The following is a 115,343-nucleotide window of genomic DNA, read 5'->3' on the forward strand; positions in this document are numbered from 1 at the left end:
TATTTAATACACGCTCTTTTTAGGGGTGGGTCAATTTAAACAGGAATACCCAGGTCACTTTAAATAGGATTCAATGGGTCACTTTCGCAGGATTAAGTGGGTCAGTTTGGCAAGAATTTCCAACATGATGCCCAAATTAGGTATTTAGAATTTCTAGCGAACATTAATGTTCCGGAACACGAAAAGGTTGAAAGATCAGAAAAACACATAGAAGAACAATATAAATGCATCAGGCTATTCAACCAATCATTGCAACAAAAAAAAATTAATAAAAAAGGAATTCCAATTCATAAAATCTCAGATTTACATGTTGGTTATTTCCATAAATTCTTATTAGAAGACATGGAGTATGCTAATAAAACATACAATAATAAAATCGGCTCCTTAAAAGGTTTTATGAAATGGGCAATAGACAACTATGAATTAACTATTAAAAATCCGTTTGAAAAAGTTAAACAAAGATCTACAAGAACTAATAAAACAACTATTACCAGGAATGAGTTTTTAGCCCTAATAGATCCGAATAACATGAATGCTGACAATGGTAAAATAGCAGTTGGTAAGGAAAAAAGAAAAAGAAATCTCTATCGAGACTACTTGTCCGATGGTATTGAGTTGTGTCTTCATACTGGTGGAAGAAGAGAAGAGGTTGTAGAACTCCAATGGAATATGATAAAAAAAATTAATGGAGAAATTGCTTACATAGAATTTAACAATTTAAAAGTAGAAAGAATTCTTGGTGAAGGCTTTAATGATAACGTCCAAACCAACATAATTCCAATCACAAAAGATTTAAAAAACTTATTAATAAGACTAGGGTACAACGAACACAAAAACACCAATAGATACATAATATGTCCTGATCGTAAAAATCAATCAACACATACTATTATGGATAATCTCTCAAAAGGCTTTACACATTTTTACAAACTGCTTAATACAGGTAGAGAATTACAAATGAAATGCCTTAGAAAAACATATCTAACTTATCTGAAATTGACTCTTAAAGGAGATATGAAAAAACTAGATTCACATAGCACCGATGCAGTCTTAGAAAAACATTATATCGATGAAACAATTGTAAGTAAAGCTGTGGCTGAGATGACAATTTTCGGAAACGAAAACTAAATTTTGCGGTACGTAAGTGCGGTACGTAAGCTTAAATTCCAATCAAAAACCCTTATAAACAGATTTACCAAAACTAATCAGCTAAATAAAAAAGGTGAAATTCATATATCAATCGAAAATAAAAAACAAAAAAAATAACCTCCTGAAAATCAGAAGGTTATCTAGTAGCGGGAGCAGGACTCGAACCTGCGACCTTTGGGTTATGAGCCCAACGAGCTGCCTACTGCTCTATCCCGCGATATATAATTCGTAATTTACTTGTCTTTTAAACTTCGAGTTATGAGCTCGACAAATCACTTATCATTCCTTACGGACGGCAAATATACAACCTTTTTTAGCTTTACAAAGCATTATTAACAAAAACTAACATTTTTTTTAGAACAGCTTTTCTTACCAACTGATTTTAAACCATATACTCTAATCCATAAAATAATATTCTCTATAATCAATGTCTTTTTTATCAAATTGTCTAAAATCTCAGCTAATATTGAGATATGCTTAAAACTGCACTTCACTGGATAGTTTTATTAGCTGATATCCTTGGTAACACTTAAATTTACCTCCCTTTTAATTATAATCTAAGTGAATTAACAAGATGCTAAATGCAGCATCACTATAGTAGTAAAGATCATAAAAATGAGTAAGACATTATTTGACAAAGTGTGGGATGCACACGTCGTACGTAAGATAGAAAATGGACCTGATGTGTTTTTTATTGATCGTCATTTTATCCACGAAGTAACCAGTCCAGTTGCTTTTTTAGGATTAAAAAGCCGAGGAAATACTGTATTATATCCAGAACGTACGTTTGCTACGGCAGATCATAATACACCTACCATTAACCAACACTTACCCGTAGAAGATCCCTTGTCGGCAAATCAATTAAAAGCATTAGAAGAAAATGCAGCAGCTTGGGGAATCTCTCATTGGGGATTAGGACATCAAAAAAATGGTATTGTGCACGTGGTTGGACCAGAAAACGGTATTACGTTACCAGGAGCTACTATTGTTTGTGGAGATTCTCATACCTCTACACACGGAGCTTTTGGTGCCATTGCTTTTGGTATTGGAACCTCAGAAGTAGAAATGGTATTATCTACACAATGTATTATGCAACCAAAACCAAAGAAAATGCGAATCAATGTTGATGGTGAGCTTGGTTTTGGGGTAACACCAAAAGATGTAGCGCTATATATCATTTCTAGATTAACAACTTCTGGTGCTACAGGATATTTTGTAGAGTATGCAGGTGATGTTTTTAGAAATATGACTATGGAAGGTCGTATGACCGTTTGTAATCTTAGTATAGAAATGGGTGCAAGAGGAGGAATGATTGCTCCTGACTCAAAAACATTCGATTATATCAAAGGAAGACCATTAACGCCAAAAGGAGAAGCCTGGGATACTGCTATGGAATATTGGCAAACCCTACAAACAGATGAAGATGCTGTTTTTGACAAAGAACTTACTTTTAATGGAGCCGATATTGAACCTATGATTACCTACGGTACCAATCCAGGAATGGGAATCGGTATCACCAACAATATTCCAGACGCCTCCAATATAGAAGGTGGCGTTGCTACCTATAAAAAATCCTTAGGATATATGGATTTTAATGAAGGAGATGCTATGATTGGTAAAACTGTAGATTATGTATTCTTAGGAAGTTGTACAAACGGAAGAATTGAAGATTTTAGAGCCTTCGCTTCTATTGTTCAAGGAAAAAAGAAAGCTGATAACATCACTGCCTGGTTAGTACCTGGATCTCATGAAGTAGAAGGATTGATTAAAGAAGAAGGAATCTTAGATATCATCACCGAAGCAGGATTTACCTTAAGAGAACCTGGATGTTCTGCCTGTCTAGCCATGAATGCTGATAAAATCCCAGCAGGAAAACTAGCAGTAAGTACTTCTAACAGAAATTTTGAAGGAAGACAAGGACCTGGATCCAGAACCTTATTAGCAAGTCCACTTGTGGCAGCGGCTACAGCAGTTACTGGAGTAGTAACCGACCCCAGAACATTACTCCAAGAAAAAGCATTGACATAAAAAACAACCTTGAATTCATAATTACAAAATGGCATACGATAAATTCGAAATATTAACCACTACTGCAGTACCATTACCGATAGAGAATGTAGATACTGATCAGATCATACCAGCTCGTTTTCTAAAAGCGACAGAACGCAAAGGATTCGGAGATAACCTTTTTAGAGATTGGAGATACAATAGTGATGACACTCCAAAAGAAGATTTTGTACTAAACAATCCAACCTATAGTGGTAAAATCCTTGTAGGTGGTAAAAACTTTGGATCAGGATCTTCTCGTGAACACGCTGCTTGGGCAGTGTATGATTACGGATTCAGATGTGTGGTTTCTAGTTTTTTTGCAGATATTTTCAGAGGTAATTGCCTTAATATTGGAGTACTACCAGTTCAAGTAAGTCCAGCTTTTTTAGAAAATATATTCAAGGCAATTGAAACCAATCCCGATACAGAAATTGAAGTTAATTTACCTGAACAAACGATCACGATCAAAGCTTCTGGAGCATCAGAATCTTTTGAGATAAATAGTTACAAAAAGGAGAATATGTTACACGGATATGACGATATCGATTATCTGACTAAAATGAAATCAGAAATTCAGGAATTCGCAAAAGCACGTCCTTTTTAAAAGCATAATTAAGGCGTTCGAGCGGGCTATTCGTTATATCTTTTCTGACCTCCTTCGACAACACTTCGACAAGCTCAGTGTGATAGACCAGGATGACAGAAAAGGATGCCACTACTATCCCTAACGCAAAAACGAATCATATGAGTACACGATCAATAGAAATCATGGATACTACACTCCGAGATGGTGAACAAACCTCTGGGATATCCTTTTCTGCTTCAGAAAAACTAACGATCGCACGTCTTTTGATTGAAGAATTAAACGTAGATCGTATCGAAGTGGCATCTGCCAGAGTATCCGAAGGAGAGTTTAAAGCAGTTAAAAATATCATCGATTGGGCTAATGAAAATGAATATATCGATCAAGTAGAAATATTAACTTTTGTAGATGGTGGTAAATCCATACAATGGATGAAAGATACTGGAGCAAAAGTACAGAATCTACTCACTAAAGGGTCATTAAATCATCTTACATATCAGTTAAAAAAAACTCCCGAACAACATTTTGAAGATATTGCAACAGTATTCCTGCAAGCTACCCAAGAAGGTATTATCACCAATGTGTATTTAGAAGATTGGAGTAACGGAATGCGAAATGCTCCAGAGTATGTATATCAATTTCTGGATTTTTTATCAACACAGCCCGTAAAAAGAGTTTTATTACCTGATACCTTAGGCGTGTTGATTCCTTCAGAAACTTATACATACTTGTCTGTATTACGAAATAAATATCCCGATTTACATTTCGATTTCCATGCGCACAACGACTATGATCTAGGAGTAGCCAATGTAATCGAAGGAATAAAAGCTGGAGTAAATGGTTTACATCTCACTATGAATGGGATGGGAGAACGAGCAGGAAATGCACCTCTCGCAAGTGTAGTAGCTGTAATCAATGATTACCTGCCAGAAGTCACAATCAATGTAAAAGAATCAGCATTGTACAAGGTGAGTAAACTAGTAGAGACCTTTTCTGGATTCAAAATTCCAGCCAATAAACCAGTAGTAGGCGCTAATGTGTTTACACAAACTGCTGGGATACATGCTGACGGTGACAACAAACACAATTTATATTTTAATGACCTGATGCCCGAACGTTTTGGACGTAAACGTAAATACGCTTTAGGAAAAACTTCTGGGAAAGCTAATATTGAAAAAAACCTACAAGAATTAGGGTTAAAACTGAGTCCAGAAGATATTAAAAAGGTTACCCAAAAGATCATTAAGTTGGGTGATAAAAAAGAAGTCGTAACTCAGGAAGATTTACCATATATCATTTCGGATGTATTGGATAGTAAGTTGTATCAGGACAAAGTAAAAATCAAATCCTATGTCTTAAACCATGCAAAAGGTTTAAAGCCTTCTGCTACGCTTGCTATTAAAATGGATGATGAGGTGATTGAGCAGCACGCACAAGGCGATGGACAATATGATGCATTTATGAATGCTTTAGGAAAAGTGTACCAGCAAAAAAACAAGACACTACCACAACTTGTTGACTATGCAGTTAGAATTCCTCCTGGAAGTAATTCTGATGCGTTATGTGAAACGGTTATTACTTGGAAAACTAAAACCAAAGAATTCGTGACTCGAGGATTGGATTCTGATCAAACAGTTTCTGCGATCAAAGCCACACAAAAAATGCTCAATATTATTGAGTTATAAAAATAATGCTAGTGCATGGAGTAACGTCGAAATGTAGTAGCAAATCATAGATAAAAATCAAATTGTCGGTCTGAGTCTGTCGAAGACAATTTGAAATTTCAATTAACAAAAACCTGGACAGACGCAGTGTAATAAAAGAAAAAGAATGGAATTAAACATAGCACTACTCGCTGGAGATGGCATTGGACCTGAAGTTATAGATCAAGCAGTAAAAGTTTGCGATGCCGTTGCAAAAAAGTACAATCATCAAATCAACTGGACATCAGCGTTAACTGGGGCAGCTGCCATTGATGCCGTTGGCGAGCCATATCCAGATGAAACACATGAAATTTGTGTACAAGCCGATGCGGTATTATTTGGAGCCATTGGCCATCCACGATTTGACAATGACCCTTCTGCAAAAGTACGCCCAGAACAGGGTTTACTAAAAATGCGTCAAAAATTAGGTTTATTTGCTAATGTACGACCTACTTTTACCTTTCCTTCCTTAATTGATAAATCTCCCTTAAAACAAGAACGAATAGAAGGCACGGATTTAGTATTTCTTCGTGAATTAACCAGTGGAATCTATTTTGGAAAAAGAGGTAGAGAAGATAACGGAGATACAGCTTATGATACTTGTACCTATACCAGAGAAGAAGTAAAGCGATTGGCTAAAAAAGGATTCGAAATGGCCATGGCACGTAGCAAGAAATTATGCTGTGTTGATAAGGCTAACGTTTTGGAGTCCTCTCGTTTATGGAGAGAAACGGTACAGGCGATGGAAAAAGAATATCCAGAAGTAGAGGTGAGCTACGAGTTCGTTGATGCCGTTGCCATGCGCTTAGTACAATGGCCAAATTCTTATGATGTTTTAATCACAGAGAATCTATTTGGAGATATTCTCACAGACGAAGCTTCTGTAATATCAGGTTCTATGGGATTAATGCCTTCTGCTTCTTTGGGTGAGAAAACAGCTTTATTTGAACCTATACATGGATCATATCCTCAAGCAGCTGGAAAAAACATCGCTAATCCATTAGCAACCGTGCTTTCTGCCGCCATGATGTTCGAAACTGCTTTTGGACTTAATGAAGAGGCAAAAACTATCAGAAATGTGGTGGATAAATCTCTAAATGAAGGAGTAGTAACCGAAGATCTTTCTGGTGATAACAAAGCATACAAAACTAGTGAAGTTGGTGATTGGTTAGTAAAGAATATATAAACCAATAAAACATAAAAGACTCAAAAAAGAGTCTTTTATGTTTTATATATTTGGCTCTTAAAATTATCATCAAAAAATGAAAAGATTAGTTATCCTACTATTTACAGTTCTGATTAGCATATCTGTTAACAGCCAAAATGTAAAAGAAATTTCCAGAAGTTGGACTTCATTTGCTCAATCTATAGAAGTCTCGACGGACTCTGTCAAAAAATTTAAAGTTGTAGCTAATGTAAAGCTCGAAACAAGTGACAAAAAAGCTTGGGCTGGAGTTTGGGCAAGAGTAGACAATAAACCCGAACAAGGAAGAGGGTTTTTTGATAATATGAGAGATCGACCTATAAAATCCAATACATGGAACTCATATGTTGTTGAAGGTACAATAGATTCAAAATCAGAAAAACTGGTTTTTGGAGGTATTAGTTTAATGAATGGTAAATTCTTCTATGATAAATTTGAAGTTTATTTAGAAGATGATAATGGAGAATATCAACCAGTAAATATTAATAACGCTAGTTTTGAAAATAGAGTAACCGATAATATTATTCCAGGATGGAATCCAGGTATTTCTAAAGGTGAAGTTTATTCTGTAAAAGAATTTACATCGAGTAGTAGTGAAGATAGCGTTGATGGAAATTACTCTGTTCTAGTAGAAGGTAAAGGGATCTCAGAAAACACAGGAAGTTCTGAAGCCACATCTGCTAAAATGGGTGGTATTATACCAATAATATATATTTTAATACTGGTTTTTTGCTTTCTAACGTACGTTTCTTCAACCGAAGATGAGAAGTGGTCTAGATTAACGAAGATTGGATTTAGGTTTTCTTTCATCTATTTCTTCTTCATTATCTTTTTTCAAAATAACGGAGCATATCCATATTTTGATTATATAACCGAGAAACCAATCGAGCTTTTGCAAAAAATTGCCATTTGGTTTGGTGAACAAGTGATTGGTATTCCATACAAAATTAATACAGGACCTAATGGTAGTGGAGATACTACTTATGACTACTTAGTCATTTTTATAGGTTTTATAGTGGCGTTACTAGTTACATTAATTTGGTCGGTTCTAGACAGAAATCGTCCTAATTACAAAAAATTATATTACTGGCTAACTACTGCACTGCGTTATTATGTAGGTTTAATGTTAATTAACTATGGATTAGCAAAAGTTATTCAATTGCAATTTCCAGCACCTAGCTTTTATAGGCTTATGGAGCCATATGGTGAATCTTCTCCTATGGGATTGGCATGGACTTTTTTAGGGTTTTCAGAAGGCTATAATATGTTTATGGGTATTGCAGAGGTTTTGGCTGGTCTATTGTTATTTAGACGTACATTAACTTTTGGAGCTGTAATTACACTAATGACTGCTATGAATGTCATGGCTGTTAACTACTTCTTTGATGTTCCGGTTAAAATACTATCTACACATTTGGTTCTTATGACGCTGTTTCTTTTATCTCGCGATATCAGGAAAGTCATGCAATTTTTGGTTACCAATAAGCCTGTTGAAAATATAACTCTTATAAAACGTCCTCAATTTAAAAAAGGTGTTACTATTGGCTTAAATGTTTTAAAAGGTTTAGTTCTAGTTTATGCTTTAGGTTATGGTTTTTATGATGCTTTAGATTCTAGAAAACTATATGGCACAGAAGTACCAAAACCACCTTTGTATGGCGTGTATGAAGTTACAAATTATGTCATCAATGGAGATACGATAACAAACTACAAGAGTGATAAACTTTGGAAAAATATTAGATTCGAAAGAGAAGGAAGAGTTCAAATACGGAAAATGGATAAAAAAGATCTTTATTATAAAGTTGAGGTTGATTCTGTTACTCAAAAAGTTAAATTTTCTCCTTCTGGAAATAGCGCTGATTATTTTGATTTTAACTACACCAGAACTGACGAATCTTTAGATTTCAACTACATTTATAAAAACGATACAATCTCAGGTCAAACTAAACGATTAGATAAAGATGATTTCTTATTAATGAACAGAGGTTTTCATTGGATAAGTGAGTATCCGTACAACAGATAAGTGTGGATTTTAACATTAAAGAAACGGTTATAGATTTAAATCTATAACCGTTTCTTTATTTCTTGTCTTGTGTATACGCTACGTCAATCAAAGACTATTCGTAAGGAGCGTAAGGTATTGTCTATGAAGATCTTTGTGTGATAATTTAGTTATTGGTTAGTGAAGAACGAACAAAATATCTTTTAAATACATTTTTCTGAAAAACTACATCGATCATAGCACTTATTTATTTCTATAGTAAGCCATTCAAATATTTTTTCTTCAAACCATGACCAAAAACCCAGTAAAAACCCAGTAAAAACCCCTGTAGGAAACCCCTGAAAACAACCGTAATTTTAGGTTATAATTCTTAAAGCCTTAAAAAAATGAGTCAACCAAAATTCAGAATTTATCCATCTATTGGGATTACACGAATGGGGAATGGTCCCGCAACTAAAGAGCAAGTTATTTTTAGTCCAGAAATCCCTTGGGCCAATTTATATGATACCGATCAAAATTACCTTACACCTGACGGTGCTTTAAAAAAGCAAGCTCAGCGTTTTTATATTTATGAATGTGATGAAGAAGGTAAACCAGTTCGTGTCATCGATCCAAAAGATTATGATATTAACTGGACAGTAGAGGTGGCCAATAAGAAACCGTTTTGGTACGATTTTAATAACAGTTTAGATTTATCCGTTGTAGCAGATAATCAAAACCTATCTCCAAATTTTGTGGAAAAAAATATTGCACCAGGAGTAGGAGCAAAACGAAGAAACCCTAATGTATTGAATCAGGGAATAAGAGAAGAAGGTGGATATGACTATCGAAAAGAACTCGTTAACAGCCCAGAACCTGTTCATGTAAGTGATGCATACAAAAGGCAGGAGATTCAAGGAAGGTTTCCTTTTACCAAAGGAAAAACAGTAAGTCTATTGGCTGCAAGTTTAAACTCGAATGCTAAACAAGTGAATCTTGGAACAGCAGAATATGACGACGGAACCTTGATTTTTTATCCCGCAGATGGTATTTCTGCATCTTTAAATCCATCAGATCTAAATACAGATTTTGCAGATAACTCTAATTGGTACGACGATATTTGTGATGGTAGGATCACCGCAAAAATAAAAGATAAAAAAAACGGTAAGGAATATAATTTAACCGATGCAAACAGTGCTGCTTGGGTTGCTTCGGCGCCGCCAGATTATGCACCCCAAATTCAACCAATATCTACCATGTTTGATTTAGTTTGTGGTGCGGCTAATGAAAGTTATGAACCCGAATTGAGTTTAGTATTTCCGATGATGTATCGATTGTACAGAATGCAATGGGTTAATCTTGGAGATTTCTTAGCTCCTTCTTTTAAGGAAACAATAGATAAATTGATCAAAGAGAACAAGTTTAAATATATCTACGATAAAGGAAATACTCCTGAAGAAAAAAAAGAAGCTACTGAAGTTCGTGAACATATATTTAATAAGTTTAGAAATCCGATTTACGACTATAACAATGAGCCAATCATTCCTAGCAAGGATATGACTAATATTACGAATAGAGGTAGCGGAAAAGAGACCTTACAACTCCCTTATTATCCTGGTGATGGAATTGATTATCCAGGAAGCCCAGCACAATGGTTTGCAATTCCGCCGATGCTCTATATCGAATTAGAAAAATGGAAAAATGGAGCATTTGAAACCCCTGAACACTTCCACTTTGATGACATTAATGAAATGGGAGCATATTACAGGGAACGTTTTATAGAAGCTTCAAAAGACGACTCAAAAAAACCATTACTAATGACCCGTGCAGTACTAGAAACATTGTATGGAGGAGGATTTCATCCTGGAGTAGAGTTAACATGGCCCATGCGTCATGATATGATATATGCCGAAAACAAAATGATATATCCATACGTATCCGAAGAAAATGGATATAACTATGGTTTCTATGGACTACGTGAAGTACGTCTTAACGCAGCTACTGTCGAAGAACAGGAACGTATTTTTTATAACGACTTCGGATTTCAGATGGATTCTGATGATATTGCTGCTTCTATGAAAAAAGGAGCAGATCATTGGTTATGGAAAATCACTCCTGGAGATTTAACTAAATGGATGGGAATTCCATGGCAATCAGATGCAGGAAGTTGTCAGGCTGTTTTTGTAGAGAAACAATATCCAATTCCATCGTGGTGGGCAGCAAACTTGCCTGTACAAGTAATACCAGAAGATGCATATCATAAATTACTTGATCCAAATATTTTATTAGAAACCAAGCACAATATATATGCATCCCGTTTAGCCTGGTTACATACTACCGATACAGGTTTTATTGGTTATCATGCAGAAGGAGGCTATCTTAATGGCCTTATCAATATGGTCTACAAATGGAAAGATATAGGTGTCGTAACGGGTAGAAAACTTGATGTAGAAGGATTACCAGAATTAGTATATGTAGCCCTTAATGGAAAACAATCTTAAATAAGATACTGGCAATGACAACGGATGTGATTATTATTGGAGGAGGTATTTCGGGAATTGTTCTCTCAATCCTTTTAAAAAGAAAACATATCGATCATGTTGTTTTAGATCGGGTACAAAAACAAAAAGTTATGCCTTTGGCGGAAACCCTTCCGCCATCGGCTATGATATTGCTAAACGAACTAAACCTACTTGAGCTATTTGAAAATAAGGCGTTAAAAAAAACGTATGGTTATCATGCACTATGGGGAAATGATCACTTACGAACTACTCATTTTTTTAATCACAACCCTTATAAATATGGTTTAAAAATTGATAAACAGGTTATTCAGAATGAGCTGAAAGCACAAATTACCGAACAGATTATACAATTTGATACACTTAAAAGTCTAAAAACAACCTCAGAAAAAGTCTCGGTAACCGTAAACCACCAAAAAAAACAGCTTGCAATACAAGGAAAATTAATTATCGACGCAACAGGAAGAAACAGAGCTGTTCTTGAAGCATTACACATACCTATCCAAGAACACGATACAATTATCTCTTTTAGTTGTCATCTCCCAAGAGTACAACATCCATCGTTAGTTCATGATGTATTTACGGAGTCTTTTGCAGATGGTTGGGGAATTGTATCAGGGTTGAATGAAAACACACAGGTTCTTACCTTGTTTACGCACAAAAATACTGGACTAAACAAGCAATTAAAAGATTATAACAACTGGAAATATGTTCTACAGGACACCCATTATTTAAAACATTTTTTGGCTATAGAGACTCCAGATACTATTATCGGAAGTAAGGCTAATTCTTCTGCGCCACTCTATTTCTCGGGAGATCGTTGGCTAGCAATAGGTGATGCTGTCATAGCCTATGACCCTTTATCTTCACACGGGATTACGAATGCGATATATACTGCAAAAAAAGCTGAGCAATGTGTATCTCAATCCTCTTATACATTAGAAAAATATCACGAGGATTTACATGCTATTTTTAGCCATTACCTGGAAACCAAAGATGTTCTATACAAACAAGAACAACGATGGCCCGATAATACATTCTGGCAGCAAGTTCAAAATAAAGTTCTACAATAGATCTTGAATCCAGTGATGTCGTATAAATTTTGTAAAAACAATTACTGCTCAATACTTATTGCTTCAAAAGAAATTAATTCTTGATCTTCGAATCTGGGATGTAACTGGATAGGATTACAACACACTTCGCAATCTTCTACATATTCTTGATAAGGAATAGATGTGTCGAGTAACATTGATATTTCCTCCCAACAATATGGACATTGAAAAAAGTGTTCGAACATATGAATTAAAATTCAATATTCAATAATTGGCCAGTAAGCTGTAACAATTGAAGTTCTGCTATTTTAGCATTATACTTTGCAAGATTTTTACTGGTTTGGGCATTAATCAAATTGATCTGTGCCTGTCTAAATTCTATAGAGGTAATCTGTCCCAATTTAAAACGCTCTTGAGACCGTTCAAAATTATTCTGATTTGTTATTACGTTTTGTTGTTGAATTTCAAAAATACTAAGACGGTTTTTATAATCACCTAATGCGTTGGCGATATCTCTTTGTACCTGAACCATTATCTGATTTTGTCTCAGTTCCTGGTTATCAAAAGCAATTTTTGCATTTTTAGCTCTGGTAATTGTTCCTCCTCCATCAAAGAGATTCCAAGTAAGACTAACACCAGCCGCTAACGTGGTAGCATTAGAAATGTTTGGGGGGAAAAAAACTCCAGGAGGGTTTCTGGATTGATTCCAACCATAAGATCCAGTTAGTCCAATAGTTGGTAGATATCCAGATTTACTAACCTTGATATCATAGTCACTGATTCTAAGATTGGCTTCGTTTTGTAATAATGTCACATTATTCTCTAAAGCAGTATTTAAATATTCTTCTAACTGAAGGTTTGGGATAAATTTCACAATGGTATCCACCTTAATTTGGGTTTCCAAATCATTATCCAAAATAACATTAAGATCACGCTTCGTATTAATTAGTTGTTGCCCCGTATTTAATAAATTAATACTATCGTTTGCTACATCAACCTCTGCATTGAGTACATTAAGTTTTGTATTTTGACCGTATTCGAATTGATAATTTGATCTAGTTACACGTTCTCTAGAAATTTGCAACGTTTCTTCTAGAATTTCGGCATTCTCAGAAAGTCTTGCCACTTCATAGTATACCGTAAACAATTGTAGTATTGTATTTTCTATAGTTTCTCTTGCTTGTAATTCTGTGAGATTGTACTGTTCTTTCAGCCTTTTATAATTATAATAACGCCCTAAACCATCAAACAAGGTATAATTAAGATTTACACCTGCATTGTATCGCTGAGTCTCTGCATCTTCAATTTCTCTATCAGGATCACCACTGGTAGGAAAAGAAGTATTGGTCGTTGCAGATTGATAATTGGCTCCAGCAGTACCTGTTAATGTCGGCAAATATCCAGAGTTCAAGACTCCTTTGTTATTTTTAGCAATTTCTATATTATTTGTGGCGATTAATATCCCAAAATTATTCTCTAACGTTAATCGAATCGCTTCTTCTTTTGTCAATGTTTGAGCTACAACATTACCCGTAATTAAAAGCAAAAAGAAAGCCAATTTCATTATATATCTAAGCCTGTAATTCATGATGTTCTTTTTCTTCTTCTTTTTGTTCTTTTATAGCACGTTCGACTTCTTCTTTTGTTACCTCATTATTTGTAACTAACCACTTCGTTCCAACTTTTATCGTATTGCTAAATGATAAAAATAGTGGCAACACTAATAAAGTAAGTACGGTAGCAAAACCAATTCCATACGCTATTGAAATTGCCATAGGAATTAAGAATTTTGCCTGTCGACTCTCTTCAAAAATTAATGGTGCTAATCCAGCAATTGTAGTTATCGAAGTAAGAAAAATTGCTCTAAATCTAGATTTCCCCGCTTCATAAATCGCATTATCAAACGTCATTCCCGATCTTAGATTACTATTAAATTTCCCTATTAATACTAGCCCATCATTCACCATAATACCGATAAGTGCTATAATTCCTAACAAGGATAATATATTGATCGGAAAACCATGCACCCAATGACCAAATGCCACTGCAGGAAGACTTAATGGGATAAGCAATAGCAATAACAAAGGTTGGCTATAACTCCTAAAGGTAAATGCGATTGTAATATAGATCAATGCCAGAGCAGTAAGTCCTACAGGTCCTAAAGATCCAAGAAACTTACCTGCTTCGCGATTCTGACCTTCATAAGAAGGAGTTACGGTAGGGTATTTAGCAATAATTTCGGGCATGATAATAGTGCGAATCTCTTCTAAAACATCTGTAGAACTTGTAGTTTCAGGATCCTTTAAATCTGCAGAGATTTGCACTTCTCTTCTTCCGTCAAGATGATTCACTGCCACATCACCTCGTTCTATTGTGTAACTTACAATTTCACTTATTGGAATTCGTTCTCCTGTAGCGGTAGAAATTCTCATATTATCAAGATCCAAAATAGAAGATCGGTTCTCTCTATCATATCGCACCCAAACACGTATTTCGTCCTGACCTCTTTGGAAACGTTGTGCCTGTACTCCAAAAAAGCCTCCTCTAACCTGAGCCATTACATCCCTTAGATTAAGACCCAGTGCATACGCATTCTCTTTTAGCTCTAATCTTATTTCTTTGATCCCTGCTGGATCATTATCTGATACATCTTTAAGTCTGGCATCATTTACAAGAATGGTTTTAAACTCTTCTTTTGCCGCTTTTAGCTCTTGGATGTTACTTCCTAATAAAGAAACAGAGACTGGACTTCCTCCAAAATTACCTCCAGATCCAAAAATTAGTCGTTCTGAGCCAAATACTGGACCTACTTTTTCTCGAATACGGTTTGCCACCAATCCAGAATTTACCGCATTAGGCCTCTCTTCTCCTGGCAACATATTGATACGCAATGAAGCGTTAGAAGATGAAGTGACGTTCCTTATAATATTCTCAAAAAGTTCTTTACCTTCATAATCTTCACCTACCAAAAATTCTTCTCTCAGTTCTTTATTAACAATCCATGCTTTTTCTTCAATCATGGAAATAATAGAATCCGTTATCTTTTCATTGGTTCCATTAGGCATTCCTAAATCTATTGAAATCACATCACTAGCAATTCGAGGAAAAAAAGCGGTTCTAACAATCCCTCCACCTACACTACCTACCGTGAATATCAATATCACTACAAAAATAGAAAAGGTGAAAAACTTATTTTTTAGTGCAAAACTAAGCGAAGGACTATATAAATTATCCCGTAACCATCGCATAATTCGATCCCCAAATTTATTGATATACCTTAGTTTAGCAAACAATCTTGCGATCCCATTTTTTGGTTCTTTATCCTTCTTTTTTAATGCTTTGGAGTGTGCTAAATGGGCTGGAAGAATAATTAATGCTTCTACAAGTGAGATTGTCAGCGTTAGAATCACAACAACAGATACTTCACCAAAAAAATCACCGATTCTGCCATCTAAAAATAAAAATATCCCAAATGCTAAAATCGTAGTTATGATTGCAGAAACTATTGGAGGGATCACCTCCATGGTTCCATCAATTGCTGCCTGAATAGGGGTTTTACCTTTTTCGTAATGTTGATAAATATTTTCGGCAATTACAATACCATCATCGACTAATATTCCGATTACAATGATCATCCCGAAAAGAGATAACACATTAATCGTTACATCAAAATAGCCTGCAAATATGAACATCCCTAAAAAGGATATCGGTAGACCAAATGCCACCCAAAATGCTAAACGAGTATTTAGGAAAAGGGATAAAAATATAAGTACCAATATCATCCCTATGATTGCATTTTCTGTAAGGAGTTTTGTTCGTTGTACTAAAGTAATAGAACGGTCACTGATTACATTAAGCTGAACGTTATTGTACTTTTCATTGAATGTAGTAATGTATTCTTTGGTTTTTTCTGCAGAAGAAATAAGGTCCTCTGTATTGGTACTGGTTATTTGGATATTCACCGAAAGATCTCCATTAAAATAGGAGGCATTCGGCGATTCTGAAAACCTATCACGAATTTCTGCAACGTCTTTAAGCCTAATAGTTCTTCCAGATGCATCTGCTCTAATTATCAAATTAGAAAGTTCATTAGCGTAATACGATCGATTGTTTGCCCGAATTAAGTATTCCTCTGCATTTGTTTTAATAGTTCCTCCAGTGGTCAAAATATTCGCTCGACCTACTGCTTGCGCTACTTCACTAAAACTAAGTCTGTACGCTAATAAGTTATTTTCATTGACTGCTATTTCTATTTCCTCATCAGGATAACCGCTAATATTTATCTGAGAGATTCCTTCAATAGCTCTAAGATCATTTTCAATTTGTCTTGCAATTTGTTTTAAAGTGGTAAGCGGTATTTCATTCCCACTTACTGCAAAATTAATAGTCTGTCTTATCGCTTCTTGTTTAGATACCACTATTGGTTCCATTCCAGTTGGAAATGTTGGTACTCTATCTACTGCATTTTTAACTTCGAGCAGCATAAAATCAATATCCTTTCCTTTTTCTATCTCGACATTGATACTACCACTATTTTCTCTAGAAGTTGAGGTTACACGCTCTACACCTGCTAATCCCTTAAGATTATCTTCTACTTTAAGTATAATCCCCTCTTCTACCTCTAATGGAGAGGCTCCTGGATAAACAACATTTATACTTATATTTTTAGAATCTGTTAGTGGAAAAAATGAAGATTTAAGAGATATCGCTCCAAAAACTCCAAAAACGATAAAAGCAATTACGATGACATCAACGGCAACGTGGTATCGAATAAAATAAGAAATAATCTTACGCATAATTACCGTTTTGAATTAGTACTTATTATTTTACCATCAGAAGTGGGTGTCTTTTTCCCTTTACCTTGATATATTTTCACTAACATTCCAGCATATGCGCCTGGAACAGGTTTGTTTAAAATCATATCACCATCAGAAATTCCTTTAAGGACAACTTTCTTTTCAGAAAAATAAACAGGTTGTACATCGATCACATCTAAAATACTGTCTCTAACTACAAAAATCTTGTCTCCTTCCTGAAGTAAATTACGATCAATTTCTATAGCATCTTCAGCTTTTCTTGCATTGAGACTTGCCTCTAGATACATTCCTTCTTTTAATGAAGGGTCCTTGACCTCTATAAAGGTAGTGATGGTTTGCGTAGCTTGATCTACGCTCCCATTTATTCGAGTTACTGTACCAGTATATTGTTTAGATTTATTAAGATCTGAAAGCATAACAGCTTCTCCTATCTTCAGTAAATCAGAAAATTCTTTTCCAATTGCCACCTCTATTTCATATACACTAGTATCAATATATTCTCCTAATTTTTGTCCTTGGCGAATCAATGTCCCTTCTGTTACAAGAGCTTCGATAAGAATCCCAGAAAACGGTGCAGAAATTGTATATTTTGATAAGCGTTGTTCTAAATTCTTTACATTATAATAGGTTGTATAAATATTACGCCCAGTAATAAAATATTTTTCTTTTTCTGAAGAAACCTCTGGAAGTTTTGGTGTTGCTTTATTAATATCAAAATTAGTCAAGTAATTTTGCCATTTATCATAAATATCTGGGTAATCTAACCTTAAATCTGGCATGATAGAAGTTACCAAATTATATAGGTTGCTTTTTGCAGATTGTACCGAAGCATAATATTCTGATGCATCAATCCTGATTAAATTTTGCCCTTTTAGATAAGGTTGGCCTGTTTTAAACAGTTTAGATCCTCCTTTAAATACCCCTTGCACTTCAGAAAAAAGTTCTAATCTCCTTTTTGCAGTCAAATTACCATTAGCAGTAATCATAATCGGCACTGTACCTGTTCTTACTGTATCTACAAAAACGGTTTTAATTACCTTGGCGGATTTGGGTTTGATTCTAGTTTTGCTATCGATAAGTTTCTTAGCACCAAATAAAGCTCCAGCAATAAGTAACAATCCAAGGATAACAAGTATAACATTTCTCATACACAAGATTTGTTTACACTTTTAATATAAAAAGCTGCACAAATCTATTAACAACAGCCTTGTGTTGCAGTTAAAAAACTCACAAAAGTTATTCAGACAATTACGAATCTAGTAAAACCAAAAAAACATCTACAAAGTAGATGTTTTGGTTGATAAAAACTGTGTTTCTATTCTGCGATATCTGCAATTTTCGCTTTAATCTTTTTCAGTGTATTAATCAAGTTCTCAATCTCTTCTTCACTAAGACTTTCTTGCACCGCTGGAACAAGCTCATACATAATAGGAGTTACCTTCTTGATTACTTCTTTGCCATGATCCGTGAGAAAAATACGATTTACTCTTCTATCATTTTCATCACTTCTTCTTACCACAAGATCTTTGCTTTCCATGGTATTAACCAATCGGGTCATTGAAGTCTTATCTCTATGGGTAATAAAAGCCAAATCATTTTGTGGCTGTCCGTTATTTACCTTTAAACGCTTAAGTACACTCCATTGTTCTTTAGATAAATCCAATCCATTTTCACTAAACGCCTTCTGAACTAAAAACCCAAAATCATAATGAATCTTACCAACCCACGATAAAGCGTGTGCATTTAAATCTATGGCTTTTGTATCATTCATACATTGTATAATTTAATTTACAGTTACAAAAATATCTATAAATATTCAGTTGTTCCTGTAACTAACGATAAAAATTGACTTAAATTATATGATTATTTCTGTCTTGATATTGCGGCAATATGCTCTAATTCAGGAATCTTTAAAAAAGATCATTATCTAATACCAAAGTCATAATTTAAACTCCTTTTTTTAAGTAATTCTAAAAAATTAAGCTTAGGATAACGTATCTATTTCTTCTTGTAATATTTCCCAATTTTCCATTAAAGAAGCTAATTCATCTTTTTTTGCCTGATAGGTATCAAAAAAATTAGGCGCAGCGATAGTTTGATCATAATTGATCGCCAATTCTAGATCTATTTCTTTGATTTCTTTTTCGAGCTTATTGATTTTAGATTCTACATTGCTCAATTTATTATTAAGAGATTTCAGCTTTTTCTGATCCTCGTAAGATCGTTTTGCAGATTCTTTAGTTTCTGAAACTAACTTCGTTTGTTTATCTTTTTTTTCTATATCCCGAAGATCTGCTACTCTTCTTTGCTCTAAATAAAAATCTATATCGCCAAGATATTCTTTTATCTGTTTATTTTTAAATTCATACACCGTATTGGTTAATCCTTGCAAAAAGTCTCTATCATGAGACACTAAAATCAAAGTACCTTCAAAACTTTTTAACGCTTCTTTTAAAATATTTTTTGATTTAATATCTAAATGGTTCGTTGGCTCATCCATCACCAGTACGTTAAATGGCTCTAGAAGCAATTTACACAATGCCAATCTATTGCGTTCACCTCCAGAAAGCACTTTTACTTTTTTTTCTACATCATCTCCTCTAAACAAAAATGCACCCAGCATGTCTCTAACTTTGCTTCGTGTTTTTTCATTAGCTGCATTGATCATCGTATCATGAATCGTTAGTTCACCATCAAGGTATTCTGATTGATTCTGTGCGAAATACCCAATTTGTACATTATGACCAAGTTTTAATGCTCCCGTATGTGATATTTCATCAATTATGATCTTTGCTAACGTTGATTTTCCTTGTCCATTTTGTCCAACAAACGCTGTTTTCGAACCACGTTCTACCAATAGGTTAATATCACTTAAAATCTCTTTCTCTCCATATTTTTTTCCAACCTTCTCTGCTTCAATAACGACTTTACCTGGCTGTATACTTATTGGAAAACTAATATTCATTACTGCATTATCATCCTCATCTACTTCAATACGCTCTACCTTATCTAATTTTTTAATTAACGATTGCGCCATAGAGGCTTTAGTCGCTTTTGCTCTAAACTTCTCAATAAGCTTTTCGGTTTGCTCAATTTGCTTAGATTGATTTTTCTGAGCAGCAAGTTGCTGGTCTCTAATTTCTTTACGAAGTACTAAATACTTAGAATATGGCTTATTATAATCGTAAATTCTTCCTAATGATATTTCTATAGTTCTATTGGTCACATTGTCTAGAAACATTTTATCGTGCGAAACAATAACTACAACGCCAGGATAATTTTTTAAAAAATTCTCTAACCAAATAATAGATTCAATATCTAAGTGATTGGTTGGCTCATCCAATAGCAGAATATCATTATTCTGAAGAAGTAATTTTGCCAGTTCTATCCTCATACGCCAACCACCAGAAAAAGTATCCGTTAGCTTATCAAAATCTTCTCGAACAAATCCTAGCCCTTGTAATACTCGTTCTGTTTCTCCTTGGTAATTATATCCTCCAATAATCTCATATTGATGTGTATGATCGCTTAAATCAGTGATCAGCTGATTGTAACTTTCACTTTCGTAGTCAGTACGTTCTGCAAGTTGAGCATTGATCTTCTCAATCTCTCTTTCTATCTTTTTTATCTCTACAAAGGCCTCATAAGATTCATCAAGAACAGTACGACCCAAAACAAAATCTATATCTTGTTTCAGAAAACCAATCTTTACTTCCTTATCCATAGCAATTTGCCCAGAATCTGGCTCTTGCTCTTTAGATAAAATCTTAAGCATTGTAGATTTTCCTGCTCCATTCTTTCCTACTAATCCTACTCGGTCTCCAGCATTTAATCTAAAGGCTATTTCTTCGAAAAGATATTCTCCTCCAAAAGAAATTGAAAGGTTATGTATGTTTAACATCAGCTTTTGAATATTTTGTGCAAAGATGACTAATTTTGTGTTAGAATAAAAGTACTATGAGCTTCTTAAAAGGAACTAAAATTTACAGCATTCTTACAGGTAGTTGTCCAGTTTGCCATGAAGAAAGCATGTATAAAGAATCTAACCCTTATAAACTGCGTCATACTTTAAAAATGAATGAACGCTGTAGTCATTGTAATACCAAATATAAAATTGAGCCTTCTTTTTTTTATGGAGCTATGTATGTTAGTTATCCCGTAGGAATTGCTTTTGCAGTGTCTGCATTTTTGATTGGACATTTTCTGCTTTCCTTACATTTGGTGGCCACTTTTTTATTAATTGCAGGAACAATGATTATCTGTTTACCAATCATTTTAAGGTTATCCCGAAATATCTGGATCAACTTTTTCATGCATTTTGGCAAAAAAAAGAATATATCTTAAGTATTTAGAAACGTCTAATATCTATCTCCCTTTCTAACAAGGAAGTTTTTTCTATTTGATTATAAAGTTTTTGCGCTACAAAAGGACCTATTAAAATCCCTCTGCTACCTAAACCATTTATAATATGAAGATTTTTATATTCTGTATGCGTGCCTACAAGTGGTCTTCTATCCTTGGTTGTTGGTCGTATTCCAGCTACTTGATCAACAATTTCATATGTTACTTTTAAAAACTGCTCTAATTTACGTTCTATTTGTTCTTTCGCTACATCTGTAGTAGTAGCCGTTTTATCTTGATTATTATAGGTTGCACCAACTTTATACAAATCATCCCCTAATGGTATGATAAATATTGATGATTTTACCGCTTCGTCCAACTTTAATTCTTTGGACTTTATAATCAGATATTCTCCTTTATTACCTTGTAAAGGTAGTTGGTTAAAAAAAGGATTGTTTTTAACACCAAAACCTTCAGAGAATACTATATTTCTTGCTTTTATACCGTTATATTCAATGTAGTCTGAATCAATTATCAAATTGTTATGCTCAAAAGATTCTTTAATCAAACATCCCTTTTTTTCTATATAATCACTGTATGAAGTTAGCATCTTTTCAACTTCTATCCTTCCTGTATTATTTACTTTTCCATAATGAAAAGGAATATCTAATGCCTGGTTTTTATTTCGAATTAATTCTGAAGATAAAAATGTACTCAAAATAGGTTTATCACACGCTTCAAACCACAGGTTCTGCTCTTCTACACCATTAAATCTACGTAAAACAGGAAGCTTATGTACTACAGATATTCCTAATTTAGCTTCTATATTTTTATAAAACGGTACAGCAACCCTTAACTGCTCTGAAGCGAGCCAAGCTGCAGTAAATCGTTTTAAAATTACTGGATTATACAAACCACCCGCAACTCTAGAAGATTGTTGAGAATTATCCTCATATACTTTATAAGATTTGTTATTATTCTCTAATTCCTCAACAAAAGATAATCCAGCTAATCCAAAACCAACAATTATATAGTCTATCATAGGGTAAAAATAACAAAACGCTCAACTAAAATGTTGAGCGTTTTTATATTATAAAAAGAAATACTAGAGTTTAGTAACTCCACATATCCATTTCGAAGTTTCTAATACTTTCTTTAATTCTTTCACTTTCAAGTAATTGCATTAATGCATTATCTATAATATAGTCATTAACTTCTCGGTCACCCTGAATGTTATCCTCTTTATAAATAACAGAATTAAATCTTCTGGCATTAAGGACGTGATCATATGTAAATGGCATTGAAGTATTCTTCCTATTAAATGCTTTCGCATTATGAAGAATCTCTCTTACATCAGGATACCATACCCAGAATAATGGAACCATATCTGGTTCATCATCATTAATAAAGTTAACATCTGGAGCCACAGGAGCGATACCAAGTAATCTATATCTTAATTCTCCTTGACGCTTATCAAAATACCAATATCCTCTGATTTTGTATTCTGAAATATCAGCAGCACCGATAGTTGTTACTTCAATATACTGAGGATCTACAGGCTCACCAGCATTAAATTGCTCGTAACCAAGATCTAACGTATCAATTTTAGACAATGTTCCATCCAAATCACTTAAAGTACGTGTTTCTGTAAAATATGAATCTGCATAAATTTTCTTAATGGTACCATTTTTAACGTTGGACAACAAAACATCATATAATGCACGTCTGTCTGCTCCGATATTTACAGTATCAATAGGATAATATAATGGGAAATTAATACGCTCATCAAGATCTATCGTCTCCCATGTCGTTTTAGCCCAAAGTACATCACGTTTATCAACATAACCATATTCTAACGGAAGGTCATTATCGGCTTCAATCTGTTCGATTGTTTTCTTTCCGATATCATCAGGACTATCTGCATTCAAAATATTAGCCTGACCAAACGAAAACAAAGTCACGAAAAGGCTAAAAACGGTTAATAATAAATTTCTCAAATTCATAATCATTAGTTTATTTTTAGTTCGTTAACTCAATAACCACTGGAGATATTTTCTTTAACTTATATCCAGCATTAGTTGTTAACTGCGCTTTGATATCCATAACTTGAACCGTAGATCCACGTTTAGCTTTCTTAAGTGTAGATTTTGCTCTTGAATCTAGTCTACCACCTCTAACGTTAACAGTTGGTTGACCTCCAACCTTAAACTTAAAGCTTGTTACCTTTAGCTTAATATCAAAATCAAAATCAGGAAGAATTGCTCCAATCGAGGCCTTATCTAGACCACTCTTAGACATTTTAATACTACCATCTTCTCCTCTTACAGTACCAACTGGTCTTGGGATATCTTTAATTCTAAATTTCTTACTATCACTTACCGTAGTTCCATTAGGTAGTTTACCACTAACCTTAATAGCCACTTCTCTAGCTTTAACAGTAGTTACATTCATTACGTACTTACCAGCTCCACCACGTTTTTTAAGACCAGGAGCACTTGCATTTACTGCAGGAACACCAGGAATAGAAATTGTCATTGGATTCTGAACACCTCTATATACAACATTCATTTTATCCGCCGAAATTACCGCAGAATTTGGCTTTGGTATTACCGCATATGTACTTTCAATTTTAATCGGTATTATAGAATCTCCTTCTTTAAACTCTAAAACACCATCAATTTTTCTTTCTCCAACATTTCCAGCTGGGAAATCTAACATAATTTGACCATTCTGAACCTCTGTTTGCTCTTTACCATTAACCATAACTTTGGTTGGTTTTAAAGTAGCATCAAAACGACCCAATACTATACGTCCTTTAAACTTCTCTCCACTAAAGAAAGCCGTTTTATCTGGAACAACGATTGCTTCATAGTTACTAAATGAAAGTTCAGATGCTTGCTGACCAGCTAGTAAAGCAGATAAAACTTTACTTTCTGTTGTCTTTACATCTGCTTGCATTTGAGTAAGTTTTGTTAATGAAGCTACTAAAGGAAATCCTTCGAAGTTATAGTTCAACCAATTTTTAGTTACTCCACTTCTATCTTTAACATCTCCAGTATTAAATGTTGTTTCTACATCATTTGCAACCTGTGCATCCACTTCTTTCACTGAACGGATAGCAGTAACAACACCTTCTCTATATGTCTTAATTTTATCAAGGAAATCTGAAGCAGCTGCTGTTGTTTTACCTCCTTCAAAGAATTTAGTATTCAATGCATCAGGCTTATCCATAGTCTCATAATCCGTAGGATCATCAGCTGTCTCCAATAATTCTGATTTAATCTGCTCTACATACGCATTAAATTCATTTGAAAAAGCACTAATTTGATCAGCTTTCTCTTTAAGTGGTGTATATTTTTCAGGTTGTTCAGAAGCTTTTTCTGCTAATCCAGTCATAAATGCTGAATTACGTTCTGTAGCAATCGTATTCGCTGCAGTTAGTTTTTCATTCATTAAACCGAAAGCGGATAATACTTCTTTTGACATGTTTAATGCCATCATTGCTATAAATACCAAGTACATTAGATTGATCATCTTCTGCCTTGGTGATAATTTTCCTCCTGCCATATTTCTATATTTTGGTAGTTATTTTTTTAAATTTGTTAAATACTAATTTCTGTTCATAGCACTTAACATACCACCATACACTCCGTTAAGAGAAGACAGGTTACTAGACAAACTCTTCATTTGTTCTTCAAGAGCTTTTGCATTTTCTGCAATTGCAGTATTAGCTTCGGCTTGTTTTGCAGAAGATTCTAACTGTACTTTATAAAGACTATTTAAAGATTCTAAGTGAGAAGCAGCAGTTGCCATTTCTTCGCTATATTTTTTAGTTCCTTGAATAGCATCTACACTAGGAGCGATCCCTTTAGCAGCACCTTCAAAGTTACGAATACTATCTCCTAGACTGTTCATTAAACTTGTATCTAATCTAGCTTCTTTAAGCATATCATCTAATTTCTTAGATAACATTCCTTCTGGAGTTTGATTTTCTTTTTTGTCTTTTTTATTTCCTCCTGCTAATTCAGGGTAAACTAAAGACCAATCTAAATCATCATCAACTGGTTCGAATGCAGAAACAGTAAATACTAATGCCTCTGTGATAAGACCAATGATAAGCATCTCATTACCAAAAGGCCAGTGCATAATTTTAAATAACGCTCCAAGGATTACTACAGCCGCTCCGAGACCGTATACCATGTTCATTAATTTCTTGCTTGATTTTGAATTTGCCATAATAAATGTGTTTAGTTTTTTAAATTTTTTTAAATATTAAATTAAAAAAGGGTTAGTAATTAAGGTTGATAGATAAATTTTGGGACTTACTCTAATTCTGATTTCGGGTATTATCTTCTCCAGTAACGTCAGTACCCATGTAATCCTGAACAGTTCTGAATCCAATATAACTTCTAGCTGAATCTGCGTACTCGTAATCTCTGGTACTTACCTGTAGGAAATAAGCAACATCTTTCCAAGATCCACCACGCACAACTTTTCGTTTGTTCTGATCATCATTAACATTTGGGTTCATTGATGATACATATTCGTAGGCTGCAGGGTCATAAGAAGACTGCACCCACTCAGAAACATTACCTGCCATATTATATAAATTATAATCGTTAGGCTCAAATGTTTTTGCTTCTACTGTATATAAGAAGTTATCTGCAGCATAATTACCTCTTAAAGGTTTAAAATTAGCCAAGAAACAACCTCTGTCATTCAGCGCATAAGGACCACCCCAAGGGTATGTTCCAGATTCCAAACCACCTCTAGCTGCGTATTCCCACTCAGCTTCTGTAGGTAATCTAAAATAGTTTACAAATTCCTTATTACGTTTTTTCTGATATGAATTCTTTTCTATAGTTCTCCAAGTACAAAATGCTTTTGCTTGTTCCCATGATACTCCTACTACTGGATAATCATCATATGAACTATGCCAGAAATAATCATTATGCATAGGTTCATTGTATGAATAGTTAAAATCCTTTATCCAAACAGTAGTATCAGGATATACCTCGATCACCGTTTCTTTTACAAAGTCTTTTCTTCTTCCTTTTTTAGCACGAGCTGCTGCTTGAATATCCATCCAAGTAAATCTAAACTGGAATTTACTAACATCAAATGTACGTCTTCCGTTATATGATTCTTCTAAAGGAATATATAACGAATCCATTACCTCTGTATAAAATTCATCAGGGTAATCTTCTGTATCCCATTCGATATCAATATCTGTATTTAGTTTTCGGCCTTCGTAACCTGTTTCTCCTGTACCGCTGTAATTATCGTATACATATTTCTCATATACAGACATATCTTCGGTATTTGCATCGAGAAATGCATATTCACCTATACCATCATCTCCTGGAGTTTTTCCTAACTCATCAGCCATAATAGCCAATTTCATTCTAATGGTAGAATCGCGAACCCAACGAACAAATTGTCGGTATTCACTATTAGTAACTTCAGTTTCGTCCATGTAGAAAGATCGAACGGTAACTGTCTTAGTAGGTGCATTTGCTAATGCAGCCTTGTCATCATCAGATTTACCCATAATAAACGATCCTCCGGGGATGAGGGCCATTCCATACGGTTTCTCTGGATGCCATTTTTTACCCTTTACTCCGACTAGTTCTCCGCGGTTTCCTCCACCACAACTATAGAGCATTGCTACAATAGCAAAGAGTGATACAAATTTCTTCATAACGTGTTTTAGGTTAAGATCTTTGAGATTTAAGGTCGTAAACCTATTTATTTATTTCCAGAAAAACAATTTTTTTCCAAAAAAAACCTTAATTCTCCCTAATAAAAATGTTAAACTTCGTTTTTTCGTTTTGCCTTATACCATCTTTCAGGTATTTCTTGATTACAAGCGCGCTCATAATCGTTGTATGTGCAAGGTAATAACGTATGTCTTTTCAATTTATTATTGCCAGACGAAATAAAAGGTATTTCTATCCACCATCTTTCTGTTTTATAACTTTTATAAAATGAAAGAACTTCGTCTTCTATCGGAACATTATAGTGAAGCGTTCCTTTTTGATTTTTGATATCCAATTCTTTGGATCTATAGTTAACCCCTTCGATAAAATACCACAATATTTGTGCAATTAAAAGCGCAGCGGTTTCCTCGTGTTTGAAATTTTTAAATTCATAAATCCCAAAACTTTTTACCTTGTCACTTATGCCCGCATATCTGGCAATTGCACATATTTCTCTTCCATCGAAACCATTTGGAGAGGCATACTTATAATTAAGACAGGTTGAACTCATTGCTCCCAAATCCATAGCCACAATATCCGCATCACGCATTATTGGTTCTACGATTGTTACATCTGATGTTACCTCACCCAATCGATATGCATCAAAATATAGTTTTTCTATAAGATCAATTTCTTCTTGAGAATTAAAATACGTTTGGTATCCTATATTACTATAATTAAAAAGATTATAAGGCTGCTCTACAATAATTTTACCAACAAACGAAGTATTTGTAATCGGCTGCGAAGTATTACCTAAGTCAAATCTACTATCCACATTCACCAAATTCACCATTCTCTCTAAAATATCAAAGGCTCTATATTGACCATATACAAGATCCTGACTCCCTCCAATAATCAATGGAATGATATTTTTCTGAAGTAGTGTGGCAAGAATATCCTTCATTAGAAAATAGGTGTCACTCACCTCTTCTCCTGGCATAATATCTCCAAGATCCACGATTGAAGTATCCCAATTACCAGGAAATAAGTCATATAAAGATTTGCGTATAGTATCAAAATGAAGTCCTTCGCCAAGAAAATCAACATCATTCCTGTTTTCTCTAACACCAATAAGTGCAATGTCTACGTTATCTAAATCAGGAACTCCATAATCTGCAGTGTGAATTTTAATTTGTTTACCCAATGAATGATCCGAAAGTAATGTTGCATGGGCTGCTACTAAATCACTAACCGGTGAAAGAAATTCGAAAGACATATTTTATTTATTTCTTTTTTGCAGTCTTCTTAGTTGCAGTTTTTTTCTTAGTTGCGGTTTTTTTCTTAGGTGCATTCTTTTCGATAATATCTTTTACCTTATCTAAAGTCAGCTTGGTTGCGTCTACCGTTTTAGGCAATTCTATTTTTGTTTTACCTTTTATGATATTGCTTCGTCCCCATCTTGCTTTTTCAACACGAATACCTTCATCTTCCCAATTATGAATTACCTTATCTATTTCTTTCTGTTTCTTTTCTTCAATTAATTGAACGATATCTTCATCAGAAAGGTTATCAAAATCGTATTTCTTATTCACATTAATAAACATCCCGTTCCATTTAATAAATGGTCCGAATCTACCTGTTCCTTTTTGCACTGGTAAATTTTCATATGTATATATAGGTGCATCGGCTTTTTCTTTAGCATCAATCAGTTCGATAGCTCTATCCAGCGATGTACTTAAGGGGTCTTCTCCTTTATCCAAAGAAACAAACTTAGCTCCAAATTTTACATAAGGTCCAAAACGTCCATTGTTTACAGTAACCGTTTCTCCTTTATAATCTCCTAATTCTTTTGGCAATTGAAATAAATCCATTGCTTCTTCAAAAGTAATACTCCCTAAAGTTTGTCCTGGAGCCAAACTAGCAAACCTAGGTTTATCTTCATCTTCTACAGTTCCTATTTGGACCATTGGCCCAAATTTCCCTAATCTCACGCTTACTGGTTTTCCAGATTCTGGATCTTCTCCTAATATTCGTTCTCCTACTTCTCGTTCTGCATTCTGCGCTACATCTTCTACTCTAGGATGAAATTCTTCATAAAACTCTTTCATCACATGAGTCCAATCTTCATTCCCTTCAGCAATACCATCAAAGTCTTGCTCAACTTTTGCAGTAAAATTATAATCTAAAATAGAAGAAAAATGATTTACTAAGAAATCGTTCACTACCATTCCAACATCTGTTGGAATTAGTTTTCCTTTATCACTACCTACCTTTTCTTCTAGTTTTTTCTCCTTAACATCACCATTAGAAAGTATCATCTGAATATATCCACGCTCTTCTCCTTCTTTAGAGCCTTTCTCAATATACTTTCTATTTTGGATTGTTGATATTGTAGGTGCATATGTAGATGGACGACCTATCCCTAATTCTTCTAGCTTCTTCACCAATGCGGCTTCAGAATATCGACTTGGCGGTCTTGTAAATCTTTCTGTTGCCGAAATAAAATTATTAAACAAATCTTCACTTACTTTCATTGCTGGTAAGATTCCGCTTTGTTCTTCATCTTCATCATCATTCCCTTCAAGGTATACTTTAAGAAACCCTTCAAATTTTATCACCTCTCCATTTGCTGTAAATTGTTCTCCATGTGTATTGGATTCAATTTTCACATTGGTTCTTTCTAATTTAGCATCACTCATTTGTGAAGCAATAGCTCTTTTCCAGATTAATTCATACAAACGTTGCTGATCATAATCTGCAGGAACTGTATGTCTAGAGAAGTCTGTTGGTCTTATTGCCTCATGAGCTTCTTGTGCTCCTTTAGCTTTACCTTTATATTGTCTAGGATTGCTATAATCTTCTCCATAAGCCGAAATTATTTCTGCCTTAGCACCATTCTGAGCTTCTGTAGATAGATTTACACTATCTGTTCTCATATAGGTAATCAATCCTGCCTCATACAAACGTTGCGCCATCGTCATAGTCTTACTTACAGAAAAATATAATTTTCTAGATGCTTCCTGTTGTAATGTAGAAGTAGTAAATGGAGGTGCAGGAGATTTTTTTGCAGGTTTTGTTGTCAGATCCGCTACCTGAAAAGAAGCTCCTAAGTTCTTTTTTAAGAATGTCTCAGCTTCTTCTTTTGTTGTAAAGTTTTTAGGAAGTTTTGCTTTAAAAGACTTCCCAGCCTTATTAGCAAACTCTGCATCAATCCTATAAGATGCCACTGGTGTAAAACCTAATATCTCGCGTTCTCTTTCTACTATTAAACGTACTGATACAGATTGCACTCTACCAGCAGACAACCCTCCTTTTACTTTTCTCCATAATACTGGTGACAATTCATATCCTACCAAACGATCCAACACCCTTCTAGCCTGTTGTGCATTTACCAGATTGTAATCTATAGCTCTTGGGTTTTCTATTGCTCTAAGAATTGCTTTTTTAGTGATCTCATGAAAAACAATACGACGTGTTTTTTCTTCTTCTAATTTTAAAGTTTCTGCCAAGTGCCATGCAATCGCTTCTCCTTCTCGATCCTCATCACTTGCGAGCCAAACCATTTCAGCTTTTTTAGAAAGATCCTTCAGTTTTTTCACTACATCTTTCTTATCCTTGGACACTATATACTTAGGCTTAAAACCTTCTTCTACATCAACTCCAAGTTCCTTAGCAGGTAAATCTGCAATATGCCCAAAACTAGAAGCAACAGTATAATCTTTTCCAAGAAATTTTTCTATTGTTTTAGCCTTTGCTGGTGACTCTACGATCACTAAATTCTTAGCCATAATCCTTTTTTTTCATCTGTTGATAATTCATGCATATTGGTTGACAGATGGAATTGCCAATACACATTTTCAGTTGGTAGTAATCCAGCCATAAAGACTTATTTCTGGGCACAAAAGTATATCAATTTTTTGAGATCAAAATTTTTTGTTGAAAATTAACCTAAAAAAACCTGCAAATCAGCAGGTTTTATTTTACTTTTTATTCAACAATTACATTCCAGTTGTCTGATTCTTCTTGATCTTCAAAACCTATCCCATCCTTGTACATATAATATACGGGTAAATACACAAAGGAAGCTGTAAAAAATATACCTACAAAACACAATATCATTCCAACCAATTGCGATAATATAGATGAAATAAAAATCAATCCAAAAGCAATTAGCCAAATCTTATTCCCGAATTTAAAGCTTGCTTTAATCAAATCTGAAGTATTTAACTCTGCGTTGAAAGCAAAAATAACGCCGAATAACTGTAAAGGAACCATCACATAAAAAATTGGTAAGTAACATAATAAAATTGCTAATAAAGCAATCCCAAAAGTTGCAATTGCCAACGCAAAGAGTTTTCCTAAATACTTCCCCTTAAAGAACATAAAGTAACTATTAGTTTCTGGAAGCCCCATATCTACTTGTTTACATACTCTATAAAAATGTGCTGTAATACCTAATTGAAAAGCTGAAGCTACCATGGAAACAACAATAATCAAAATAACAAATAGAATAGCTAGCCCTATAGACAATTCTTCGAATTGATTTGGATAATCCCCATAAGAATCTTCGAATCCAGCTAAACCCGCTAATGCAATAATTGGAATATACATTATAATAATTAATGGGATTACAATTACCATAGAAATCAGTAAATGAATAAACCCTTGTAGCCAAACCTTTTTAAAAAGCTCTATACTTTTATTAAAGATGCCTCCAAAATCTACAGGTTTACTATTTTCTATTTTTTCGAAAAGTTGATTAGAATTCATATGAAGAATTGATTTAGTGTATTAGTTATCTCAAATATAAATATTTAAACAAATATAACTCTGCCACTTTGTCATATATATTTTTAAAGACTATCTTTGCACACTATTTGAGTTGAATCTGCAAGGATATAAATACGCATGGAGAAGATTATTGATGAAAACATTCAGGGACAAGCATTATCTTTAGACAAAAAAGAAGGTAATACACGAAAACTTTTTATAGAAAGTTATGGGTGTCAAATGAATTTTAGTGATAGTGAAATTGTAGCTTCAATTTTAGCTAAAGAAGGTTTTAATACTACACAAGATTTAGAGGATGCCGACCTAGTACTCGTAAATACCTGTTCTATTCGAGAAAAAGCAGAACTAACCGTTAGAAAGCGTTTAGAAAAATATAATGCTGTAAAAAGAATCAATCCTGGAATGAAAGTAGGTGTTCTGGGATGTATGGCAGAACGATTAAAAAGTAAGTTTCTTGAAGAAGAAAAAATCGTAGATCTTGTAGTTGGTCCAGATGCATATAAAGATTTACCAAATCTTATAGAACAAGTAGACGCAGGAAGAAATGCTGTAAATGTCATTTTATCTAAAGAAGAGACCTATGGCGATATCTCTCCTGTACGTTTGCAAAGTAATGGAGTATCTGCTTTTGTATCCATAACTCGTGGTTGTGATAATATGTGCACATTCTGTGTCGTACCATTTACAAGAGGAAGAGAACGAAGTCGGGATCCACAGAGTATTCTGAAAGAAATAGAGGATCTTGTACATAATAATTTTAAAGAAATCACACTCCTTGGACAGAATGTAGATAGCTATTTATGGTATGGTGGAGGTCTTAAAAAAGATTTTGAAAAAGCTAGTGATATGCAAAAAGCTACCGCTACCGATTTTGCAAAACTTTTGGATATGGTAGCGACAAAGTATCCTAAACTACGTATCCGTTTTTCTACATCAAATCCTCAAGACATGACACTAGATGTAATTGAGGTAATGGCTAAACACAAGAACATCTGTAAACACATTCATTTACCTATACAAAGTGGTAGTGATCGTATTCTTGCGGCAATGAATCGTTTACACACTCGTCAGGAGTATATAGAACTAGTAGATAACATCAAACGAATTATCCCTGATTGCTCTATTACTCAGGATATGATTATAGGTTTCCCTACAGAGACAGAAGAAGACCATCAGGATACTTTATCACTGTTAGAACTTATAAAATACGAGCACGGTTATATGTATGCTTATTCTGAAAGACCAGGTACTCTGGCAGAAAGAAAGCTAGAAGATGATGTCCCTGAAGAGGTTAAAAAAAGAAGGCTTGCTGAAGTAATTGCTTTGCAACGTAAACATTGTGCTTATAGACACGAGTCATATATCGGACAAACTTTTGAAGTTTTAATCGAAAAAGAATCCAAAAAATCGGATCAACATTGGAGCGGAAGAACCACCAAAAACATAGTTGCAATTTTCCCTAAAGGAGATTACAAAATTGGTGATTTTGTGATGGTGCGTATTGATGAATGTACTAGTGCCACATTACTTGGAGAAGTCATTGGATATTCTGATAATAATTAATATAATTTAGATTAAAGAACAACCTAATAATAGTGTATCATAAATGGAGTCAGTTCAAGCTACAAAACAACGATTCGGAATTATAGGAAACGATCCTAAACTAAATCGCGCTATCGAAAAAGCTATACAAGTAGCTCCTACAGATATTTCGGTTTTAGTAACTGGAGAAAGTGGTGTGGGTAAAGAAAGTGTTCCTAAAATCATACACTCATTATCACATCGCAAACATGGCAAATACATCGCAGTAAATTGTGGAGCCATACCAGAAGGAACGATAGATAGTGAATTGTTTGGTCATGAAAAAGGTGCCTTTACAGGTGCTACTTCCACAAGAAATGGATATTTCGAAGTTGCAGATGGAGGTACTATATTTCTAGATGAAGTAGGTGAATTGCCATTAACAACCCAAGTTAGATTACTGAGAGTATTAGAAAACGGAGAATTTATTAAAGTAGGTTCTTCTAAGGTTCAAAAAACAGATGTTCGTATTGTAGCAGCCACGAATGTAAATATGTTCGAGGCTATTAAAAAGGAAAAATTCAGAGAAGACCTATACTATCGTCTTAGCACAGTAGAAATCCTTTTACCTCCTTTAAGAGAAAGAGAAGAGGATATTCACCTTTTATTCAGGAAATTCGCTTCCGACTTTGCTACAAAATATAAAATGCCAACCATTCGATTACATGAAGATGCCGTTTCATTATTAGAAAAGTATCATTGGAGTGGTAATATCAGACAATTACGCAACATAGCAGAGCAAATTTCAGTCCTTGAACAAAACAGAACGATCTCTGGAAGTACTTTAAGAGGTTACCTACCAAATATAGGAAGTAACTTACCAGCTGTCATTTCTTCTGATAAAAAAGATAGTGATTTCAGTAATGAGCGAGAAATTCTATACAAAGTACTTTTTGATATGAAAAATGATCTTAATGATCTCAAAAAGTTAACAATGGAATTGATGCAAAGCGGTAATTCTCAACAAGTACAAAAAGATCACGAAGGTTTGATCAGAAAGATCTATAGGGATGATAAAGATGAAGAAGATATCCCATTTGAGGAGCCAATAACTCCTTCAACTGAGGTTTTACAAATTACTTCCCCAGAAATATCCAAAAAAGAAGACGACAAGTATCATTTTGCAGAAGAAATCGAAGAAGAAGAGACATTATCATTACACGACAAAGAATTAGAATTAATTAAAAAATCTCTAGAGCGTCATCGTGGTAAACGCAAAGCTGCAGCAGATGAATTAGGAATTAGCGAGCGAACGTTGTATCGAAAAATCAAACAATATGACCTATAATAGGTTTGAGGAAAAATAAATTGTAGAATAACGAAATTTAATAGTATCTAAATCATAAAAAGATTGATGAAAAAAGTAAAATATGTAATAATAGCCATTATTGGATTCACTATACTTCAGGGATGTGGCGCTTATTCTTTTAGTGGTATAAATACTTCTGCCACCTCATTTCAGGTTGCATTCTTTCAGAATCAGGCTCCAATTACTATTCCTGGAATTGATCAAACCTTTACCAATCAATTACAAGATTTAATCCTGAATCAAACAAACCTCGATTTGGTTACCTCTAATGGAGATATTGCATATGAAGGAGAAATTGTTCAATACTATGTAGCCCCTACAAATGCAACCTCACAAAATACAGCAGCTCAAAACCGACTTACAATAGCTGTTAATGTTCGCTTTTACGATACTAAAAACCCTAAGGAAGATCTTGAACAACGTTTTTCTTTCTTTTTTGACTATCCAGCATCTCAATCTGAAACTGTGGTTAGAGATGAAGCAATACAAGTAATATACGAAAGGATCACGCAGGACATCTTAAATGCTACTTTAGCAAAATGGTAAAACCCTTTAATTATTAATTTTTGAACACTAAAGAACTTACATATTTGTTTCAAAACCCCTCTTCATTAACAAGAGAGCAAACAGAAAATCTGGAAAAAATCATTCAGGAGTTTCCCTATTTTCAGTCCGTAAGATCTTTAGTACTAAAAGGATTAAAAGATCAGGAAAGTTTTAGATATAATCAAGAACTAAAATCGACAGCTGCCTACACAACAGATCGTGGAGTGTTATTTGATTTTATTACTTCTCCAGTTTTTGATAACGATATTGATCCTTCAATATCAGAAAAAAAGAGCAGCATTGATATTGATGTAATAGATGCTGAAGAAATAAAAACGCTCTCCAGAATATCTATGGATGATGCGGTATCTATGAAAATAGAAGAAGCTGAAGAAGTATTAGATCCTTCTTTGTTTTCATCCAAAGAAGAAAATATCATCAAACACATTAGCGTTTCTGAAGCCCTGATAGAACAATCCAAAACCAACATACAGGAAGAAGGTGAAGATGAAGAATCTTCCATTGAAAAAAAGCCAACACAAGCATTAGAAATTGACAAACCTCTTGATTTTAATAAAAAAGAAGCACACTCTTTTGCTGAATGGTTAAAAATCACATCGATACAACCTATCGACAGAAGTACTGAAGAAAAAAACACGTTACCAGAAGAACATAAAGAAGTAACAAAAGAAAACGAAAAACTATCTGATCAAGAACATAAATTCAATTTGATTGACGAGTTTATAGCTAATAACCCAAAAATCAAACCTCCTCAAAAAAATGCTCCTTCTCGTAATCTTGCAAAAGAACATACGGTAGCTCCAGATGAGTTAATGACAGAGACTTTAGCTCGAGTATATCTTGCCCAGAAAAAGTATAAAAAGGCAATTCAAGCTTATAAAATATTAATTTTGAAAAATCCCGAAAAAAGTGGTTTCTTTGCAGACCAAATTCGAGCAATAGAAAATTTACAAGAAAATAAATAACAATATATAATGACAACGTTTTCAATCTTTTTAATACTAATTGTAATTGTATCATTTTTACTAGTTGTAGTAATTATGGTTCAAAATCCTAAAGGTGGAGGTTTATCTTCTTCTTTTGGTGGCGGAGGAACACAGCAGTTAGGCGGTGTGAAAAAAACTACTGATTTCTTAGATAAAAGTACTTGGGCACTTGCTACTTTATTATTAGTGCTAATCCTGTTATCTAATATTGATTTAATGGACGGATCGACAAGTCAAGATCCTAGTGTAGATACTAACGATGTAGAAGTAATTGACACTCCTGCGGTACCTGCTCCAACAACGGATGACACTCCAGAAGGCTAATGTCTCTGTATATAAAGAAAATTAAATGTCGACTTGTCATATAGTCGGCATTTTTTATTTCAATTTGTCAGTATGAAGTCACTGGCATAATTTCTGAAATAGTAGCATCAAATAATTTATTTAAAATTTAAAACATAAAACTAATCATAATGGGAGTAAATATTAAACCTCTTTCAGATCGTGTGGTAGTTGAGCCACTTCCTGCGGAAACGCAAACGGCATCAGGATTGTACATCCCTGATTCAGCACAAGAAAAACAACAAAAAGGTAAAGTAGCTGCAGTAGGTAGTGGTAAAAAAGATCACGAAATGACTGTTAAAGTTGGTGACACTGTACTTTACGGAAAATACTCTGGTACTGAACTAAAATTAGACGGAAAAGATTACTTAATTATGCGTGAAGACGACATTTTTGCAATCGTTTAACACGGAATCAAAAAACACAAATCAAGACTTCAAACAAAGTTTAATAAACTTAACAGTGTTATTGAAGTTTTAAAATTTAACATAATATGGCAAAAGACATAAAATTTGATATAGAAGCACGTGACGGAATCAAACGTGGTGTGGATGCATTAGCAAATGCAGTAAAAGTAACTTTAGGACCAAAAGGTCGTAACGTGATCATTAGCAAATCTTTTGGAGCACCACAAGTAACTAAAGATGGTGTTTCTGTTGCTAAAGAAGTAGAATTAGAAGATGCTCTTGAAAATATGGGAGCGCAAATGGTAAAAGAAGTAGCTTCTAAAACTAATGACCTTGCTGGAGATGGTACTACTACTGCTACAGTTTTAGCACAGGCTATCGTAAAAGAAGGTCTTAAAAATGTGGCTGCAGGTGCTAATCCAATGGACCTAAAGCGTGGTATTGACAAAGCCGTTCTTGCCATTACTGAAGATCTGGAAAAGCAAACCAAAGAAGTAGGAAGTTCTTCTGATAAAATCAAACAAGTAGCAGCGATCTCTGCTAACAATGATGAAACTATTGGTGATCTTATTGCTAAGGCTTTTGGAAAAGTTGGAAAAGAAGGTGTAATTACCGTAGAAGAAGCAAAAGGTACTGATACACATGTAGATGTTGTAGAAGGAATGCAGTTTGATAGAGGATACCTTTCTCCATATTTCGTTACTAATAGCGAAAAAATGACAGCAGATTTAGAGAATCCATACATTCTTTTATTTGACAAAAAGATCTCTGCTATGAAAGATTTATTACCTGTTCTTGAGCCAGTTGCTCAAACAGGAAAACCTCTTTTAATTATTGCAGAAGATGTAGATGGAGAAGCATTAGCTACACTTGTAGTAAACAAACTTCGTGGCGCATTAAAAATTGCTGCAGTGAAAGCTCCAGGTTTTGGAGACAGACGTAAAGCAATGTTAGAAGATATTGCCATCCTTACAGGAGGTACAGTTATTTCTGAAGAGCGTGGATTTACTTTAGAAAACACCACAATAGAACACTTAGGAACTGCAGAAAAAGTTGCTATCGATAAAGATAACACTACAGTAGTTAATGGTGCTGGTGAAGAAGATTTAATCAAAAACAGAGTAAATCAGATCAAATCACAGATCGAAACTACAACCTCTGATTACGATAGAGAAAAATTACAAGAACGTTTAGCTAAGTTAGCTGGAGGTGTTGCTGTATTATATGTGGGTGCTGCTTCTGAAGTAGAAATGAAAGAAAAGAAAGATCGTGTAGATGATGCACTTCACGCAACACGTGCTGCAGTAGAAGAAGGTATTGTTGCTGGTGGTGGTGTTGCATTAGTTAGAGCAAAAGCTGTTTTAGCCAATGTAAAAACCGAAAATGCAGATGAAGCAACGGGTATTCAAATTGTAAATCGTGCCATCGAAGCTCCGCTAAGAACTATTGTAGAGAATGCAGGAGGAGAAGGTTCTGTAGTAATTTCTAAAGTATTAGAAGGTACAGGTGATTTTGGATATGATGCTAAGTCTGAAGCATATGTAGATATGTTAAAAGCTGGTATTATCGATCCTAAAAAAGTTACACGTATCGCTCTAGAAAATGCAGCCTCTGTATCTGGAATGATCCTTACTACTGAGTGTGCATTAATCGACATAAAAGAAGATGCTCCTGCTGGAGGCGGAATGCCACCAATGGGCGGAGGTATGCCAGGAATGATGTAGCAGTGAGCCACTGCAGGCTATTTATTTAGCTTGTTTGCGGTTGCACGATGACAGCGAAATCCTTTAGCAAGTTTGTAATTATTACTGATTGCTAAAAAATATAAAACCCCGTTTCAAAAAAATATTGAAATGGGGTTTTTATTTATACACATTAGAACCTACTTCTAAGAATACTCTTTAACAATATCAGCAACCAGTTGAGAAGTTCTTTTATATTTCTCTTTAGCCAATAATCGTTTAGGAGGCGCTTTTCTAACATCGCAATCCATAATAGAGCAAGATTCGCAAGTAACACCTACTTGTACTGTCGGAATTTTAGAATCATTGACAAAGCTTATCTTTTTCTCCAAAGCTGGCGAAATCAAAAATCCAATACCAATGCTACGATAATAATCCTTTCTAAACGGATCTGCAGTGGCCGAAGTAAATACCAAATATTGCTGATCGGTATCCGTATAATCCGAAATTTGAATATCAAAAGAATATGCTAAATCGTCGTTAGCAGTACGTTGCAACGTTTTTATCGCCATCCATCTCCTACAATAGTGTTCGTTGATCTCATTGGCATGAGGCTGCTGCTGATGCGTGATATGTAATTCTTTAACCAAATTAAATTTCTCTATTCCTTTTTTATGAGTAAATCTTAAAAAGAATACATTCTGCATTCCAAAATCCTTTGGCAAAATATTGGTAAGTCGCTGATAAAACGATTCGGGTGAAGCATTATATAACTTCATAATTTTATGAAATGACTTTTCAGAAAATCGTTTTGTTGCAAAAAGATCTTTTAAATGTTCTTTTAAATGATTTCTTGGGATTATTAACGCTCCTGCAAAATACGACGCATAAAAATTATGTAATACTTCCTCAAAATTATCATATCGTATCCAGGAAAAGGTATAAGGTCGTTCTGTTATTTTCTGGTATAGATATCCTAGTTCTTTGGCATAGATAAAAGTCTTTTGAGCTTCATCTACTCTATCCGATAGTAGTAACGTTTTAGTAGAAGGAACAAAAACAGATCTTAAATTATCTAATTCTTCGTGATTCGGTATTCCCGCTGTATTAATAGTATATCCATATTCTTCTTGTAATATTTCTTCCAGCTCCAAAGAAGTGATTTTTCCCGAAAGATCTAATTGATAAGAGTTTGCAAAACGAACCGCTGCATCTTCTAAATCCTTAAAGTAATTATTATGAGCTTCCTGATAAGAACGTAATGAAGCCAAATAGAAACCTTCTCTACTCATATTATAATGCTGAGCAATTTCTATGATTGTACTTATAAATGCATTTACTTTAGAAGGTGCATTGGCAATAATATCAATTAAATCACCTTGATGTATTCCAAATAATTCTAATGGAATTTCATCCAGTATTCCAGATTGTAAAATCTCACCTATAGGAGCTAAGTTTTTATCCAATTTTAAAGAAACCAAACTATCATATGGAACTTCTAAGGTCTCTGCAAGTTTAATAATCTTATCCGTTTTAGGATATTTTTTTCCTTTTTCTATTTCATTTAAATAGGACTTAGACAAGCCACTTAACTTAGATAACCCAAAAAGAGACAAGTCTTTATCTGTACGTATTTGCTTGATTTTCAGACCAAAAATCAATCTTATATATTCTTCTGCTATTGCCATAAACCCAAAAGTAGCAATTTCTGCGAACATTTTCAAAAACAAAAAAATCACATTTAGCGAACGTTCGCTTGTTTTATAAAAAACTTTTTTATAATATTGTTCACTCAAACGATATAGTTATGGAAACTCAAACAAACCTTAGTCAGAAAATCAGCTTCACGAAAGAGGTTAAAAATTATCATCCAGAGATTCTTACGGATGGTGCTTTAGCTTTTCTAGAAGCGCTGCATAATCGTTTTGACGGAAGACGATTAGAACTTTTAAAGAACAGAGAACAACAGCAGCAGTTGTTTGATCTGGAAACGTATCCTGCATTTCCAGAAAACACTAAAGAGATTCGTAATAGCGAATGGTCCGCCGCTCCGATTCCTGCAGATTTGCAAGATCGCAGAGTCGAAATCACAGGACCTGTTGACAGAAAAATGGTCATCAATGCATTAAATTCTGGTGCAAAAACATTTATGGCGGATTTTGAAGACAGCAACGCTCCTCTTTGGGAAAACTGCTTGCAAGGACAAAAAAACCTTATGGATGCCGTCAACAAAACTATTTCGTTCTATAATCCTAAAAAAGACAAAACATACCAACTTAATGAAGAAGTTGCTACATTAATTGTGCGCCCTAGAGGATTACATCTTAATGAGAAACATTTATTGATAGAGGATACAGAGATTAGTGCTTCTTTATTTGATTTTGCATTGTATTTATTTCATAACAATGAACAGTTAAAAGAAAATAACACAGCCCCTTATTACTATATTCCTAAATTAGAACATTTTACAGAAGCAATTTGGTGGAATGATGTAATTGATTTTTCTGAAGAGTATTTAGGAATTGAGCATGCTACTGTAAAAGTTACAGTACTTGTTGAAACAATTACAGCTAGCTTTCAGTTAGACGAGATTATATATGCGTTAAAAGAGCATATTGTTGGTCTTAATTGCGGAAGATGGGACTATATATTCAGTTACATCAAAAAACTAAGAAACCATAAAGGTTTTGTAGTTCCAGATCGTGCTCAGGTAACTATGACTAGCCCATTTATGGATGCTTATAGCAAACGAGTAATTCAGCGATGTCATAAAAGAAATATTCTTGCCATCGGTGGTATGGCAGCACAAATTCCTATTAAAGGAGATGAGGAAAGAAACTCAATAGCGTTTGCAAAGGTAAAAGCTGATAAAGAACGTGAAGTGAAAAACGGTCATGACGGTACTTGGGTAGCACATCCTGGATTAGTGCCATTGGCCATGCGTGTTTTTGATATGCACATGCAAGAACCAAACCAACTAGATGTAAAAAGAGAGGATGTTGTTGTTACTGAAAATGATTTACTTGAAATTCCTCAAGGAACTATCACGGAGAGAGGTATACGAGAAAACATAAACGTTGGAATCCATTATATAGCAACCTGGTTAGGAGGGAATGGTGCAGTAGCATTATACGATCTTATGGAAGATGCAGCTACAGCAGAAATTAGTAGGACTCAAATATGGCAATGGCTTAAGAATGAAGTAACCTTAGAAAATGGTTTAAGATTAAATAGTAATATGTTTCATATGCTTTTTGAAGATGAACTAAAAACTGTTGAAAAACAAGCTGGAACAGCACTTTTTAAAGGTGAAAATTATCAAAATGCCATTGAGATTTTTTACAAACTAGTTACCGCTGAAGAATTTGAAGAATTTTTAACCACAAAAGCGTACAAATATCTATAAATAATACAGAAACCATACACATAGGAAACAAAGTTAAACGCATAATACAACAAAGTTTTGTTTCCTAAAAACCAAATTAAAAAGTGCGCTTAGATTAACACCTGAACAAACTTAACAATACAATTTTAATTTTTTTCCGATTTTATAATTGTGCTCGTACAGCATTCACTATTTGTGGATGCTGTTTTTTTGTAATCAAAAAAAGCAAAGAGAATATTTTTTAATGATTAATCGGAGATTTCATTGGATCAATGAATATCCATGTAACCGATAATACCACAATGTTTTACACAGTTCTAATTTTATGAACTATGTGAGGATATCATACTTTAATTACATTTCCATCTAAAATCTGAGATTTTAAATTTTATATCACTTTTAAAATTATAATGCCACCATTCCGTTCTAATAATTGAAAAACCATACTTTTCCATAATTTTTCGCAATAATGTACGATTAGCAATGACCTCTTCTGATAATTCTTTATACGCGTGATGTGCTTCTTTACCAAAGTGATCAAACTTTGTTCCCATATCGAGTGGATTCCCCTTTAGGTCTGTAAGTGTAATATCCACGGCAGCTCCTCTATTATGAACTGAACCACCTTTAGGATCAGCAACATATCCTGGATTCGGGAATATTTTCCACATTTTTTTCTGAACACTATAAGGTCGATAACAATCAAAAAGTTTAATTCTATATCCTTTCTTCATGAATTCCTTATTTGCTTTAATTAATGCAGTTGCAACTTTACCTCGTACATAACATTTTGCACAAGAATACACTGCCTTTTTCAAAAAATTATTCGTTGTTGCATATGGCATATCCAACACAAAATAGTTTGAGAGCTTTTCTATATCTACAAATTCATCATCTTTAATTGAATTTTGCACAGCTTCTTGATCCTGAAATCTATCCAAAGAATCTTGCCATTTCCGCATATTTTTCTCTACACGTTCTGCACGTAATTGTATAGCTTTAGATTTCTCTAAAAGCGCTAACGTACTTGCGCTTGTCATTGTTGTTACTGAAGTCTCCTTGCAAGAAAAAAGCAAGGCTAACAATGTAATTAATAGTAATTTTTTTACCATATCCCTTTTCGTTTTTGATTACATTTATCAGAATAAACCTCTTTTAACAAAACGTACATAAAGGCAGTATTTTTGGGTAAAAAATACACCCAAAAACCCAAATAATTATAATCTATTAAAAAACGTAATCCAATATTTCCCTAATTTAAAGATACGCTGTTTTAGATTACAATTAAAACTAAATGCTAAAATTTTAACATTTAACTAGTTAAAAAATATACTTGCTGAAGGTTATTTCACCGTTAAAGTGTCAACTATACTCCCACAAGTAAGCATTTCACTTCCAAAATATGGATTTCTAATTTCTACTTCTTTACTCAACCAAATAGCTCCTCTATTTTGGTCTGCCATCGGACATTCTTGAATATAAAGTACATTAGGAAGGTTTTCTATATTTTTTATTAATGCAATTAAATTTTCATTTAATGTTACAAAAAATCTACGTTGATCTACTATGTTTTTTTGTTGTGAGATCGCTTCTACCATTTTGATACTTTTAGTAACCTTTGCTTGCTCGTTTGTTTTTAAAGTTTCAATGTTCATTGATTTTAATTCTGTCAATAGTTTCTTAGATAAAGAAATGGTAGTACCAGCGTCATCTGCTACTAAAGCATCTTTTAAAAGAAAATAAGATGGTAATATCGTCATAAGTTCTTTTTGAAAATTAATGGATACTCCAGACTCTATCATTTTTTCTGCAATAGTCTTAGAATCGTGATTAAGGGCTTGATTCATCATTGATTTCTTACCTTGTAATTGCGCTGCCGCATCTACAGTAAAAGTCCCATTGGTTACAATCTCCTCTCCATTTTGAAGCCCTTCCTGAATCAAATACGTTTCGCCTTCTGTATTTCCAAGAGTAACCTCTCTCATTTCAAAAACCGATTGATCTGATGCTGTCTTAACATATACAATCGAACGTTTTCCTGTCCATAATACAGCACTTTTAGGGATCACAATAGCATCCTTAGAAGTACCATTTATATCAGTAACTGTTCCTTCAACAAACATTCCTGGTTTAAAAAGGCCATCATAATTTTTTAAAACGGCACGCACGGTAACTGTTCTGGTCGAAGCATTCAAAACTGGATCTATAAAAGAAATATCACCATCAAAAATTTGGTTAGGATATGCGTTTGTTTTGATTTTGATTTTTTGACCAATCTTCAGTAAGGAAATTTGATGTTCGTAGGCATCAAATGATGCCCAAACGGTTCTTAAATCTGTTACCTTAAGTAATATTTGTCCCTTCTCAATATGATTACCTTCTTCTACCATGGTTTCAGAAACAATGCCAGAAACATGAGCGTGTACTGGAAATGTTTCTTTAATCTCACCAGAGGATTCGATTTTATTAATTTGTGCTTCGGATAGTTTTCTTAATTTCAGCTTATTTCGTACCGCTTCATATAAGGCAGGTTGTGTCTTTTTTAATGCTACGGCTGTCAATAATTCTTGTTGTGCTGCAACCAATTCTGGCGAATAGATAATAGCAATTATCTGTCCATTACTAACTTTCTCTCCTATTGAATTTACAAAGAGCTTTTCTATCCGTCCTGCAAAATGGGTTACTTGAACCGTATTTGCCTTTTCATTCTCTTTAATTTTTCCAGAAAGCTTTAGTGCTTTAGTATCAAAATCGGTTCCTCCTACTGTAGATGTTTGTATATTGGCTAGAGCTATTGCATTCTCGGTCATTCTAAATTCATCTACCGAAAGACCATCTGATGCAACATCTACAGGAATTAAATCCATTCCGCATATTGGACAATCGCCAGGCTCTGATTGTATAACCTGAGGATGCATAGAACAAGTCCAAGCCTGATCACTATTATCAATAGCTTGTTCATGTTCGTGTATGGATGTTTTTTCAAGGTGATTTCCAAAAATAAAATACCCTATACACAACCCTATCAATACTGCTATCCCTATATAAACAACATTCTTCTTCATCCTAATTATCTTTTAAAAAATTTCCTAATCGTAGTTGAGGAAATATACCAAAGTACAAACCCACTTAATACCGTTATTAGTCCCAGTAGAGAGAATGCTCTTAACGCGATTGTATTAAAATCATCTCTTCCTTCATAATCCATGGTATGCGTCATCCATAAAAAATCAAACCATCGCCAAGATTGATGCCGTACTCGCTGAAATGACCCGTCCTTTGCCGATACATAGGCTTTTACATTTTCTGGATGATCGTAATTAACTACATAAGCAGGCAATGGTCTTTCTCTATATTCGTGATGCTTATCTACTTCTGTTATTATATCAACAGAGGTAACTTTTAAGTTTTCTAAAACATATTCTGAGGCCACTATTAATGCTTCTTTTTTAGAAATTTCGGGTTTTACTACTCCAGTTTTGGCATTGATTAAAACACTATCATTAACCCAGTAATAAGGTGTATCAGCGATAGTCTTTAGTTCCAATGAAGATATACTAAACCCAAATAACGTCGAATCCAACCCTTTTAAATTTTTATACCTAATAGGTTCCACTTTTTTTTTGAATTGATCCCCATGAATTTCATCGATATCCGTCCAACTAAAATACAATCCACTGATTGTCCACATCAGAAATTGAATCCCCAAAAATATCCCTAAATAACGATGGGCTTTTCTAATAACGATTCCAGTTTTTCTTTTAACCATAGTTTTTATGTGTTATTTCTTTAAGAATACATCTTTAATAACATCCATACAGCCATCACCAACATTATTGTGTTTTCTATAAACGTGGCCTTAGTCATTGGTAATTTTAAAGCAGTTCCTAAGCAAGCACATTGAATGTTTTTCTTATCTAGTAAAACTTTGGTTACACCGATAGTTGTGATAGATAAAATAAGCACAGTAACTATTAATGCTATATCAATCCTAAAACGCATTAAAAACATAAGGGCAAGTACGGTTTCAATAAAAGGATACACCCAACCATACATCGGTATTGCTTTTGCTAAAGGATCGTACATTCTAAAAGATTTTGGAAACCCTTTAAGATCTAGGATTTTAAAAAAGCTAAAAACCACATAAAACAATCCCATAAAATCTAACATAAACTCACTTACATTCCAGGAATTATAATTAAGTAATACGGAAGCTATCGTGATATATCCGAAAATCAGAAAAAGTGGAAACAACTGCTGTAATTCACTCTTTTCTTTGACAAAAGCATTATGGGTTTCAGGAAAATTACCTGTATCCTTTTCTGTGATATTGTATGTTTCTGGTAGGGCACGCTTAAAAACCTCAATATTCAGAAGCTTTTTTGTTGTAACAACAGCTTCTTTATGTTCAAGGTTCACAGCTACTTGTGTAACTTCAGGTATTTCTTTAAGAATATTTTCTATTCCTGATCTACATCTTTCACAGGTCATACCTTCTATTTGATAGTACTTTTTCATTGTATGGTTTGATTCACACTACCACATTGCAACATTTTGTCTCCATAATATGGGTTACGAATTTCTTTAGAATCAGATAACCAAAACCCGCCTTCTCCTTTAAAAGCCATTGGACAATATTGCTTATACACTTCTCCAGAAGTAATATCCGCCTCACTCACCAACTTCGCTGTTTCTTCAGTTAGTGTCACAAAAAAATCTCTTTGTTTTTTAACATCTTTAGTCAATGCAATTAGTTTTGCTGTTGCTTTTAACTGTTTTGTTCCTTCAGACTCTTCAATTAAGTTTTCAAGTTTTTTGGCTTCTTGCTGTACTACCTTATAATTAGAGTTTACCAATCCTCTTTTTATATTAAGATATTGACTATAGATTTTTCCTGTAATTTCATCAGTAAAAACAACTTCACTTCTCGCCTCTGTAACATTAAGATCTACATCACTGGCGATGATTTCCTCCTGTTGCGTTGGAATTGATTTTACTGGTTCTTTCTTATCTTTTCCACAAGATAATACTACTAGAGCTGTTGCTATTATTATTGTTTTTAAAACTATTTTATTCATTTGACGCACTTTTTAGTTGTAATATATTTTAATGATTATCGTAAATAATTTAATGTAGCAGTTTGCATAAAGTACATTGCTATAGCTTCAATTTTTTTGTTTTCAAAAGTCAATAACATGTCCTGAATATCCAGTATCTCTTTAAAATTTAATTGAGCTGTTTGATATCCTGCAAGTATTATTTTTTCTGCTTGTTTAGTTTGTTCAATGTTTTTTTGCTGCGTATTATAATTAATTCGTGCCGTGATTCTTTTGTTAATGGCTTCTTCCATTAAGTTTTCCAGATCATTCTGCGAGGCTTCTCTTTTCTGAAACATTTCTTCTTTTTGTAACTCATATTGCTTAGACCTAGAACCATGCTTTTTAGAAAACAATGGGACTGAAAAAGAAACTGTCGGCATAATAATATCTTTTCCGTTATCAGAAAAACTTAAATTTGGCCGTTCTTGTACGATTACATAATCTAATCCAAAACCTATTGATGGCAAGGCTTCTTTACTATTTGCTTTTTCCTTTTTCTCTATCACATCATTCATATGATCATAGGTTATCAATTCTGGATGGTATGTAATATCATCCAGCATCATTGTAGGCTCTTCTTCTGGAATAAATAAATTATCTGGAATAAATAATGGGTCAAAACCATCTCTATGCAACAATTGATTCATAGCAGTTTCTGCCGTAAGAATTTCACCTTTTAAAATCTCATTTTGATTTTGAAGGTTGTTTTTGGCAATATTAAATTTCAGAATATCTACTGCAGACGCTCTATTGTTTTCTACCTCTTTAAGAGCAATCTCGATATAAGTCTCCAACAATTTACTTTGTGCTGTCAACACATTTTGTCTAGCCTTTAATTCATATAATTTGTAATATTTTTTTTCTACTTGTAATGTGATTTTTCTTTGAGCTATCTCCAGATTATTTTTATATAATTCACTCTCTGCAGAAGCGATTTCTTTTCTAGCTTTGATGGTTCCGAACCAAGGTATATTTTGATGAGCTGTAAACTTGGCCTTCTGTGCTCCAGTACGAGTTTCTGGCTCACTAACAAAATATCCAGTTCCTATTTGAGTATTAGGCAAACCACTAACTTCTTGCACCTTTTCTTTACTCATATCTACAGCATTCTGAAAAGCCTTCAATTCAGGGTTATTTTGTTTTGCTTCTTGAATATATTCCTGAAGAGTTTGCCCACTCAACACATTAAAAACAAAAAATAGAAAGCTAAAACTCATTAGGCTTTTATAACACATTATCACAGGTGAAATGCGAAATATCGAACTAGCTTTTCTATCCAAACTCATATGTTCCATTATATCTATCTTTCTTTATTTTTTATCTTCTTTTCTTAATCCAAACTCTTCTTTCCAACTAAACAATATTGGCACCACAAATAATGTAATCAATGCAACGAGCATTCCTCCAAAACTTGGTATTGCCATTGGTATCATAATATCACTTCCTTTTCCAGTTGATGTTAATATAGGAAGTAATGCCAAAATCGTTGTTGCTGTAGTCATTAAACAAGGGCGTATACGTTTTTCGCCTGCTTGCACTACAGCAGCTCTGACATCTACTAATGTTTTTGGTTGATTTTTCTTAAAACTTTGTGTTAAATACGTTGCCATAACCACTCCATCGTCTGTTGCGATACCAAATAATGCAATAAAACCAACCCAAACAGCAACACTAAGGTTAATAGTTTGTATTTGAAATAAATCTCTAAGATTTCCTCCAAACATGGTGATATTCAAAAACCAATCCTGACCATAGAACCATATCAATATAAATCCGCCTGCGAACGCCACTGCAATCCCTGTAAAAACCATTAAAGAAGTAGCAACCGATTTAAATTGCAAATATAATATCAAAAATATGATAAGTAACGCTAATGGTATTACGAAAGAAAGTGTTTTCTCTGCTCTTAATTGATGCTCATAAGTCCCTGTAAACTGATAGTTAACTCCCTTTGGAGTCTTTACATCTCCTATCTTGATTTTTTGTTCAATTAGCTCCTGAGCCTTTTCGACTACATCTATTTCTGCATAGTTATCTAATTTATCAAAAAGCACATATCCTACTAGAAAAGTATCTTCGCTTTTGATCACTTGTGGTCCTTGCTCATACCTAATCGTAACCAATTCACTTAAGGGAATAGGGCTTCCTTTTGTTGTTGGAACATAAACGTTTTTAATATCATCGGGATTTGCTCGTAATTCACGAGGATAACGCACTCTAATTCCATAACGCTCTCTTCCTTCTACTGTTTGCGTTAGCATCATTCCTCCTAAAGCAACTTGCAGTACTTCTTGAACTTGTGCAACAGACACTCCATAACGTGCTATTCGATCCCTGTCAATATCAATTAATAAATATGGTTTCCCAACAATTCTATCGGCAAAAACTGCTTCAGTTTTAACACCTTCTACTTGTTTTAACACATCCTCTAATTGCAACCCGAAAGCTTCGATCGATTTTAAATCTGGGCCTTTTATTTTGATTCCCATAGGCGCTCGCATACCCGTTTGCAGCATAATCAATCTAGTTTCGATAGGTTGTAGTTTTGGAGCAGATGTTACTCCAGGAAGCTTTGTTACTTTCACTATCTCTTTCCAGATATCATCAGGAGATTTAATTTTTGGACGCCAATTTCTATAATACTCACCATCCTTGTCTGGAATTAACTCTTTTATGTTTGCTTTAGCATTTGTTACAAAATTTCCGTTTTTCAATTGAAATAAACCTTCCTTATTTACTTTGAAACGTTGACGTTTTCCATAGCTATTCAATGCGTATTCTGGTTTATATAGAATTACATTTTCATACATTGATAATGGAGCAGGATCCAAAGCCGATTCTGTTCTTCCTGCTTTACCAACTACAGTTTTTACTTCAGGAATTGTAGCAACGGCCATATCTAATTGCTGAAGTACTCGTTTATTTTCTTCTACTCCCGAATGTGGAAGCGAAGTTGGCATCAACAGAAATGATCCTTCATTGAGAGCAGGCATGAACTCTTTACCGATATTATTCATAATACATAAACCAGCAATCACAATTGTTGTTGGCAATGAAAGAAACAATAATTTATTGCGTAGCGCCCAATTTAATATTCGAACATAATATCTTCTGAACAAATTGAATATTCCTAACAATGCGAAACAAATAAACCCAACAAAAATCAGGTTCCAGAAAATATTTTTGTCCGTTCCTAATGGTCTCCAATATTCTGCAAGAAGAAAAACAATAACGATTCCAGAAATAACATTATTAACCAAACTTGCTTGCTTCTTAGAACATATTCCTCTATGCTGTAATATAGGAGTAACACCAAAAGCGATTAGAATCAAACCCAAAGCGAATCCATAAAAAACTGCTAAGATCCCAGATATGATAATAATTATATGAATCACATAACTCGCCGTTTTTCTTATTGTACGTTTTCTAAACAAATGTGCGGCAAAAGGAGGAATTAAAAACAACGCAATAATAATAGAAGCTGTAAGAGCCATCGTTTTGGTAAAAGCCAATGGACGAAAAAGTTTGCCTTCTGCTCCAATCATTGTAAATACTGGAATAAAACTTACTATGGTAGTTAATACAGCAGTCAATATAGCTCCAGAAACTTCTGTAGTAGCATTATAAACTACAGTGTTTACTGGTAATTTATCATCATTAGTATCAAGGTGTCGGATAATATTTTCTGAAAGTATAACACCAACATCCACCATTGTGCCTATTGCGATGGCTATACCAGATAACGCTACGATATTCGCTTCTACTTCAAAAATTTTCATAGCGATGAAAACCATTAAAACTGCAACGGGTAATAATCCAGAAATTAAAACAGAGATCCTAAGATTAAAGACCATAATTATGATCACAAGAATAGTAATCATCATTTCTAGAGTTAATGCCTCATTCAAAGTCCCTAAAGTTTCCTGAATCAATTCTGTCCTGTCGTAAAAAGGAACAATAGTAAGCTGCGATGTTCGTCCATCATTTAGAACTTTAGAAGGCAATCCTGTAGCTAATTCCTTAATCTTATCTTTTACGCTCGTGATTACCTCTAAGGGGTTTGCTCCATATCGTGCAACTACAACACCTCCAACAACTTCTGCGCCTTCTTTATCAAGAATACCTCTTCTGGTTGCTGGTCCCAAAGAAACATTCGCTATATCTTTTATTTTTATCGCAGTATATTCTTCAGAACTAACCACTGCGTTTTCTATATCGGTAATGGATTTAATATAACCCAAACCACGAACCAGATATTCTGCATGGTTAATTTCTAAGGTTTGTGCTCCAATATCCTGATTACTCTCCTTTACAGCTTTTACAACATTATGTAACCCTATGTTGTATTGCTTCATTAATTCGGGATTCACATCTACTTGATATTCTTGTACATATCCTCCAATTGATGCTACTTCGGATACTCCTTTTGCAGATGATAATCCATATTTAACATAATAATCCTGAATACTTCTTAATTCTTGTAAGTCCCAACCACCAGTCACATTTCCGTTCTCATCTCTTCCTTCTAGTGTGTACCAAAAAATTTGACCTAATCCCGTAGCATCAGGACCTAATGTAGGTTTTACATCATCAGGCAACAATTGGTTTGGCAAGGAATTTAGTTTTTCTAAAATTCGGCTACGACTCCAATAGAATTCTATGTCTTCTTCAAAAATTATATAAATACTGGAGAACCCAAACATCGAAGAGCTACGTATTGTTTTAACTCCTGGAATTCCAAGCAAAGATGTAGTTAAAGGATAGGTGATTTGGTCGTCAATATCTTGTGGAGATCTTCCCGCCCATTTCGTAAAAACAATCTGTTGATTCTCTCCAATATCTGGAATGGCATCTACAGCAACAGGGTTACTGGGCAACAAATCTTGACTCCATCGAAAAGGAGCATTAATCAATCCCCAACCCACAAAAATCAATAGTAGCAATACCGCTACAAGTTTGTTTTCTATTAAAAATTTGATGCTTTTATTGAGCATAATCATACTATTTAGCATATTATTAATTGAAGTCCATTGGATTCAAATAAATGATCCAATAGCATTTTTAACAATTACAACTCATATAAAGTTATACTGTTAAACAATAATAATAGGCTACATCAAATCAGGAAAGTCTCATATAAGATATGTATGTCTGCCACCAGTTCTGGAGGAGCATACTCTTTGGGAACAATATTCTTCTCTTTTCGCAGAGAAAAGAGATCTATATAAGAGTAGATAAAAGTTGTAATAAATGTTTGATGAAACTGATCAAACTGATCTAAAGAAGTTTTAAGCTCATCCTGACCTTCAAGAATAATAATTTCATCTTTACAACAAGATTTTTTCTTCACTTGTAACTCTTGGTCTTCGGCATGGGTATTCATTTCCATCCCACAATCTTTGGCTTTAGAAAATATCGCAACATCCACTAAAAATCTACCACAGTAGTGCTTTTCTACAGTAAAAGATAGTGTAGAAAACAATACCAGACATCCTAATATCATCGATGTTATTTTTTGAAAAACCAATTTCATATCCCCACAAAAGTACATAATATTTATAGAAACTATATTTTTTTACATTTTCATGAGACTTTTTTAACAAAACAATACCATTCGAAAAAACCGTCTTTTTTAAATATTTTAGATATTTTTGCCGAAAAATTGTAAAGAATGCTATTTGACGACTTAAAACCCCAAGTTATTGACATATTAACAAACGAAGGTACTTCGGTTACCGATAGACTGCATCAAGTTTGTCAATTACTTAAGGATTCTATTGAATATTATGATTGGGTTGGTTTTTACTTTAAGAACGGTGATAAGGATGAATTAAAACTTAGAACCTATGTTGGAGAAGAAACTGATCATGTTATTATTCCCTTTGGAAAAGGAATCTGTGGTCAAGTAGCTTTATCTAACGAAAACTTTGTTGTTCCTGATGTACAAGCTCAAGACAACTACATTGCTTGTAGCTTTACGGTTAAGTCTGAAATAGTAGTTCCATTATTTAAAAATGATGAAAACATCGGACAAATCGATATCGATTCTGAAACACCAGATCCTTTTACTGAAAAAGACGAACGATTTCTAGAGTTTGTAAACCAAGAGGTCGCAAAGATTCTTTAATTCTTGAGCTACTGCGTGTAGTGTTTTTCATCTTTTGTTTTCTAATTGTTTTTGTTATGTACTCAACTATACTACTTTGCTGTAGATTAACAGAAAGATTTCATCATATCCTATTATGATGTTTGAGCATAGTAGATCTTATAACCTTGACAGAAAATTATACTATATCATTACGTTATCCAACGATTGATGAGTCTACCGTAATCATTCTAAAAAAGCAATCAACTCCTTTATATTAACTTCTTCCTTTTGCTTTTACCAAATTACTCTATCTGTTATAGTTAACATACTTCTGTTATTATAACTATTGTAAATAAAAGCTAATTCCATCCATCATCTAAAACATACAAGATCATATTATTCGTTCAAAAAATTAATGGAAATGATCATTCTAATACATAAAAAATAATACAAACGATTACATTTTTTTTAATTAGTAATTATCTTTTCTATTGTGTTAATAATTTAGATATTTATAAATAAATGATCAGTATTGTTAAAAAAAACATTCTTTTTTAAGGAAACTATAAGATCATTAAGCATAAAGAAATAAAGTCAAATATTTTCTGATGGATACAAAATATATTATAGCATTTGATCAAGGAACAACAAGTACCAGAGCTATCATTTTTGATAATAATGGTACTATTTGTGGTATATCTCAAAAAGAATTAACCCAACATTATCCTAAATCGGGATGGGTAGAGCATGATCCTCTTGAAATTTTTAAACATCAGCAAGAAGTTTTTGAAGAGGTACTATCTGAATCAAAATTATCCATTGATGAAATAGCTGGGATTGGTATTACCAATCAAAGAGAAACGACCGTTGTCTGGGATAAAAATACTGGAGAGCCCATTTATAACGCAATTGTTTGGTTAGACAAAAGAACATCAAAAATATGTGACCATTTAAAAGCCATGGATCTGGAAGATTATGTTTCTGAAAACACTGGGCTTGTGATTGATTCTTACTTTTCTGGCACAAAATTAAAATGGATACTGGATAATGTTAGTGGTGCAAGAGAAAAGGCAGAAAAAGGAGAACTACTATTCGGGACTATTGACACCTGGCTTATCTGGAAATTTACAAACGGAGCAAAGCATGTGACAGATCACTCTAATGCTTCCAGAACCTTATTGTACAATATTATAACACTGAAATGGGATGAAACATTATTAACGGCCCTAAATATCCCTAAGAGCATGCTTCCTAAAGTTCAACATTCTTCATCTGATTTTGGCAGTATTTCGTATCAAGGAAATGAAATCCCAATATATGGAGTTGCTGGTGATCAGCAAGCTTCCTTATTTGGACAAGGAGGTTACAAAGCAGGAATTGCAAAAAACACATATGGAACAGGTTGTTTTCTGCTATTAAACACAGGAAAGAAAGCCTATCAATCCAAAAATGGTTTATTAACTACCTTATGCTGTAGTTTACCTGATGATAACATCAAATATGCTTTAGAAGGTAGTGTTTTTGTCGGTGGTGCATCAGTACAATGGTTGCGAGACAAGTTACAGGTAATCACCAAAGCATCAGAAACCGAACGTATCTGTGTTTCTACATCCTCTCCTGAAGATTTATATGTAGTTCCAGCTTTTGCAGGTTTGGGAGCACCTCATTGGGACATGAATGCTAAAGGAGCGATTTACGGATTGACACTTGATTCTGGAAAAAACGAAATCATAAAAGCTACTGTAGATGCTTTAGCATATCAAACCCGAGATGTACTGGATGCCATGGTAGAAGACAGTGGTAAACTCATGAAAGAGCTTAAAGTAGATGGTGGAGCATCTGCTAATAATTATTTAATGCAATTTCAGGCAGACATCCTTAATGTAGAAGTAGATCGCCCTAAAATGTTAGAAGTAACAGCACTTGGAGCTGCACTCTTAGCAGGAATAAAAGCTGGGGTTTGGACCAAAAAAGATATTTCAAAAATTAGAGTTATTGACACCAAATTCAAACCACAAATTACTGAACATCAGCGCAACAGAAAGTATAGCGGATGGCAAGAAGCTGTAGCACGCACAAAGACTGTAAACGCATCAATGCTTTCTGTTAAAGAAGAAGGACCAATTCGGTTTTCTATTTTAGATCGGGATAGACAATTACGGCGTGCTCAAATGACTAAATATGACCTAATCATTATTGGCGGCGGTGTTACTGGAGCAGGTATTGCATTAGATGCCGCATCCAGAGGACTAAAAGTATGCCTTGTAGAAAAAAATGATTTTGCGTCAGGAACAAGTAACAAATCCACAAAACTTATCCATGGTGGATTGCGATATCTAAAACAAATGGAAATTGCATTAGTTAAAGAATCTGGAAGCGAACGTGCTATGGTACATAAACTTGCTCCTCATCTGGTAGTTCCTGAGAAGATGTTATTGCCTCTTATTGAAGGAGGTACTTATGGCAAAATGATGACTGCTATTGGATTAAAAGTATATGATTTTTTAGCTAATGTAGAAGGAGATGATAAACGTAAGATGTTGAGTATAGAAGAAACTATCTATAAAGAACCTTTATTAAATAAGACCAAGCTTACTGGAGGTGGATATTATGCAGAATACAGAACTGATGATGCAAGACTTACTATAGAACTTCTAAAAAAGGCTGCATCTTACGGAGCAGATATTATCAGTTATTGCGAAATGACAACTTTTAATTACAATGAAGAAGGAAAAATAAAAAGTCTTGAATGTTTAGATCATAATTCTCAAAAAAGGTTTGTTATAAAATCCCGAAATTATGTTTCTGCAGCAGGTCCTTGGGTAGATTTGTTACGAGAAAAGGATCATTCTATGAATAGTAAGCACTTACATCTAACCAAAGGAGTTCACATTGTATTTTCAAGAGAACGTTTCCCGCTTACACAATCTGTGTATTTTGATGTTCCTGATGGGAGAATGATTTTTGCTATCCCAAGAGGCAGAGCTACTTATGTAGGCACAACAGATACCAATTACAGCTCTAATTTAAATCGTGTAGTTGCAACCCAAGATGACGCCTCTTATCTATTGGATGCAGTAAATAACATGTTCCCTACTGTACACCTCACTCTAGAAGATATTGAATCTAATTGGGCTGGATTAAGGCCACTAATCCATGAAGATGGTAAAGATCCTTCTGAATTATCAAGAAAGGACGAAATTTTTATTTCTAAAACTGGATTGATCTCTATTGCTGGAGGCAAACTTACGGGATATCGTAAAATGGCGCAACGTGTTATTGATGCTGTCTTAAAAACCATGAGTAACAAAAAAAGAGAACAATTTTTAAAATCACATACTCAAACTATACCCTTAACAAGTGACCCTTTAAAAGATACACAGGAAGTAGATCAATACATGGAAGAAGTTACCCAACAACTTAAAGATATCGGTATACAGGATGAACATTATGGTTGGTACCTAGCAACTACCTATGGTAAACAGGCAAATGCTATTATCAATAAAGTGAACTATTTTTTAAATGATTCTATTGAAGAAAAGTTGATTAGATCAGAAGTATGGTATGGAGTTCATCATGAGATGATTAATAGCTTAGCTGATTTTTTTGTACGAAGAACCGGAAGACTATACTTTGACATTAATAGTGTGCGCCAATATCGTTCTATGGTTCAGGAAGATTTAATAAAGTATTTGGGTTGGGATGAACAACGTTTGGAAAAAGAAAACCAATATCTCGATTTGTTAGTACAAGATGCTTCTACATATTATGAACATGAAATTGCGTAAAATCAAGATTCTGAATCATTTGATTTTCTGACAATTACTTAAAACTTATTCTTTTATCTGTTTCCAGTTAAATCAGGTATTATTAACTTTACAACCTTATACCAAGGAACTCTTAAAAAGTAAAAATGAAAATATTAGTAACTGGCGGTTTAGGGTTTATAGGCTCACATACCGTAGTAGAATTACAAAATGAAGGATATGAGGTTGTTATTATAGATAACTGCTCTAACTCCTCTACCGATGTCCTAAAGGGTATTCATGGCATCACGGGACAACAACCTATTTTTGAGCAATTTGATCTGAGAGAAAAAGATAAGGTTCAAGATTTTTTTAATCGTCATACGGATATTGAAGGCGTTATTCATTTTGCAGCATCAAAAGCGGTTGGTGAGAGTGTAGAAGAACCATTGCTTTATTATGAGAATAACATTAGTGTACTAATCTACATACTACAAGAACTGCAGAAAAAGAATAAAACCAACTTTATTTTTAGCTCTTCTTGTACCGTATATGGGCAGGCAGATGAGTTACCTATTACAGAGAATGCTCCTGTAAAAGTTGCCGAATCTCCTTATGGAAATACAAAACAAATTGGAGAAGAAATTATTCGCGACACGTGCAAAGTACAATCCAATCTAAATGCGATTGCATTGCGATATTTTAATCCCATTGGTGCGCACCCATCTGCAGAAATTGGTGAATTACCAATTGGGGTTCCTCAAAACCTGATTCCATTCATTACGCAAACTGCAATTGGCCTTAGAGAACAACTTTCTGTTTTTGGAGATGATTATCCTACTGAAGATGGTACTTGTATCAGGGACTATATTCATGTAGTAGATTTAGCAAAAGCTCACGTAGTAGCATTACAGCGTCTTCTTAATGGAAATAACTCATCCAATTATGAAGTATTCAATGTAGGAACTGGAACAGGAAGTTCTGTACTAGAAGTTATACAATCTTTTGAGAAAGTATCGAGTCGAAAATTAAATTACAAAATTGTTGAAAGAAGAGAAGGCGACATTACTGCCGCTTATGCGAATACAGATAAAGCTAATAATGAACTAGGTTGGAAATCAAAAAGTAGCCTGGATGAAGCATTATCATCTGCCTGGAAGTGGGAACAAAAGGTCAGAAACTAAATAAAAACAACTTATTAAGCATAAAAAAAACCTGAAGAATATTCTTCAGGTTTTTTTTATGCTTTTCTGAAATAATACTACCTAATTACATTAGTAGAAATTACCTCTTTTATCTTCTATTTCGGCTGCTTCTTTAAGCGCATTAAACACTCTAGAATTTACTGCGCCAGCTTGCGTTTTAGAACCTTGCGCCGCATAGCTTTTATACGATTCTAAACCATCTGCTGCCGTATTCTTTACTACTTCGATAACATACACTCCATTATTACCTACAATAGCTTCAGAGATCTTACCGTTTTCTAATGCAAATGCTGCACCAACCACTTTAGGCTCAGTTCCTGCACCTGCAATAGTAGGTGTTTTCATATTTAACGCAGATGCTGCTTTAACAGTTTGAGATTGATTCTTTGCAATATCCTCTAGCGTACTTCCAGCTATTTTATTTTTAAGTATTGCTGCTTTCTTTTCTTTAATCAGAATTGGTTTTACAGAAAGGCTAGCATCTGCAACTTTCTGTGTTCCTTTGGAAGCCTTTGCAGTTAATTGCACAACAGCATATCCATCAGCAACTTCAAAACGTTTTACATCTCCAACCTTAGAATCTTCATTAAAAGCCCATTGTACGATAGCTCTCTGAGAACCTAAACCAGTAACATTTTCTGCTAATTCGCTAATCTTGTTTACTGGACGTACAACGTACTCATTCTCTTTTGCTTTTTCAGCAAAATCAGCATCTTTTGTAGCAATCTGAAATTTCGTAGTCTCGGTAAAAATTGTATTTATCGTTTTTTCACTTGCTTCAATTTCTTGAGCAACAGTAGCTACTTTTATTGCCTTTTGCTCATTCTTTTGATCTTCGATTGTGATTACGTGATATCCAAAAGCAGTCTCAACTACTCCCATATCTCCTGTTTTGTTATCCACACAAAAATCATTAAAGGCAGGAACCATTCTTCCTGGAGCAAAATATCCTAAATCACCTCCTTTTTCATTGTTAGATTTATCTGCAGAAAAATCTTTCGCCAATGTTAAAAACTTAGTTTTATCCGCTTTAACTACATTAAGTATACTATCCGCAAGTACTTTTGCTTCTTCTTTTGTACGTTCTGTATCTCCTGCAGTTCCTAATCCTTTCCAAGAAACAAGAATATGACTTGCTTTTAGAGAATCAGGTAATTGTCTTTGACCAATTACTTTAGATATTTTGATGTATTGTCCATCTCTATATGGGCCAAAAACTTCTCCTACAGGAACATTATATAATGTATCTGCAACAGATGTTGGCAAATCTTTTTTAAACACAAAACGGTCATTGTATTTTAAAGCAGATTTTTGATCTACATTCACAAATTCTTCAGCATTTTCAGCAGTTTTAAATGCCGCTACCGCTTTAGTAACTTCTGCCATTAGTTCGTCTTCGTCTTCTTTACTTGGTTCTTCTTTAAAGAATACATAACGCAAGTTTCTTGAAGCTTCAGCCTTATATAATTCTGGATGTTTATCAACATATGCCTGGATCTCTGCATCGGATACAGTTACTTCAGTATCTTCAATTCCAGCAAACGGAAGTTGAACATATTTTATATCCACTACATCATTCTCCATTTTATAAGCCAGCTCACCTTCTTTAAGCGTAACACCTACTCCAGCTTTGATCATATTCAAATATGTTTTCTCCAAAGCATTTTTACCTAAAGAAATCTTATAATCCTTCCATTGTTGATAAGCTACTGGATTTCCTTTAATACTAGCAACATATTCATTCATCTTTGCCTTATCAAAAACTCCTGCTTCATTTAGGAAAGTTGGGTTACTCGCTAATCCTTCTTCTAATAGTTCGTTTACTTCATCTGCACCTGCTCTAATTCCTAATTCTTCGAATTGCTCATTAAAAACTATTTGTCTCACTTCCTGATTCCAAACATAGTTTACAGCTTGAATACTAGATCCATTTGGTCCAAAATTTCTTGACGCTGCTTCAACTTTTCTTGCAAAATCAGTTCTGTCAATATCTTTCCCATTTATAGTAGCAATAGTATTTGCTGCTTTTTGAGAAATAGCTCCTCCATTCCTAATCAAATCCGCTAATACAAACGAGAAAAGCGCTAATGCGATAATCACAATTAAGAAAACGGATCGTTGTCTGATTTTATTTAAAACTGCCATTGTTAGTATAATTTATTCAAATATAGTGGGCGAAAATACCATTTTATTAGAATATTACCAATTAAAGAAGGAAAGTCTTTACAACTTTTTTTGCTTTTTATTTCTACGCATATTCTGGATCGTTTTTACAATGGTATAACTATTAAATTTTACACCTTATCTCCTTGATTTAAAACACCATATACTATTAGCAATTGTGCTATCGCATATGTACTCATTATCAAAATATTTCCCAGATACAATGGTTTGTAAAACATATTAATTGCTAACAAACTATCTGAAAGCATAAAAAACAACGACCCTACAAAAACAAGCTGATAACTATGTACAGAAACCTTTCCCTCTCTGAGGTATGACATATTGGACATGGTTAAAATAACTATCATGTATATTATTACAGGAATAAGGAGTTCTGCTAATCCATCTTTTAAATAAAAAAACAACAAAACTCCATAACACAAAGTTATTATCAGGAATATCAAATTTCTTTTATTAGGATTTCTTTTTTTCGCAAAAACCAATACATACAACACATGTGCACTTAAAAACGAAACGAGTCCTCCTATAAAAAACAACGAATGAATTTTATCAAATAACAAAAGAATATCTCCTAATAACGAAAAGAACAATGCTAATACCATCAATCTAAACACCTCCTTTTTCAATTTTGAACGGTTCAGTATCAAAAAAACAATTAACGATCCTATTACTGAAGGTTTTGTAATGTACCTAAGTAAACCTAATTCTTCTATACTACCGCAAATAAGATCAAGGATCAAAATTGCAGTATAACACATAACAAAATAAATTACATTTGTACGAAGGCCTGTTTTTAGATTCATTAGCATATCTGATTAACTTTTTAGAAGAACAAGTTAATCAATAATTCTATTCTAAAAATTATTGAAATTACATCATCAAGCTTCTGAAATTACGGTAAGCTCTACAATTTCAATCTTAGTATTAGAAGTTTCTATGATATTAATAGTAAATGAATTAATATCAAAAACATCGCCTTGTTCTGGAATCTCCTCTGTATGGTTGACTATCATTCCTCCAAGGGTTTCATAATATTCACTTTCTGGAAGATTTAATTTATACGTTTCGTTTATATAATCTACTTCCATTCTTGCCGAAAAACGGTAATGATTTTCTCCTATTTTATCTTCAATAAGATCTATTGAATCATGCTCATCCTCAATTTCCCCGAAAAGCTCTTCTACAATATCTTCTACAGTAATAATTCCACTTGTACCTCCATATTCATCAAGAACTACCGCTATACTTTTATGTTTTTTAGTCAATAGATCCAGTACATCTTTTACATACATGGTTTCTGGAACAAAAACCACTGGAAGCAATATAGATCGTATTGATTTTGGTTTTTTGAATAATTCAAAAGAGTGTACATACCCAATAATATCATCAATGGTTCCTTTATATACTAATATCTTAGATAATCCTGTATCAATAAAAAGTTGACTCACTTCTTCGAGGGATTGTGATTTTTCTATAGCGATTATTTCGGTACGAGGAATCATAACCTCTCTTGATTTTACATCTGAAAAATCCAACGCATTCTGAAAAATCTGAATTTCACTATCAATTTCATCATGTTCTTCTACCGTTTCCATCTGTTCATTTATATAATCTCCTAATTCGGTTTTCGAAAAAGCCAATTGAACTTCATCTCCATCTGTTTTTAGAAATCTCTTAAGTACAAAATCAGATATCCAAATGACAAAAAGAGAAATTGGCCAAAATATGATATAAAAAACATATGCTGGAAACGAAAAAAACTTTAGAAGTGTATTAGCGTACACCTGAAAAAATACTTTAGGAAGAAACTCGGCAGTAAGTAATATGACTAATGTAGAAATAATAGTACGAAATAATAAATTAATACTACCTGCCATATTAGGGTAGTATCCCTCTAAAACCCCAACTAATAAATCACCCATATAAAATCCATACACAACTAGGGCAATATTATTACCTACCAGCATAGTCGCAATAAATTTTGATGGTTTTTTGGTTAATCTTGAAAGAATGTTAGCAAGAAATCCTCCCTGCTTTTTTTCTATTTCGATATGAATTTTGTTAGAAGAAATATATGCGATTTCCATACCCGAAAAAAACGCAGAAAGAATTACAGAAAGTACAATTACTAGAATGTGTAACTCCATTAACTATCCTTATTATTGGCATTAAATCTTTTCCGAAAATTTCTTTTGAAGAAAAACATAAAAATCGCTACTCCTGCAAAACACAAGTATAAAATACTTCGGCTATCCTGCTTACCCCATTCTTCATACGCCTGATATATGAAGAAACACATAATTGCTAGATAAGCAAACTCAAAAAATTTAAAAATTTTCATCATATAAAATTATTCCTCGATGAACATTATTCCTTCATTTACCCGAGAATTCAATATAGTAAAATCCTGATTAGCATCAAAACCATCTGCATCATTTACCGTCCCATCTGGAAGATAACTTTTATAGGGTTGATCGGTAAACACCCAATTTATACTCTGATCCCAATATAATTGTTTAGCCATCAGATGGGTACTATCTGCAGTCTTTATATCTACATCACCTCTCATATCAATAAGCCCTGTTTGTTTATAATAGATTGCATAATTGGATTTAACCACACTTACCTTACCGTCTTTATCAATGATATCAAGAACAATTCCTTCTGGAAATTCCTGATACCCAAAAGTCTTATTGGTAAAATCCAAAACTTTAGAAGTTTTAAGAATTGCAGTAAGTCTTCCAGAGTCAGTATATTTTAAGTTGATTTCATAACCTTCTGCAATAGGAGCGTCTTCCAAAACACCATAATTATCTGTTTTCGAGCTATTTGATTGACATGAAAAAAACAATGTCACAGCAAATACTGTGACAAAGTTTAATAATATATGTATATTCTTTTTTTGCATTATAGCTTCGGTACTTTTACCGTTTCACCTATCCAACATCCTATTTTTACTGTAGTAACTCCAGGGTTATTGAAAACATCAGTTTTTGATGGTGCTTTAGCTTTATAATTTGCTGCTGCTGCTGCTGCTGTTTTCTTTAAACTAGGATCTATTTTCCCAGCTCTTCTAGCATAGTTCTCAGCTAACCAATACACTGCTCTTTTACTAAAAACATCAGTTCCACAACTATTAGCACTTTTAGCAACCATAGTAGCTATCCTTAAATAAGCTGTACCCAAAGAAGGTTTGTTTGCTAATGCTTTTTTATAATATGATCTAGCTTTACCATAGCTACCTTGTTTCTTAAGTATCTCTCCTATTTTAAAGTATACTTTAGCTTTATCACTCGCTTTTGTTTCTAATTGTGCAGACTTATCAAAATACTGTCTTGCTTTTGTTACCTTATTATCCTTCATAGCCAACAATCCTAAATAGTATGTTGTTTTTGCAGAAGGTTCTGCTGTATTTAGCGCTTCTACCAATTTAAAGAATAATGGGTCACTTGTACAATCTTTTGCAGACATTCTACTAGCTGCTCCTTTTAACCAATTAACATCTGTTTTTTTATCTTCAAACTGACCGTTATATAATGGTATCAGGTTTTTACAATCTGCTAGTTCACCAAGTTTTTGATTAATCCCTCCTTTTACTTTACTAAATGCTCTAAGGTTTATACCAGCATTTTTAAGGTTTCTCTTTTCTTTAGAAGTCAAACTTCCTCCAGATTCTTCTTTTTCAGAAAGTTCTGAAATTGTTTTCGCTTTCTTACTTTCTTCTTCTTCTATTTTCTCTGTAATATCATCATACAAATCAAATACATCTTGAACTCCTTTTTTACCTGAAGCTTGTAAATCTACTAACAAAGAGAAATATGTATATAATTTCTTAGGTCTCTTAAAGTTAACTTTATCTTCGGTATATGCCTTATGAAATTCTGCGAACTGATTCTCTTTGGTTCCCATTTTGTTGTCATACATAATCTGACCTATATCAGAATGCATATCTCCAACCTTAGTTTTAGCAGGAAAATACTGAAGACGCTCTTTCCATAAAGTAATTAATTCGTTAGCAAGGGCTGTCTTTTCTGCTCCAGTTGCTTTTTTATATTTACTCTCAAGCAATTTTTTTCCAAACTGAAAAGTAGCCACACTGTGCGTAGGACATTCTTTTCTTACTTTCCATAAAGGTTCTTCTGCGGCTTCATAATTCTTTACCTTAGCATGCTCATAGGCTATTGATGCCGTTGTCGCACAGTCTGTAGCCTGAGCACTAACACTGCTAGCGCTTAAAACTAATCCTGCTGCTATTGTATATAAAACTCTAGTATTCATAGCTGTATAATTGTAGTTAATTAAATTTCACTTTTCTAAACCATCTATCATTTAGTGACAAACTTAATGATAAATTAAAAAATTCTTCTTTTACTAATCCAACGTCTGTAGTACCTCGTGTACCGAACTCAAAACCTACATTAACATTAGAGAATAAGTTGCCAACTGGTAATCCTACTCCAAAAGATATGCCAAACTCATCTATTGATTGTCCATTAATATTTAAACCAGTTTCTTCATACCTTACTCCTGCTCGGTATACAATCCTATTAAGGTAGCTTGTAAGAGAGTTATAATTAGGGATATAGTATCCTCCTAATTTTACTTTTGATGCATTTTCATAAGCTACATTGTCTGCAGTAAATGATCTATTATCAAACTTTTTTGCATTAAGATATGTATACTCTGCTCCAACAAACCATTTTTTAGGTTCTCCTATTCCTCCTCCAAATTTAAACTCGGCAGGAAGATCTAAATCTCTATCTGCTACAGCTACATCTTGTCGCTCTAAAACTCGTTCAGCTCCATTAGATAATATTTCTACTGTTGCTAGTTCTAAGGTATTTTCGGATGCTAGTTTGAATGAAGGAGTAGATACAATTGATGTAGATAATTCTAACTTATCAGTTAGCATTCTTTTATAAGCTATACCAAAAGACAAACTAACTCCAGATAAATTAGAATTATTGATCTCTCTAGTATCAAATTGCAATTCTGATCTTCTCAAAATAGCTTTATTCTCAATATTTCCAAAGTTATAATTAAAATCAACACCAACACTTAAATTCTCGTTAACTTTGAACCCTGTTGATACGAATACTCTATTGAGACCACCTGTTCCATAAAACTGGCTTTCAGATCCATCACTATTAAAAGAATTGGTTTGATATCCTACGGCACTAATCGGGATCACTCCAAAACCAAAACCAAATTTACCAGCTGGGATACCAATTGCTAAATAATCCAAAGATGCATTATCTTTATATGAATCGTCTCCTGCTGCGTTGTCCAAATTCAACCCATTATAATTAGCACCTATTGTATAAGTTGTTAATCGTAATTCTCCATAAGCTGCTGGATTTTGAAGATTTACGTGAATACTGTCTGTAAGTATACTCAATCCCCCCATCGACCTATTTTCTACTGTTCCTTTAAACTTCTGTAGTCCTACTCCATAAAAAGAGTAAGGAGAAGAAGTTCCTTCCTGAGCATAAGATACACTGGTAACTATTACCAGAATGACTAATAAAATCTTCTTTATCATTGACTATTATTAAAAGCTAAAATGTGATTTAGTCCCTCCAACAAAAAATTAGAGGTGGCAAATATGCTATTTTTTAATCTTTTAGACAAAAAATGTGCATCTCCTCCGGTTAAAATAACTGTTAAATTGGGATAAGTGTTGCAATATTCTGCAATTGCACCCTCAATTTCGTATAAAACACCTTGCACAATTCCAGAATGTATTGCCTCATTTGTACTATTTCCGATATAATGTTCTGGTGATTTTAATTCGAGTAATGGCAGTTTTGATGTATAACTATGTAGACTAGCATATCGCAATCTTAAACCTGGCGCGATTGCTCCGCCTAAATATTCTTCTTCCCTATTTTTAAAATCATATGTAATACAAGTTCCTGCATCTATTATTAATACATCTCTTAAAGGAAATTGATGAACTGCTCCTGCCACCAATGCTAACCTATCTACACCAAGTGTTGTAGGAGTACTATATAAATTTTTAAAGGGCATTGGTACTGTATGATCCAAGATCATTGTATGAAATAAACTTTTTATAAAACGTACATCTTCATTTTTCATATTGGAAACCGAAGATAGTATTGCGCTATCCACTAAAGGATATTCTTTTTCTATTTTTCGAACAACCTCAGAGAAATCTTCTGATTTTAGTGTCTTCTTATGAATAATTGAAGTTTTTTCAAAAACTCCGATCTTTATAGAAGTATTTCCTACATCAATAACCAGATTCATTTATTTGAGTTTTTTTCAATAGTTAGTTAGATTTTGCCAACATTCTTTTTATGTGGACATTAACTTCGATAGCAAGGCTTATTTCATATCCTTATTGATAAGTGTGCAAAAATACAAAACGATTTTTTTAATTTTTTCTTTTGAGGATTAAAAAAAGCGTTCTATATTTGCATCCGCTTACAGCAAGGTGCCTTAGCTCAGTTGGTAGAGCAAAGGACTGAAAATCCTTGTGTCCCTGGTTCGATTCCTGGAGGCACCACCTTAAAAACCCGAACATTTGTTCGGGTTTTTTTATTACAGGATCTTAGATTGATTTACAGAAAAAATGAGAAGTTCATTATATAACTGACTAAAACTGTAAAACTTATTATGCCTTTATGATAGTTCTGAACATCTCATAAAATTCATAATCATATACATTGTGAATGTCAGATATCGAACGAAGTAACTTGTCGACCTAACACACTACATATTCCCAATTTAGAAGTATTTACTATTCAAGAAATTCAATTTTTGGTCATTGGATTTTATAATAAACATAAATAAAGTCAAACCGCCAGCTCTCCAACTAACGGTTTCATATCTACGCTGCCGAAAATAAGAAGAACTAAATTGAACACATACTTATAAAAAAAGTTATTAAATTTTATTAATGCAACAAAGTTGCTTTTATTAAATTAATAGTATATTTGCTCCATTAAATAAATACATTTTATTTTGAATATAGTACATCTACGAAGTAAACCAGATACTTTAGGAATTGCAGCAAGCGGATTATGTTTACTACATTGTTTGGTTACTCCTTTTCTTTTTATAGCTCATACAGGATCTAACGTGTTTAAAGATATACATCCTCTTTGGTGGAAGTCATTAGATTTTGTTTTTCTGGCGATCTCTTTTATCGCAATTCACAGAACTACCAAAACTACTTCTAAACCAAAAATAAAATATGCTTTTTGGATAAGCTGGTCTCTATTACTAATTATTATCATGAATGAAAAATTCGAAATACTTAGTTTGTCAGAAATTATCATTTATCCAATTACATTGTTTTTAGTCATCTTACATTATTATAATCTAAAATATTGTAGCTGTAAAGATGAAAAATGTTGCAAAAACTAATTTGATTTTTTTTTATGAAGAACAAAGATACTATAGAATTGATAGGAGATTCTCACATTTCTAACAGCGTAGAAACTCCTTTAAGAAAGGATGCTTTTAAAAAATCAGATAAGGATAAAATCAAAAGCATAGAACATCATTTTTCAGAGATCATGAAAGATTTAGGATTAGATTTAACAGATGATAGTCTTTCGGGAACTCCTTACAGAGTAGCAAAAATGTATGTAAAAGAACTCTTTTATGGTTTAAATCCTAAAAATCGCCCAAAAACTTCCATTTTTGAAAATAAATATAACTACAACAAGATGTTAGTCGAGCAAAACATAGCGATCCAATCAGCTTGCGAACATCATTTTCTTCCAATAGTTGGCACTGCCCACGTAGGGTACATTCCTAAAGGCAAGGTAATTGGATTATCTAAAATCAACAGATTAGTTGATTATTATGCGCACCGTCCTCAGGTACAAGAGAGGCTTTGCCTACAAATTCTAAAAGATTTGCAACAAACCTTAGGAACTAAGGATGTAATTGTTGCAATCCAGGCAAAACATCTCTGTGTTTCCTCAAGAGGTATTAAAGATAAAAGTAGTTTTACTAGTACTATAGAATATGGAGGAAAATTTATTGAACCCAATATTAGAAATGAATTTTTAAAGGTTCTTAATATCCCTTTTGATCTCGCTTAAATTTTATAAATCATTAAAAAAATTCAATAATGAGATATAAACCAGCCATCATTCTAGTGTTTACCTTTTAAGTTAAAATGTTACATCGAGATAATAATTATTGCTTATATGAACCATCAGGCAATACTACAGGGAACTTATATTGTGTGTCTGTTAATAAAGCGTAGACAGCTGTATCTGTATTTTCTACTAACGTTCTTGTATTTAACCTCCATTCTTGATTGATCTCATTAAGTCTATTTTCTTGTGCTCCTAGCATTGAAGTCAACGACCAATATATATATTCTGTAGTCATACAATTATAATCACAGGTCGTATCATCATATGTGTACCAAGCTTCATCTGGATATGGGTTGGGTATCGTTGTAAACTGACCTCCTCTAGCAATATCCATGGCATTAGCAAGATCTGTACCTACATGCTCTCCAAAAACTTCTGGATAAGCACTTGCATACCCTGTATGTGTAATAATATGTAACACTTCTTCTAGAGCGGCATCAAATCGCCCTGTATGCCCATTAGTATGCCAACCAGGAATCGTTTCATCATTTCCTAAATCTTGTCCTTCTGCATTTGATGGAGGTTCTAATGTTTCTAGATCCGATTCATTTTTCCATAAAAACAAAAACGCATTGTTATTTTTCATAGCTGTCACTACTGCTTGATTGTCTATTACTCCATCTTCATCATTATCTAAATATTGAGCCATCACATTCGCTGCATGTAATAATTTTACATCCTCTACAGCCGCCACAGCATAAATAGGTATATCAAACACCTCTACTTTTCTATTAAAACCAGTAAAACCTGTATCTGTATTTTCTACAATTTTAAAATTAGGATCATTTCCAGGATCAATTGTTCCTATTGTTGATAACGTCGATGCATCATCGTCCTTTGAACAAGCTGCACAGTAACTTAACAAAGTACTTACCAATAGTATACTAAGTGTTCTAATATAATTTTTCATAACTCTAATTTTTTACAATTTTATATTGGGTTATTTCTTCATCTGTCATCCAATGCACATCTTCTGCTGGAGCTGCATTAATCGTGAAGTAGTAAAAATCTTCTGCTTCCTGCTGTGTAAACCCTACAGATGTATAATAATTTATATAGGGTAGATGTACCGCATGACCAACGGGATATGAAGTTGCTATTGGTTCTCCAGGTCCCGCTCCCCACGAATGCACACCTATCCGACTCCCCATTTCTCGAGTTCTTTTTGATCCTCCAACATACATATCTACAGCACCCGATGCTATGATTGAATTTGAAAATAAATGAAACTCTATGCCCATATCATGCATTTTTTTTGACACTCTAAGATTGGCCTCATCATCCTCAGAGCCTGGGCAATCAAGCATTTGTATTTTTTTAAGATTAGGGTACTTTGCAACTAGGTTATCAAAATGTGCTGGTGTATTTCCAGTTATAACCCCGTTCATTTCGGCTGTAGTATCGTTTATAGATTTGAAGATTCCTAAATCATCTGAAGCAATCGCACTATCATCATCATTATTACAAGCCAAAAGGCTTATCGAAATAATAAACAGTACTATAAAATGGTGTTTTTTAATTTTCATAATTCTAAAAATTTATTGTTTATAATTACTAAACATTTAAATGACATATTTACCCTAGCTTGTGTAACTCAAGAAAAGTCCGAATGCTTCTATCTGGACTTTTTTAATTACTAATAGCCTGATTTACATTACTTATAGAATTTACAGTAAAATTACCCAGAGCTATCTCATTAGTCTTTAAATTGGTGATATTTCCTAACAGATTTACGGGTGGTGTAGCAAATAACTGACTAGGATCTCCAGAACCTTCACTATCATTTGCTTCTAATTGCAAATCTTGATTTAAATAAAATTGATAGGAGCTAAAATTAATATTACAAAAGGCAACTCGTATTTCATCATATTGAATTTCTATCTCATCATCTTCGTCCTGAAACTCAAACAAATCAATTTCAACGGTAGCATTCTCTTTCCCATCAAATACTACATCATTAGATTGCGATAAATTAGAAGAAACAACCTGCCCATTCTGAAGTAACTCTATAGTGAACTTATAAAAATTAGTATCATCTTCAGGGTCACTAAATTCTATTTCCAGAATATCTTCATTTTTAATTTGTATATCATTAACCACAACTACAGGTTTTAGCACTTCTTCTTTTGATGTAAACACAGTTCCATCATTTAACTCAACTTCTATCCAATAAGAGTTTCCAATGGTTGTTATTATAGGCTCATTAGATGTATATACTCCATTATTAATTGCAAAATCATTTGTAATTAAACTTGTATTACCCAAATTATCTTTAGTAAATAAGGATAGTAAAGCATCATTTACAGGTTTAGAAGTAGATGAGCTTTGTAATGGAACAGATTGTTGAACATGTATTACTACTGGAGCAGTTTCGTTAGAAATGGTTCCAAAAATGATGGTCTGTGTTTCGTGAGTAACATCAACACTTATTTCTTTAGTACAACTAATTGTAAGCAAAACAAATAGGATATTACTACATATAAAACGTACATATGTATTTTTCATGGTATTAAAATTTAAAGTTATAGGTTATGAAAGGTATTGGCGCACCAACTACTGAATACTGAAATGTTCTTAGCTGGTTGTTTCTTATAGTAGAATACACAGAGAATGGATTTTTATGACTATATACATTGTATACACCAAATACCCAGCTACTACTCCATCTTCTATTTTCTTTTTTTCTGGGAGTGTATGTAAAAGAGAGGTCTAATCTGTGTATGGGTTTTAATCGAAATGCATTCCTATCAGAATACGTAAAAAATTGGTTTCCATCGATTTCAAATTTACCAGTTGCATAAGTAGTTGGTCTTCCTGTTTGATATGTAAAAAAAGCACCAACACTCCATTTTTTTGATAGAGAATAATTTGAGGTAACATTAAAAATATGAGGTCGATCATAGTTTGATGGATAATAATTTCCATTATTTATATTCTCTGTATCGAACCTACTTGTTGTCTTTCTTTTGGTGACAGAATATGTATAGTTAGCATTCCCAGTAAATCTTCCTTTTGTTTTGTAAGCACTTAACTCTAATCCGTATGAATATCCTTTTGCAGACAATAATTGTGTTTCCAGATTTTCATTTAAGAATAAATCTGCTCCATTTTTATATTCTACCAGATTCTTGAAAGTTTTATAATATCCTTCTATAGAAAAATTATACCTCCTCTCTGAGGTATCATAGGCATATCCTGCAGAAATCTGGTTCACCTCTAAAGGTTTTATATGATATCCAGCTGGTTTCCATATATCAAAAGGAAGCGTAGAAAATGTATTTGAAATCAGATGAACATATTGAAACATTCTATTATATCCAAGCTTGATTGCCTTTCTTTTGTCTATATCATATTTTAAAGCCAAACGAGGTTCAAAACCATCATAACTCTTGATAACCTCATTACTTTTATATTGTTTTGATCCAGTAATACTGCTTATAGTCATCGGAGCTTCTGGATCATAAAATGAAACTCTGTATGGACCTAAATTCCCAAACCACGAATACCTAAGTCCAATGTTTGCTGAAAATTTATTCAACTTTTTCTCATAAGATAGATATGGTGCTATCTCCAATCCCTTCTCAGTACCAAAATTTACTGTATTTACAGTATTGTTATCTCCAGTTATTTTGGCTGGAGTAAAACGATATAATGTATTATTGATACCGAAGCGAATTTTTGTATCTGAATTCTGAAAAAAAGTAAAATCAGGTTTTACTATCCAGTTTTCTACGGCAGATTTCCAAGTGAAATTACTTGCTGATCCAGCTGGTCCTCCGCTACTATTCTCTGAAGATAAAGAATAGTTATAACGGCTAAAAATCCCAGACACATTCATAAACAACCTTTCAGAAAAAATATGATTCCATCTTAGTGTAGCTGTACTATTCTTCCATGAAAAATTAATACTTTCATTGGTGTTCTGTGAATTTGCATCATTTTGATCTTCTTCGGTATCATTAAACTTTAGTTTCATTACATCAGCACCAAAATATCCCGAAGCAAACAGTTTATTTTTTTCATTGATATCCCAAGAAAGTTTGGCGTTTAAATCATAGAAGTACACCTTATTTCCTTTTAAATTTTTTATAAGCGGAAAAACTAAATCAAAATAAGAACGTCTTCCAGACACCAGGTAGGTTACTTTGTTTTTCTTTATAGGTCCTTCTAGGGTTAATCTGGAGAACAAAAGCCCTAATCCTCCTTCTGCTTTAAACTGTTTATTACTACCCTCTCGTTGTCTAATATCTAGTACAGAAGAAGCTCGTCCTCCGTATCTTGCAGGGATTCCTCCTTTATACAATTTAGTATCTTTAATAGCATCCGCGTTAAAAATGGAAAAGAATCCCCATACATGCGACGAGTTATATATTGGTGCCTCATCCAAAAGAATAAGGTTTTGGTCTATATTACCACCCCTTACATTAAATCCCGAAGTTCCTTCGCCAACAGAAGATATTCCTGCTTGTGTTAAAATTGCTCTGGTCACATCTGGTTCTCCTAGCAATGCGGGCAATTTTTTTATGTCCTGTGGTTTTAAATTTACAGAACCCGCAATAATAGTTGCTGTTTGACTTTTAGTGTTCTTACTTGTAGTAATTACTACTTCATCCAGGTAATTACTCACTGGTTTTAACTCGATATTTATTTTTTTACTTTCTAATAGATCAATCTCCTGGATAACATCTTCATAACTTAGGTAAGAAATAATCAATGTATGTTTCCCTGATTCTAAGGTAAGTGAGAAAAATCCATACTCATTGGTTACGACTCCTTTATTTGATGTATTATCATAAATGGTGGCTCCAAGTAATGTTTCTCCAGTAGTACTATCTCTAATTGTACCACTTATACTATACGATTGAGCTTGCATAATAAAAAAGGTAGAAAAAAGAGCAAAAATTAATAATAGGTATTTCATAGATTGTATGCATTTATAGATTAAGTACATACAAAATAACAGTGGTATTCAGGTCTTGTTTCACACAACAAGTCCAGTTGCTTCTATTCGGACTTTTTTATAGATAATTCATACTGTTTAGGGGTCATCCCTTCAATCGTCTTAAAAACACTATAAAATGTTGATTTAGAAGAAAAACCAGCTTCTTCAGCTAGTCCTAAAATAGATAATTGTTTTGCTTTCGGAGTTTTCATCAATCTTTTGAATTCCTGAATCCGAAAACCATTGATAAAATGATAAAAACTGGTACCGGAATAGGTATTGATAAGTTTTGAAAGCTCTTTTTCTTTAAGCTGAAGTGATTCTGAAAGTGTTCGCAAATTTAAATTTGCATTGGTAAATAATTTTTCCTTTGCGATACTATCTTTAATTATATTAAAACGTTCTTTTTCAATGTCATTTTCTTCAACAGTCAAATCTGTATTCGAAATTTCTAAAGATTCATTCTTTAAATCATCTGAAAAAAGTGATGCTTTAAATACCTCTGATTGAGAAAATCCATTATACGCAATCCAGTATACCATTATAAATGCAAGTACAACTGAACTTATATGAAAAAAAGGTTCTATCGTTTCTTCATCTAGATCCAGAACAACTTCAATAATATCAAATAAAATAAATGCAAGGCTTATATACACAATGGCTTTTATCCAGGTTAATCTTTTATTCTCTAGATCGGAATAGAAGCTATTTAATTCTGAAACAATTCTTTTCGTTTTTCTAAGGATTAAAACATACAATACAATTTCAACTGGAAAATGAATTAAATCAAGGATCAAAAAACCTATTTCTTTATTTACAGCAAAAATCAGCGTTAAATCGATTAAAACTATTGGTAAAAATATGAATGTGAGGGTTTTTATATACGGTTTGTTAATAGTTTGATACGTATACATGTACAAAAGAAACGGTATACATAAAAACATCAAAAACAGTATTCGATTAACAATACTATCTTCATCTATTTCATAATCTATCAATCTCAAAAGAATACTAATTGCTAGTAGCCATAAGAATAATCCCAGAAAAATATTAGCTTTTTTATTTGCAGACTTCATAGTAAAAAAAAGAAGACCTAACATGAAAGCCGCAGAAAATGTAAGAATTTCTATAATTGATAAAAAGGTCAATTCAATATTCATACTTCAAAATAGAAATTATTTCATTAAAATATGAACGTAATTTAACTTTATTTCTTAATGTTACTTATAAGACATGTAAATTTATTTTTTGATAAATTTATTATTTAATACTCGATTTGTTGTTAGAAGAATCCCTGTAACTCTATTAAACTTGTCCCGTTCTATTTTTAAGATATAGTCAAAAACTAAAAGCTCATTTTTGTTTAAAACTTCCAGATCTTCAGCTTGATTGAATCCATTTAAAGAAATAGATAATTTCTCGTTTTTATAATTTATAGAGAATCGAACATCTAATTCCTTACTGTAATATTGACCAACATAACTTTCTAAATCCGCGAGCGTGACTTCCTCATTGGGTAACTTAGCATATACTATTGATTTTCCTGTTGGATAGAACAATATCATTTCTGTATCAAAAAATCCAATTTTAAGTTTATGATTATAAGATATACTATAAAGATTTTGTTTTTCTTTACTAAGTTCGATTGGGTTGTTGTTACCATTTCTCCAAGTAAATTTCCCATCTTTTTCTTCAATACGAATTAAGTAATTATCAGGTGATAAATATTGTCCTAGCAATTGGTATTTTTGTAAATTGTTTGAGACAGTCTCTAATCGTTCATCATAAGAAAACTCAACTTCTTTTTTAGGAAGAAATAGCTTTGCAATTTCATCTGCTATAGCTCCACTCCAGAGTTTGCTATTATTGCTCATTACAAAAATAGTTAGCTCTTCTTCTGGAAAGCGAATAGTTTGCGAGTGATAAGAACCTGTGCTTCCAGAATGATGAACAGCCTTATAGTTTAGTCGATCTTCTAGCTCTAAACCAAAGCCATATGTTGTGATTTCACTATTAGGAATGGGTAGTTGACTCTCTATCAATAATTGATTATTGTTGAATTGTGCATTTTGTATGGCCTGTTCGAAAATTAATTGATCTTTTAAGGTTGTAAATAAAAATCCATCACCATAGAGATTTGTCATCATTGGATATTGCTGCCAAACACCATTTCCCCAATCAGAATAAGGCAAGGCTTGATACGGTATAACGTGCATATAATTTTTAAGAAATGTAGTGTTTTTCATTCCTAAATTTTTGAAGAACTTTTCTGAATATTCATGAAACTTTTTATCAGAAACAACTTCAATAATTTTAGTTAATAAAGTATAACCAGAATTACTATACATGTATCTTGAGCCTGGTTTAAATGCTAAATCTTCCTGTACAGCGAGTAAATTATCTACAACATCATCATTATCCATTCCTATTTGCTTCCACCAAGGTTTTTGTTGAATACTCATTAAGTCAACATAGTCCCTAATGCCGCTAGAATGATTCAACAGATGTCTTATTTTAATTTTATCTTTTACATTAGGATATAATTGGGGTAAATATTTTCTAATATCATCTTCTAAGTTTAACTCTTGTTCTAGCGCTAAATTTAAAGTCATTAGTGCTGTAAATTGCTTTGCCGTTGACGCTATGTTTGAACGTGAATTGACATCTATTTTCACTTTGTGCTGCAAATTAGCCAGACCTTTATAACCTTCGTATATAATTTTACCTTTTTTTATTACACCTACAAATAAACCAGGATCATCATCTGATAATTTAGAATTAATTATAGAATCTATCTCTTGTATTTGCTTTTGAGCAACCAGTGAAACTGAAATAAGGAAAACAATTGGTACAATTATTTTTTTCATGACTCATTTTATTTAATACAAAAGTCATGGTAAATACAACGTCAAACGCTTCAAATCTTGATTTGAGACCTATTCTTTTCTTATTTTTTCTAAATAATCTTTAGGTGTTAAGGAAGTACTCTTTTTAAAAGCTCTGTTAAATGTAGCCTTACTATTAAAACCACAATCCAGAGCTATTCCCAGAAGTGTAGAGGAGTTTTGTTCGCCTTTATCTAATTTTTCTTTTATAGCTTGTATTCTATAGTAGTTAACAAAATCGTTAAAGTTCATTTTAAATCCCGAATTTACAACAGAAGATATTGTTTTTGTAGTAGTTTCTAATTCATTAGCAACATCTGCAAGTGTAAGGCGTGGGTTTTCAAACAGACGCCTTTCAATCATTAATTTTGAAAGTTTATCTTTCCAAAGGAGCACATTTTGTTCAGTATCAATTGTTTTATGCGTATTTTTTGGAGCTAAAATTTCATTCTCAAAAACATTTATAATTTTTAGTTTTTCACCTGACAAAGTAATTTGCTTTATAATGTTACCATAACCAGTTACGGCGATATAGTAAAAGACAAAGGAAAATGAAATATAATGCCAAAATTGACTTCCAAACTCACCCCAATCAGGATTAAGTATAAAAAATAAAACCCTTAAAATTAGAATCCCTAAAAACGCAACCATAAAATTACGAATCCATTTGAATAAAAGCGTTTCAGCATAACTCACTTTATCAAAAACTAACTTTTTATAATTAAAATAATAACGAAGGCTTAAGGCTAAATATAAGGTCATGGAGATTAAACCTGTTGCCTGATACCAATTTGCTAAATCTTTATCTCTATCATCAGCATAAAAATAATAGTCATCTAAGACTATTTTATCGATTACAAAAACAATGAGGCTATAAATAAGGTATAAAAGGGCTGGAACAAAGTGTAACCAATCTTTTTGAATAAGTTTAAAAGATGTGTTTAATAAACTCTTCGTATAAAAATAAACCACAGGTCCTATTAATAAAACCTGCATAAAGGGAATGAAGAATAAGATTTCTTTTGTTATTTTCTCTGCGTACCAATTTGCATACCCTAACATATAAGGTGTAATATACATTGCATATAAAAACAACAATAAACTGAGCCATCTACTAGCTTTATTATTATGAATTATTCCTTTTCTCAATAATAAAAGAGAAAAGATTATTCCGTGAAAAAAGAATATTAGTAATAAAGAACTTTTTTGACTAAAAGCGAAAGGAAAATCCATAGCTAGAATAACAACATATGCTTTGTAAAACTATGAAAATTAGACTTGATTCGAAAACTCTTATAAAGAGGTTATTATTTGTAGCTAAAGTGAAACTCGAACCAATGAATTTCAGCGTATAACTCCTAATCTTCAACTTTTTTTAATTTAATAAAAAGCAAAACCTGTTTGCACCATTCACAAACAGGCTTTGAGGTTAAAAAAACCTAGACAGTAAATTATTCAGAAAGAAGGTTAATTTTAACTATACCTATTCTGAGAAAAGAGTTTTACAAGCTATTGCTGCTCTATACTTTAAGGTCATCATGCGCTGCAATTTAGCCTGTTCTACAAATTTCAAACCTTCCTCTGAGTTACCATCTTTTTCTAATAACAAAATTGCCTGAGCCTCTAACTGCTCCGCTTTTTGTACTTTCTTCTGGATAATCTGGTTTAATTCATCAATATCCGTCGTCATCTTATTTCTGGTAGCTATTACATCTTCAGTAGGTATCGATGCAACCGATGTATCGGTTGTAAATCCAAATAATAGTATTGTTCCTAAGTATAAAATTGCATTTTTCATTGTATTTGTTTTTATATAGTTAAACACTTGTTTTCTTTAACTTATCTGCATGCATTTCTCTTAACTTTGACAATTTTGGAGCTATCACAACCCTACAATATCCTTGATTCTGATTATTTCTATAATATTCCTGGTGTTGCTCTTCGGCTTCATAAAAAATATCTAGATGACTGATCTCTGTAACTATAGGATCATCATAATACGGAGCAATTTCTTTAACTACTACCTCAGCAATTTCTTTTTGTTGTTCATTATGATAATAAATTACAGAACGATATTGAGTTCCTTGATCTGCACCTTGACGATTTAAGGTTGTAGGATCATGGCTAGTCATGAAAATCACAAGTATCTCTTCATAAGATATTATCGTTGGATCATAACTAATTTGTACTACTTCTGCATGACCCGTTAGACCAGAACATATTTCTCTATATGTAGGCTTTCCTGGTGCGTTTCCTCCACTATACCCAGAAACAACCTTAGTTACTCCTTCTATTTCTTGAAAAACTGCTTCGATGCACCAAAAACATCCACCTCCCAATGTAGCTATGTCTAATTTTTTATTGTTCATCATTTGTCCTTTCTATTTGTATTGATTCAGAGTTTATACAATATCGTAATCCACTAGGTTCTGGACCATCAGGGAATACATGACCTAAATGCGCATCACAAGTATTACACAATACTTCGACTCTAGTCATCCCAAGTGATGTATCCTTACTGTACTTAATAGCATTTGTTTGAATTGGCTGTGTAAAACTTGGCCAACCACTACCAGAGCCAAACTTAATAGTAGAATCAAACAAAGGTTGTTCACAGCAAATACAGTTGTAATGCCCTTTATCAAAAATACTACACAAAGCTCCGCTATGTGGCAACTCTGTTCCTTTGTTACGAGTAATTCTAAATTGCTCTGGAGTCAATATCGCTCTCCACTCCTTGTCACTTTTTTCTACTCTTCTGCTAGGCTTTGGATTTCCATTTACAGAAAAACTAATTACATCTTTCCAAGTAATCATACCTTATCTCCTTTCAGTTTAGATTTAAATTTTATGCAAAGTTATGGTAACAGCTACCTTTTGGTTATATACATACTACCTTAGTAATTGTATTTTTTTCCTTTAATTACCTAAACCTCAAAACATCTATTCCTATACTGCCGTACGTTTAGAAATCATATCCCAAATGTATTCCAGAAAACAATCTAAACTCTTCTCCAATAAGTGTTCCTATCAATGGTCCTACATGGAACTCACCTATTTTAAAATTAAACTCAGATTCAATATATGCAGCTACTTCAAGATCTCTTTCTGAATTAGGAATAGAAAAACTTGGTCCGAAATTAACTGTCAAAAAATGACTTGGTTTATAACTAGTCAGTCCAGCTATTTCATGACCAACAGTATTTTCTTCTTCAAATATTAATGTATATCCAATACCAAATGCCCATCTATGAGACACCCAATAGGTTAAATGAATTTCTGTGGATGCGTCAAATAGTTCTTCTTTTGGAGTATACATCACCAATCCAGAAACTACCAGTTCTAATCCAGGTTCTTTTTCTTGCGCTCTTGTAGTCAATATTAAAAAGAAGAAACATAGTATTAAAAACAAGGTGGGTTTCTTTAATATATAGATTCTTCTCATGATCTATTGGATTTTTTTTATTCCAATTCTGGAAAGCATCTTCTTTTCCATATTCCAAAAGAATTTATGTTGACCTAGCAGTGTACCAATAATCACTAAAAGAATTTGATATAACACAAACATTAATACAATGCGAACTGTCCAGAACACAAAAGGGTTTGTAGTCTCACTTGATATTCCTAAATACTTTATAATTGGTTTTGCCATCAATACCGATAGAGAACCATTTATTGTAAATACAAGAAGTATCATGATCAATTGAAAATTAGATTTGATATTCCATCGTTGTTTTAATTTTTTCATGGTTTTTTAGCATAAAACAACCCCTAAAAATAATATGTCAACATTTATATAATAGGGGTTGTTCTGAGATGAATTTGTGTTAGTAATAAAAATCAAAAAGCACTGAATACATATGACACATTCAGTATATCATTAACGTTTCGCAGAATTCTCTGGTACTACCACTTTTCCTGCATTTTTTGCAGCAGTCAATACAGGATAATGCTGCGTAAACACAAAATCATCTTTAGCACTTGTAGCATGGCATGCGTTACAATCCTTAGTTTTAAAAGGTGTTGCAGTATCTTTTAAGTTTTCTCCTTTAGGATTGGTAAAGCTATAATATGCCCAATTACCTGGCTCATTAGAAAAATGCTCACTACTTTTTATGGTAGCTTCTAATCCTATAAATTCTCCCATAAAGTAACCATTACCACTAACGGCAGCTTTTGTTCCTACGCTTACTAGTTCTTTAACTAAAATGGTTCCATCTCTCCAGGTTCCGTGCTCTTTCCAATAGTCATAACTTACTGGATCGATATATACATTATGAAATTCTGGAAAGGCTGCTTTTCCGTTGTTCATATCATTAGGCGTTAACGGAGTACCTACATATACCCAACTTCTATAATCTGTTGGACGTACAAGTTCTCCTCCTTTAATGGTGAAAAATGTGGCATTTCCATATCCCTGATCAGCAGTATTGCAGGAAGACAAAACACTTATTACTATGAGTATTAAAAAAAAGTTACGTTTCATTTTTAGTATATTTTATAGTTAGTTATTTAGTTCTGAAATGGAAAAGCAGTTCTCACCATATCTTTGTTTCCTCCAATATTATGACAGCTTATACAACCTACAACTCCATTTCCCATCGCTGCAATTGCATTAGCATCTTCGGCACTGGTAACTTCATACCAAAACCAGCCTTTACCTTCTTCTGTTCCTTCTTGTGTTTTTGCCATAACCGCCCATCCAGAAAGTGCTCCTTTGGCATCAAACATTTCTTTTACAATCACGGCACCTATAGGATGTTCATCTTTATTTTGTGCTAAAGAACTTGCTATAGCATCATTCATATATACTTTAACTGGAAGGCCAATTTGTGTATGTGGTCCTAATGATGAATGTTTCTCTTTCTCCTGAGTTTTAAATTCTTGATATTTTTTTGAAGATAAATAAGCAAAAAGACCTTCTTTATCTAAAGGAATTCCTATATCTAAACCTTCTGGAGTAGGTGCAGTTGGATCCCATTGACTTACTTCTTTTACTAATGGTTTACTACGTTTGGAGTTATTCTCTGGTGTGGCTAAACCAACTCCTTTAGCAGCTCTCAAAACAGGATAGTGTTGTGTAAAAACAAAATCATCTTTTGCACTGGCCGCATGACATCCATTACATTGATTGGTTTTAAATGCAGTAGCCTTATCTTTTAAATCACCACCTTCTGGATTAGAAAAACTATAATAAGCCCAATTACCTGGTTCATTTGGGAAATGTTTGCTACTCTTAATTGTAGCTTCAAGCCCTATAAATTTCCCCATAAAATAACCGTTGCCACTAACTGCAGCTTTTGTTCCTACGCTTACTAGCTCTTTTACCAATATTGTTCCTTCTCTCCACGTTCCATTTTTTTTCCAGTAATTATAGCTTACAGGATCTATGTACACATTATGAAATTCTGGAAAAGCTGCCTTTCCATTATTCATATCATTAGGTGTTGTTGGTGTTCCTACATATATCCAACTACGGTAATTGACAGGACGTACTAATTCACCTCCTTTAATAGTAAAAAAGGTAGCGTCTCCATACCCTTTATCTGCCTTATCACAAGAGGTGAGCGATATAAAGATTATACACGATAGTGCTAAAATAAATTTGTGTTTCATTTTCTAGATTTAGTTATGTTAGTCATTAGTTATTAAGTGATTATGCCTGTAAATCAAATTATTTTTCCAAGTGTTTACGATATGATGTTTACTAAAATCGATTATGTTGTTTTGGTTTTTTGTAATCAAAAAAATAGTATACGATAGTTTATTGTCTGAGTGTTCTATATCAACAACCTTGAATTGTAAAATTTGCATATAACTCAACGTCTGCAAAAGCAAGTTCATTCCTGCTAGTTTCTTATTGGTTTGTATGTTTTTATTTAAAGTTATTTCTACACTTTCATCATAATATGTAACAACCAAATCATGGATGTTTCTGGATAATAACAATGAAATAAAATTATTTACTGCATTTTGTGACATTTACTCAAAATTATCTATTGATTTAACAATCTTATTGGACATTTTTCTTTTTCTCATACACTCCTTTGTTGAGTTCTTTAAATTCTCTAGAGGTCATTCCTGTATTTTTTTTAAAGAACCTTGCAAAGTAAGCTGGGTCATTAAAACCAACATCAAAACAAATTGTTTTAGCGGTTTTATCAGTATATAATAGTTGGCGTTTAGCCTCTACGAGTATTCTGTTTTTGATAAATTCATGAGGAGACATAATGCCTAGTCCATGAAATTTTTCTGAAATATATTTGGATGTAGCGGTCAGGTTTTTTGAATAGAAAGACATCTCATGATGCATTTTATAATGCTTATGCACTAAGCTTATAAAACTATACACAAGCATCAAGCTATGATCATTTGGGGTGCCTGTCAGAATTGGACACAAGTTTGAAATCTCTGATAGTATTTTGGGGAGCTTATCTGAATTGTTATTGTGATCTGTTTCTTGCTCTAACTCAGTAAACAATACACTAACTTTATGAAATGTTATTGTATCTAATTCAAAACATTTCTTCACATTACCAAACGCGTGAATGAAACCAGTACTCTTTACTATTTCAAAATTATTTGGTACAGTAATTACTCTACATATTGCATAATTCTGAACTGTCATAATCTCTTCTGGACAAAGAAAAATAAGATAGTGCCCATTGAGTTTTTGATGCTCGAAATTGATGCATATATCTCCATAATGTTCAATCCAAACAATACTATATAAATCATCAAATGATATGATTACAGAAATACCATTGTATGCGTGAAAGTTTATTCTTTGGTTTTTATGCCAATTAGAAGTTGAGTTATTTAGCATGATGATAGATCATTATAAGTTAACAGGGTGAACTTAGCTGAAAAGTGCAATGTTTGAAGGGGTTAGCAATGAAAAAATGGTTTGTTACATCTTGTAATATGTATCCAAAATTACCTATTGACCACACAATCTTATTGGATATTTTTCTTTTTCTCAAATACTCCTATATTGAATTCTTTAAACTCTCGAGAAGTCATTCCTATATTTTTTTTAAAGAATCGTGCGAAGTAAGCTGGGTCATTAAAACCAACATCAAAACAAATTGTTTTTGCTGTTTTATCAGTATATAACAGTTGACGTTTAACCTCTACAAGTATTCTATTTTTAATAAATTCATGAGGAGACATAATACCTAGTCCATTAAATTTTTCTGAAATATATTTGGGTGTGGCCGTTAGGTATTTTGAATAAAAAGACATCTCATGATGCATTTTATAATGCTTGTGCACCAAGCTTATAAAACTATAAACTAGCATCAAATTATGATTATTCGGACTACCAGTTAGGATTGGACACAAGCTCGAAATCTCTGATAGTATTTTCGGGAGTTTATCTGAATTATTATTATGATCTACTACTTGTTCTAGCTCTGTAAACAATACACTGATTTTATGAAATGTTATGGGATCTAATTCAAAACATTTCTTCACATTACCAAATGTGTGAATAAAACCAGTACTCTTTACTATTTCAAAATTATTTGGCACAGTAATTACTTTACACATTGCATAATTTTGAATCGTCATAATCTCTTCTGGGCAAAGAAAAATAAGGTAGTGCCCATTGAGTTTTTGATACTCAAAGTTGATTAAAGCTTTATCATAATGTTCAATCCAAACAATACTATATAAGTCATCAAATGATATCGTTACAGCCATATCATTGTACTCATAAAAATTTATTCTTTGGTATTTATTCCAGTTAGAGGTTAGGTTAGTTAGCATCGTACATCGTTGTATATTAACGATGTAAACTTAATTGAAGAGGTAGATTTAGAAAATGTAGATTATTCCGTATTGTTTATATATTCTTCTTTTATTTGTTCTGAAGGCTAGATTTTTTAAACTCAATTGGGCTGGATCCTATTTGATTTTTAAAAAACTTTGAAAAATGTGCTGGCTCTTTATACCCTAGTTCATAAGCTATTTCTGTAGAAGTTTTATCGGAGAATAGCAGAAGTCGCTTAGCTTCTAAAAGAATTCGTTCATTGATATAGGTAAGCGCCGTTTTATCACTATATTTTTTGAATAAATTAGAGAGTGTTTTTGGTGATTTATTAAGTAAATCAGCGTAATGAGACACGAGATGTTTTTCTCTAAAATGTTTTTCTACAAGAATATTGAAGCTCCTTATTATATCTATCTTTTCGTTTTCAATTGTTGGTTGCGGTATATTCTTTTTAATCAATCTAGTAGATTTTATCAATAACCTTTTGAGTAGCACTCTTAACATTTCTCCTTGAATATGATCCTGTATTTCAAACTCCTCTCTAAAAAAATAATACAGCATTTTAAAGCTTTCTTGTTCTTTTTCATCTAAAGAAACTACGGGTGGTAAAGAAGAACCAAAAAACAAAAAACCATTACATGAAACTTCTTTATCATGGTCTCTGATACAATAAAACTCTCGATTAAAAACGAAAGACATAATACCTCTTTGTCCCATAGCAATTTCCAGTATATTAAGAGGCGTACAAAAAATAACCTGATTATGTTTAAGTTCAATTTTATAACCATCTGTAACTATTAGAACATCATTATCTTTTGCCCAAATAATTTTATATAAATTGTTTTTTTGAAGCAACTTTTGAGAAGAAGCACAATTAAAATCAGTTAGATTAAAAATGCTTTCTTCTAATTGACTTGTGTAATGAAAATTCATATTGTGAGTTTTACTTACTATAGAGGTATGTAAAAATAGTATTTATTCACAAACTTACTATATATTGATTTTCAATTATTTACATATAATCATCCTTAGAACGAAGTTTGATTTTTTTAAATTATTATAATCTAAGAATATAACAAAAACAACTATTAGGCTAATGCTCTCATAATTTTAATTCTAGGATAGTTTCTTTTAATTTTGGCAACACCTCTTTTCCAAACCATTCATTTTTAGCCTGCCAAATATTATTTCTAGGTGAAGGATGAGGAAGTACAAAATAGTTTGGTAAATATGTTTCAAAATTTTTCACGGTTTCAGTAAGCGTTCTTTTGGTCATATCTCTTAGATAATAATCTTGCGCATATTTACCCACTAATATCGTAAGTTTTACACCTTCCATTTTTTGTAATAATTGTTCATGCCATAACGGTGCACACTCTTTTCGTGGCGGTAAATCACCAGATTTTCCTTTGCCTGGATAGCAAAACCCCATTGGAACCAACCCTATTTTATCTGGGTCATAAAATGTCGTTTCATTAACTCCTAGCCATCTTCTTAGGTTTTCTCCACTCTTGTCATCCCAAGGAATCCCCGTTTTGTGTACTATACTTCCTGGTGCCTGGCCAATGATTATTACCTTACTTTGTATTGAACCAGAAACAATAGGTCTTGGTCCTAGTTCTAGGAAATCTGAACATACAGTACATCTCGATATTTCGGCTAATAATTTATCCATCTTTCTAAAATAAAAAACATATCAATAAAACTAGTTACTGATATGTTTTTATTATTATAAATTTATATTCTGTTTCATATTTTGTTTATACTACATTGCCATTTCAGGTTTATGTAAACTAACGACTACAAGTACTGCGATACCGTTAATCCAATAGTAATATGCATCTATTCCTTCGAATGAAAAAACAAAAGGAGCTAGAATAAATACTATTGCAACCATAAAATCAACAATTAAGTGCATTTTATAAGAAACTACACGAAACACTCCTAGATGATGATCCGTTAATAGTGTTAAAATAAATGCTGCTATTCCTGTAGCTACAGAAAGCTGTAAAGCTAGTGGATTAGAATCGCCTAATCCCAATAAAAAAGGTAATACCATTAAGGCGATAGCAACAGGATAATCTAAAAAGGCATGTATTCTTTTGGTTATAAATTTCATTGCTTTATAATTTTAAATTACCAATATTAATTATGCGTCTTACTCAATTTTACCCAGTTTTTATTGGCTACTGAGACCAGCTTATCATGATTTTTTTCTGCCAACCATAATTGCTGTGCATCTAATTCTAAATTATATAGATATAAGAAATATTTCCCGTCTTTTACTATGAATTTATTAGGATCTGGTCTAAATTTTGCTCCAGCATATGTACCAAAGGCACAGAACCCACCATATTGAGGTTGATATTTTTTCGGGTTGTTATCAAAAGTTTTCTTTTGATCTGCAGAAGTAAAGTAATAAACCACTTTTTGATATTCTGATTTATACTCTTTTATTCCCTTTTGTGCAATTCCCAGATCTAAATAAGACACGGGACTATATCCTTGTAAAGCGATATTACTATTATCTATGTTATTTGCTTTGTTATCTTGAGCTATTGCTACTGAACTTACTATAAAGGCTAATACTATTGTTGTTATTATATTTTTCATCTTTTTAATTTTTAATATTGTTATTTATTGTGCGTTAAAATATTCTTCTTGAATTACTTTACCATCTGCATTCCAGATACGACGAATAATCTCATGCCAATATATTTTACTCCCATCTTTCATATTAAAATCAAAGGTGAATTCTGACGCTGATACATTACCATCTACAAGGGTATGATGATGTGTAATACCGTTAACCTGTTCTATTGCTCCTGCAAAACCTTCCATTTTTTCAACCATTTGTTGCTTATTTGATGTGGCTAATCCATTATAATCAGAAGTGGTTGCATCATTAGCAAAAAATTGTTTTACGGCATCTACAATTGCTCCTTGGCTTACGACTCCGTCCATTTGTGTTGCTTGTTCTTTAATATTCATTTTTTTATTTTTTTATGTTGTTAAACAAATTATCTGTTGTAATTACAATACAAATATCAAAATGATCTTAAAGAAGAAGGCTACAAAAAACACGCTAAAAATTGTACTTTTTTATTTTTAAAATGTAGAAGAAAGAAGTCCTACATAATTCATGAAGAATAATATAAAGTGATTAGTTTCTTCAACTTCAATACATGCTATGGTTTTCAAACTTTCACCAGTCAACCACATATAGGTAGCAGAAACTATATAACAAGTTTTCTTATTAGTTGCTCTAAAGAAGTATGTACTTTTTGTGTTACTTTAGTAGATAAAATATAAAAGATAACTGCGATTATTTTGAAAATTTTATTCCCGAATTACTAAGCACTTATTTTTTTTGTACAATAGATCTGTTGTATATGATCTCTCTTTTTATATCTAAATAAAGTTCTTTCTTGCCGTTATCATAATTGTATTTTTGAATTTCAATGATATTATCATAATCATCATATGTGAATTCTTGAACTTCTGACAATTGATTATTTATAAAATAATTGATTACTCTTTTATCATCTATCTCTACAATTTCCAAATGTCCTATTCCTATATCATTATCTTCTGATATTTCTTTTTCGAATACACCATTTCTATTATAATAGCTCTCCTCTTTACTACTTATTGTTATCAGTTTGTTGTTATCATATAGATAACTTGTCTCATTAATACGCTTATGCCGACAATTCTTTTTCAATTGATCTATTTCCTTTATATTTTTTAATAGTATATCTAAATTGTTTTTTGCGTTTTCATTATCTATTCCAAATTCGTAAATAACAATACTCTCTTTGAGTGGTAATCCCTCTTTGTTATAGCTAAACTCAGAAACCTTTACTACCAATTCTTCTTCAAAAAAATTATCTAAAGTATATGTTTTAACGATCTGATGTAATTTATTATACTCTATAAGTTTATAAAATGAAGGATCAACGGCTACAAAGACATAGCCTAAGTCTACATATCCTTCTTTTTCCCGTTGTTCATAACCTTGATCTATAGTATCTGCACGATGATGGCTGTATTCGATGTATCGTTTTTTATACTTAAAATTTGTATAAGAATTTCCGAAATAATAGGTTTGAAGCTGATGTCTCTTATTATAGATGAATTTTTCAGTATTCTCTCCACTCTTCTTCACCTTAGTTACCTTATACAGCCCTTTCTTCATTAACAACGTGTCTATTCTTCCTTTTTTAGTGTTTTCTTTTCTAAAATATGTTGTGTCAACAGTGCGGTCGCAATTACAGGATCCATCATTATAAATTCTTTTTGAATCTTGAGTATAAAAAGTAGATACAGATGCTTCATAATCTTTATTCCTATATGATTCATAGGTGCTAAAGAGATTTCCATCTGAATACTCCGATTGAGTAAATGAAATAGATTTTACATTTTTTTGATCATTGACAGAAAAAGTTTCATATGAAATGATTCTTGCAATGGAGTCGAATTTTTTTGGAAAAAATTCATGTTCTAGATTCTCTGGCACTACTTGAGCCATACAATCTAGTGTAACAAAAAAAACAATTGCTAAAATTCTCATTCTAACCTATATTAAGATTAACTATCGCTTTCTAAATTACTAAAAAAGAAATGGTATCCACTTCTATTTTCAGGATCTGTAAATTAATCGTTGCATAAAATTTATCTTTATTAATAAATAAGTTATTATTTTTACTCTCCAAATTCTAGCTATGAAACATTTTAGTACGCTGCTTATCACCATATTACTATTTATTATTTCACCTTCCATTTATTCTCAAGAAAAAACGGATACGCAACCAGAAAAACAACTAGAAGAAGAACAGTCAGCATCTATACCTGAGAAAAAAATTAAAAAACCTCAACACGAAATGACGCGATGGCAGATGCTAAAATACGATGGTGTTTCGGCATTTGGAGGTGTAAAACACGCATATACTCAGCCTTTTAAATGGAAAGGGAAAGATTGGGCGACATTCGGTGGAATTGTAGCGGGAACCGCACTTGTTTATTTTATGGATGAACCTGCTAATGCTTTTTTTACAAATCAAGAAGAGGACATACCAGGTTTTGTAAAAGAAACTGGGTTTCGTTTTGGAAAACCTCTGGTAAATTATGGATTAACAACTGGTGTGTATGCTTTTGGTTTGATTACAAAAAATGAAAAAGTAAGAAAAACAGGGGTTCTTTTAATAGCTTCTGCAACCGCAGGAGGGATTATCCAAACTGTTAGTAAAACCCTTGCGGGTCGTGCCAGACCTTATACCGGCAAAGGTAAAGACAGTTTTAAATTCTATGCTAGTGAAGCAGAGTATCATTCTTTTCCTTCTGGGCATTCTATATTATCCTTTACTACAGCTTATGCAATAGCTAAACAGTTCGAAAACCCTTATATAAAAGGTGGAATTTATGCGCTTGGACTGCTTTCTCCAGTATCAAGATTATGGTCTGGCGCTCATTGGCTAACTGATGTAACATTAGGTATTGTGCTAAGTGTTGTTATTGTTGATGGTATTGACAATTATCTTAATAACAATGACCGATATGTATATGACAGTAAAAAGTTTAAAATCAAGTGGGATATTACGCTTGGAGCTGGTCAACTTGGTGTTATCGGACGATTTTGATATAAGACTTTATATCTAGATTATAATTACTTTATTGGTAAATATATCTCTGCTTTCCATTGAGATGCGTTACCATCTTGCATCGGATTATTATAGAAAATTTCTAAAGGATTACCTACTATAGAAATGTTTCTTCTATTTGCATATTCTAATAACGCAAACCAGGCTTGATCACTGTATCTATAATTGCCATAAAATGTGGCTTTTAATGCTTTTTGAGAAGGCGTTTTACCATACTTTATCTTAGAGTTTATAGGCAAAGAATCTTTATATTTTATCGGAAATCCAAAATCGAATTTGATAACATCACTACTCATATCCCAGGCAGTTAATTTTACAAAAGGAAATCCATCTTCTTCAACTTTGTTTGCTTTTAATTGGGGATAAAGATCCGCATTAGATCTTAACATCATTCCTGCTTTTGCCATACGTCTTGACTCTGATGAAATATATAAATATTCTAATGCAGGGATTTCTGATTCTCCTTCAATTTTAATCTTAAAATTATTAGTAAAACTATTCGCTCCTTCTCCAAAGTTCTTCAATTCTTTTTTTAATGACTTGGTAAAAGGGGTTTCTCCAGTAAGGATTGCCAACCTATTCACAATAGCGTGTTTTTCTGAAGTTATACCTGCTTTAATATTAGTAATAGAATCATTATGACTTTCTAAAGTCCAGTTCAGTGTAAGCGTTGTATCTTGTAATGTTATGTGTTGTCTTATCTCTTTATAAAGTATCGTATCGATTGTATTAATATTCTTGGTTTTAGTATTACCCCAAGATTCCCAGTTCAATATTTGGTGATACACACTTGCTGGCGAACCCTTTACTTTAAAAGTAATTTGATAATCATATTCTTTTATAAAAACATACCAAATCGCTACACTAAGCAGTGCAATTAATCCTAAGATTCCTATTCTCTTCATACTAATTAGAACTAGCTATTTCTGAGTTTGATTGGTTCATTTTTAGTTTTTGTACTACAAAACTTCCTAGCGCACGTCCCTGATCGAGCCCTAAATCGATCGCTGCTCTATAATGAATCCCACCATACAATCTACTAATTGCGGCCTCATCAGCAGCTTTATTAAAGGATTCAAACGAACGAATAGGCAATCCATATTGTAATTCTGTATCATCATCAAAAGCAAAGTTGTCTCCAAAAATATCTGTTAGCACTGTAGATGCAGCTCCAGAAACTACAGAATGACCACTTGTATATTCTGGAAAAGGTGGTGTTTGCAACACTGGTGTCCAATTCTCATCTATATGCTGATTGATTAAGGTTTCAGGACGAATAAGATTACTTCTGTATTTTTCATCCCAACAACTTATAAATGCATCTGCTATAGCTATCGAAGTTTTGGTGTATGCAAAAACTGTCTTAGCAAAATCTGCATTGGTTTTTTTACAGGCTATTTTACAAATACCTATCCAATGTGCTCCTGGAGTTATTTTCTTTGTCGCAAACATCAAATGACCTTTGTGTGTTGAGACATAAGGATTACAATCCCAAAACTGAGCAATTTCGAGTTTTTCTGAATTTTCTCCTTCCTCCTTAATTTTCAATCCAACCTCATAGGTCTCCATGAGTTCTTTATAAAATGGAGTGTCTTTTTCTAATGAAAAATCAGGATATCTTGCTGGCTTAAACTGAGCAGAAGAGTCAATTATAGATGGTCTTATTTTTTTCCAGTGTGGTTCAATGCCATCCATATAATCGGGTGGAGTGGGTTGCCATCTAGAAGGATCTTCTGTATTTACAGAAAACTTAGGCATCGTTCTGGTTTGTGCATAATTATCCGAAGCATACCATTTTTTAATGTGCGCCGCTACTTCTAATCCATAATTCTTAGAATCATTAAATGTTTGCTCGTTCTGTTTTTTCCATGAATTATATAAGCTATCACGATATTTTTCAACACGATCTTCAGAAAAGAGCAATGCTTTGCCTACTTCAAGATATGCAACAATTGCAGAAAGTTTATAATTAATATTCTTAGTTGTATCCACAGCAGGAATAGCACTAAAATCATGTAACTGATTGGATAAAGTAGTATACGTATTTCCTTCTTGCTGGATGATCTCATACGCAGCGATATTAGCATAATTATATATCCTACTGGCAACAGGCGGAGAAAAAACATCATGTACCATAACCTCGGTAATTTTATCAACCGCTTGATGATAATTATCTGATGTAATTTCTATTTCTTTTGCCTCTTTTTGACATGAAACTATAAGCATCACTAAGAAAGTCCCCAAAATCATTTCTTTAATACCTCTGAAAGTCAAATGTTCTCTTAATTCATTGAAGTATTTCATAAATTTCTGCTTTTCCATTATGTATTGTGATTAGTAAATAATCCTTATTCTCAAAATTAATAATATTTAGTTCTCTAACCGATTTCTGACTCAAATTGATATGTAATTCGGCAGCTGTAACTATCGTATTTTTATCTTTTAAAATTGCGCCTCCAAACCCATCAAATCTTCCGTGATATGGAATTACTCCAAAATAATTTCCTGCCATTAACACCTCTTCTTTTCCATCTTTATTAAAATCATATTTAAGTAATGACGTTATCGGAGATAACTGAAGTGAATTTTCAAATGGAACAAATGAAAACTGCCCTTTATCATTTCTTAAATACCCAGAAGCCAATTGATGTACTTCTAATAAATCGGCATTTTCTAACTCCTTTTTTCCAAAGACTTCTTCTATTGTTTTACCCGCAAAACTATTGTAAGTCGTGAATTTTTTCTTTAGATAATTTAATTGAGAAGATAATTCATCCAACCCAAGTGCTGTATAGTATTTACCTGCCTTAGGAAGCGCTAAAATTGTTTCTGTGGTATTATTATTATCAAAATCTGAATAATATAACCTTAACGGAAAATCTGAGGATGCGATCAATTTAGAGTTCAATCCAAAATTACCTAAGATATAATCCATGTCACCATCGTTATCTATATCAAAATCAATAATAGATTGCCATAGACCTTTTAATTTTTTTTCTAAAACCTCGCTCGTTACATTAATAAGGTTTCCTCCTTTATTTTTAAAAAAATGTGGAGACATCCATTCTCCTACTACCAACAAATCCTTTATACCATCATTATCAAAATCTGTCCAGACAGCATCTGTAACCATCCCTACTTGTTGTAAATCTGGATTCTCTTTTATATCGAAGTTTCCTTTATCGTTGATCAAAAGATAAGAATTTGGTGTGTTACCAAAATCATTAGAAACCACATATCCTCCTACAAAAAGATCTTGATCACCATCTGCATCTATATCAAATGGTTTTATAACAGACTCGTGTTCATACAATTCTGGAAAATCATTTTTAGATAACCCCAAATCAGAGTGTGTATACAATCGATCTATAAGTTGTTTTGATGCACCAAAAAACTCTCCTCCAGAAGAGGCAACGAGTAAATCCTTTTTGGTATCATTATCAAAATCTTCAATAATTGCGACTACATCTTCTTTAAGTTTCTCTGATTCTAGCAATTCACTTTGTTGCTCCTCAAAACCCGTAGCTGTCTGAAAAAGTATTCTAGATGCTGTCAACTTAGAACTGCCAAAGAAAATATCATCCAATCCATCTCCATTAAGATCTCCAATTGCCGTTGCAGGACCTTTATCAGATATTTTATAAGGAATTAATTTTTGACGGTTAAAGTCATTATAGTTATTCTCTATATGCTCATATTCTAATCCCGAAATGGAGTCCATTTTTTTAAACCATCCATCTGTTTTTTTAAATATTTCTGAATAGTTAACGGCACTTCTCTTATGTAATAGTTTAATCGTTAATATTTGATTAGTTTGTATCTTTTCTGCTACTTGGATGGTATTATCAGGCCAGATAATTTTTAATGAATCTATTACGTCTACGTTTCCATATCCAAAATGAATCGTTGGTTCAGAGGAAGATTGAAATCCTTTAGAGGTAAACAATTGTTTATATTGTGCGATCCCTTGATGATAAGATATCACTTTGGTTCCGATACCTAATTTATTGTGATCTTTATAATCAAACTTCAATTTTAAAAATTTGCTCTTCCCATTTGTTTTATTTCGATAAAAAGAAGCTGATGCATTAATATTATTGGTAACAATATCAAGATCTCCGTCATTATCGAAATCTGCATAGGCGCTTCCAGTTGAAGCTGATTTTTCTACTGGAAGCCAACTTGAAGATTTATCTACAAAGTTAATTTGATGATCTCCTTTAAAAATATAATTCTGCACCTCTCCAGAAGGCATAATATCCAGCGCTTCATTATCTACCAATTTAGTGCTATTTAACTTTTTCTGGATTTTTTCGTTAGAAATATATTTGATATAATCCAGGTTATTAGGTCGTTTTGGGATCCCATTAGATATAAATACGTCTTGTTCTCCATCCTGATCATAATCTGCAAATAGCGCTGACCAACTCCAATCTGTAGATCCTATACCACTTAATAATGCTGTCTCTGCAAAATAATCACCTTGATTAATTTGTAACATATTGCGTGCATATTGATAATGATATCCTAATCGATTAATCCGCATTTGTAACATATCTACCGTTTCATCACCTGCAGACGCTTTCAGGATCTCTTCGCTCTCTGGTGTCATGTCTAATGTGAGAATATCGGTATATCCATCATGATTTAAATCAGCTACATCACTACCCATGGAGAAACGACTAGTATGACCAAACTTTTCTTTCAGAGATTCGGTAAAAGTCCCATCTCCATTATTGATATAATAATAATCATCTTCGTGAAAATCATTACTCACATATATATCTGTATATCCATCATTGTTAAAATCCGAAGTTGCAACTCCTAATCCGTAACCATTGCCGCCTCCAAAAATCCCAGCAGCAGCGCTCACATCTGTAAACGTTGTTCCATCATTACGCAATAATTTATCACCACTTTCTGGATTTCTTCGATTTCTTAAAGATGCACTACCAAAAGAATTCTGCGTATGCACGGCATGATTTAGCAAATACAGATCTAAATCTCCATCATTATCATAATCAAAAAAGCTTGCCGAAGTTGTATAATTTTTAAAGTCCAATCCATATGCTGCGGCTTTTTCTGTAAATGTGTTATCACCATTATTGATAAATAATTCATTTTTTCCGCGCAAACCCTGAATCCCAACTACTGCACAAACATAAATGTCCAGATATCCGTCTCCATTAATATCGGCCATCGTAACACCAGTATTCCAATCTGAATTTCCTGCGACACCAGATGTATCTGTAATATCTTCGAATTGAAAATTTCCTTTATTGAGATAGAGTCTATTATTTTGTTGATTCGCAGTGAAAAACACATCCACTAAATCATCATTATTAATATCTCCTACCGCAACTCCCGCTCCATTATAGAAATACAAATAATCAAGAATATTTAGTTCTTCTGTCGGGTTTAGTGTATTCTGAAAGGTAACATTTGTAGTCTTCAAAGTCATCTTTTCAAAGAGGTCTCCGTCGTTTACTTCTTGTTTTTTACATCCATACAGAAGTACTAACCCTAACGTTATTATAATTATATTTTTGATCATTATTATGTAATCTACACTAAGGCTTCTTTTTATTTAATTTAAATATTTTAGGGGTCTTATCATTAATCCCTACCAACAAATATTTTTCTCCTGATGTATTCTTCATCCAGCGCATTGCCTTGACCTCATCTTCAACCAAAAACCCTGAAGCTTTAAGGTCTTTAAAACTACCATCTTTATCTCCAATAAGTACGTTTCCTCGACTAGCATCTAATCTGGAAAATTGTGGCTTAAAATTATAATTATTTCCCGCCAAAATAAGATCTATGACTCCATCATTATTTACATCTTCTGCTTCTATATCACAGATACAAGATAACTGCGTTTCCTTGGGTAGTTCTTTAATTTCGAAATTATTATTCCCTGTATTGTATGCAATGATGCTAGCAAAGTTATTCACCATCTTTACCGTTGCATTATCTAAAACTTCTTTAGAAAATAATTCATCAATAGATTTAGTAGCATATTCCGAAAACTTTAGGTTTTGTTTTTTCAATACGTTAATCTGCCCAGTAATTTCTTTTTTTAAATGTATTGGTATGTCTTTCCCATCTATTGTTTGAGTAATAATCTGTTCTACGGTTCCATTATTATCAAAATCATTAATATACATTTTAGAGGGGTATTCTTCACTACATTGATATATTGAATTTAACCCTCGATTTCCTAAGACCAGATCCACATCACCATCTTTATCTACATCTACTGGTTCTACTGTATTAAACCAACCAGAAACATTGTCTAAAGTTGTTTTTATTAAACTTAATCGACTATTATTATTGGTAAAAACTTTGGGTGACATCCATTCTCCTACGATAATTAAATCTTTCTTATGATCTCCATCAATATCTTGCCAAACTGCATCGGTAATCATACCTATGTTTTTGGCTTCTGGTATTTTGCTTGCGGTTACATCTATAAAATTACCACTACCATCATTCTCCAAAAAATAACTTTGAGGAGAAACACCATATACCCCAAGGATGCTATGACTTGCTACAAATATATCTATGTCTCCATCCTGATCATAATCATATGCCGCAAGCTTAGAAATATTAGTATTGGTAGGCTTTATTATATTTCCTCTGGAGAAATTCCCTAATCCATCATTAACATAACTTCTAACACCTGTTCTTGCTCCTTTAAAATTTCCTCCAGAGCCAATCACTAAATCTAAATCATTATCTCCATCAATATCTTCAAAAATAGCGGTTGTATCTTCAAAGAATTCTTCGGTCTCAAAAGAAGTTAAACTTAACTTCCCTGATGCGTTCTGAGTATATAATTTTCCTGTTTGATTATAAGCACCGCCAATAAAAACATCCTCATTGCCATCTCCATTAATATCTGCTATTGCCAATGCAGGACCTTCTCTAGATTGCATTTTATATATCAATCCTTCATAATCAAAATCTACATACGGATCTTCTTTGTGTTCCTCTAAAATATGTGCTACTTCTTCAAAATATTTATTATCAGATGTAGAAGTATATTGATACTTTTCATTCGCATTTTTTTGATCCAATTCGACTTGAGAATTTAACGTAATATTTTGTAATAATTCTGATTTTCCGTTGGGATATATAGCTCTAATAGAATCTACTTTTTTGGTTTTACCTAGACCTATAGTCATAATATAGTCTATCGATGATTGAAAACCTCTGGTAGGGATCAACTCTTGTCTCAAAACTTCTTTTTCGATATATATTTCGACAACACTTCCAATTGCAAAAGTGTTTTTACCTTCTCCTTTAATTTTAATTTTCAGATAATTATTCTGTTTGGTTTCGCTATTATTTTGATAGACCGCAACTGGCATATTAAAATTATTAACTATCAGGTCTAAATCTCCATCGTTATCTAAGTCACCGTATGCAGATCCATTAGAAAAAGTAGGCTCTTCGAAACCCCAATTTTTTGTTGCATCAGAAAAACTTAGGTCTCCATTATTTTTAAAAGCGTAATTAGATATTGGAGTAGATGGCATTTTATTAATAATGGAATCTACTTCTTCTTTCTTGCCTGTTAAAGTCATTTTCTGAATGATATCATTTGCAAAAAAGTTCATAAAATCCTGATCTGTAAGATCATGATAAATTCCGTTACTGACATAAATATCACGATATCCATCATTATCCATATCGAATAATAATGCACCCCAACTCCAATCTGTTTTTGCTACACCACTATAAAAAGCAATTTCAGAAAATGTATTATCCCCGTTATTGAGCTGAAGCGAATTTTGCATATACTGATTATAAAAATCTCTGCTTTTCTTTAACTGATACACATCATAGCTTTCAAAAGAACTGGTTTCTTTTAATCGTTGATCTCCTTCAGGTAGCATATCTGTCACGAAAATTTCAGGATATCCATCGTTATTAATATCTGCCATATCTGCACCCATCGAAGAGATACTCAAGTGTTTTACCCAATCTTTTATTTCTTCATTAAATGTCCCATCTCCTTGATTAACATATAAATAATCTCTCTCATAAAAATCATTAGATACATAAATATCTGGTAATAAATCTTTATTCACATCTCCAATAGTGACTCCTAGTCCAAACCCAATAAGACTACCAAATATTCCTGCGGTTTCACTAACATCAGTAAATACTCCGTTATCATTTCTAAGCAATTTATCTCCACCTCCTTTTAGGATTTCTGGGATATCCCAATCCTTTGCTCTAAGGTTGCGTTTGTTTACATATCCCAAACTGCTTACTGGAATAAAACTATTATTAAGAATATACACATCTAAATCTCCGTCTGCATCATAATCAAAAAATGCAGCGTGTGTGGTAAATCCGCTATCTGCAAGGTTATATTCTACAGCTTTTTCTGTAAATGTTAGGTCTCCATTATTTATAAAAAGTTCATTTTTTTGATCATCGCCTTCTACATTACCAGCATTACACACATAAATATCTAATAATCCGTCTGCATTAATATCCACCATAGCTACTCCTGTTGACCACGAATTTTTTCCAACGGTTTTTGATTTTTTTGAAATATCTTCAAATTCAAAATTCCCTTTATTGAGGTATAACTTATTTTCTCCTCTATTAGCGGTTAAATAAATATCTGGTAAACCATCATTATTAATATCACCAATAGCTACTCCTCCTCCATTATAAAAATTTCTATAAGTAAAAATATTGAAGTTCTTCTCGTTATTAACCTGATTAATAAAATCGATATTGGTAGTTTCTGATCTCATTTTGGTGAATAACGTATTCTCGTTTATTATCACTTCTTCTTGTGAATTTTCTTTCACACAGGAAACAAGTGTTAGCAATGCAATGCAACTATATAAGAACTTATTCATGTTACTTTTTTATTTTTTTAACTAGTTGGACACTATCGTTATTAATCCCAAACAGCAAGTATTCTTCTTCCTTAATCTTGATTTTTTTTATTGATCGAACTGCTCCTTTGATATCTAATCTAATATCTTCGGAACTCTTAAAACTCCCAGCACCATCATTTAACAATATTGTGCCGTATGATGCATCCAATCTACTTAATTGAGTGCTAATCTCATAAGTATTTCCTGCAAGTATAATATCTGGATATGTATCATCATTTATATCATGAACTAATATATCATGAGTAGAGGATATTTGAGCTCTCCAAGGCAAATCGTGTGCAATAAAATTAAGACCTCCTTGATTTTCGAAATAGGTAGTTTTAAGCGTAAATACTTGTTTTTTTTCTGCATTCTCAATTTTTTCTTCAGTAAAATAATCCTTAAAATCAGCTTCAGAAAAAGCTTTATATGACAAGTATTTCTTATTAAGATAAGGTATTTGTTTTGTTAACTCATCCTTAGTAGCAATTGGTGTTTCTCTACCTTGATAAAAGTACGTTACTATAGGATCTACTTTTCCATTATCATCAAAATCATTTAAATACAACTGTATTGGTTCTTCTTCTGAAGCTTTCAAACGACTATTAAGCCCCCAATTGCCTGCAATGATATCTTTATCTCCATCATTATCCATATCATACACCGCAATGCAGTTCCACCAGCCATTGGTTTTTTCTAAAGAAGATATATACTTCTTTTTAAAATTACCTTTCTGATCATTCATGAGGATGGTAATTGGCATATAATGCCCCGTTATTATTAAATCCTGATAGTCATCATCATCAATATCTGTAAACTTAGCATCATATACTTGTCCTATTTCATATAGTTCTGCGGCTGCGTTTAAGGTAATTTCTCTAAAATTGCCTTTACCGTCATTTTCAAAAAGATAATTCTTTGGAGTTGCTCCATAGACACCTGCTTTACTATTACTTCCGATAAAAACATCCATATCGCCGTCATTATCAATGTCGGCAGTCTTTATAACAGATGCATTGATTAAGATTTCGGGAAAAGGTACTTTATTGAGTCTAAAGTTTCCATTATCATTGATAAATAGTTTTGGACTACTTTGATATCCAGAATAGTTTTCATTCCCTCCATAAATGGTAATCAAATCCAGGTCTCCATCTAAATCTGCATCAAAAAAATGCTGATCTATATCTTCGAATTTCTTATCCAGTTTTATTTCTGGTTGTTCATTTTCAATAAAATCTCCTGATGCTTGTTGCAAAAATAAAGTTCCTGCTCTAAATCTTCCTCCTGGAATAAAAACATCTTCTAATCCATCCTGATTTATATCTTTTACAGATAAGTGAGGCCCTTCATTGGAGTTTGCATAAGGTGCTAAAGGTTCTATACTAAAGTCTTTAGTTTCGTAATCCTGATGTTTAAACTTGATACTTGATTTCTTATGTTCCAAATAGTTCGGAGATGTACTCTTACCAATCAAAGAATGATTAGTTTTGTTTTTACTTAATGAAATTGAAGTATTGACTTGAATATTTTTATGAATAGATTTACTTCCATCTGGCCAGTTTACTTGTATAGAATCAATACTGTTATGCTTTCCTAATCCAAAATGCAATACAGGAGTAACAGAAGACAAATATCCTCTTGTTGCATGTACTTCGGAAATTTGGATATCATCAGAAGTAAAAACGGTTGCTTTAGCTCCAATAGCATTCAGGTTGCCTTTTGATCCTTTCAACTTTAGTTTTAAGTAATTATTATTTCCTTGTAATTTATCTGAATGATTTTGATATACAAAAGCATTCTGGTTAATATTATTTGTTATGATATCCAAGTCACCATCATTATCTAAATCCGCATAGACAGCGCCATTACTATATGTTGGTGTGTTTTTTGCCCAGCTATCCGAAACATCCTCAAATGTTAAATCTCCACTATTACGATAAAAATAATTTGCTGTTTTTTTATCTGGCAATTCACCAATCAATGCTAAATCTTCTTTAGTCATACCTTGATCAATACGTCTCTGGATATTATCATTAGCGATAAAACTAATGAAATCCATATCATTGGTAGCCCCTTTAATCCCATTAGAAATAAAAATATCTTTAAACCCATCGTTATCATAATCCGCTACCAGAGGAGCCCAACTCCATTCTGTAGCTGCAATGCCCGAAAAGAACGCAATCTCACTAAAATTACCATTACCACGGTTTAATTGTAAAGCATTCTGCATATACTGTGGTTGATACCCATTTTTAAGATATTGATTGTAAATCGTAAATCCATATTCTGTTCCTGACGATTTATAGGTAGATAGTTCTTCTGGTAGCATATCTAATGCTATTATATCTGTATGACCATCATTATTAATATCTGCTATATCTGTTCCCATAGAAAAATGAGAAGTATGTTGAATATTTTTTTGGTTAGACGTAATTACTTCTTCAAATGTTCCATCTTGTTGATTTATGTACAAATAATCATTCTCAAAAAAATCATTTCCAACATAAATATCAGGAAATCCATCATTATTAATATCACTTATAGAAACCCCTAAACCATATCCAATAGCTCCTTGAAAAATTCCTGCTTCATTAGAGACATCTTTATATTTACCACTATCATTTCTATATAACCTATCTCCCGAAAGTGAGTCTATTTGTGTTCGTTTTGCTCCTCTTCCGTAGGTTCGGTTAGGATGTACTGAATGATTTAAGAGATACATATCCAGATCACCATCTAGATCATAATCAAAAAAACTTGCTTGTGTAGAAAAACTAGATATATCCAAATTATATGCGGATGCTTCTTCTTTAAAAAATGGAATACTATCTTTATTGATTCCTTGATTTACGAATAGCTTATTCCTTCCTTTTATACCTCTATAATTACCCACTTTACAAACATAAATATCTTGTAAACCGTCATTATTTATATCAACTATAGAAACACCTGTAGACCAACCTTCTTGGTCCTTAATAAGATCAGAAGTAGCCTCATTAAATTTAAGATTCTTTTGATTTATATATAATTGATTTTCATTCTGATTAGAAACAAAATAGATATCTTCCCAACCATCATTATTAAAGTCGCCCACTCCAACACCAGCTCCATTATAATAATAGAGATAGGTAAGAATATTCAGATCTGGTGTATCCTTTAATTCATTTTTAAAATAAACACCTGAATCTCTATCATCTAACACCTCAAAAAAATAGGCTTTCTTCTCATTTTTACAAGAAATAAAAAGGATAAGAAAGAATATATATATATTAATATTTTTAAAATAGTTAATCAATGGTGACGAGTGTGTTAAAATATTTTAATTAGCAGAGCCCTTCATTACTGAAGGGCTCTGCTCTAACAAATCTTAGCATTTCAATATGTTAGTAACCAGGGTTTTGCGTTAAATTAGGATTTGAAATAAGTGCCCCAGATGGAATTGGGAACAAAGCCCTAAATTCTTCTGTGCTACTCTTCAAGCCCCATGTTTCTGCAAATTTACCGAAACGAATTTGATCATTACGTCTCCAGAATTCTTTATATAATTCTCGACCTCTTTCATCCAACAAATCTTGTTCTGTTAAGGTAGTAATTGGATTAGCTGCATTTCTTATGGTTCTAAGATCATTAATTAATGTTAATGGGTCATCACCAGAAGTTCCTCCTCTAAAAATTGCTTCGACTTTCATCAAATGAGCATCTGCATATCTAAATACAATTTCATGATTTGCAAAAGCTCCATTTTCAGGGTGATATTTTATCGTACGAATTCCTGTACGTTCATTATTTCCTAATAAACCGGGGAAATCTCTAGTAAATTCTAATGGTTGCCCTGGTCTATCTGTAAGCATGTTTCCGCTTGCATCATATTGCTGTCCTACTAGGAATCCAAACCCAATACCCAAATTAGATCCATCTGTTGGTACAAACCCTCTTCTTTCTTCTTGACCACTTCCTGGTACGTTGGTGTTAGGATCTCCTTCAAAAAGATCATAAAACTCAGCTAGCGTAGACCAACCATTCCAACCTCCTCCTCCATTATCTGGAGAGTTTTGATTATAGTGTAATCCATTCCACATTCTGTTTCCTACACTTGTTTCTGCAAACAAAATAGTTTCGGTATCTACATCAGAAGTGAATATTCCAAAATAACCTGCTTGTAGTGCAAAACCATCAGCAGTAATTGCATCTACTGCTTCAACAACCGATGTCATATCTGCAGCGGCAGGAGTTCCTGATCCGTTGTAAATATGTTTATTTAAAAGCACCTTAGCCAGCAAATAATTTCCAGCAGCTCTAGACGCTCTATTGGTTGATGCACTTGGTCCTACAACAGGCAAGTCTGGAATAGCTTCGTTAAGATCTGTTACCACAAAATCTAAAGCCTCAGCCCTTGTAAAAACTCTAGGGTCGATTTCTGGTCCTTCATCTGGCTCTCTAAATGGCACTTGACCATACATATCCATGATCCAAAACATACTAAAAGCTCTTAAAAACTTAGCTTGTGCTAATTGTCCAGCATCAGCACCACTTCTAGAATCAATTATTTCTGTTGTATTAAATATGTTTGTATTTAGGTTATTCCAGTTATTTAATACAAATGGGTGAATCGCACTCCACGTATGTTCATGTAAATTTCTCCATAATCCATTATCACCCCAATCGGTTCCTCTTGTGGGCACTAATAATTCATCGGATGTAACTTCATTCAAAGCATATAAATCTGCTTGATTACCTATCTGACCGTTAAGAGCATTGTATACATTAGTAATCGCTGCATCAACATCTCCAACACCAGAGAATTCACCTGTTAGATTCTCAATCACCGAGTCGGTTGGTTCTATTTCCAAATCCGTACAAGAGATTACTAGCATCATCGACATTAATGTCAATAATCCGAATTTAAATTTCTTTTCTTTCATAATCTTATTTTTTAAAACGTTGCACTAAGTCCAAATGTATATGTTCTCGGTCTTGGGAAAGCCGTATAATCTATCCCAGCCGTTGGTATTCCGTTAAGAGGTGCACTTACGTTAACCTCAGGATCTAATCCACTATAGTCTGTAATTACGAAAAGATTTTGTCCTGTTGCAAATAAACGAAGTGTTTTAAACAATCCATCTCCAGATACTGGCCAATTATAACCCAATGATGCACTCTGTAATCTTAGGAAATCTCCTTTTTCTAAGAAACGTGTAGAGACATCTGGCGCATTTGAAGCAGCTTCTCCATTAGTTAAAACATCTGTAGTCACATTTCTACCTCCATTTATACTACCTGCAGTAAAAAATGCATTGGCAGTATTATTATAAATATAATGTCCGTATTGACCTGCAAAAAACAAGGATGCATCCCAATTTTTATAATCGAAACTTGTAGAAATACCTAAGTTGATATCTGGTAAAGCACTTTTACCCACAAATTCCTGAACATCTCCATTAGGATAAATCGATTGACCATTAGCATCAAATCCTGCAAACTCTCTTAAGTAATAAGAAAACAATGGTTGATCTTCTGCTAATAACTGTGCAAAAGCTCCTGTTAATCCTTGACCACTTATTTGTCCTGACTGAATCTGACCACTAAAGTTTTGAAGTTCATTTTTGTTATAAGCAATATTAAATCCAAAATTCCAGTTTAGATCTTCTTGCTGAATTATATCATAATTAATTCCAAATTCTATACCTTGGTTAATTACATTCCCATCAATATTGGTAAAATTAAAAGGCTGTGGTGTTGGCTGTGCATTTGCGGCACTTAACAATAAGTCTTTAGTATCCTTATGATATACATCAATAGTACCTGTTAAACGATCTCCAAAGAAACCGAAATCTATACCAATATTTGCTTGACTAGTTTCTTCCCATTTTAAGTCATCGTTCACAAACGAAACTTGACTTGTTCCTGGAGCGTTAATATCACCTCCATTGGATATTCCACCACCTCCAAATCTACGTCGGATAGTAAAATTACCAAAACCAAGTCCATCTTGATTACCAGTAATACCATACCCAAGTCTTAGCTTAAGTGTAGAAAAAGCATCTCCTATAAAATCTTCTTGATCTAATTTCCAGGCAAATGCTCCTGATGGAAAATACCCATACGTATTATTTGGTCCAAATCTAGAAGAACCATCTGCACGTAAGGTAGCTGTTAAAATATATTTCTCTGATATTGTATAAATACCTCTCACAAAAAAGGATTGTAACTCATCTGTAAAATCAAAGGTATCTCCAAATATAGATGTTAGCGGAATCGCAGGAGCATTTAAAACTTCTCCCTGAACAATATCTGGAAACAATCTATTTACAAAAGATCCATTTGGCGCTACACCATATTGCTGAAACGATCCAACAATAGAATTTTCAATTGCATTTGCAGAGTTCTCAAGATTTTCTCCCATTTGATTTAAATCGGTTGTACCAAATCCAAATCCTTGTATATTTCTACCACTTCTAGCAAACTCCTGGTAAGAAAAACCAGCTAATGCAGAAAGCTTAGAATTACTAAATTCCTTCTCATAATTTAGTGTTATTTCTAATAATTGGTTTTCTACATCTATATCATTAAGAGTACCTCTACCATTTCCTGGAGTACCATTGTTTAATCCTGTAATATTACCAGATAACACACTTATAGCAGTAGACTCAGAATTATCATATCCTAAATTGACTTTAGCACTTAATTCTGATGTGATATCATAATTAGCAGAAAAATTGATTAAATATCTATTTGTCTTAGTTTCATTCTGGCTAAAATTAAGTAATGCTAACGGATTAAGGTTAGATCCTCCTGGGTCAAAATTAGTGTCGGCTGGCCAAGTTGGATTAGCAGAATATGCTGCTCCTAATAAATCCCCTTGAAATCCTGCATTATTACTAATTGGGGGTGCTTCATCATTTACTCTTGATATCGTACCTTGTAAATTCAATTTCAATTTATTGTTAAAAAACCTTTGGGTAGCATTAATTCGCCCAGTTATTCTTTCTAACGAACTTTTCTTTACAACTCCAAATTGTTTTCCGTATCCAAAAGAAGCTCTTACATTTCCTTTCTCATAGTTATGAGAATATGATAAACTGTGGTTATGAGATTCTGCTTGTCTTGTTACTTCATCTTGCCAATCCGTATTCGCTCCAAAATCTTGAGCTGCAACATTACCTCCAAATTGGTTGATAGCGGCCAAATATTGATCTCTATTTAATAAATCAAATTCTTCTGCTGGTTTTGAAATACTAATTGAAGAAGAATACTCAAAAAGTCCTTTTGGAGCTCCTCTACCAGCTTTAGTTGTAATAATAACTACTCCATTAGCTCCTCTAGATCCATATATTGCAGTTGCAGAAGCATCTTTAAGAATACTTACACTTTCAATATCATTAGGATTAATAAAGTTTAATGGATTTCTTGCAGAACTTGTCCCGATACCTAAATCACTACCTCCTGCAGCTGTATCATCACCTGCTAATGGGACACCGTCTACTACAAATAGTGGATTATTATTTGATCGAACAGAAGTAGTACCTCTAATTCTAAGCGCTACTCCAGCTCCTGGTTCACCACTGGCTTGAGTGATTTGTACACCCGCAGTTTTACCTTGAATTAGTTGTTCAGGAGAGACAATAGATCCTTGATTAAAATCTTCAGAACTTACCACGGCAACAGCACCAGTAGCATCTTTTACTGATTGAGTACCATATCCGATTACTACTACAGCTTCTAATTCTGCGGCATTTTCTATCATAGTAACATTGATAGAGGTTCGACCATTAACCGCAACTTCCTGAGTCTCGAAACCTACGTAACTGAAAACCAAAACCGCATCTTGTGCAACATTGCCAATCGTGTAGTTTCCATCAAAATCAGAAACCGCCCCATTTGCCGTTCCTTTTACAAGTACATTTACCCCTGGTATTGGTCCATTCGCATCAGAAATCAGCCCTGTAACCGTGATTTGTGCAAACATCATATTCCCCGAGATAAATACTAAAAGAAACATGAGTTTTTTAAGTATCATACTTTTCATAATTTAGAGTTTGATTAAATTTAAAATATTTAGTTGTTAATTATTATTTTTACGTTAAACTTATTTCCTATTAAATAAGTAATCAGGGGCGTCTTAGTCATACTTAGAACAATCGACATATTAGTAACTACAAATAAATATTTGAAAATCGTTACAATTTAAGATGCCCCTACATTACCTTTTTAAAGAAGTTTCTATCAGAAAAACTCCTTCGCTAACAAACAAAAACTAATTTCACTTTCTACTTGATTCATATTTGTTGTGTCTTGATTTTATCCTAAATCCAGTACTACTCCTTGATATGGTTCTAGAGTAATTCTATTATTTTCTATCTCTAAACCCTTATAATTATTAACCAAAATATTTACCTCATTCAGGTTCTCATTATACTCAAAATGTCCTTTTAAGCTTTCAAAGTTTAGTATTACCATAATTTTTTCTTCTCCCAATGTCTTTTTATAAATATATAAGCTAGGGTTATTGAATTCTATCTCTTCAAAATCTCCATATACAAAAACATCATGATCCTTTCTTACTTTTAATATTTGTCTATAAAAATTAAGAATTGAATCTGGGTCATTCTCCTGGTTTTTAACATTAATAGTAGTGTGATTTGGATTTACTTTCAACCATGGTTCTTGTATAGAAAACCCTCCATTTATTTCATCACTCCATTGCACAGGTGTTCTTGCATTATCGCGACCTTCTTTATTGATCATCTCTAATGCTAACTCTTTTGAGTACTTATTGGTCTTCAAATTCTCTTTATAAAAGTTTAGAGATTGTATATCCCTTACTTCATCTATCGACTGTAGGGTTATATTAGTCATTCCAATCTCATCTCCTTGATAAATATTTAATGTACCGTTCTGAGTTGACATCATTGTCATTAACATCTTAGATGACTCTAAATAATATTTTTTATCATCTCCAAATCTAGATATCATACGAGCAAAATCATGATTCCCCATTGCATTAGCTATCCAACCAGTTCCATGAATAGCATCTCTCCATTTTTTAAATATGTGTTTGATCTGAATAAGATCAAATGGCGAAACTTCTTCGAATTTCCCATTTACAATAGTACATTCCAGAATATCGAAATGATACAACATATCTAATTCTTTTCTGTCTTCATCTACATAAAGCCCTGCATTAGATTCATTAATCCCAACACCTTCTGCCAATGAAAAAGCATCGTATTTGCTTATCACTTTTTCATTCATCTCGTTAAGGTATTTATGAACTGTAGGTCCATTAGCATATACATCTTCTATAATCTTCCTAAAGCCCACATTTGGTGCATCAGGATATCCAATTCGTTTTGAAATCAAAGGAATTACATCCATTCTAAAGCCATCTACTCCTTTATCCAACCAAAATCTCATTGCATTATATATTTCTTCTCTAACCTTAGGGTTCTCCCAATTCAAGTCTGGTTGTTTTCTTGTAAAAAGATGTAAATAATACTCTCCTGTTACTTCGTCAAACTCCCAAGCACTTCCTCCAAAAAAAGACATCCAATTATTAGGAGGTCCTCCATCAGCTGCTGGTTTTCTCCAATGAAAATAATCCCTATAAGGGTTTTCTTTAGATTTCTTAGCCTCTTCAAACCAATTATGCTCATCAGAACAATGATTCGCCACCAAGTCCAATATCAACCTCATTCCTCTTTTATGAGTTTCCTTCAGCAATTCATCAAAATCTTCCATTGTCCCAAATTCAGGCATTATAGAACAATAGTCACTTATATCATATCCATTATCATCATTTGGCGAACTAAAAATCGGGCTCAGCCAGATAATATCTATATGTAAACTTTTTATATAGTCTAACTTTTCTATAATACCTCGTATATCTCCAATACCATCGTTGTTACTGTCATTAAAACTTCGAGGGTATATTTGATAAATCGTTCCTTTTTTAAACCAAGTAAGCTTCACTCAATATCTATTTAATTTTAACAATAATTCAGTCCTATTTATAAAAGGGTTCAGATATTATTTAAAGTTCAGTTATTGATATCTTTTTCTTAAAAATCAATCGAAACATCAATTTTCTATAAAAACAGTTAAAATACTTTAGTATCAATACTTTTATGGTTCATTTTTTATCAAAACTACAACATAATTTAAATAGAATTTTGAATACCTAAATCTTTACATTACCTATACAATCTAAACATTTTAGTTTTTTAAAACATTTAAAATATTGATTATCAATATTTTAGATTAACTTAAGACAATATGAAATAAAACAGAAAAGAAAGAAAGTAAACGATTAAGTATAGATTTTATATAGACATAAACTTTACATATTTCTATACAATAATGAAAAAACAACCAATAAACTTCTTATCAAACTATATTTCAATTTCTTAAAAAAACAAATGTCATAACATTATTTATCCTAAATTAGCGTAGGTGTTTCAAATCAAAGTTTGAATCTTTTATTTTGGGAAAGGTTTTACAAAACATATTGTTTCGTAAACTCTGGGGCTATTAGTTTTTAATGTTATTACAAATTACATAACAAATAGCCTTCTAGGAAAGTAAATCTTCCACTAAAAATAATACAAACGTTTGTATTATTGTTTTTTTAGTAAAATTAACGATTCATTGATAATTTTTTAATATTTATTTTAATGGGTTTTAAAAAAAGAAGGGTAAAGCTTGAGGATATTGCAAGAAAACTTAACATTTCTATTGCAACTGTATCAAGAGCTTTAGATGAAAATCCCAGAGTAAAACAAAGTACTAGAGAAAAGGTTTTTAAAATGGCCAAAACGATGGGATATATGCCTAATCAAATTGCAAAAAGCCTTAGTTCTGGGAAAACGAATATTATTGGTGTCCTCATTCCAAGATATGATGAACCTTTTTTTATTGAAGTATGCAGAGGAATTGATCAATATGCTAGAAATTACAATTATAAAATATTAATAAGTTCTTCTAGAAACTCATATGAGTTTGAAAAAGAAAACCTGATTTCTTTTGAAAGAGGTTTGGTAGACGGTATTATTCTCTCTCCAACACATGAAACCGAAAATGTTGCTCATCTAAATAGCTTAATTAATAAAGGAATCCCAATGGTTTTATTTGATAATATCAGAGAAGAGGTATCGGGTGCAGATCATGTAATGATTGATGATGAAAAAGCAACTTTTTCGGCTGTAGAATTTTTGATTAAAAAAGGAAAGAAAAAAATTGCCTTTATTGGAGGAATTAAACAAAAGAAGGTGTTCCAGGATAGATACAAAGGATATATTACTGCACTCGAGCATTACAATGTTCCCAAATATGAAGAATTAATTTTGCATTGTAATTCATTGGAACGCGAGTATGAAGATAAAGAAATTCTACAGTTTTTTAAGCATTTAACCGTTGAACCAGATGCTGTTTTTGCCTGTACTGATAATTATGGTTTACTAACAATGAAGACTTTGTTAAAAACAGGTAGAAAAATACCCGAAGAAGTTTCTGTAATTGGTTTCGGTGATTTAGGATTAGGTGAAGTATTTGTTCCTACATTAACATGTATATCACAACCTAGTTTTGAAATGGGTCAAAAAGCCGCAGAACTTCTAATCTCTCAGCTTAATGAACCAGATGAAGTGGACCACAAAAAAAGTATCATTAAACTTAAAACTAAATTAATACAACGAGAAAGCACCTAAATAACTTATTATTTTGCAATAGAAAACATTAGCATTTTAATAAAGAATCTTAGGTTATATCAAAAAATCATTAATACAAACGGTTGTATTATTTAAATGGTTTATCCCGCTTCAATTTTTCTTAATTGTTTAGTAAATTGTATGTAAAACATTTGTTTTTAAACACATACAACGCCACTTGTTCAAATTATCTTGTTATGATATTAAAATTTGCTAAACCTTATCGCCTCTTAGTTTCATTCATTCTCTTTTCGCTTACTATTGGATATGCACAAAATGATGGTTGGACGATAACCACCACAGATGATCAAAATTATACTGGTATTGTTTCGGCAAATGGTAGAATTGGTATTTTGCCCTCTTCTAATCTTTTCGAAACCGACAAAATAATTCTTAACAATGTTTATGACAAAGAATCTGTATTAGGAGTTAGCAGGATACTTTTAGGGATGAACTTTGGAAATCTTGATATCTATATCAATGGTACAAAATTAAGCAACAATAATATCAGTAACTGGAGACAAACACTGAATATGAAGGATGCCAGTTTTACTACCAGTTTTACATACAATTCTATTGCCGAAATTTCTTATACTATATATGCGCTCAGAAATGTTCCTTTTTCAGGATATATCGATTTTGAAATAAAGGCGTCCGAAGATATCAAGATTAAAGCCACAGGAAAAATCCAAACGCCTACAGAATATAAAACTCCCATAAGTACTTATAGAATATTAAAGGATGCAGAGACCACTATGCCTATTCTACAAACGGTTGCAAAAAGTAGACTAGGCAGACATACGGTTGGCACCTCTGCCACCTTTATTTGGCATGATATCAATTCAGGAAAAGAAGATCAAAGACCTGAATTAATCCACAACAAGGTATCAGAATACGATAATCAATTATCATTCGAAAAAAAAGTCTTAAAAGGTCAACATTATAGGTTTGCCTGGACAGCAGCTCAGTGTTCAACACAGGACTTTTTTGATCCACAAACAGAAAGCGAACGTTTTGTTATTTTTAATTTGTTAACTCCTAAAAAAGATTTATTAGCCCAACATAAAGGTTTATGGGAAAATCTATGGGAAGGTGATGTTATAATTGAAGGAGATCTTCAATCGCAATTAGATATACGGTTAGCACTATACCATCTTTATGCGTTTTCAAGAGCTGACTCTAATCTCAGTATTGCTCCAATGGGATTAAGTTCTCAAGGCTATAATGGGCATATTTTCTGGGACACTGAACTCTGGATGTATCCTCCATTATTAGTACTAAATCAGGATATTGCACGTGCTCTTGTTAACTATAGATCAAATCGATTAGATCAAGCCAAGAGAAAAGCTATTAATTTTGGATATAAAGGCGCAATGTTTCCTTGGGAAAGTGATGACACAGGAGAAGAAGCTACACCTGCTTGGGCATTAACAGGAACATTCGAACATCATATTACAGCAGATATTGGTATCGCTTTCTGGAATTATTATAGAGTAACCAAAGACAAAACATGGCTTCAAGAACGTGGTTACCCTCTTCTAAAAGAAGTCGCAGATTATTGGGTGAGCCGTTCTACTAAAAATACTGATGGATCTTATTCTATAAAAAATGTAGTGGGTGCTAATGAGTTTGCATCCAATGTGGATGATAATGCTTTTACAAATGGAGCCGCCATTACTTGTTTACGATATGCTGTTCTTGCTGCTATTGAAATAGGAGAAACACCCAATGATATTTGGAAACAAGTAGCTAATAAAATAACGATTCATCAATTTGAAGATGGCACCACCAAGGAACATAAAGAATATCAAGGTGCTAGGATAAAACAAGCAGATGTAAATTTGCTAGCCTACCCACTTGATATTGTTACTAACAGAGAAACGATCCTTAAGGACTTATCTTATTATGAACCTAAACTTGCCGAAGAAGGTCCAGCAATGGCGCAAAGCATCTTTGCCATTATTTATGCTCGATTAGGAGATCCTGAAAACGCATTCAGACTTTTTAAGAGAAGCTATGAACCAAATAAGAGACCTCCTTTTGGTGCCTTAGCTGAAGCTGCCAATAGCAACAATCCTTATTTTGCAACTGGAGCAGGAGGAATGTTACAAACCGTTATTTTTGGATTTGGAGGATTACACCTTACGGATCAAGGAATCGTTCAAAAAAAACCAATATTACCATCAGCTTGGAAAAAGTTAACGATTACTGGAGTAGGCGTTGAAAAAAAGACATATGTAATAGAATAATACTAATTTGTCGAATCTCTTAATATCAAAGATGTCTTTACAATTTCTGTAGTTGGCTGATATTTCTCCTCTGATGTGCTTTCTAATCTATCTAGCAACATTCTAGCGGCTTTGGCTCCTAAGTCTTCTGCATGTTGTGAAACTGTACTTAATTTAGGATATGAATGTTTGGATAACAAACCATCTGTAAAACCAATCACAGAAATTTCTTTTGGTATTTTATATCCAAGTTTGTTAGACATATTAATTGCTACGGCCGCAGCAGTTTCGTCTAAACCAAGAACCGCATCAATCTTATTCTTTTTAAGAAATGATTCTATTTCTTTTTCTTCTGTTTCTACATTAGTTATTGGCAATTCTATTAAACTTACTTCTTCATGAGCTGAAACTACCTCACGAGCTCCTTCAATTCTTAATTTTCCAACACTTAAATCAAAAATTGTAGAAATTACTGCTATTTTTTTACATCCAGTTTTGATTAAATGTTGAATCGCTGTTTTTGAAGCATGTTTATCATCTACAATTACCTTATCACAATCTATCTCTTCACTAACTCGATCAAACATCACAATCGGAACATTATCTCTCTTTAATTCTTTAAAATGATCTAATTTATTAAGCACTTGTGTTTCTTGACTTAAAGCCAAAATAAAACCATCTACACTACTGTAGTTAAGCATTTCTACATACTCTACTTCTTTTTGGTACGATTCATTAGTAATACAGGTAACTATTTTATATCCCTTTTGCGAAGCCTCTTGTTCTATCCCAAATAAAACTTTAGCAAAGAAATGATTAAGGATTTCTGGCAGTAAAACACCGATGGTATTAGTCTTATTGCTTTTTAAACTTACTGCTAATGCATTAGGTTTATAATTATAGAAGTTGGCAAGTTCATGAACTCTATTAATTGTTTTTTCACTGATTTCAGAATCGTTTTTTAATGATTTAGAAACGGTAGAAATAGACAAATTTAGCTCTTTTGCCAACTGTTTAAGCGTAACCTTTTTCCTCATGACCTCGATATTAGGAATTCCTTATTTAAGACTTATAAGAATATTAGTCAAATTATCTTTGGAGCCTAAATTAAGCTTTTTTCTTAATCTATGCCTGCTAACGTCCACACTTTGTGAACTTATTCCTAATAAAGGGGCTATTTCTTTTGAAGATAAATTCATTTTCAGATATGCGCATAACCTTAAATCCTTTGAGGTAAGATTTGGATAATTTTTAGAAAGCTTCTCATAAAATTCCTGATGTGATTTATCAAAATTAATTTCAAACAGTTTGCTTTCTTTATCTGTAATATAATACTCTACAAGCCGTACCAATTCATTATAACTATTGGTCGGTAATTTCTGAGGAGAAGCATCTTGCACTTTAATAATCTTATCTCTTATTTTCTTAAGGATCTTGTTTTTATTAAGATTTACATATGCAATTTGAGTAAGTTCTCTGCTTTTTGCTTTTATTTCATCTTGTAATTTAGAATTATTAAGCTCAATAATTTTATGTTCTTGTTCTAATTTATGCGCCTTGTGTTCTTCTTCTTGTTTTTGAAGCTTTTCCGCTTTTTGTTCAAGCAAAATACGTTCTTGCTTTTTCATTTTATATCTATTAATTCCAACCATTAAAACAATCAATGACAGGAAAAGCAATAAATATAACAGGTATGCCCAGTGTGTTCTGTAAATTGGTGGTTTTATGATAAAATCAAAAGAAGACTCTCTATATCCACCATTATATTTTGCTCTAACATTAAAAGTATAAGATGCTTCTTTGAGATTAAATAAAGTTTGTTCTGTTGCTGTTGTCCATGCACTCCAATCTCCTTCATTTAAATTCGTCTGATATTCTATTTCTTCTCCATAAATAGGTAATGCATAGTTTATTTTAAGATCATTATCCGAAAACGGTATTTCAGCACTCATTGCATAAGATTTACCGCTATTTACAGAAACAAAATTTCTAATCAAGACTTCACTTCTAATACTTTCGGAAATTGTCTTACTATCTTTAGAATACATTGCAAACCCATTAAAAACTGGAATAATTTCATTCTGCCCATTTAATGAAAAGACATTTAGAACATCGGGAACCATCTGATCCTCAAGTTCATGAAGAACCGTAATTCCTTCTTTATCTTCCACAACTATTTTCTCATTATCAAGATACCAGGTTTCATCATCTTTTTTAAATATTCTAGGAGCATACCCTCTATTTTCTCCTATTTCAACCTTCGTAAAAGTGTCATTCTTCTTATCGTACGTATAGGAATTGAAATTCGAAGTTATTACAATTTCATTTTCTATTTTTGAAAGTGATAATCGTTCTTTCCCAAAATCAGTTATAGGATAAAAAGCTTCATTTTTTAGTTCTTTATTAGCGTAATCCAAACTAAATCTAAACACTCCTTCTGAACGCAGTGCAACCCATACATTATTATCTTCATCGATTTCGAGATATCTTCCTGATTTTTCAAACCCCTTTAATTTATAACCTTCCCAAGAATCTTGATTTTTTTCGTATAAAGAAATTCCGTTATAATTTCCAGAAATCACAACATCATTTCCCTTTTTCATCTTGAAATTTCTAAAATTCCACGCTCCAAGGTCTTC

The 115,343-nt window shown here is 33.0% G+C and carries 88 protein-coding genes and 2 tRNA genes (1 of these 90 running past the window's edge); 26 read left to right on the forward strand and 64 right to left on the reverse strand.

Annotation, left to right across the window (positions count from 1 at the left end; all coding sequences use genetic code 11):
• Nucleotides 1-249 precede the first annotated feature (249 nt).
• Nucleotides 250-1,128: a site-specific integrase gene (locus QBK95_RS19635; protein WP_280936261.1), complete on the forward strand. Its 879-nt coding sequence runs from the start codon at nucleotides 250-252 to the stop codon at nucleotides 1,126-1,128.
• A gap of 165 nt (nucleotides 1,129-1,293) precedes the next feature.
• Here the strand turns inward: QBK95_RS19635 and QBK95_RS19640 are convergent.
• Nucleotides 1,294-1,366 (reverse strand) — tRNA-Met (locus QBK95_RS19640).
• A gap of 398 nt (nucleotides 1,367-1,764) precedes the next feature.
• Here QBK95_RS19640 and leuC point away from each other — a divergent pair.
• From leuC to QBK95_RS19675, 7 genes are all read left to right on the forward strand, one after another.
• Nucleotides 1,765-3,177, forward strand: coding sequence for a 3-isopropylmalate dehydratase large subunit (gene leuC, locus QBK95_RS19645; RefSeq protein ID WP_280936262.1), 1,413 nt, complete (start codon nucleotides 1,765-1,767; stop codon nucleotides 3,175-3,177).
• 28 nt (nucleotides 3,178-3,205) lie between these two features.
• Nucleotides 3,206-3,802, forward strand: a complete 597-nt coding sequence (gene leuD / locus QBK95_RS19650; protein WP_280936263.1) for a 3-isopropylmalate dehydratase small subunit — start codon at nucleotides 3,206-3,208, stop codon at nucleotides 3,800-3,802.
• Nucleotides 3,803-3,942: 140 nt separating this feature from the next.
• Nucleotides 3,943-5,466: a hydroxymethylglutaryl-CoA lyase-like TIM-barrel protein gene (locus QBK95_RS19655; protein WP_280936264.1), complete on the forward strand. Its 1,524-nt coding sequence runs from the start codon at nucleotides 3,943-3,945 to the stop codon at nucleotides 5,464-5,466.
• 145 nt (nucleotides 5,467-5,611) lie between these two features.
• On the forward strand, nucleotides 5,612-6,670 hold the full coding sequence (leuB, locus tag QBK95_RS19660; RefSeq protein WP_280936265.1) for a 3-isopropylmalate dehydrogenase: 1,059 nt from the start codon (nucleotides 5,612-5,614) through the stop codon (nucleotides 6,668-6,670).
• A 76-nt stretch (nucleotides 6,671-6,746) separates the two neighbouring features.
• Nucleotides 6,747-8,711, forward strand: a complete 1,965-nt coding sequence (locus tag QBK95_RS19665) for a DoxX family protein (protein WP_280936266.1) — start codon at nucleotides 6,747-6,749, stop codon at nucleotides 8,709-8,711.
• Between the two features lie 365 nt (nucleotides 8,712-9,076).
• A complete protein-coding gene (locus QBK95_RS19670) occupies nucleotides 9,077-11,170 on the forward strand; it encodes a LodA/GoxA family CTQ-dependent oxidase (RefSeq protein ID WP_280936267.1) in 2,094 nt (697 codons plus the stop codon).
• A 14-nt stretch (nucleotides 11,171-11,184) separates the two neighbouring features.
• Nucleotides 11,185-12,261 carry an FAD-dependent monooxygenase gene (locus tag QBK95_RS19675; protein ID WP_280936268.1) on the forward strand — a complete coding sequence of 359 codons (1,077 nt, stop codon included), beginning with the start codon at nucleotides 11,185-11,187 and terminating at the stop codon, nucleotides 12,259-12,261.
• Between the two features lie 41 nt (nucleotides 12,262-12,302).
• Here the strand turns inward: QBK95_RS19675 and QBK95_RS19680 are convergent, their stop codons facing one another.
• The 6 genes from QBK95_RS19680 to QBK95_RS19705 form a co-directional block, all read right to left on the reverse strand.
• Complete coding sequence (locus tag QBK95_RS19680) at nucleotides 12,303-12,485, reverse strand: CPXCG motif-containing cysteine-rich protein (protein ID WP_280936269.1); 183 nt, start codon at nucleotides 12,483-12,485, stop codon at nucleotides 12,303-12,305.
• A 5-nt stretch (nucleotides 12,486-12,490) separates the two neighbouring features.
• On the reverse strand, nucleotides 12,491-13,828 hold the full coding sequence (locus tag QBK95_RS19685; protein ID WP_445012638.1) for a TolC family protein: 1,338 nt from the start codon (nucleotides 13,826-13,828) through the stop codon (nucleotides 12,491-12,493).
• Nucleotides 13,812-17,036 (reverse strand): efflux RND transporter permease subunit, encoded by a 3,225-nt coding sequence (locus QBK95_RS19690; RefSeq protein ID WP_280936270.1) that lies wholly within the window; start codon nucleotides 17,034-17,036, stop codon nucleotides 13,812-13,814. The genes QBK95_RS19685 and QBK95_RS19690 overlap by 17 nt, the downstream gene beginning before the upstream one ends.
• 2 nt (nucleotides 17,037-17,038) lie before the next feature.
• Nucleotides 17,039-18,205, reverse strand: a complete 1,167-nt coding sequence (locus tag QBK95_RS19695; RefSeq protein ID WP_280936271.1) for an efflux RND transporter periplasmic adaptor subunit — start codon at nucleotides 18,203-18,205, stop codon at nucleotides 17,039-17,041.
• Between the two features lie 167 nt (nucleotides 18,206-18,372).
• Complete coding sequence (locus tag QBK95_RS19700; protein WP_280936272.1) at nucleotides 18,373-18,828, reverse strand: MarR family winged helix-turn-helix transcriptional regulator; 456 nt, start codon at nucleotides 18,826-18,828, stop codon at nucleotides 18,373-18,375.
• Between the two features lie 213 nt (nucleotides 18,829-19,041).
• On the reverse strand, nucleotides 19,042-20,958 hold the full coding sequence (locus QBK95_RS19705; protein ID WP_280936273.1) for an ABC-F family ATP-binding cassette domain-containing protein: 1,917 nt from the start codon (nucleotides 20,956-20,958) through the stop codon (nucleotides 19,042-19,044).
• Between the two features lie 56 nt (nucleotides 20,959-21,014).
• Here QBK95_RS19705 and QBK95_RS19710 point away from each other — a divergent pair, with 56 nt between their 5' ends.
• Nucleotides 21,015-21,401: a DUF983 domain-containing protein gene (locus QBK95_RS19710; RefSeq protein ID WP_280936274.1), complete on the forward strand. Its 387-nt coding sequence runs from the start codon at nucleotides 21,015-21,017 to the stop codon at nucleotides 21,399-21,401.
• A 4-nt stretch (nucleotides 21,402-21,405) separates the two neighbouring features.
• Here QBK95_RS19710 and QBK95_RS19715 read toward each other — a convergent pair whose 3' ends face one another.
• The 8 genes from QBK95_RS19715 to QBK95_RS19750 all read right to left on the reverse strand — a co-directional run bounded on the left by QBK95_RS19715 (nucleotide 21,406) and on the right by QBK95_RS19750 (nucleotide 31,867).
• A complete protein-coding gene (locus QBK95_RS19715; protein ID WP_280936275.1) occupies nucleotides 21,406-22,440 on the reverse strand; it encodes an NAD(P)/FAD-dependent oxidoreductase in 1,035 nt (344 codons plus the stop codon).
• 70 nt (nucleotides 22,441-22,510) lie between these two features.
• On the reverse strand, nucleotides 22,511-23,401 hold the full coding sequence (gene porN / locus QBK95_RS19720; protein ID WP_280936276.1) for a type IX secretion system ring subunit PorN/GldN: 891 nt from the start codon (nucleotides 23,399-23,401) through the stop codon (nucleotides 22,511-22,513).
• A gap of 16 nt (nucleotides 23,402-23,417) precedes the next feature.
• A complete protein-coding gene (porM, locus tag QBK95_RS19725) occupies nucleotides 23,418-24,965 on the reverse strand; it encodes a type IX secretion system motor protein PorM/GldM (protein ID WP_280936277.1) in 1,548 nt (515 codons plus the stop codon).
• A gap of 42 nt (nucleotides 24,966-25,007) precedes the next feature.
• A complete protein-coding gene (gene porL, locus QBK95_RS19730) occupies nucleotides 25,008-25,634 on the reverse strand; it encodes a type IX secretion system motor protein PorL/GldL (protein ID WP_280936278.1) in 627 nt (208 codons plus the stop codon).
• Between the two features lie 91 nt (nucleotides 25,635-25,725).
• Nucleotides 25,726-27,099 (reverse strand): T9SS ring complex lipoprotein PorK/GldK, encoded by a 1,374-nt coding sequence (gene porK / locus QBK95_RS19735; RefSeq protein ID WP_280936279.1) that lies wholly within the window; start codon nucleotides 27,097-27,099, stop codon nucleotides 25,726-25,728.
• Between the two features lie 110 nt (nucleotides 27,100-27,209).
• Nucleotides 27,210-28,373, reverse strand: a complete 1,164-nt coding sequence (locus QBK95_RS19740; protein ID WP_280936280.1) for a formimidoylglutamase — start codon at nucleotides 28,371-28,373, stop codon at nucleotides 27,210-27,212.
• 7 nt (nucleotides 28,374-28,380) lie between these two features.
• Nucleotides 28,381-30,885 carry a type I DNA topoisomerase gene (gene topA, locus QBK95_RS19745; RefSeq protein WP_280936281.1) on the reverse strand — a complete coding sequence of 835 codons (2,505 nt, stop codon included), beginning with the start codon at nucleotides 30,883-30,885 and terminating at the stop codon, nucleotides 28,381-28,383.
• Nucleotides 30,886-31,084: 199 nt separating this feature from the next.
• Nucleotides 31,085-31,867 (reverse strand): hypothetical protein, encoded by a 783-nt coding sequence (locus QBK95_RS19750; protein WP_280936282.1) that lies wholly within the window; start codon nucleotides 31,865-31,867, stop codon nucleotides 31,085-31,087.
• Between the two features lie 138 nt (nucleotides 31,868-32,005).
• Here QBK95_RS19750 and miaB point away from each other — a divergent pair, with 138 nt between their 5' ends.
• The 7 genes from miaB to groL all read left to right on the forward strand — a co-directional run bounded on the left by miaB (nucleotide 32,006) and on the right by groL (nucleotide 38,804).
• Nucleotides 32,006-33,451, forward strand: a complete 1,446-nt coding sequence (miaB, locus tag QBK95_RS19755) for a tRNA (N6-isopentenyl adenosine(37)-C2)-methylthiotransferase MiaB (protein WP_280936283.1) — start codon at nucleotides 32,006-32,008, stop codon at nucleotides 33,449-33,451.
• A 43-nt stretch (nucleotides 33,452-33,494) separates the two neighbouring features.
• Nucleotides 33,495-34,757, forward strand: a complete 1,263-nt coding sequence (locus QBK95_RS19760) for a sigma-54 interaction domain-containing protein (RefSeq protein ID WP_280936284.1) — start codon at nucleotides 33,495-33,497, stop codon at nucleotides 34,755-34,757.
• A 66-nt stretch (nucleotides 34,758-34,823) separates the two neighbouring features.
• The gene (locus tag QBK95_RS19765) at nucleotides 34,824-35,324 is read left to right on the forward strand and encodes an LptE family protein (protein WP_280936285.1); all 501 of its coding nucleotides are present in this window, start codon (nucleotides 34,824-34,826) and stop codon (nucleotides 35,322-35,324) included.
• 20 nt (nucleotides 35,325-35,344) lie between these two features.
• On the forward strand, nucleotides 35,345-36,310 hold the full coding sequence (locus QBK95_RS19770; protein WP_280936286.1) for a DUF8458 domain-containing protein: 966 nt from the start codon (nucleotides 35,345-35,347) through the stop codon (nucleotides 36,308-36,310).
• A 9-nt stretch (nucleotides 36,311-36,319) separates the two neighbouring features.
• Nucleotides 36,320-36,655, forward strand: coding sequence for a preprotein translocase subunit SecG (secG, locus tag QBK95_RS19775; RefSeq protein WP_280936287.1), 336 nt, complete (start codon nucleotides 36,320-36,322; stop codon nucleotides 36,653-36,655).
• A gap of 149 nt (nucleotides 36,656-36,804) precedes the next feature.
• A complete protein-coding gene (locus QBK95_RS19780) occupies nucleotides 36,805-37,080 on the forward strand; it encodes a co-chaperone GroES (RefSeq protein WP_280936288.1) in 276 nt (91 codons plus the stop codon).
• Nucleotides 37,081-37,166: 86 nt separating this feature from the next.
• Nucleotides 37,167-38,804 carry a chaperonin GroEL gene (groL, locus tag QBK95_RS19785; protein ID WP_280936289.1) on the forward strand — a complete coding sequence of 546 codons (1,638 nt, stop codon included), beginning with the start codon at nucleotides 37,167-37,169 and terminating at the stop codon, nucleotides 38,802-38,804.
• A gap of 164 nt (nucleotides 38,805-38,968) precedes the next feature.
• On the opposite strand, the gene QBK95_RS19790 is transcribed toward groL, so the two are convergent.
• Nucleotides 38,969-40,480: a helix-turn-helix domain-containing protein gene (locus QBK95_RS19790; RefSeq protein ID WP_280936290.1), complete on the reverse strand. Its 1,512-nt coding sequence runs from the start codon at nucleotides 40,478-40,480 to the stop codon at nucleotides 38,969-38,971.
• 89 nt (nucleotides 40,481-40,569) lie between these two features.
• On the opposite strand from QBK95_RS19790, the gene aceB reads away from it, so the two are divergent.
• Nucleotides 40,570-42,168 carry a malate synthase A gene (gene aceB, locus QBK95_RS19795; protein ID WP_280936291.1) on the forward strand — a complete coding sequence of 533 codons (1,599 nt, stop codon included), beginning with the start codon at nucleotides 40,570-40,572 and terminating at the stop codon, nucleotides 42,166-42,168.
• Nucleotides 42,169-42,497: 329 nt separating this feature from the next.
• Here aceB and QBK95_RS19800 read toward each other — a convergent pair whose 3' ends face one another.
• From QBK95_RS19800 to QBK95_RS19835, 8 genes are all read right to left on the reverse strand, one after another.
• Nucleotides 42,498-43,259 (reverse strand): M15 family metallopeptidase, encoded by a 762-nt coding sequence (locus QBK95_RS19800; RefSeq protein ID WP_280936292.1) that lies wholly within the window; start codon nucleotides 43,257-43,259, stop codon nucleotides 42,498-42,500.
• Between the two features lie 231 nt (nucleotides 43,260-43,490).
• The gene (locus tag QBK95_RS19805; RefSeq protein WP_280936293.1) at nucleotides 43,491-45,212 is read right to left on the reverse strand and encodes an efflux RND transporter periplasmic adaptor subunit; all 1,722 of its coding nucleotides are present in this window, start codon (nucleotides 45,210-45,212) and stop codon (nucleotides 43,491-43,493) included.
• 5 nt (nucleotides 45,213-45,217) lie between these two features.
• Complete coding sequence (locus tag QBK95_RS19810; protein WP_280936294.1) at nucleotides 45,218-45,916, reverse strand: PepSY domain-containing protein; 699 nt, start codon at nucleotides 45,914-45,916, stop codon at nucleotides 45,218-45,220.
• A 20-nt stretch (nucleotides 45,917-45,936) separates the two neighbouring features.
• Complete coding sequence (locus QBK95_RS19815) at nucleotides 45,937-46,665, reverse strand: heavy-metal-associated domain-containing protein (protein WP_280936295.1); 729 nt, start codon at nucleotides 46,663-46,665, stop codon at nucleotides 45,937-45,939.
• A complete protein-coding gene (locus tag QBK95_RS19820; RefSeq protein WP_280936296.1) occupies nucleotides 46,662-47,225 on the reverse strand; it encodes a DUF3347 domain-containing protein in 564 nt (187 codons plus the stop codon). Before QBK95_RS19820 ends, QBK95_RS19815 begins: the two co-directional genes overlap by 4 nt.
• 35 nt (nucleotides 47,226-47,260) lie before the next feature.
• On the reverse strand, nucleotides 47,261-48,463 hold the full coding sequence (locus QBK95_RS19825) for a TolC family protein (RefSeq protein WP_280936297.1): 1,203 nt from the start codon (nucleotides 48,461-48,463) through the stop codon (nucleotides 47,261-47,263).
• 93 nt (nucleotides 48,464-48,556) lie between these two features.
• The gene (locus tag QBK95_RS19830) at nucleotides 48,557-52,240 is read right to left on the reverse strand and encodes an efflux RND transporter permease subunit (RefSeq protein WP_280936298.1); all 3,684 of its coding nucleotides are present in this window, start codon (nucleotides 52,238-52,240) and stop codon (nucleotides 48,557-48,559) included.
• Between the two features lie 122 nt (nucleotides 52,241-52,362).
• Complete coding sequence (locus QBK95_RS19835; protein ID WP_445012639.1) at nucleotides 52,363-52,797, reverse strand: HYC_CC_PP family protein; 435 nt, start codon at nucleotides 52,795-52,797, stop codon at nucleotides 52,363-52,365.
• Between the two features lie 120 nt (nucleotides 52,798-52,917).
• Here QBK95_RS19835 and QBK95_RS19840 point away from each other — a divergent pair, with 120 nt between their 5' ends.
• From QBK95_RS19840 to galE, 3 genes are all read left to right on the forward strand, one after another.
• Nucleotides 52,918-53,373 carry an XrtF-associated fRMsr-like GAF protein gene (locus QBK95_RS19840; protein ID WP_280936300.1) on the forward strand — a complete coding sequence of 152 codons (456 nt, stop codon included), beginning with the start codon at nucleotides 52,918-52,920 and terminating at the stop codon, nucleotides 53,371-53,373.
• 569 nt (nucleotides 53,374-53,942) lie between these two features.
• Nucleotides 53,943-57,122, forward strand: a complete 3,180-nt coding sequence (gene glpK, locus QBK95_RS19845; protein WP_280936301.1) for a glycerol kinase GlpK — start codon at nucleotides 53,943-53,945, stop codon at nucleotides 57,120-57,122.
• Nucleotides 57,123-57,247: 125 nt separating this feature from the next.
• Nucleotides 57,248-58,264, forward strand: coding sequence for a UDP-glucose 4-epimerase GalE (galE, locus tag QBK95_RS19850; RefSeq protein ID WP_280936302.1), 1,017 nt, complete (start codon nucleotides 57,248-57,250; stop codon nucleotides 58,262-58,264).
• A 90-nt stretch (nucleotides 58,265-58,354) separates the two neighbouring features.
• Here the strand turns inward: galE and QBK95_RS19855 are convergent, their stop codons facing one another.
• From QBK95_RS19855 to QBK95_RS19885, 7 genes are all read right to left on the reverse strand, one after another.
• Nucleotides 58,355-60,430, reverse strand: coding sequence for a peptidylprolyl isomerase (locus QBK95_RS19855; RefSeq protein ID WP_280936303.1), 2,076 nt, complete (start codon nucleotides 60,428-60,430; stop codon nucleotides 58,355-58,357).
• A gap of 149 nt (nucleotides 60,431-60,579) precedes the next feature.
• Nucleotides 60,580-61,272 carry a lysoplasmalogenase gene (locus QBK95_RS19860; RefSeq protein ID WP_280936304.1) on the reverse strand — a complete coding sequence of 231 codons (693 nt, stop codon included), beginning with the start codon at nucleotides 61,270-61,272 and terminating at the stop codon, nucleotides 60,580-60,582.
• Nucleotides 61,273-61,347: 75 nt separating this feature from the next.
• Nucleotides 61,348-62,616 (reverse strand): hemolysin family protein, encoded by a 1,269-nt coding sequence (locus tag QBK95_RS19865; RefSeq protein WP_280936305.1) that lies wholly within the window; start codon nucleotides 62,614-62,616, stop codon nucleotides 61,348-61,350.
• Between the two features lie 203 nt (nucleotides 62,617-62,819).
• The gene (gene lptC / locus QBK95_RS19870) at nucleotides 62,820-63,377 is read right to left on the reverse strand and encodes an LPS export ABC transporter periplasmic protein LptC (protein ID WP_280936306.1); all 558 of its coding nucleotides are present in this window, start codon (nucleotides 63,375-63,377) and stop codon (nucleotides 62,820-62,822) included.
• Nucleotides 63,377-64,747, reverse strand: coding sequence for a tetratricopeptide repeat protein (locus QBK95_RS19875; protein ID WP_280936307.1), 1,371 nt, complete (start codon nucleotides 64,745-64,747; stop codon nucleotides 63,377-63,379). Before QBK95_RS19875 ends, lptC begins: the two co-directional genes overlap by 1 nt.
• Before the next feature lie 16 nt (nucleotides 64,748-64,763).
• Nucleotides 64,764-66,011: a BamG family beta-barrel-assembly machinery protein gene (gene bamG / locus QBK95_RS19880; RefSeq protein WP_280936308.1), complete on the reverse strand. Its 1,248-nt coding sequence runs from the start codon at nucleotides 66,009-66,011 to the stop codon at nucleotides 64,764-64,766.
• On the reverse strand, nucleotides 66,008-66,739 hold the full coding sequence (locus tag QBK95_RS19885) for a type III pantothenate kinase (protein WP_280936309.1): 732 nt from the start codon (nucleotides 66,737-66,739) through the stop codon (nucleotides 66,008-66,010). The genes bamG and QBK95_RS19885 overlap by 4 nt, the downstream gene beginning before the upstream one ends.
• 186 nt (nucleotides 66,740-66,925) lie before the next feature.
• Here QBK95_RS19885 and QBK95_RS19890 point away from each other — a divergent pair.
• From QBK95_RS19890 to folE, 3 genes are all read left to right on the forward strand, one after another.
• Nucleotides 66,926-66,998: transfer RNA gene (locus QBK95_RS19890), tRNA-Phe, on the forward strand.
• 458 nt (nucleotides 66,999-67,456) lie between these two features.
• Nucleotides 67,457-67,861: a MerC domain-containing protein gene (locus QBK95_RS19895; RefSeq protein ID WP_280936310.1), complete on the forward strand. Its 405-nt coding sequence runs from the start codon at nucleotides 67,457-67,459 to the stop codon at nucleotides 67,859-67,861.
• Between the two features lie 14 nt (nucleotides 67,862-67,875).
• Nucleotides 67,876-68,547, forward strand: a complete 672-nt coding sequence (folE, locus tag QBK95_RS19900) for a GTP cyclohydrolase I FolE (RefSeq protein WP_280936311.1) — start codon at nucleotides 67,876-67,878, stop codon at nucleotides 68,545-68,547.
• Nucleotides 68,548-68,644: 97 nt separating this feature from the next.
• Here folE and QBK95_RS19905 read toward each other — a convergent pair whose 3' ends face one another.
• From QBK95_RS19905 to QBK95_RS20015, 23 genes are all read right to left on the reverse strand, one after another.
• Nucleotides 68,645-69,517 carry a hypothetical protein gene (locus tag QBK95_RS19905; protein WP_280936312.1) on the reverse strand — a complete coding sequence of 291 codons (873 nt, stop codon included), beginning with the start codon at nucleotides 69,515-69,517 and terminating at the stop codon, nucleotides 68,645-68,647.
• 4 nt (nucleotides 69,518-69,521) lie between these two features.
• On the reverse strand, nucleotides 69,522-70,133 hold the full coding sequence (locus QBK95_RS19910) for a hypothetical protein (protein WP_280936313.1): 612 nt from the start codon (nucleotides 70,131-70,133) through the stop codon (nucleotides 69,522-69,524).
• 103 nt (nucleotides 70,134-70,236) lie between these two features.
• Complete coding sequence (locus QBK95_RS19915) at nucleotides 70,237-71,112, reverse strand: DUF4249 family protein (RefSeq protein ID WP_280936314.1); 876 nt, start codon at nucleotides 71,110-71,112, stop codon at nucleotides 70,237-70,239.
• A gap of 4 nt (nucleotides 71,113-71,116) precedes the next feature.
• Nucleotides 71,117-73,528 (reverse strand): TonB-dependent receptor, encoded by a 2,412-nt coding sequence (locus tag QBK95_RS19920; protein WP_280936315.1) that lies wholly within the window; start codon nucleotides 73,526-73,528, stop codon nucleotides 71,117-71,119.
• Between the two features lie 83 nt (nucleotides 73,529-73,611).
• A complete protein-coding gene (locus tag QBK95_RS19925; protein WP_280936316.1) occupies nucleotides 73,612-74,709 on the reverse strand; it encodes a helix-turn-helix domain-containing protein in 1,098 nt (365 codons plus the stop codon).
• Between the two features lie 81 nt (nucleotides 74,710-74,790).
• On the reverse strand, nucleotides 74,791-76,416 hold the full coding sequence (locus QBK95_RS19930) for a serine hydrolase domain-containing protein (RefSeq protein ID WP_280936317.1): 1,626 nt from the start codon (nucleotides 76,414-76,416) through the stop codon (nucleotides 74,791-74,793).
• Between the two features lie 69 nt (nucleotides 76,417-76,485).
• The gene (locus QBK95_RS19935) at nucleotides 76,486-77,667 is read right to left on the reverse strand and encodes a helix-turn-helix domain-containing protein (RefSeq protein WP_280936318.1); all 1,182 of its coding nucleotides are present in this window, start codon (nucleotides 77,665-77,667) and stop codon (nucleotides 76,486-76,488) included.
• Between the two features lie 250 nt (nucleotides 77,668-77,917).
• Nucleotides 77,918-78,232, reverse strand: coding sequence for a hypothetical protein (locus QBK95_RS19940; RefSeq protein ID WP_280936319.1), 315 nt, complete (start codon nucleotides 78,230-78,232; stop codon nucleotides 77,918-77,920).
• Nucleotides 78,233-78,251: 19 nt separating this feature from the next.
• Complete coding sequence (msrA, locus tag QBK95_RS19945) at nucleotides 78,252-78,803, reverse strand: peptide-methionine (S)-S-oxide reductase MsrA (RefSeq protein WP_280936431.1); 552 nt, start codon at nucleotides 78,801-78,803, stop codon at nucleotides 78,252-78,254.
• Nucleotides 78,793-79,251, reverse strand: coding sequence for a peptide-methionine (R)-S-oxide reductase MsrB (msrB, locus tag QBK95_RS19950; protein WP_280936320.1), 459 nt, complete (start codon nucleotides 79,249-79,251; stop codon nucleotides 78,793-78,795). The genes msrA and msrB overlap by 11 nt, the downstream gene beginning before the upstream one ends.
• Nucleotides 79,252-79,399: 148 nt before the next feature.
• Nucleotides 79,400-79,879, reverse strand: coding sequence for a hypothetical protein (locus QBK95_RS19955; RefSeq protein ID WP_280936321.1), 480 nt, complete (start codon nucleotides 79,877-79,879; stop codon nucleotides 79,400-79,402).
• A 3-nt stretch (nucleotides 79,880-79,882) separates the two neighbouring features.
• On the reverse strand, nucleotides 79,883-80,182 hold the full coding sequence (locus tag QBK95_RS19960; protein WP_280936322.1) for a DUF6787 family protein: 300 nt from the start codon (nucleotides 80,180-80,182) through the stop codon (nucleotides 79,883-79,885).
• Between the two features lie 132 nt (nucleotides 80,183-80,314).
• Nucleotides 80,315-80,920 carry a cytochrome P460 family protein gene (locus tag QBK95_RS19965; protein WP_280936323.1) on the reverse strand — a complete coding sequence of 202 codons (606 nt, stop codon included), beginning with the start codon at nucleotides 80,918-80,920 and terminating at the stop codon, nucleotides 80,315-80,317.
• Nucleotides 80,921-80,946: 26 nt separating this feature from the next.
• Nucleotides 80,947-82,050 carry a cytochrome P460 family protein gene (locus QBK95_RS19970; protein WP_280936324.1) on the reverse strand — a complete coding sequence of 368 codons (1,104 nt, stop codon included), beginning with the start codon at nucleotides 82,048-82,050 and terminating at the stop codon, nucleotides 80,947-80,949.
• 18 nt (nucleotides 82,051-82,068) lie between these two features.
• A complete protein-coding gene (locus tag QBK95_RS19975) occupies nucleotides 82,069-82,416 on the reverse strand; it encodes a hypothetical protein (RefSeq protein WP_280936325.1) in 348 nt (115 codons plus the stop codon).
• Nucleotides 82,417-82,447: 31 nt separating this feature from the next.
• Nucleotides 82,448-83,260, reverse strand: coding sequence for a helix-turn-helix domain-containing protein (locus QBK95_RS19980; RefSeq protein WP_280936326.1), 813 nt, complete (start codon nucleotides 83,258-83,260; stop codon nucleotides 82,448-82,450).
• 131 nt (nucleotides 83,261-83,391) lie between these two features.
• On the reverse strand, nucleotides 83,392-84,204 hold the full coding sequence (locus tag QBK95_RS19985) for a helix-turn-helix domain-containing protein (protein ID WP_280936327.1): 813 nt from the start codon (nucleotides 84,202-84,204) through the stop codon (nucleotides 83,392-83,394).
• A 91-nt stretch (nucleotides 84,205-84,295) separates the two neighbouring features.
• A complete protein-coding gene (locus tag QBK95_RS19990; RefSeq protein WP_280936328.1) occupies nucleotides 84,296-85,141 on the reverse strand; it encodes a helix-turn-helix domain-containing protein in 846 nt (281 codons plus the stop codon).
• 169 nt (nucleotides 85,142-85,310) lie between these two features.
• On the reverse strand, nucleotides 85,311-85,883 hold the full coding sequence (locus QBK95_RS19995) for a uracil-DNA glycosylase family protein (protein ID WP_280936329.1): 573 nt from the start codon (nucleotides 85,881-85,883) through the stop codon (nucleotides 85,311-85,313).
• A gap of 90 nt (nucleotides 85,884-85,973) precedes the next feature.
• Nucleotides 85,974-86,327, reverse strand: coding sequence for an SPW repeat domain-containing protein (locus QBK95_RS20000; RefSeq protein ID WP_280936330.1), 354 nt, complete (start codon nucleotides 86,325-86,327; stop codon nucleotides 85,974-85,976).
• A gap of 26 nt (nucleotides 86,328-86,353) precedes the next feature.
• Entirely contained in the window at nucleotides 86,354-86,821 is a 468-nt protein-coding gene (locus QBK95_RS20005; protein WP_280936331.1) for a YHS domain-containing (seleno)protein, read from the reverse strand.
• A 24-nt stretch (nucleotides 86,822-86,845) separates the two neighbouring features.
• Nucleotides 86,846-87,199, reverse strand: coding sequence for a hypothetical protein (locus tag QBK95_RS20010; RefSeq protein WP_280936332.1), 354 nt, complete (start codon nucleotides 87,197-87,199; stop codon nucleotides 86,846-86,848).
• Between the two features lie 370 nt (nucleotides 87,200-87,569).
• Complete coding sequence (locus QBK95_RS20015; RefSeq protein ID WP_280936333.1) at nucleotides 87,570-88,781, reverse strand: hypothetical protein; 1,212 nt, start codon at nucleotides 88,779-88,781, stop codon at nucleotides 87,570-87,572.
• 151 nt (nucleotides 88,782-88,932) lie between these two features.
• Between QBK95_RS20015 and QBK95_RS20020 the strand changes: the two genes are divergently transcribed.
• On the forward strand, nucleotides 88,933-89,847 hold the full coding sequence (locus QBK95_RS20020; RefSeq protein ID WP_280936334.1) for a phosphatase PAP2 family protein: 915 nt from the start codon (nucleotides 88,933-88,935) through the stop codon (nucleotides 89,845-89,847).
• Nucleotides 89,848-89,873: 26 nt separating this feature from the next.
• Here the strand turns inward: QBK95_RS20020 and QBK95_RS20025 are convergent, their stop codons facing one another.
• The 8 genes from QBK95_RS20025 to QBK95_RS20060 form a co-directional block, all read right to left on the reverse strand.
• Nucleotides 89,874-90,773, reverse strand: coding sequence for a GyrI-like domain-containing protein (locus tag QBK95_RS20025; RefSeq protein ID WP_280936335.1), 900 nt, complete (start codon nucleotides 90,771-90,773; stop codon nucleotides 89,874-89,876).
• 1 nt (nucleotide 90,774) lies between these two features.
• Nucleotides 90,775-92,172 (reverse strand): vanadium-dependent haloperoxidase, encoded by a 1,398-nt coding sequence (locus QBK95_RS20030; RefSeq protein ID WP_445012640.1) that lies wholly within the window; start codon nucleotides 92,170-92,172, stop codon nucleotides 90,775-90,777.
• The gene (locus QBK95_RS20035; protein WP_280936336.1) at nucleotides 92,156-95,422 is read right to left on the reverse strand and encodes a VCBS repeat-containing protein; all 3,267 of its coding nucleotides are present in this window, start codon (nucleotides 95,420-95,422) and stop codon (nucleotides 92,156-92,158) included. Before QBK95_RS20035 ends, QBK95_RS20030 begins: the two co-directional genes overlap by 17 nt.
• Before the next feature lie 16 nt (nucleotides 95,423-95,438).
• Nucleotides 95,439-98,753 (reverse strand): VCBS repeat-containing protein, encoded by a 3,315-nt coding sequence (locus tag QBK95_RS20040; protein ID WP_280936337.1) that lies wholly within the window; start codon nucleotides 98,751-98,753, stop codon nucleotides 95,439-95,441.
• A 1-nt stretch (nucleotide 98,754) separates the two neighbouring features.
• Nucleotides 98,755-102,069, reverse strand: coding sequence for a VCBS repeat-containing protein (locus QBK95_RS20045; RefSeq protein WP_280936338.1), 3,315 nt, complete (start codon nucleotides 102,067-102,069; stop codon nucleotides 98,755-98,757).
• A gap of 88 nt (nucleotides 102,070-102,157) precedes the next feature.
• Nucleotides 102,158-103,696 (reverse strand): RagB/SusD family nutrient uptake outer membrane protein, encoded by a 1,539-nt coding sequence (locus QBK95_RS20050; protein WP_280936339.1) that lies wholly within the window; start codon nucleotides 103,694-103,696, stop codon nucleotides 102,158-102,160.
• 11 nt (nucleotides 103,697-103,707) lie between these two features.
• A complete protein-coding gene (locus QBK95_RS20055) occupies nucleotides 103,708-106,800 on the reverse strand; it encodes a SusC/RagA family TonB-linked outer membrane protein (RefSeq protein WP_280936340.1) in 3,093 nt (1,030 codons plus the stop codon).
• A 272-nt stretch (nucleotides 106,801-107,072) separates the two neighbouring features.
• The gene (locus QBK95_RS20060) at nucleotides 107,073-108,743 is read right to left on the reverse strand and encodes a glycoside hydrolase family 13 protein (protein WP_280936341.1); all 1,671 of its coding nucleotides are present in this window, start codon (nucleotides 108,741-108,743) and stop codon (nucleotides 107,073-107,075) included.
• A 701-nt stretch (nucleotides 108,744-109,444) separates the two neighbouring features.
• On the opposite strand from QBK95_RS20060, the gene QBK95_RS20065 reads away from it, so the two are divergent.
• Nucleotides 109,445-110,476 carry a LacI family DNA-binding transcriptional regulator gene (locus QBK95_RS20065; protein WP_280936342.1) on the forward strand — a complete coding sequence of 344 codons (1,032 nt, stop codon included), beginning with the start codon at nucleotides 109,445-109,447 and terminating at the stop codon, nucleotides 110,474-110,476.
• 197 nt (nucleotides 110,477-110,673) lie between these two features.
• Complete coding sequence (locus QBK95_RS20070; RefSeq protein WP_280936343.1) at nucleotides 110,674-112,725, forward strand: kojibiose hydrolase; 2,052 nt, start codon at nucleotides 110,674-110,676, stop codon at nucleotides 112,723-112,725.
• A gap of 2 nt (nucleotides 112,726-112,727) precedes the next feature.
• On the opposite strand, the gene QBK95_RS20075 is transcribed toward QBK95_RS20070, so the two are convergent.
• Nucleotides 112,728-113,741, reverse strand: coding sequence for a LacI family DNA-binding transcriptional regulator (locus QBK95_RS20075; RefSeq protein ID WP_280936344.1), 1,014 nt, complete (start codon nucleotides 113,739-113,741; stop codon nucleotides 112,728-112,730).
• A 21-nt stretch (nucleotides 113,742-113,762) separates the two neighbouring features.
• Nucleotides 113,763-115,343, reverse strand: partial view of a helix-turn-helix and ligand-binding sensor domain-containing protein gene (locus QBK95_RS20080; RefSeq protein WP_280936345.1) — the 3' portion only. 1,134 nt of this gene lie beyond the right edge of the window; 1,581 of the gene's 2,715 nt are visible here — the last part of the coding sequence; its start codon lies off the right edge, out of view; the stop codon is at nucleotides 113,763-113,765.

The sequence above is a fragment of the Aquimarina mycalae genome (genome assembly GCF_029906345.1).
Lineage (GTDB): Bacteria > Bacteroidota > Bacteroidia > Flavobacteriales > Flavobacteriaceae > Aquimarina.

Excerpts from the sequence above, each read along its gene's own strand:
- leuC (WP_280936262.1), top strand. The coding sequence starts at position 1,765 with ATGAGTAAGACATTATTTGACAAAGTGTGGGATGCACACGTCGTACGT.
- leuD (WP_280936263.1), top strand. The coding sequence starts at position 3,206 with ATGGCATACGATAAATTCGAAATATTAACCACTACTGCAGTACCATTA.
- QBK95_RS19655 (WP_280936264.1), top strand. The coding sequence starts at position 3,943 with ATGAGTACACGATCAATAGAAATCATGGATACTACACTCCGAGATGGT.
- leuB (WP_280936265.1), top strand. The coding sequence starts at position 5,612 with ATGGAATTAAACATAGCACTACTCGCTGGAGATGGCATTGGACCTGAA.
- QBK95_RS19665 (WP_280936266.1), top strand. The coding sequence starts at position 6,747 with ATGAAAAGATTAGTTATCCTACTATTTACAGTTCTGATTAGCATATCT.
- QBK95_RS19670 (WP_280936267.1), top strand. The coding sequence starts at position 9,077 with ATGAGTCAACCAAAATTCAGAATTTATCCATCTATTGGGATTACACGA.
- QBK95_RS19675 (WP_280936268.1), top strand. The coding sequence starts at position 11,185 with ATGACAACGGATGTGATTATTATTGGAGGAGGTATTTCGGGAATTGTT.
- QBK95_RS19680 (WP_280936269.1), bottom strand. The coding sequence starts at position 12,485 with ATGTTCGAACACTTTTTTCAATGTCCATATTGTTGGGAGGAAATATCA.
- QBK95_RS19685 (WP_445012638.1), bottom strand. The coding sequence starts at position 13,828 with ATGAATTACAGGCTTAGATATATAATGAAATTGGCTTTCTTTTTGCTT.
- QBK95_RS19690 (WP_280936270.1), bottom strand. The coding sequence starts at position 17,036 with ATGCGTAAGATTATTTCTTATTTTATTCGATACCACGTTGCCGTTGAT.
- QBK95_RS19695 (WP_280936271.1), bottom strand. The coding sequence starts at position 18,205 with ATGAGAAATGTTATACTTGTTATCCTTGGATTGTTACTTATTGCTGGA.
- QBK95_RS19700 (WP_280936272.1), bottom strand. The coding sequence starts at position 18,828 with ATGAATGATACAAAAGCCATAGATTTAAATGCACACGCTTTATCGTGG.
- QBK95_RS19705 (WP_280936273.1), bottom strand. The coding sequence starts at position 20,958 with ATGTTAAACATACATAACCTTTCAATTTCTTTTGGAGGAGAATATCTT.
- QBK95_RS19710 (WP_280936274.1), top strand. The coding sequence starts at position 21,015 with ATGAGCTTCTTAAAAGGAACTAAAATTTACAGCATTCTTACAGGTAGT.
- QBK95_RS19715 (WP_280936275.1), bottom strand. The coding sequence starts at position 22,440 with ATGATAGACTATATAATTGTTGGTTTTGGATTAGCTGGATTATCTTTT.
- porN (WP_280936276.1), bottom strand. The coding sequence starts at position 23,401 with ATGAATTTGAGAAATTTATTATTAACCGTTTTTAGCCTTTTCGTGACT.
- porM (WP_280936277.1), bottom strand. The coding sequence starts at position 24,965 with ATGGCAGGAGGAAAATTATCACCAAGGCAGAAGATGATCAATCTAATG.
- porL (WP_280936278.1), bottom strand. The coding sequence starts at position 25,634 with ATGGCAAATTCAAAATCAAGCAAGAAATTAATGAACATGGTATACGGT.
- porK (WP_280936279.1), bottom strand. The coding sequence starts at position 27,099 with ATGAAGAAATTTGTATCACTCTTTGCTATTGTAGCAATGCTCTATAGT.
- QBK95_RS19740 (WP_280936280.1), bottom strand. The coding sequence starts at position 28,373 with ATGTCTTTCGAATTTCTTTCACCGGTTAGTGATTTAGTAGCAGCCCAT.
- topA (WP_280936281.1), bottom strand. The coding sequence starts at position 30,885 with ATGGCTAAGAATTTAGTGATCGTAGAGTCACCAGCAAAGGCTAAAACA.
- QBK95_RS19750 (WP_280936282.1), bottom strand. The coding sequence starts at position 31,867 with ATGAATTCTAATCAACTTTTCGAAAAAATAGAAAATAGTAAACCTGTA.
- miaB (WP_280936283.1), top strand. The coding sequence starts at position 32,006 with ATGGAGAAGATTATTGATGAAAACATTCAGGGACAAGCATTATCTTTA.
- QBK95_RS19760 (WP_280936284.1), top strand. The coding sequence starts at position 33,495 with ATGGAGTCAGTTCAAGCTACAAAACAACGATTCGGAATTATAGGAAAC.
- QBK95_RS19765 (WP_280936285.1), top strand. The coding sequence starts at position 34,824 with ATGAAAAAAGTAAAATATGTAATAATAGCCATTATTGGATTCACTATA.
- secG (WP_280936287.1), top strand. The coding sequence starts at position 36,320 with ATGACAACGTTTTCAATCTTTTTAATACTAATTGTAATTGTATCATTT.
- QBK95_RS19780 (WP_280936288.1), top strand. The coding sequence starts at position 36,805 with ATGGGAGTAAATATTAAACCTCTTTCAGATCGTGTGGTAGTTGAGCCA.
- groL (WP_280936289.1), top strand. The coding sequence starts at position 37,167 with ATGGCAAAAGACATAAAATTTGATATAGAAGCACGTGACGGAATCAAA.
- QBK95_RS19790 (WP_280936290.1), bottom strand. The coding sequence starts at position 40,480 with ATGTTCGCAGAAATTGCTACTTTTGGGTTTATGGCAATAGCAGAAGAA.
- aceB (WP_280936291.1), top strand. The coding sequence starts at position 40,570 with ATGGAAACTCAAACAAACCTTAGTCAGAAAATCAGCTTCACGAAAGAG.
- QBK95_RS19800 (WP_280936292.1), bottom strand. The coding sequence starts at position 43,259 with ATGGTAAAAAAATTACTATTAATTACATTGTTAGCCTTGCTTTTTTCT.
- QBK95_RS19805 (WP_280936293.1), bottom strand. The coding sequence starts at position 45,212 with ATGAAGAAGAATGTTGTTTATATAGGGATAGCAGTATTGATAGGGTTG.
- QBK95_RS19810 (WP_280936294.1), bottom strand. The coding sequence starts at position 45,916 with ATGGTTAAAAGAAAAACTGGAATCGTTATTAGAAAAGCCCATCGTTAT.
- QBK95_RS19815 (WP_280936295.1), bottom strand. The coding sequence starts at position 46,665 with ATGAAAAAGTACTATCAAATAGAAGGTATGACCTGTGAAAGATGTAGA.
- QBK95_RS19820 (WP_280936296.1), bottom strand. The coding sequence starts at position 47,225 with ATGAATAAAATAGTTTTAAAAACAATAATAATAGCAACAGCTCTAGTA.
- QBK95_RS19825 (WP_280936297.1), bottom strand. The coding sequence starts at position 48,463 with ATGAGTTTTAGCTTTCTATTTTTTGTTTTTAATGTGTTGAGTGGGCAA.
- QBK95_RS19830 (WP_280936298.1), bottom strand. The coding sequence starts at position 52,240 with ATGCTCAATAAAAGCATCAAATTTTTAATAGAAAACAAACTTGTAGCG.
- QBK95_RS19835 (WP_445012639.1), bottom strand. The coding sequence starts at position 52,797 with ATGTACTTTTGTGGGGATATGAAATTGGTTTTTCAAAAAATAACATCG.
- QBK95_RS19840 (WP_280936300.1), top strand. The coding sequence starts at position 52,918 with ATGCTATTTGACGACTTAAAACCCCAAGTTATTGACATATTAACAAAC.
- glpK (WP_280936301.1), top strand. The coding sequence starts at position 53,943 with ATGGATACAAAATATATTATAGCATTTGATCAAGGAACAACAAGTACC.
- galE (WP_280936302.1), top strand. The coding sequence starts at position 57,248 with ATGAAAATATTAGTAACTGGCGGTTTAGGGTTTATAGGCTCACATACC.
- QBK95_RS19855 (WP_280936303.1), bottom strand. The coding sequence starts at position 60,430 with ATGGCAGTTTTAAATAAAATCAGACAACGATCCGTTTTCTTAATTGTG.
- QBK95_RS19860 (WP_280936304.1), bottom strand. The coding sequence starts at position 61,272 with ATGAATCTAAAAACAGGCCTTCGTACAAATGTAATTTATTTTGTTATG.
- QBK95_RS19865 (WP_280936305.1), bottom strand. The coding sequence starts at position 62,616 with ATGGAGTTACACATTCTAGTAATTGTACTTTCTGTAATTCTTTCTGCG.
- lptC (WP_280936306.1), bottom strand. The coding sequence starts at position 63,377 with ATGCAAAAAAAGAATATACATATATTATTAAACTTTGTCACAGTATTT.
- QBK95_RS19875 (WP_280936307.1), bottom strand. The coding sequence starts at position 64,747 with ATGAATACTAGAGTTTTATATACAATAGCAGCAGGATTAGTTTTAAGC.
- bamG (WP_280936308.1), bottom strand. The coding sequence starts at position 66,011 with ATGATAAAGAAGATTTTATTAGTCATTCTGGTAATAGTTACCAGTGTA.
- QBK95_RS19885 (WP_280936309.1), bottom strand. The coding sequence starts at position 66,739 with ATGAATCTGGTTATTGATGTAGGAAATACTTCTATAAAGATCGGAGTT.
- folE (WP_280936311.1), top strand. The coding sequence starts at position 67,876 with ATGAAGAACAAAGATACTATAGAATTGATAGGAGATTCTCACATTTCT.
- QBK95_RS19905 (WP_280936312.1), bottom strand. The coding sequence starts at position 69,517 with ATGAAAAATTATATTAGAACACTTAGTATACTATTGGTAAGTACTTTG.
- QBK95_RS19910 (WP_280936313.1), bottom strand. The coding sequence starts at position 70,133 with ATGAAAATTAAAAAACACCATTTTATAGTACTGTTTATTATTTCGATA.
- QBK95_RS19915 (WP_280936314.1), bottom strand. The coding sequence starts at position 71,112 with ATGAAAAATACATATGTACGTTTTATATGTAGTAATATCCTATTTGTT.
- QBK95_RS19920 (WP_280936315.1), bottom strand. The coding sequence starts at position 73,528 with ATGAAATACCTATTATTAATTTTTGCTCTTTTTTCTACCTTTTTTATT.
- QBK95_RS19925 (WP_280936316.1), bottom strand. The coding sequence starts at position 74,709 with ATGAATATTGAATTGACCTTTTTATCAATTATAGAAATTCTTACATTT.
- QBK95_RS19930 (WP_280936317.1), bottom strand. The coding sequence starts at position 76,416 with ATGAAAAAAATAATTGTACCAATTGTTTTCCTTATTTCAGTTTCACTG.
- QBK95_RS19935 (WP_280936318.1), bottom strand. The coding sequence starts at position 77,667 with ATGGATTTTCCTTTCGCTTTTAGTCAAAAAAGTTCTTTATTACTAATA.
- QBK95_RS19940 (WP_280936319.1), bottom strand. The coding sequence starts at position 78,232 with ATGAAAAATGCAATTTTATACTTAGGAACAATACTATTATTTGGATTT.
- msrA (WP_280936431.1), bottom strand. The coding sequence starts at position 78,803 with ATGAACAATAAAAAATTAGACATAGCTACATTGGGAGGTGGATGTTTT.
- msrB (WP_280936320.1), bottom strand. The coding sequence starts at position 79,251 with ATGATTACTTGGAAAGATGTAATTAGTTTTTCTGTAAATGGAAATCCA.
- QBK95_RS19955 (WP_280936321.1), bottom strand. The coding sequence starts at position 79,879 with ATGAGAAGAATCTATATATTAAAGAAACCCACCTTGTTTTTAATACTA.
- QBK95_RS19960 (WP_280936322.1), bottom strand. The coding sequence starts at position 80,182 with ATGAAAAAATTAAAACAACGATGGAATATCAAATCTAATTTTCAATTG.
- QBK95_RS19965 (WP_280936323.1), bottom strand. The coding sequence starts at position 80,920 with ATGAAACGTAACTTTTTTTTAATACTCATAGTAATAAGTGTTTTGTCT.
- QBK95_RS19970 (WP_280936324.1), bottom strand. The coding sequence starts at position 82,050 with ATGAAACACAAATTTATTTTAGCACTATCGTGTATAATCTTTATATCG.
- QBK95_RS19975 (WP_280936325.1), bottom strand. The coding sequence starts at position 82,416 with ATGTCACAAAATGCAGTAAATAATTTTATTTCATTGTTATTATCCAGA.
- QBK95_RS19980 (WP_280936326.1), bottom strand. The coding sequence starts at position 83,260 with ATGCTAAATAACTCAACTTCTAATTGGCATAAAAACCAAAGAATAAAC.
- QBK95_RS19985 (WP_280936327.1), bottom strand. The coding sequence starts at position 84,204 with ATGCTAACTAACCTAACCTCTAACTGGAATAAATACCAAAGAATAAAT.
- QBK95_RS19990 (WP_280936328.1), bottom strand. The coding sequence starts at position 85,141 with ATGAATTTTCATTACACAAGTCAATTAGAAGAAAGCATTTTTAATCTA.
- QBK95_RS19995 (WP_280936329.1), bottom strand. The coding sequence starts at position 85,883 with ATGGATAAATTATTAGCCGAAATATCGAGATGTACTGTATGTTCAGAT.
- QBK95_RS20000 (WP_280936330.1), bottom strand. The coding sequence starts at position 86,327 with ATGAAATTTATAACCAAAAGAATACATGCCTTTTTAGATTATCCTGTT.
- QBK95_RS20005 (WP_280936331.1), bottom strand. The coding sequence starts at position 86,821 with ATGAAAAATATAATAACAACAATAGTATTAGCCTTTATAGTAAGTTCA.
- QBK95_RS20010 (WP_280936332.1), bottom strand. The coding sequence starts at position 87,199 with ATGAATATTAAAGAACAAGCAACACAAATGGACGGAGTCGTAAGCCAA.
- QBK95_RS20015 (WP_280936333.1), bottom strand. The coding sequence starts at position 88,781 with ATGAGAATTTTAGCAATTGTTTTTTTTGTTACACTAGATTGTATGGCT.
- QBK95_RS20020 (WP_280936334.1), top strand. The coding sequence starts at position 88,933 with ATGAAACATTTTAGTACGCTGCTTATCACCATATTACTATTTATTATT.
- QBK95_RS20025 (WP_280936335.1), bottom strand. The coding sequence starts at position 90,773 with ATGAAGAGAATAGGAATCTTAGGATTAATTGCACTGCTTAGTGTAGCG.
- QBK95_RS20030 (WP_445012640.1), bottom strand. The coding sequence starts at position 92,172 with ATGAAATACTTCAATGAATTAAGAGAACATTTGACTTTCAGAGGTATT.
- QBK95_RS20035 (WP_280936336.1), bottom strand. The coding sequence starts at position 95,422 with ATGATCAAAAATATAATTATAATAACGTTAGGGTTAGTACTTCTGTAT.
- QBK95_RS20040 (WP_280936337.1), bottom strand. The coding sequence starts at position 98,753 with ATGAATAAGTTCTTATATAGTTGCATTGCATTGCTAACACTTGTTTCC.
- QBK95_RS20050 (WP_280936339.1), bottom strand. The coding sequence starts at position 103,696 with ATGAAAGAAAAGAAATTTAAATTCGGATTATTGACATTAATGTCGATG.
- QBK95_RS20055 (WP_280936340.1), bottom strand. The coding sequence starts at position 106,800 with ATGAAAAGTATGATACTTAAAAAACTCATGTTTCTTTTAGTATTTATC.
- QBK95_RS20065 (WP_280936342.1), top strand. The coding sequence starts at position 109,445 with ATGGGTTTTAAAAAAAGAAGGGTAAAGCTTGAGGATATTGCAAGAAAA.
- QBK95_RS20070 (WP_280936343.1), top strand. The coding sequence starts at position 110,674 with ATGATATTAAAATTTGCTAAACCTTATCGCCTCTTAGTTTCATTCATT.
- QBK95_RS20075 (WP_280936344.1), bottom strand. The coding sequence starts at position 113,741 with ATGAGGAAAAAGGTTACGCTTAAACAGTTGGCAAAAGAGCTAAATTTG.